The organism is Sphaerisporangium aureirubrum (assembly GCF_042658925.1).
In the GTDB taxonomy this organism is placed as follows: domain Bacteria; phylum Actinomycetota; class Actinomycetes; order Streptosporangiales; family Streptosporangiaceae; genus Sphaerisporangium; species Sphaerisporangium aureirubrum.
The window spans coordinates 114,746-230,088 of sequence record NZ_JBHSRF010000002.1 but is presented as its reverse complement, the minus strand read 5'-3'; the positions used below and the strand labels follow the sequence as shown (position 1 = coordinate 230,088).

Below are 115,343 nucleotides of genomic sequence, written 5' to 3'. Positions count from 1 at the left end.
GGCGCGGCGGATATATCACCGGCCGGGCGCGAAGGCCCGGCCGGCGGGTGTCACCAGCTCTGGTGCAGCGGCATGCCCTCGGAGTAGCCGGAGGAGCTCTGCAGGCCGATGACGGCGCGTTCGTGGAACTCCTCCAGCGTGGTGGCACCCGCGTACGTCAGGGCGGACCGCAGGCCGGCGACGATGGCGTCCAGCTGGTCCTCGACGCTCGGGCGCAGCGGGTCGAGGTACATGCGGGAGGTGGAGATGCCCTCCTCGAAGACGGCCTTGCGCGCCCGGTCGAACGGGGTGTCGTCGGCGGTGCGCAGGCGGACGGCGCGGGCCGAGGCCATGCCGAAGTTCTCCTTGTATCGGCGGCCGTCGGCGTCGGTGCGGGTGTCGCCCGGCGATTCGTAGGTGCCCGCGAACCACGAGCCGATCATGACGTTGGACGCGCCGGCCGCCAGGGCGAGGGCGACGTCCCTCGGGTGGCGCACGCCGCCGTCGGCCCACACGTGCCTGCCGAGCGCGCGGGCCTGCGCGGCGCACTCGGCCACGGCGGAGAACTGCGGGCGGCCGACGCCGGTCATCATCCGGGTGGTGCACATCGCGCCGGGCCCGACGCCGACCTTGATGATGTCGGCGCCCGCCTCGGCGAGGTCCCGCACCCCGGCGGCGGTGACGACGTTGCCCGCGGCGATCGGCACGCCGGGCCGCAGGGCGCGGACGGAGGCCAGCGCGGCCAGCATCTTCTCCTGGTGGCCGTGCGCGGTGTCGACCACCAGGCAGTCGACCCCGGCGTCCAGCAGTTCCTTGGCCTTGGCGGCGACGTCGCCGTTGATGCCGACGGCGGCGGCGATCCTCAGGTGCCCGCGGGCGTCCAGGGCGGGCTGGTACAGCGTGGCGCGCAGCGCGCCGGTGCGGGTGAGCACGCCCTGAAGCCGGCCCTCGTGGTCCACGACGGGGGCCAGGCGGTGCCGTCCCTCGTGCAGCACCTCGAACGCGGCGCGCGGGTCGGTGCCCGCCGGGATGGTGAGCGGCGAGCCGGACATCACCTGGGCCAGCTGGGTGAACATGTCGACGCCGTGGCAGTCGGCCTCGGTGACGACGCCGATGGGGCGGTTGTCCCAGTCGACCACGATCACGGCGTTGTGGGCCCGCTTGGGCAGCAGGTTGAGCGCCTCGCCGACCGTGTCGTGCGGGGTGAGCGTGAGCGGGGTGTCGTGCACCAGGTCGCGCTTCTTGACCCACTCGATCACGTCGGCGACGACGTCGATGGGGATGTCCTGCGGGATGACGGCGATGCCGCCGCGCCGGGCGATCGTCTCGGCCATCCGGCGGCCCGCCACGGCGGTCATGTTGGCCACCACGACCGGGATGGTGGTTCCGGTGCCGTCACCGGTGGACAGGTCCACGTCGAGCCGGGAGCCCACCGCCGAGCGCGCGGGGACCATGAACACGTCGCTGTAGGTCAGGTCGAGAGTGGGCGCCTGATCGTTGAGGAATCGCACGTTTGTCCAGCCTACGTGATGGGTGGTTAGTGCGGGGATGTCCCAGGTCAGAACCGTTACATGTCCGCCGGTACACCTGGTGGTCCCCTATGCTGATTGCTCTGTGCGCGATGATCGAGACGGCGCTCGGCCGGGGCGGATAAATTGACCGCGCGATCGGACCAGCGGACGGGTGGGCTCTGAGGTTGGAGGCGCAATGATCATCGTGGACCGGCCGGAGACGCTCGTCATCGGCTACGCGGTGCGCACGGACAACGCCGACGAGGCTGACCCCTCCCGGGCCAAGCTGCCCGGCCTGTGGGCCCGCGCGGGGGCCCCGGGGGCCTTCGCGCACATCCCGGGCCGTGTCGACGAGAACCTCTACGCGGTGCTGTTCGACTACGAGGGCGAGCACCAGGGCGCCTACACGCAGGTCGTGGGGGCCGCGGTGCGGACGGCGGCCCGCCTGCCCGAGGGCATGGTGGCGGTCCGCGTCCCCTCGGTGCCCTCGCTGAAGGTCGAGGCGCACGGCCCCATGCCCCAGGCCCTGATCGAGGCCTGGCAGGAGGTCTGGCGCCACACCGAGGCCGGCAGCGTCCCGCCGCGCGCCTTCACCACCGACCTCGAGATCCACCACCGCGCGGGCGTCGACCTCTACCTGGCCGTCCTCGGCACCTCGGTCTCGCCGGGCCAGCACCGCGAGCGGGCCCAGGCCTGATCCCGGGTCAGGCGAGCACCCCGGCGTCGCGCAGGGCCTTGGCGCGGGTGTCGTCCAGCCCCCAGCCCGTGAGGTCGTGCAGGCGCGTGGCGGGGGTCAGGGGGGCCTTCGGGGCGTCCTTCAGGCGGGGGGAGGGGGTGGGCTGCAGCACGCCGTCGATCTCGGTGAAGGTGCCCCGGGCCTCGTTGTGGGGGTGGTGGGGGGCCTCGGCGATGGTGAGGACGGGGGAGACGCACGCGTCCGTGCCGTCGAAGACCTGCTGCCACTCGTCGCGGGTGCGGGTGCGGAAGACCTCGGTGAGGCGTTCGCGGATCCGCGGCCAGTTGGCGGGGTCGGCGCGGGACGGCAGGTCGGTCAGGCCGGTCCCGGCCACCAGCGCGGCCCAGAACGGCGGTTCCAGCGAGCCGACGGCCACATGGCCGCCGTCGGCGGTCTCGTAGGTGTCGTAGAACGGGGCCCCGGTGTCCAGCAGGTTGGTGCCGCGCGGCCCCCACAGGCCGGTCTGGGCGCTGTGGTAGAACATCGCGAACAACGTGGCGGCGCCGTCCACCATGGCGGCGTCGATGACGGTGCCGCGGCCGGTGCGCTCGCGTTCGAACAGCGCCAGCAGCACGCCGTACGCCAGCATGAGCCCGCCGCCGGCGAAGTCCCCGAGGATGTTGATCGGCGGCGTGGGCGGCTCCCCGGCGCGGCCCAGCATGGACAGCACCCCGGCGACGGCGATGTAGTCGATGTCGTGGCCGGCGGTGTGGGCCAGCGGGCCGTCCTGCCCCCAGCCGGTCATGCGGCCGTAGACGAGCCGGGGGTTGACCGCGTGCAGGTCCTCGGGGCCGATGCCGAGCCGTTCGGCCACGCCGGGCCGGAACACCTCGATGACCACGTCGGCGGTCGCCGCCAGCTCCTTGAACGCCGCCACGCCCTCGGGCGACTTGAGGTCCAGCCCGATGGTCCGCTTGCCCCGGTCCATCACGTCCTGCCGCGGCGTGTCGCCGGCGGCGGCGACGGAGGCGACCCGGTCGATCCGCAGCACCTCGGCGCCGTGGTCGGCGAGCATCATGCCCGCGAACGGGCCTGGGGCGAGCCCGGCCAGTTCCAGCACCCGCACTCCGGACAGCGGGCCGCCCCGCCGCGCCGGAGGAAGCTCCTGGTCACCTTGGCCGACGTCGACGCTCATGTGTTCTCCCGTGGTGCGGAGGTGCCCGTTGAAGCCTAACAAGCGCTTGGTGCGACGGCATGTCACCGCACCGTCCGCCACCTGCGAACACGACGCTAGCCCTTATTGGACAGCGCTTCCCAGGGGGCCCGTGAGTTTGCGCGGGTTTAACGTGTCTACTCTGGTCGGTGGTCATCTCAGGAGATAGCGTTCTTAGGACGATCTCCAACACTTAGCTCAGGGGTGGTGGCATGCCAGATCGCACGGTGGGTACGACCGCCCAGATGGCAGCGCACAAGCAGGCCGTCGAGCAGATCAAGGAGTCTTTCACCGCTCTCCCCGACGGAACCACCCCGCGTCTCGCCAAGGCGACCACCAATCTGTTCCGCTTCCGCGAGGCCGGCCGCACCACACGGCTGTCCGCCCGCGACCTGGACAAGGTCATCTCGGTCGACCCCGAGTCGCGCACCGCCGAGGTGCAGGGCATGACGACCTACGAGCACCTGGTGGACGCCACGCTTCCGTCCGGCCTCATGCCGTACGTCGTCCCGCAGCTCAAGACGATCACGCTGGGCGGCGCGGTGACCGGGCTCGGCATCGAGTCCACCAGCTTCCGCCACGGGCTGCCGCACGAGTCGGTGGAGGAGATGGAGATCCTCACCGGCGACGGGCGGGTCGTCGTCGCCCGCGCCGACAACGAGCACGCGGACCTGTTCAACGCCTTCCCCAACTCCTACGGCACCCTCGGCTACGCCCTGCGGCTGCGCATCAAGCTGCTCCCCGTCCAGCCGTACGTCCGGCTGACGCACATCCCCTTCACCGACGCCGGCAAGTGCATGCTGGCGATGCAGGAGATCTGCGACCGCGGCGAGTACGAGGGGGACCGCGTCGACTTCATCGACGGCACCTTCTTCTCGCCCGAGGAGATGTACATCACCGTCGGCCAGTTCGCCGAGCGCGCGCCCTACGCCTCCGACTACACCGGGATGCGCATCTACTACCAGTCCATCCGCACCCGCACCCGCGACTGGCTCACCATCCGCGACTACCTGTGGCGCTGGGACACCGACTGGTTCTGGTGCTCGCGCGCGTTCGGCGTGCAGCAGCCGCTCATCCGCTCCCTGGTGCCGCGGCGCTGGCTCCGCTCGGACGTCTACCGCAAGCTCGTCGGCATGGACCAGAAGTACGGCGTGACCGCGCGCGTCGACCGGTGGCGCGGCAACCCTGCGCACGAGTCGGTCATCCAGGACGTCGAGGTGCCGGTGGAGAAGGGCGCCGACTTCCTGGACTTCTTCCACGACAAGGTGGGCATGGCCCCCGTCTGGATGTGCCCGCTGCGTGCCGGTCAGCAGTGGCCGGTCTACCCGTTGGAGCCGGGCAAGCTCTATGTGAACTTCGGATTCTGGGGAATGGTCGCCTTGCCCAGAGGGCAGTTCGACGGCTATCACAACCGTCTCATCGAGAACTCGGTACACGAGCTCGGTGGCCACAAATCCCTGTATTCGACATCGTTCTACCCCCGTGATGAGTTCTGGCGGCTCTACAACGGCGACGCCTATTGGCCGGTCAAGCGTGCCTACGACCCCCAGGGGCGGCTGCTGGACCTCTACGAAAAGTGTGTACGGGGGCGTTGAGGAGGTTGGTTCGATGACACTCGCCCAGATCTTCGAGAAGATCGTCGGGCCGGAGGCGAACGTGTCGTTCTCCGCCTATGACGGCAGCAAGGCGGGGCGCTCGGACGCCACGGCGCACATCGAGGTGAAGACCCCGATCGCGATCGCGTACCTCGCGCAGGCCCCCGGGGAGATGGGGCTTGCCAGGGCGTACGTCGCGGGTCACATCGATGTGCACGGCGACATGTACACCCTGCTGTCGGAGATGTCGTCCATCACGCTGGACGACATGCCGGTACGCGAGAAGGTGGCGGTGGCCCGGTCCCTGGGCGTCAAACCGCTGCTGATGCGGGTGCCGCTTCCCCCGCAGGAGGTACGCCGCAGCGCGATGGCGAGGCTGGGCAGCCGCCATGCCAAGCAGCGCGACGCCGAGGCGATCCACCATCACTACGACGTCTCCAACAGGTTCTACGAGTGGGTACTCGGGCCGTCGATGGCCTACACCTGCGCGGTGTTCCCCGAGGAGGGCTCCTCGCTGGAGGAGGCGCAGTTCGCCAAGTTCGACCTCGTCGCCAAGAAGCTCGACCTCAAGCCGGGCATGCGCCTGCTGGACGTCGGCTGCGGCTGGGGCGGCATGGTCATGCACGCCGCCAAGCACTACGGCGTCAAGGTGCTCGGCGTCACGCTGTCGCGCCAGCAGGCCGAGTGGGCGCAGAAGGCCATCGCCGAGGCGGGCCTGTCCGAGCTGGCCGAGGTCCGGTTCTCCGACTACCGCGACGTGACCGAGAGCGGCTTCGACGCGGTCAGCTCCATCGGCCTGACCGAGCACATCGGCAAGGACCAGCTCCCCGCGTACTTCGGCTTCCTGTACGGCAAGCTCCAGCCGGGCGGGCGCCTGCTCAACCACTGCATCACCCGGCCCAAGGGCACCGAGCGGACGATCAACAAGGGCGGATTCATCAACCGCTACGTCTTCCCCGACGGCGAGCTCGAGTCGGTCGGCCACCTCATCCGCGAGATGGAGGACACCGGCTTCGAGATCAGGCACGAGGAGAACCTCCGGGAGCACTACGCCAGGACCCTGGAGAAGTGGTGCGCCAACCTCGACGCCCACTGGGACGAGGCCGTCCAGGAGGTCGGCCAGGGCACCGCGCGGGTGTGGCGGCTGTACATGGCGGGATGCATCGTGGGCTTCGAGCGCAACAAGGTGCAGCTCCACCAGGTGCTCGGCGTGAAGCTCGGCGACAAGGGCGAGGCGGGCGTGCGGCTGCGTCCGTCCATCGGCTGGCCCTGACCCGCGGGGCCGGATCGGCGGCCCCCGAAGGTCTGGACGTCGCGCCCGGACGGAGCCCGTGAGGGCCCGTCCGGGCGTTCCGTTTCTCAGTGCAGTTCGCGCTTGAGGATCTTTCCGCTGGCGGTCATCGGGAACGAGTCGCGGAACTCCACCAGCCGCGGGTACTTGTAGGACGCCATGTTCTCCCGGCACCACGCGACCAGCTCGTCCTCGCCGACGCTCTCCCCCTTGCGCGGGATCACGAACGCCTTGATCTCCTCGCCGTGCGAGGGGTGCGGCACCCCGACGACCGCGGCGAGCGACACCGCCTCGTGCGTCATCAGCACCTCCTCGATCTCGCGCGGGTACACGTTGAACCCGCCGCGGATGATCATGTCCTTGGCGCGGTCGACGATGTAGTAGTAGCCGTCGGCGTCCCGGGTGGCGATGTCGCCGGTGCGGAACCACCCGCCTCTGATCGCCTCCGCGGTGGCGTCCGGCCGCCCGAGGTAGCCCTTCATGACGTTGTGGCCGCGGATCGCGATCTCGCCGGGCTGGTCGCCGTCGATGTCGTTCCAGGCGGGGTCGATCAGCTTCATCTCCACACCCCAGACGGGCGTGCCGATCGACCCGGCCTTGGTCACCTTGCCCGGCTGGTTGAAGCTCGCCACCGGGGAGGTCTCCGACAGGCCGTACCCCTCCAGCACCGGCACGCTGAACGTCTTGTCGAAGTCCTTGAGCACCTCGACCGGCAGCGACGCCCCGCCGGAGACGGCGGTGTGCAGGCTGACCGGCACCTCCGCCCCGCCGGCGTGGATGGTGGTGAGCAGCGCCCAGTACATCGTCGGGACGCCCGCGAACATGGTGACGCCCTCGTCGCGCATCAGGCGCAGCGCCGTCTCCGGCTCGAACCGCGGCACCAGCACCAGTGCGGCGCGCCGCCGCAGCCCGACGTTCATCACCACGGTCTGGCCGAACGAGTGGAACAGCGGCAGCGTGGCGAGGAACACGTCCTGCGGGGCCCGCTCGAACATCTGGTCCGACACGATGGCGTTCATCAGCATGTTCAGGTGGCTCAGCTCGGCGCCCTTGGGCTGCCCGGTGGTGCCGCTGGTGTAGAGGATGACCGCGGTGTCCTCCGGCGACGTGGCCACCGTCTCGAACGTGCCCGGCATGCCGTCGAGCGCCGACCACAGTGTCTGCACGCCGTCCATGCCCGACTCGGTGGCGAACGGCGTGGCGGGCAGCAGGAAGAGGTTCCCGGCGTCCGGCGAGCCGTCCGCGATCACCTCACGGAAGCCCGCGTGCCCGCGCTCGCCGAGCGGCAGCTCGGGGGTGCCCTCGAAACAGAACAGCGCGCGGGCGCCGCAGTCGCGCAGGTGGTAGGCGATCTCCCGCGACTGCAGCAACACGTTCAACGGCACGACGGTGGCGCCGGCCTTCAGGATGCCGTAGTAGACGAAAGGGAAGTACGGGAGGTTGGGGCAGGCCAGCGCCACGGTGTCCCCCCGGCCGATTCCGCGGGAGACCAGCAGGTTGGCCACCTGGTTGGCCAGCGTGTCCAGCACGGAGTACGGCACGCGTACGTCCCCGAACACCAGTGCGGTGTGGTCTGGGCACTCCCGGGCGCTGTCCTCCAAAATGACCGACAGGTTGAGCATGGGTGCGATCTCCACTTCTGGGCGCTCCCGGTATGCTCCGGGCGCCCTTGCCCGCTTCCAGATCGGCGACATCCTGGCAGCCGGTGGCTACTAATCGGTAACGGCCATGGACGCCCGGCCCCACGGGGGCGTAATTACGGTGAAGCAGGTGGTGACCTTTCCCCCGGAGGCCGGAGATGCAATACGACTACGTGATCGTGGGCGCGGGCTCGGCGGGCTGCGTCCTCGCCGACCGGCTCTCCGTGGACCCTTCGGTGCGGGTGGCCCTCCTGGAGGCGGGAGGCCCGGACCGCAAGGCGGAGATCCGCGTCCCCGCCGCGTTCTCCAAGATGTTCAAGACCGAGTACGACTGGAACTTCAGCACCGTCAAGCAGGCCGAGATGTCCGGCCGTGAGCTGTACTGGCCGCGTGGCCGCACGCTCGGCGGCTCGTCCTCCATCAACGCCCAGATGTGGGTGCGCGGCCACCGCGCCGACTACGACGGCTGGGAGCTGCCCGGCTGGTCCTACGACGAGGTCCTGCCGTACTTCCGGCGTTCGGAGCACCGCACGGGCTCCAACCACGGCGGCGTGTACGGCACCGGCGGCCCGATCCACATCAGCGAGCTGCGCAGCCCCAACGTCACCACGGCGGCGTTCCTGCGGGCGTGCGAGGAGATCGGGCTGACCCGGCTGGACGAGCTCGGCGAGTCCGACGAGGGCTGCTCCCCGACCCCGGTGACCCAGCGCAGGGGCCGCAGGTGGAGCTGCGCCGACGCCTACCTGCGCCCGGCGATGCGCCGCCCCAACCTGACCGTGCTGACCGGCGCCGAGGCCCGCGGGGTGCTGTTCGACGACGACGGCCGCGCCACCGGCGTCGAGTACGGCGACGGGCTGCGGGTCACCGCGACCCGCGAGGTGATCCTGTCCGCCGGGACGATCGGGTCGCCGCAGCTGCTGATGCGCTCGGGCATCGGCGACCCCGGCGAGCTGCGCGCGGCGGGTGTCGAGCCGCGGCACGAGCTGCCGGGGGTGGGAAGCAACCTGAGCGACCACCTGGCCTGCGGCGTCGTGCTGAGCTGCCCGAGCCCGGTCACGCTGGCGGCGGCCGAGTCGCTGGGCAACCTCGCGCGCTTCCTGCTCGCCGGCCGCGGCATGCTCACCTCCAACGTCGGCGAGGCCGTGGCGTTCGTCCGCTCGGGGCCCGCCGAGCCCGCGCCGGACCTGGAGCTGGTGTTCGCCCCCGTGCCGTTCGCCGACCACGGGCTCACCCCGCCGGCCGGCCACGGCCTCACCATCGGGGTGGTGCTGCTGCGGCCGGAGAGCCGGGGCCGGGTCACGCTGGGTGAGGACGGCGGGGTGCTGATCGACCCGTGCTACCTCAGCGCGGAGACCGACGTGCTGCGCCTCGTGGCCGGGCTGAAGAAGGCCAAGGAGCTGTTCGCCGCCCCGTCGCTGAAGCCGTACGCGGGCACGCCGATGGAGCCGTACGACGGCTCGGAGACCGACGAGGAGCTGGCCCGGCTGGTGCGGGCCAAGAGCGAGACGCTGTACCACCCGGTGGGCACCTGCAAGATGGGCCTCGGCCCGGACGCCGTCGTCGACCCGTCGCTGCGGGTGCGCGGGGTGCCCGGCCTGCGCGTGGTGGACGCCTCGGTGATGCCGGCGCTCAACCGCGGCCACACCCACGCCCCCACGGTCATGATCGCCGAGCGGGCCGCGGACCTCATCAAGGCCTCCGGAGAGGGCGGCGGCGTTTGACGTAAGTGTCCGCTTTCTCAATCATGGAGCGATGACAGCGGAAACACCGCAGGAGCGCGAGCCGATCACCTCCTGCGAGCAGATCGACCTGTCGGACTGGGACTTCTGGGCCCGGCCGATGGCCGAGAGGGAACACGCCTTCGCGCTGCTGCGCGAGCGGGACACCCCGATGTTCTTCGCCGAGCCCGAGGTGTCGTTCGCCGACCCGGGGCGGGGCTACCACGCCATCGTGCGGCACGCGGACGTTCTGGAGATCAGCCGCAACCCCGAGGTGTTCTGCTCGGGGTCGGGCGGCGCCACCAACATCACGGACATGCCCCCCGAGTTCGCCGAGTACTTCGGTTCGATGATCAATATGGACGACCCCCGGCACGCCCGCCTGCGCCGGATCGTGTCCCGGGCCTTCACCCCGAAGATGATCCAGAAGTTCGAGGAGGACGTGCAGATCGCCGCCTCCACCGTCGTGGACGAGCTGCTGGAGAAGGGCCCCGGCTGCGACTTCGTCAGCGAGGTCGCCGCCCGGCTGCCCCTGAAGATCATCTGCGACATGATGGGCATCCCGGAGAAGGACTACCGCTTCGTCTACGACCGCTCCAACATCGTCCTCGGCGCCTCCGACCCCGAGTACGTCCCGCAGAGCGACGTGGACAGCGTGGTGGCCGCCCTGCTCACCGCCGGGTCCGAGCTGCAGCAGCTGGTCCAGGAGCTCGCCGCCGAGCGCTCGGGGCACCCCACGGGGGACCTCATCTCGGCCCTGGTGAACGCCAACATCGACGGCGAGCAGCTCACCCTGCAGGAGCTCGGGTCGTTCTTCATCCTGCTGGTCGTGGCCGGCAACGAGACGACCCGCAACGCGATCTCGCAGGGCCTGCTCCTGCTCACCCGCCACCCCGACCAGAAGAAGCTGTGGCTGTCCGACGTCGACGGGCACGCGCCGAAGGCCGTCGAGGAGATCGTGCGGCTGGCCTCCCCGGTCAACTACATGCGCCGCAAGGTCACCCGGGACATCACCGTGAACGGCGCCGACTACCGCGAGGGCGACAAGGCGGTCCTGTACTACTGGTCGGCCAATCGGGACGCCGCCGTCTTCGCCGACCCCTACAGCTTCGACATCACCCGCGACCCCAACCCGCACGTCGGCTTCGGCGGCCCGGGGCCGCACTTCTGCCTGGGCGCACACCTGGCCCGCCGCGAGATCACCGTGATGTTCCGCGAGCTGCTCGGGCGGGTGCCGTCCATTGAGGCGGGGCGCCCGGAACGGCTGTTCTCCAGCTTCATCAACGGCGTCAAGCACATGCCCTGCGACTTCTAGGCCCCGGACGGCCGCGCCCGGCGAGGGCGCGGCCGGTCCCGGTCAGGAGACGTTGGTGAAGGGCCGGACCGAGGAGAAGACGGTGTTGACGTCCGGGAGCAGCGCCTTCTTGGCGTCCGGCACCGCCATGTAGACGATCGACGGCAGGTCGGCGCCGGTGCTCACCGCGGCGACCACCAGGGTGGTCTTCTGGTCGCCCGCCGTGACCTGGTAGGCGACCACCCGCGCGGGCTTGCCGCCCGCCGTCAGGCGCTGCTCGGCCGTCTTGACGATCTTGTTGCCCTCGGGGAAGAACTTGCCCCGCGCGGCGAACGCCACGGCGCTGATCACCGGGGCGAGGTTCTCCGGCTCGTCGGGGGCGTACTTGGCCGCGAGGTTCTTGGCCAGCGGCCCGGTCATCAGCTGGGCGAACTGGAGCTTGCCCGCCGGGTCCTGGCCCGCCGCGACGTACTGGCGGGTCTCGAAGCCGTAGGTCGTGCGGATGTGGTCGGTCCTGGTGTCGAGCCGCCACGGGCCGCCGAGGCGCGGGATGTTGAGGCCGGCCACGTCGTCGGCGACGGTGCCGAGCCGGGGGGAGGCCTCACCGCGGTACTTGGGGAGCCGGGTCAGCGCCTGCGGCTTGGTGCCCGTGGACGGCTTGGCCGTGGGCGGGGGCTCCGCCGCGCCGCTCGCGCCGCCGTCGCCCGACGCCTTGCCCGACTCGGGCGTCCCGCGCAGCGGCCCGGCGAGGAACGCCCACAGCAGGGCGGCGACCAGGGCGACCGCGACCGAGGCGATCAGGGCGAGCAGCCAGACCCGCCTGCCGCCGCCGCCCTCGTCCTGCGTCTCGCCGATCGCCTCGTAGTTGTCGCCGAAGACGGTGTTCCACAGCTCCTGCTGGCGCTCGGGCGGCGGGGTCTTCGGCCCGCTGATCTGCCCGGCGGTCACGAACGGCTTGTAGGGGTCCTCGGGGCCGCTCTCCGGCCTGCGCCTGCGTCCCGGCGCCGGGGGCGCGGAACGCTCGTGCGTGGTCGCCTCGGCGAGCCGCACGGTCGTCTCGGTGCCTGGCGGGGTGTACTGCTGCGTCCCGGCGGCGTGCGGCGCGGCGAGCATCGGGCCCTGCCCGTTCGCCGCGCCCGGGGCCTGCCCGTTCATCGGGCCGTGCTGCCCGTTCACGGGACCGGGGAGTTGGCCGTTCATCCCGCCCGGGGCCTGTACGTCGGTGCCCTGCGCGGTCATGGTGCCGGGGGCGCCCGCGTACCGCTGGGGTCCGGCGTTCCGCGCGGCGTGCTGCTGCGGGCCGGGGCCCTGCGGGGCGTACTGCTGGGGGCCGGTGGGCTGCGGAGGGTACTGCTGGGGGCCGGTGGACGGCTGGGGGGCGTACTGCTGGGGCCCGGTGCCCGGGCCGCCGTACTGCTGCGGGCCGGTGGGCTGCGGGGGGTACTGATGGGGGCCCGAGCCCTGGGGGGCGTACTGCGGGGGGGCCGGGGTGTCGTACCGCTGCGGGCCGGTGGGGTAGGAGCCGTGGTCCTGCGGGCCGGTGTTGTGGTGCTGGTGGCCGGGAGGGGGCGGGGTGACCGGGTCCTGGTAGGAGGGGTGCGCCGACGGCGGGGGCATCTCCGGCCACGGCGGTGGGCTCTCCGGCCATGCCGGAGCCCGCGTGGGGCGGCTGGTCTGCTCAGGTGCCATCGCGGGCGTACCTCCCGAAATCATGCCCGGATTGAGGGTGCTCGGCATGATCTCATGTGGAGCAGGGGTGTCCGCAGGAGAATCGGAGAATGGTTCCCGCAGCCTCAGGCCGTTCGGGTCGGTCGGCGGATCCTGCATCGGCAGGTCGTCCCCCGGGAAATCCGGGCCGCGTCCTGGCCCATACGAGTTCGCCACAGCGAAAAGCGTAAACTAAAGGTACATACGGGGCACAACGGATCTATCACCATCGGGTCGCTATGTGCCCGCATTTCGATCACCAGGTCATGGTGGCGGCCAAACGATATGAACGGTGTTTGCGCACTGCGCTACCCTTGAGCTATGCGTGGCGGGACCCTGCTTCTTGGCCGGCCGCGTCGAGCGCGCTGAGACGCGGGTCGACGCGGCTGCCCCTCGTGGACACGGGGGGTTTCTTTATTGGTCAAGATCGACCAAGCCATCCGCGCCCCTGATGAATCTAAGGACGAGGCCGTGAGCGACGAGCAGTACGATCCGCAGACGCTGCAGCCCAAGTGGCAGCGCCGCTGGGAGGAACTGGACCCCTACCGGGCCGGCGGGGACGGCGACGACCGCCCTCGTAAGTACCTGCTCGACATGTTCCCCTACCCCTCCGGGGACCTGCACATGGGGCACGCCGAGGTCTTCGCCATCGCGGACGTCGTCGCCCGCTACTGGTTCCAGAAGGGCTACAACGTCCTGCACCCCATCGGGTGGGACTCCTTCGGCCTGCCCGCCGAGAACGCCGCGATCCGCCGCAACGCCCACCCCGCGGAGTGGACGTACGCCAACATCGAGACCCAGGCCAACTCCTTCAAGCGGTACGGCATCTCCTTCGACTGGTCGCGCCGCCTGCACACCAGCGACCCCGAGTACTACCGCTGGAACCAGTGGCTGTTCAACCGCTTCTTCGAGCGGGGCCTGGCCTACCGCAAGGGCGGCCTGGTCAACTGGTGCCCCGTCGACCAGACGGTGCTGGCCAACGAGCAGGTCGTCGCGGGGCAGTGCGAGCGGTGCGGCGCCACGGTGATCCGGCGCGAGCTGACCCAGTGGTACTTCAAGATCACTGACTACGCCGACCGCCTGCTGGACGACATGGCCCAGCTGGAGGGCGGCTGGCCCGAGCGCGTGCTGACCATGCAGCGCAACTGGATCGGCCGCTCCGAGGGCGCCGACGTCGCCTTCCAGATCGAGGGCCGCGCCGAGCCGGTCACCGTCTACACCACCCGTCCGGACACCCTGTACGGCGCGACGTTCTTCGTGGTGGCCGCGGACGCCCCGCTGGCCGAGGAGATCTGCGCCCCCGAGCAGCTGCCCGCGCTGGAGGCGTACCGCGCCGAGGTCGCCAAGCTGACCGACATCGAGCGCCTGGCCACCGACAAGGAGAAGACGGGCGTCTTCCTGGGGCGCCACGCGATCAACCCGGTGAACGGCGAGCGCGTCCCGGTGTGGGCCGCCGACTACGTGCTGTCCGACTACGGCCACGGCGCGATCATGGCGGTGCCCGCGCACGACCAGCGCGACCTGGACTTCGCGCTGAAGTTCAGCCTGCCGGTGCGGGTCGTGGTCGAGACCGGCCTGCCCGACCCAGCGGAGAGCGGCACCGCGACGCCGGGCGAGGGCCGTCTGGTCAACTCCGGGCCGCTGGACGGGCTGACCAAGACCGGCGCCATCGCCCGGATCGTCGAGATCCTGGGCGAGCGCGGCACCGGCGCGGCGGCGGTCAACTACCGCCTGCGCGACTGGCTGCTGTCCCGCCAGCGTTACTGGGGCACGCCCATCCCGATCATCCACTGCCCCGACTGCGGCGAGGTGCCGGTCCCCGACGACCAGCTGCCCGTCACGCTGCCCGACCTGCGCGGCGACGCCTTGGCGCCCAAGGGCGTGTCGCCGCTGGCCAGCGCCACCGACTGGGTCAACGTCGCCTGCCCCAAGTGCGACGGCCCGGCGCTGCGCGACACCGACACGATGGACACCTTCGTCGACTCCTCGTGGTACTTCCTGCGCTACTGCTCGCCCCAGCTGGACGACGCGCCGTTCGACGTGGAGCAGGTGCGCCGCTGGGGGCCGATCGACCAGTACGTCGGCGGTGTGGAGCACGCGGTGCTGCACCTGCTGTACTCGCGGTTCTTCACCAAGGTGCTGCACGACATGGGCATGGTGGACTTCCCCGAGCCCTTCCTGCGCCTGCTGAACCAAGGCCAGGTCGTCAACCAGGGCAAGGCCATGTCCAAGTCGCTGGGCAACGGCGTCGACCTGGGCGAGCAGATCGACGCGTTCGGCGTGGACGCGGTCCGGCTGACCATGGTGTTCGCCGGCCCGCCCGAGGACGACATCGACTGGGCGGACGTCTCGGCCGCCGCGTCGCAGAAGTTCCTGGCCCGGGCGTTCCGGGTGATGGCGGAGGCCGGGGCCGCGTCGGCGCCAGGAGCGGACTTCTCGTCCGGCGACACCGAGCTGCGCAAGGTCACCCATCGCACCATCGACGAGGTCACCCGGCTGGTCGAGGCGCACAAGTTCAACGTGGCGGTCGCCCGCACCATGGAGCTGACCACCGCGGCGCGCCGTGCCATCGACACGGGCCCAGGCGCGGCCGACCCCGCGGTGCGCGAGGCGGCCGAGACCCTGGCGGTGCTGCTGTCCCTGGTCGCGCCGTACTGCGCCGAGGAAGGCTGGGAGCGGCTGGGACACGGCCCGTCGGTCACCCGGGCCGGCTGGCCGGCCGCCGAGCCCGCGCTGCTGGTGCAGGAGTCGGTGACCTGCGTGGTGCAGGTGGCGGGGAAGGTGCGCGACCGCCTGGAGGTCTCGCCCGACATCTCCGGTGCCGCGCTGGAGGAGCTGGCCCTGGCCTCGGAGAAGGTGCGGACGTACCTGGACGGCGCGCCCCGCAAGGTGATCGTGCGGGCGCCGAAGCTGGTCAACATCGTCCCCTGACCGGGGGCCGATCGCTGGTGAGCCGGGTCAGGAAGGCCTGACCCGGCCGCTCTGCCGGAACCCGGTCAGAGCTTGCGGAGGACCGCGGTGACCTTGCCGAGGATGGTGGCCTCGTCGCCGGGGATGGGGTCGTAGACGGGGTTCTGCGGCACCAGCCAGACGTGGCCGTCCTTGCGCTTGAAGGTCTTCACGGTGGCCTCGCCGTCGATCATCGCCGCGACGATGTCGCCGTTGTCGGCGACCGGCTGCTGGCGCACCACGACCCAGTCGCCGTCCGCGATGGCGGCTTCGATCATGGAGTCGCCGGCGACCTGGAGCAGGAACAGCGTGCCCTCGCCCACGAGCTGCTTGGGCAGCGCGAAGACGTCCTCGATGCGCTCCTCGGCGAGGATGGGGCCACCGGCGGCGATGCGGCCGACCAGCGGGACGAACGCGGCGGTGGGCCTGCTGATCAGCGGCTCGTCCTCGCCGTCGCCGACGGGGTCGACCCAGAGGGCCGGCTCGCCGGGCAGGCGGACCTCCAGGGCACGGGGGCGGTGCGGGTCGCGGCGGAGGTATCCCTTGCGCTGGAGCGCGGTGAGCTGGTGGGAGACGCTGGAGGTGCTGGTGAGCTGGACGGCCTCGCCGATCTCGCGCATCGAGGGCGGATAACCCCGCTGCTGCACGGAGTCGCGGATCACTTCCAGGATCTTGCGTTGCCTCGGGGTGAGACCGAGCTCGTCACGCCTTCGCACGGCCAGGTCGCTGACGACCGCGCCGATCTCCTGCTCGCTCATGAACTCCTCCTCACCGGGCGCCGGTGAGGCGCTCGGTCCGTGGCGCCCGCCCAGCCCGGCCGCCGTGTGCCTGCCATGCCTGCAATGCCGCCCACACGGCGACAATAACTCCGTTCAAGATCGTCATCAAACACGTGTTCGATAATGGGGCCTCTGATCGGGCATTATCGTGCCCGCCATCGTACGGGAGTTCGATCGCTCTCGTGTTCGACTTTTGCGATCTTATGCCGGACGGGTGTCGAAGTCGATCACGCCCGGCCGGTCTCCGTAAGGTTCTGCACCGGCGCCGCGAGCGGATCCGGGTCGTGCCTGGTGGGGCAAGGGGTGCGGCAGGGGATCAGGGGTGCGACACGCCGTCCGCGGTGCCGTTATCGCTGATGGGCGGGGTGGTTCGCGCGTAGGGGTCGCGCCGACTTGCGTTCATGCGGCGGCACTCCTACGGTTAGACCACAACATCTAGTAGTTACACCGATGTGGTTCACCATAGGTTGTGTTTCCGTCGGCGCACCGAGTCAAGATCGACGAGTGCGCCGGCCTGTTCCGCATGGGCGGGGGAGGTGACACGTGCACTGTCCGTTCTGTCGTCATCCGGACACCCGGGTCATCGACAGCCGCTCCACCGAGGACGGCGCCGCGATCCGCCGCCGGCGCACCTGCCCCGAGTGCGGACGCCGGTTCACCACGCAGGAGACCGTGCTGCTGATGGTCAGCAAGCGCAGCGGGGTGACCGAGGCGTTCTCCAGGGACAAGGTGATCGCCGGGGTGCGGCGGGCCTGCCAGGGACGCCCGGTCAGCGAGGACTCCCTCGCCCAGCTCGGCCAGCGGGTCGAGGAGAGCATACGGGCCAGAGGGGCGGCCGAGATCCCGGCCCACCAGGTGGGCCTGGCGATCCTCGGGCCGCTGCGCGACCTGGACGAGGTGGCGTATCTCCGGTTCGCCTCGGTGTACCGCGGCTTCGAGACGCTCGCCGACTTCGAGGCGGAGATCGAGCAGCTCCGGGCCGCGCGCGACGCGAGGGCGGCGGGCCAGGCGGAGCCGGCGTGACGGCCGGCGAGACGGTGAACACGTCCCCCACGCGGGGGGCAGGGCGGTGTGACGGTGTGTTCCAGGAACAAGGGCTCCAGGGCCCCGGAAGGGGGAGATCATGACGGAGACGGTGAGTGGCTCGGTGGGACGCGGGGGCAAGCGCGCCCCCAAGGGCTTGAAGATCAGGCGTATCCACACCACCCCCGGTGTGCACCCGTACGACCAGGTGCGCTGGGAGCACCGTGACGTCGTGATGACCAACTGGCGGGACGGCTCGATCAACTTCGAGCAGCGCGGCGTCGAGTTCCCCGACTCCTGGTCGGTGAACGCCGCCAACATCGTGACCACCAAATACTTCCGCGGCGCCGTCGGCACCCCGCAGCGCGAGGTCAGCCTGAGGCAGCTTGTCGACCGTGTGGTGGGCGCCTACACCCGCACCGGGCGCGAGCACGGCTATTTCGCCTCCGAGGAGGACGCCGAGATCTTCGACCACGAGCTGAAGCACGCGTTGATCCACCAGGTCTTCAGCTTCAACTCGCCGGTGTGGTTCAACGTGGGCACCGCCTCGCCGCAGCAGGTCAGCGCGTGCTTCATCCTGGCGGTCGACGACCAGATGGAGTCGATCCTGGAGTGGTACAAGGAAGAAGGCGTGATCTTCAAGGGGGGGTCGGGCTCCGGCGTCAACCTCTCCCGCATCCGCTCCAGCAAGGAACTGCTGTCCAGCGGCGGCACCGCCAGCGGCCCGGTCTCGTTCATGCGCGGCGCGGACGCCTCCGCGGGCACCATCAAGTCCGGCGGCGCCACCCGCCGGGCCGCCAAGATGGTCGTGCTGGACGTCGACCACCCCGACATCGAAGAGTTCATCGAGACCAAGGCCCGCGAAGAGGACAAGATCCGCGCGCTGCGGGACGCGGGCTTCGACATGGACCTCGGCGGCCGGGACATCGTCTCGGTGCAGTACCAGAACGCCAACAACTCCGTGCGAGTGTCGGACGAGTTCATGCGGTCCGTCGAGGCGGGCGGCGACTTCGGGCTGCGGGCCCGGCTGTCCGGCGAAGTGATCGAGCGGGTCGACGCCAAGTCCCTGTTCCGCAAGATGGCCCAGGCCGCGTGGGAGTGCGCCGACCCCGGCGTGCAGTACGACGACACGATCAACGACTGGCACACCTGCCCGGAGACCGGCCGCATCACCGCGTCCAACCCCTGCTCGGAGTACGTCCACCTGGACAACTCCTCCTGCAACCTCGCCAGCATCAACCTGCTGAAGTTCCTCGGCGAGGACGACACCTTCGACGTCGACCGGTTCGTGAAGCTGACCGAGCTGATCATCACCGCGATGGACATCTCCATCACCTTCGCCGACTTCCCGACCAGCAAGATCGCCGAGACCACCCGGGCGTACCGCCAGCTCGGCATCGGGTACGCCAACCTCGGCGCGCTGCTCATGGCCACCGGCCACGCCTACGACTCCGACGGCGGCCGGGCCGTCGCCGCCGCGATCACCAGCCTGATGACCGGCGTCTCCTACCGCCGCAGCGCCGAGCTCGCCGCCATCGTCGGCCCCTACGACGGCTACAAGCGCAACGCCACCCCGCACAAGCGGGTCATGCGCAAGCACGCCGCCGCCAACGACGAGCTGCGCGCCGCCGACGACCTGGACCGCCCGATCCTCGCCGAGGCCACCAAGCAGTGGCAGGAGTGCCTCAAGCTCGGCGAGAAGAACGGCTACCGCAACGCCCAGGCGTCGCTGCTCGCGCCGACCGGCACCATCGGCCTGATGATGGACTGCGACACCACCGGCATCGAGCCGGACCTCGCGCTGGTCAAGTTCAAGAAGCTCGTCGGCGGCGGCTCCATGCAGATCGTCAACCAGACCATCCCGCGGGCGCTGCGCCGCCTCGGCTACCAGCCCGAGCAGGTCGAGGCGATCGTCGAGTACATCGCCGAGCACGGCCACGTCATGGACGCCCCCGGCCTGCGCCCCGACCACTACGAGGTGTTCGACTGCGCCATGGGCGAGCGGGCCATCGCGCCCATGGGCCACGTGCGCATGATGGCGGCCACCCAGTCGTTCCTGTCCGGCGCCATCTCCAAGACCGTCAACCTGCCCGAGTCGGCCACCGTCGAGGACATCGAGCAGGTGTACCTCGAAGGCTGGAAGCTCGGCCTGAAGGCCCTCGCGGTCTACCGCGACAACTGCAAGGTCGGCCAGCCGCTTTCGGTGTCCAAGAAGGGCGGCGAGAAGGCCGCCGAGCCCGCCGTGGCGCCCGAGCCGGTCGTCCAGGTCGTCGAGGTGGCCAAGCCGACCCGCCGCCGCCTGCCCAACCAGCGCCCGAGCAGCACCACCCGCTTCACCGTCGGCGGCGCCAAGGGCTACATGACCGCCTCGTCCTACCCCGACGACGGCCTCGGCGAGGTCTTCCTGAAGATGTCCAAGCAGGGTTCCACCCTGGCCGGTGTGATGGACGCCTTCTCCGTCGCCATCTCCGTGGGCCTCCAGTACGGCGTCCCCCTGGAGACCTACGTCAGCAAGTTCGTCAACATGCGCTTCGAGCCCGCCGGCATGACCGACGACCCCGACGTCCGCATGGCCGCCTCGGTGGTCGACTACATCTTCCGCCGCCTCGCCCTGGACCACCTCCCCTACGAGGACCGCGCCGCCCTCGGCGTCTTCTCCGCCGCCGAACGCGCCGCCCAGCAACGCGGCGAGGACCCCGCCGCCGTGGCCGAGGTCCTGGACACCGCCGCCCTGGCCCAGTCCGCCCCCATCGAGGAAAAGGTCACAGACCCCACCCCCCGCCCCGCCCCGTCCCCCACCACCACGGAAACCCACGCCCACAGCAACGGCACCCCCCACGCCCTGGAAAGCCACCAGGGCCGCACCGCCGACGCCCCCCTCTGCCTCACCTGCGGCACCAAGATGCGCCCCGCGGGCAGCTGCTACGTCTGCGAGGGCTGCGGCAGCACCAGCGGCTGCAGCTGACCGGCCGTCCCCCGCCGGGCACCCGCCCGGCGGGGGATTCGGTTAGCATCGGCGCGTGAGCACTGAGCCGGTTGCAGCGGGGGAGTCCGGTGACGTCCGTTCTCCGCTGGCATGGGACGGGGAGCCGGCCGCGAAGTTGAGCGAGGGGGACCTCGCGCACGCGGTCGCGTTCCTGGAGAACCTCTCCACTACTTCGCCCGGGTTCCTCGGGCGGTCGGCGGGGCCCGGTGGGGACCCTGGAGCGCCCGAGGGGGCGGTTCGCGAGGTCACCTTCGCGATGCCCGAGGCGCTGATCGCGGCGGTGCGGGCGCGGGCGGGTGACGAGGGGGTCGGGCGGTACGTCGTCGCGGCGGTCACGCGTCAGGTGGAGCTCGATCTGCGGGCCGAGCTGGCCGCGCTGGTCGGGTCCGAGCTTGAGCCTGTCTCCCCGGATGTCTTCGCCCACCTGGACACGGCGCCGGGCGGGGCCTCCTCCTGACCCGATGGGGCGCTGGATCGAGGTCGGCGACGGGGTGCTGGTCCGGCGGCACGAGGAGCTGGACCTTTCCCTCGGGCTGATCGCCGGCGGGCGTGGCTGCCTGGTGGTGGACACCGGGGGAGACGAGGCGCAGGGGGCGGAGTTCGCGGCGGCCGTGCGCGAGGTGACCTCGCTGCCGTGGTCGGTGGTTCTCACCCACGCCCACTTCGACCACACCTTCGGCACCGCGGCGTTCGGGGAGTGCGCGGTGTGGGCGCATCCCGGATGCGCGGCCGAGCTGGAGGCCGGTGGGGAGGCGCAGCGTGCCACCTGGGCCGAGCACTACCGCACCGCAGGGCGGACGGATATCGCGGAGAGCATCGAGGCGACCCGGATCGTCCTGCCGGACCGTCTCGTGCGGGACCGGGCCGAGGTCGACCTGGGGGGCCGCGTGGTGCGGCTCCTGCACCCCGGTCCCGGGCACACCGGCCACGACCTGGTGGTCCACGTTCCGGACGCCGGTGTGGTGTTCGCGGGGGATCTGGTCGAGCAGGGCGCGCCGCCCGCGTTCGAGGACTCCTATCCCCTGGAGTGGCCGTCCACCCTGGGCGGCGTGGCGGCGCTCGGTGCGTCCACGACGGTGCCCGGGCACGGGGAACCCGTGGACGCGGCGTTCGTGGCCGGTCAGCGGGCGGAGCTGGACGAGGTGGCCGCGCTGTGCGAGGCGGTCGCGGCGGGAACCCTGACGGCGGCCGAGGCGCTGGAACGCTCGCCCTATCCCGCGTCCTTCACCGCCGGCGCCCTGTCGAGAGCGGGGTCGCGATGATCGAAGTACTCAAGCCGGTCGTCGACATCGCCGGGCGGACGTTCTCACGCTCTCAGCGTCCGGCGACGTCCTCGGGTCAGGCCGCGGGGCTGGGGTTGCCCGGGAAGCGGACGACGTTGCGGCCCGTGTAGGACTGGAGGTGGACGACCTTGGGGTCGCGGGGGCGGTGGCGGGGGTGCGCGGAGCGGATGTCGCGCACCTTGGTGCGGGGTAGGTACGCGGGTACGGCGCTCAGCCTTCTCATGGAGTCCCCCCGACGTGATGCGTTCGTTATAGAGATGTCTACAGATGCTGTCGTAAGACTATTGTAAAGATCTCTAGTACGGGAGCGGACGCCCCGACGGCGAGCGCAGATCCAGGACGAACGCGCTCGTGGTGCGGCGGATCGCGCGGGGACTGGTGACTCTGATGCGCCTCATCGCTCTCTCCCTCCGAGCTGTCACGCGGGGTCGATGAGACCGACTATCGCGCGCCTCGCTTGCCTTTCCCTTGTTATCCGGTTGCACCACCCCTTCCGGATTGCGGCGTCACCGGATCGTGGCCATCGCGTGACCCGGGCGCGGGCGGGGTGCGCAGGACGGCGAAGCCGCGCGGCGGGAGGCGCAGGGGGCCGTCGATCTCGGTGCCGGAGAGGACGTCGGCGCCGCGCGCGGTGATCGTCTGGGCGGCTGGGGTGTGGTTGAGGGCGAACAGCCAGTCCCGGTCGCCGCCCTCGCGGCGGATCAGCTCGACCCCCGGCGGGACGCCGGTGGGGGGCAGGCCGGCGGCGGTCAGGATCTGGGCGTACGCCGCGTCGTCCAGTCGGGTGGACAGGTAGAACGCCTGCCCGGCGCCGTGGGTGTGCCGGGTGACGGCGGGCAGGCCGTCCAGGTCGCCGCCGTACGTGGCGATCGGCCGGGCACCGCGCAGTTCGACGCGCTCGCTCCAGGCGGTCCCGGTGGTGGATGTCGGGGACGGTTCGAGGAGGTGCACGGGGACGGGGGCGTCGAGGGGGAGGAACTCCTCGGTGCGGACGCCGAGCAGGTCGCGCAGCGCGCCGGGGTATCCGCCGAGCCGCACCCGGGCGTGCTCGTCGGCGACGCCGCTGAAGAACGACACGACCAGCGTGCCCCCGCCCTCCACATAGGCGGTAAGGCGGGCGGCGGTGGCGTCGGAGACCAGGTAGAGGCACGGCACCAGCACCACGTCGTAGGACGACAGGTCGTGGTCGGGGCAGGCGAAGTCCACGGGGACGCCGCCCCGCCAGAGCACCCGGTGCGCCTGCCGCACCGCGTCCAGGTAGCGCAGGTCGGCCGACGGGAACGCCGGGGCCTCCAGCGCCCACCACGACTGCGCGTCCCACAGGATCGCCGCCCGAGCGCCCACCGACACCGGGCCGTCCGCCCGGAGCCCGGCCAGGGACGGCAGCAGCTCGCCGAGGGCGCGGACCTCCCGGTGCACCCGGCTGTCCGGGCCCGCGTGCGGCACCATGCCGCCGTGCCACAGCTCCGCCCCGCCGCGGGAGGCGCGCCACTGGAAGAACATCGCCCCGGCCGACCCCCGCGCGATGTGCGACAGGCTGTGCAGGGCGATCTCCCCGGGCCGCTTGGTGAGCATGCGCGGCCCGGTGTACACCACCCCCGCGGCCTGCTCCATCAGCAGCCACGGCCTGCCGCCCGCCCAGCCCCTGGCCAGGTCGGCGGCGAACGCGGTCTCCTCGGCGGCGGCGTCGCGGTCACCGGGGTAGTGGTCGAGCGCGATCAGGTCCACCTCGTCCGCCCACCGCCACGGGTCCACCGGCACCCAGCTCCCGAACGCGAAGTTGGTGGTGACCGGCACGCCGGGGCTCAGCTCGCGCAGCATGGCCTTCTGCGCGCGGAAGTGCGCGAGCATCGCGTCGGACAGGAACCGGCGGAAGTCCAGCACCTGGGCGGGGTTCGGCAGGTACTGCGTGGCCCTCGGCGGCCGGACCTGTTCCCAGGCCGAGTAGCGCTGGCTCCAGAACGCGGTGGTCCACGCGTCGTTCAGCGCCGCGAGCGTGCCGTGCCGGGCGCGCAGCCACTCGCGGAACGCGGCGGCGACGTGGTCGCAGTGGCACCAGGTGCCGTACTCGTTGTGCGCGTGCCACAGCGTGAGCGCGGGGTGGCCCGCGTAGCGTCCGGCCAGCTCGCGGGTGATCCGCGCCGACGCCTCCCGGTACGCCGGGGCGCACACGCAGTAGGTGTCCCTGCTGCCGTGGGACACCGGCGTGCCGTCGGCCCGCACCGGCAGCGCGTCCGGGTGGGCCAGGCCGAACCACGGCGGGGGAGCGGCGGTGGGGGTGGCGAGGCAGACCCCGATCCCGGCCTCGTGCAGCAGGCCGAGCACGCGGTCCATCCACCCGAAGCGGAACCGGCCGGGCTCGGGTTCCAGCTCGGCCCAGGAGAAGACGCCGACGGTGACCAGGGTGACCCCGGCCGCGCGCATGAGGGCCGCGTCCTGCTCCCAGACCTCCTCGGGCCACTGCTCGGGGTTGTAGTCGCCGCCGTACCAGAGCCGGGACGCTCGCAGCGGTCTGTCCGTGGTCCTCGCCCCCCGCTTTTCGTGTGATGGCCAAACTAAAGATCGCATGGCCGGGGTCCCGGCGTCGTGGGGATCCGTCCGCTCATCCGTTGACGTTTGTTCGTATAGTCGGCAAACTAATTCGAGTCGCCCGCCGGAACGCCCGAGGAGCGTGCCAATGCCCTACCGTCCTCCTCTGATCGCGCACGAGTACTTCAGCGCGGATCCGCCGGAGCTCCCGGTGCGCTCCCGGGGAGAGCAGGGCCTTTCCGCCCTCACCCGGGCCGAGCCGATGGCCGCCGACGCGCACGGCGTGACGCTGAAGGCGTCCACCTCCGCGGAAGAGGTGCTCGTCGTCCAGGTCAGCGCCGCGGGCGAGGGCGTGATCCGGGTCCGCCTCAGCCAGGACGTGGCGGCGCGCACCCGCAGCGCCCGCGCCATCGAGATGGTGACCCCGGGGCAGTACGCCGGCACCCGGGTCGAGACCGAGGACGCCAGGATCGTCGTGGACGCCGGGGCCGTGCGGGCCGAGATCACCCTGGACCCCTGGCACCTACGGTTCACCGACGCGCGGGGCCGCGTGCTCACCGAGCAGGACCAGGGCCACGTGGACATCAGCGGCCGGCTGCGCACGCTGCCGTTCGGCCGCTCCCAGGTGGACGGCGCGACCGTGGCCTACCACGAGAGCCTCGCCGCCCGGCCGGACGAGCGCTTCGCCGGGTTCGGCGAGAAGTTCACCCCGCTCGACAAGCGCGGCCAGCGTCCGCTGATGTGGAACTTCGACGCGTTCGGCGCCGAGTCCGACCGCTCGTACAAGAACGTCCCGCTGATGATCTCCAGCCGCGGCTACGGCCTGCTGGTGGACAGCGGCGCGCCGGTCGAGTTCGACGTCTGCCGCTCCACCCACAGCTGCGTGGAGATCGTCGTCCCGGACGACCTCATCGACTACTACCTGATCGCCGGGCCCGCGATCCCGGAGGTGCTGGCGCGCTACGACCGCCTGACCTGCGCCCCGGCGCTGCCGCCCAAGTGGGCCTTCGGCAGCTGGATCTCCTCGGGCTTCTTCCGCGACTCGGCCGAGCGGGTGCTGGCCAGGGCCGCGAAGATCCGCGAGCGCGGCATCCCGTGCGACGTGCTGCACCTGGACTGCTACTGGCAGGCCGAGGACCACTGGTCGGACCTGCGCTGGGACCCCGAGGCGTTCCCCGACCCCGAGGGCATGCTCACCACGCTGGCCGCACAGGGCTTCAGGGTCTGCCTGTGGATGAACCCCTACGTCTCCCACCTCAGCCCCGCCTACGCCGAGGGCGACGCCGAGGGGCACTTCCTGAAGGACCAGGACGGCCGGACGTACGTCGCCGACTCCTGGCACGGCTCGTACCCTGCGGGCGGCATCGTCGACTTCACCAACCCGGCCGCCGCCGACTGGTTCCGCGGCCTGCTGCGCGGGCTGCTGCGGCAGGGTGTCGCGCTGTTCAAGACCGACTTCGCCGAGGGCGTGCCCGCCGACGCCGTCGCCTTCAACGGCATGACCGGCGTGGAGCTGCACAACGTCTACGCGCTGCTGTTCAACGACCTCGTCGCCGAGGTGACCCGCGAGGAGAACGGCCACGGCATGGTCTGGGCCCGTTCGTCCTACCTCGGCGGCCAGCGGCACGCCGCCCAGTGGAGTGGGGACAGCTACACCTCCTACTCCGCGATGGCCAGCACGCTGCGCGGCGGCCTGTCGCACGGCCTGTCCGGCGTGCCGTACTGGAGCCACGACGCGGGCGGCTTCACCGGCCGTCCGTCCGACGACCTGTACGTGCGGTGGGCGCAGTTCGGGGCCCTGTCGCCGCTGGTCCGCTTCCACGGCACCACCAGCCGCGAGCCGTGGGAGTTCCCCGCGGTGGAGGAACTCGCCGCCGAGGCGATCCGCCTGCGGTACCGGCTGATGCCGTACATCTACTCGGCCGCCGTGGTCTCGGCGCGCACCGGCTCGCCCATGCTGCGGGCGCTGTGCGTCGACCACCCGGACGACCCGGTGGCCTGGCAGGCCGACCTGGAGTACCTCCTCGGGGCCGACCTGCTGGTCGCGCCGATGACCGAACCCGAAGGTACCCGGCAGGTCTACCTGCCCGCCGGGCGCTGGGTCGATCACTGGACCCACGAGGTCCACGAGGGGGGCAGGTACGTCACGGTCACCAAGCCGCTCGCCCAGATCCCGCTGTTCGTCAGGTACGGCGCGCTGATCCCGCTCACCGAGGTGCGCGACACCGTCGGCGACGGGCCGTTCGAGGACGTCACCGTGGTCAGCTACGGCGGCGCGGACGGCTCCACGAGCCGTACCACCATCCATGACGTCGACGGTGACACGACGGTCACCGCCACCCGGGACGGCGATGTGCTGCGCGTCACCGCCTCAGGACCGGCGTCCATCACGCAGGTGCACATCGCGCCCGTCGCCGGCGCCCCCGCCAGGGCCGTCGCCGGCTGACCGGGCTGAGCAGAGCTGGAGAACCACCATGCCCAATCTGGGACGCACGACGATATTGGCCGCGGTGGCGACCGCGGCGGCACTGGTCATGGCCGCATGCGGTTCGCCGGAGCCCGGCGGGGGCGGCGGGGGCTCCGCCGGGCCGCGGACCCTGAAGCTGTGGCACTACGAGGGCGCCACCAGCGCCATGGGAGTCGCCTGGGCGGACGCCATCAAGAAGTTCGAGGCGAGCCACCCCGGCGTCACGGTGAAGTTCGAGGAGAAGGGCTTCGAGCAGATCCAGAAGACGGCCGGCATGGTGCTCGGCTCCGACGAGGCGCCCGACCTGATGGAGTACAACAAGGGCAACGCCACCGCGGGCCTGCTGTCCAAGCAGGGCCTGCTCGCCGACATCAGCGGCGAGGTCGCCAAGCGCGGCTGGGACAAGCTGCTCAGCCCGAGCCTGCAGACCACGGCGCGGTACGACGACCGGGGCATCATGGGCTCGGGGAAGTGGTTCGGCGTGCCGAACTACGGCGAGTACGTCATGGTCTATTACAACAAGGACGCCTTCGAGAAGCAGGGCATCTCGGTGCCGGCCACCTTCGACGAGTTCACCGCGGCCATGGACAAGTTCGTCAAGGCCGGCATCACCCCGATCTCGGTCGGCGGCGCCGAGTACCCGGCGCAGCAGATCATGTACCAGCTCGCGCTCGGCAAGGCGCAGCGCGCCTGGGTGGACTCCTTCCAGCTCTACAAGGGCCAGGTGAACTTCCACGGCCCCGAGCTGACCTACGGCGCGACCACCTTCGCCGACTGGGTGAAGAAGGGCTACATCGCCAAGAACTCGGCGGGCCTGAAGGCCGAGGACATGGGCGTCGCGTTCATCTCCGGCAAGTACCCGATCATGATCTCCGGGAGCTGGTGGTACGGCCGGATGATCTCGGACATCAAGGACTTCGAGTGGGGCACGTTCCTGTGGCCGGGCAACCAGATGAGCGCCGGGTCCAGCGGCAACCTGTGGGTCGTGCCGGAGCGCTCGGCCAACAAGGACCTCGCGTACGACTTCATCGACATCACGATGAGCAAGGACGTGCAGAACAAGCTCGGCAACTCGGGCGGCATCCCGGTGGCGGCCGACCCGGCGGCGATCACCGACCCCAAGAACAAGGAACTGATCGAGAACTTCAACAAGCTGGCCGCGCAGGACGGCCTGGCGTTCTACCCCGACTGGCCGGCCCCCGGGTACTACGACGTCATGGTGGCCGGGGCGCAGGAGCTGATCAACGGCACCAAGGCGCCGGACAAGGTCCTGGACGAGCTCGCCGGCCCGTACCAGGAGAACGCCGCCGACCTCGGCAACTGACCTCATGAACCATTCCGCGCGACGGGGCTACTGGCTCTACCTGATCCCCGGGGCGGTGCTCTTCCTCGCGGTCGTCATCGTGCCGTTCCTGATGAACATCGCGACGAGCTTCACACGGTGGAGCGGGTTCGGCACGCCCCGGTGGATCGGGCTCGACAACTACAAACGGCTGCTGACGGACGAGACCTTCTGGGCCTCGTTCCAGCACAACGTCGCGCTGATCGTCGCCATGGCGGTCGTGCCCACCGCGGCCGGCCTCGTGCTGGCCGCGGCGCTGTTCGACTACATCGGCAGGCGGTTCGGGACCCGCACCGCGAGCGCGCTGCGGGCCGCGTACTACCTGCCGCAGGTGCTGCCGGTGGCGGTGGCCGGGGTGGTGTGGGGCTGGATGCTGCACCCCGAGTACGGCGCGCTGAACGAGATCCTCCAGGCCGTAGGGCTCGGCTCGCTGGCCGCCAACTGGCTGGGGGACCCCGACCTCGCGCTGGCCACCGTGATGGCGATCATGGTGTGGTTCCAGCTCGGCTACCCGGTCGTGATCTTCATGGCCGGGCTCCAGCGGGCCGACCCGGCGCTGCACGAGGCCGCCGAGATCGACGGCGCGTCCTGGTGGCGGCGGTTCTGGCACGTCACGGTGCCGCAGATCAGGCCGGAGATCTTCGTGGTGCTGCTGACCTGCACCATCGCCGCGCTCAAGGTCTTCGGCCCGATCTTCGTGCTCACCCGGGGCGGCCCCGGGCGGGCCACGATCGTGCCGTCGTACTTCAGCTACCTCAACTTCTTCGAGAAGGCCAACGTGGGCTACGGCTCCGCCATCGCGACCGTGCTCGCGCTCATCATCGTCGTGGTCACCTTCCTGTTCCTGCGGGTCCAGGAGCGCGAGTCATGACCGCCGTCCCGGCGCGCCCCGGCGCCGGTCCCGGCCGGTGGGCGATCCTGTTCGCGCTGGCGGTGCTCGCGGTCGTCATGCTGCTGCCGTTCGCCATCGTCGCGCTGAACGCGGTCAAGAGCCCGGCGGAGTACTCCGCGGGCGGGCCGCTGAGCCTGCCGCACGGGATCTACCTCGACGGGCTCGTGCAGTTCTGGAACCGGGTCGACTTCGGCCGCAAGCTGCTCAACAGCTTCCTGATCAGCGGCTCGGTGGCCGTGCTCGCCGTCCTGCTGTCGGTGCTGAACGCCTACGCGCTCGGCATCGGACGGGTGCGCGGCCGGCTGTGGATCCTCGTGCTGTTCCTGGTCGCCAACACGCTGCCGCAGGAGGCGCTGGTCTACCCGCTGTACTACCTGGCCAAGCAGCTGGGCCTGTACGACAGCAGGCTCGCCGTGATCATCATCTTCACGGTGATCCAGGGGGCGTTCGGCACCTACCTGCTGTCGGCGGTGCTCGGCGACTTCCCCCGGGCGATCATGGAGGCGGCGGCCATCGACGGGGCGTCCCGGTGGCGGATCCTGTGGCGCATCGTGGTGCCGATCAGCCGTCCCACCCTGACCGTCCTGATGATCTTCTTCTTCATCTGGACCTGGAACGAGTTCTTCCTGCCGCTGGTCTTCCTCATCTCCAACGACACCCAGACCGTGCCGGTCGTGCTCGGCGTGCTGCAGGGCGAAAAGATGATGGACGCCACCATGTCCAGCGCGTCGGCGCTGCTCGGCATCATCCCCGCCATGGCGTTCTTCCTCATCTTCCAGCGCACGCTGACCCGCGGCGTCACCGTCGGTGCCGTCAAATGACCTGACAAATCCATCCCGCGTCGACCCACCTGACCTGGAGGCGCCATGTCCCCTCGCCGCACGTCATGCCTGTTAGCCGTGCTCGGCCTGTTCGTCACCCTGCTGGCCGCCCCGGCCCGCGCCGCCGAGGACCTCCCGTTCCGAGATCCGGCGCTGTCCCTGAGCCGGCGCGTGGACGACCTGCTCGGACGGCTCACCCTGACCGAGAAGATCTCCCTGCTGCACCAGTACCAGCCCGCCATCCCGCGCCTCGGCATCGGCCTGTTCAAGACCGGCACCGAGGCGCTGCACGGGGTCGCGTGGTCGACGAACATCGACAACGGCGGCGCCGTGGTCACCGCGGACGGCACTGTGTTCCCGCAGGCCGTCGGGCTGGCCAGCACCTGGGACCCGGCGCTGATCAAGCAGGTCGGCACCGCCGTCGGCACGGAGGCCCGCGGCTTCAACGCCCGCAACCCGCGCGTGTGGGGCCTGAACCTGTGGGCGCCGGTCGTCAACCTGCTGCGCGACCCCCGGTGGGGCCGCAACGAGGAAGGCTACTCCGAGGACCCGACGCTCACCGGCGCGATGTCCGTCGCGTACGGCTCGGGCATCCAGGGCGACGACCCCGACCACCTGCGGGCCGCGCCGACGCTCAAGCACTACCTCGCCAACAACAACGAGGTGCGCCGCGACACGTCCAACTCCAGCCTGCGGCCCCGGGTGGAGCAGGAGTACGACCAGGCGGCCTTCAAGCCGGCGATCGCCGCGGACGCCGCGACCGGCGTCATGGCGTCGTACAACCTGGTCAACGGCCGCCCCGCCACGGTCAACCCCGACCTGAACGACGTGGCCCGGTCGTGGACCCGTCGTGACCTGATGAACGTCACCGACGCCCACGCGCCGAACAACCTGGTCAACTCCCAGGCCTACTACCCGACCCTCACCGAGGGCGACGCCGCCGCGCTGAAGGCCGGCATCGACAGCTACACCACCGACGACACCAACGCCGCGCCCACCGTCAACGCGATCACCGCCGCGCTGTCCCAGGGGCTCGTCACCGTGGCCGACATCGACCGCGCCGTCCGGCACCTGCTGTCCATCCGCTTCCGCCTCGGCGAGTTCGACCCGGGCGGCGGCCGGTACGGCTCCATCACCCCGGACGTGATCAACAGTCCGGCCCACCGCGCGCTGAACCGCCGCACCGCCGCCGCGGCCACGGTCCTTCTGAAGAACTCGGGCCGCGCGCTGCCGCTCAGCCCGTCCACCCGGAAGGTCGCGGTGATCGGCCCGCTGTCCGACACCCTGTACACCGACTGGTACTCCGGCGCCCTGCCCTACCAGGTCACCCCGCTGGCCGGCATCCGGGAGCGGCTCGGCACCGGGGCCACCGTCACCGGCACCGAGGGCGCCGACCGCATCGCGCTGAAGAACGTCGCCACCGGCAGGTACGTCACCGCCGGGGCCGGGGCGTCCGGCGCCGTGCTCACCGAGGGCGGCACCACGGCCGGGGACACCGCGAAGTTCGACGCGTTCGACTGGGGCCAGGGCGTGCTGACGCTGCGCAGCGCCGCCAACGGCAAGTTCGTCGGCTACAACTGGTCCAGCTTCGTCAACGACCAGAGCCAGCCGAACGGGTGGTTCGTCCAGCAGCAGTTCAAGCTGGAGCCGCAGTCCGACGGCACCTACCTGTTCCGCTACGCCGGGTACGAGACGGCGTACGACTGGTTCGGGCCGAACAAGTACCTCGCGCCGAACGCCGACGGCACTCTGGTGCTGACCACCGCCGACCAGGCCGCGAAGTTCACCAAGGAGGTCGTCACCGACGGCACCGCCGCCGCGGTCGCCGCCGCCAAGTCGGCCGACGCGGCCGTCGTCGTGGTCGGCAGCATGCCGTTCATCAACGGCCGCGAGGACCACGACCGCACCGACATGAACCTCGCCGAAGGCCAGGAGGCCCTGGTCAAGGCCGTCACCAAGGCCAACCCCAAGACCGTGGTGATCCTGGAGAACAGCTACCCCACCACGATCAACTGGCTCCAGGCCAACGTCCCCGCCATCCTCTGGACCACCCACGCCGGCGCCGAGACCGGCCACGCCCTGGCCGACGTCCTCTTCGGCGACACCAACCCGGCGGGCCGCCTCCCCCAGACCTGGTACCGCTCCGCGGCCGACCTCCCCGACATCCTCAACTACGACATCATCAAGTCGAACGCCACCTACCTGTACTCCAGGGCCACTCCCCTCTACCCCTTCGGTCACGGCCTCAGCTACACGACCTTCGCCTACGCCGGCCTGAAGCTCAACGCCCCCTCGGTCCGCCCCGACGGCACCGTGACCGCCACCGTCAAGGTCACCAACACCGGCCGCGCCGCGGGCGACGAGGTCGTCCAGCTCTACACCCATCAGCGCACCAGCCGCACCAAGCAGCCCGTAAAGCAACTCCGCGCCTTCCAGCGGGTCCACCTCACCCCCGGCCAGACGAAGACGGTCACCCTCACCTTCAAGGCAGCCGACCTGGCCCTCTGGGACGTCACCCGCAACCGCTGGTCCGTGGAGAAATCCCCTCACGACGTGATGGTCGGCAGCTCCTCCACCGCCATCCACCAGCGCACCACCCTGACCGTCCAGGGCGAGACCATCCCACCCCGCGACCTCTCCCGCCCCACCCAGGCCACCACCTTCGACGACCACTCCACCGCCGAGCTGGCAGACCTCACCAAAACCACCGGCGACACCGTAGCCACCACCCCCGGCACCTGGCTCGCCTACAACTCCACCCTCCTCCCCAGCCCCACCACCTTCACCGCCACCACCTCAACCCAAACCCCAGCCACCCGAGTAGAACTCCGCCAAGACTCCCCCACCGGCAAACTCCTAGCCACCCTCACCCCCCCACCAACCCCCGACAAGTACACCTACACCACCACCTCAGCCCCCATAACCAGAACCACCAGCACCCACAACATCTACCTGGTCTTCACCGGCCCCATGCGAATCAAGGACTTCTCCCTCACCCGATGACCACCCACCCGAACGGCACCCGACCTCCCCAGAAGGAGGCCGGGTGCCGTTCCTGGCCTTTCAGGACCACTGCGACTGCGCGCTGAAGAACATCTCGAACCTCGACGACCGGACAGATGTCGATCAGGCGGTCGCTCACATCGACGCGGACCTCGTGCGACGCGCACCTCCATGACAGGGCCTATCGATTGCATGGCAATCAAGGGTAATCGGCCGAGCTCGTAGCGGGACGGCACTAGTCGTCGATGCCTGGTGTCAGTTCGCCGGACGGGTCGCGAAGCGTTCGAGGGTGGTGAGGACGTGGGTGCGTAGGGTGGTGCTTCCTGTGTGGCCGGCGTCGTCGATGATTTTGAGTTCGGCGTCGGGCCATTGGCGGGTCAGGTGCCAGGCGGTGTCCAGGGGGCTGCCCATGTCCAGGCGGCCGTGGAGGAGGACGCCGGGGATGCCTTTCAAGCGGGAGGCTTCGCGGAGGAGGGTGCCTTCCTCCAGCCAGGCGTTGTTGGCGAAGTAGTGGGTGCAGATGCGGACGAAGGCTAGGAGGGCGTTGGTGGGGCGGTCGCTGTAGGCGTTCGGGGTGCCGTTGGGTTCCTGGGAGATCACGGCGTCTTCCCAGGCGCACCAGTCGGTGGCGGCCTTCGCGCGGATGGCGGGGTCGGGGTGTTCCATCAGGCGGGAGTAGGCGGCGATCAGGTTGCCGTCGCGGTCTTCCACGGGGACGCCTTCGCGGAAGCGGTGCCACTGCTCGGGGAAGAAGCGACCTACGCCTTCGTAGAGCCACTCGGTCTCCGCGCGGCGGGTGGTGGTGACGCTGGGGATCACGATCTCCGTTACGCGGCCGGGGTGGCGTTCGGCGTAGGCGAGGATCAGGGTGGAGCCCCATGAGCCACCGAACAGTTGCCAGCGTTCGATGCACAGGTGCTCGCGGAGGCGCTCCATGTCGGCGATCAGGTGTTCGGTGGTGTTGACGCTCATGTCGGCCGCGGGGTCGCTCGCGTTCGGGGTGCTCCGGCCGCAGCCGCGCTGGTCGAACTGGACGATCCGGTACAGGTCCGGGTCGTAGAAGCGGCGTGAGCCGGGTGAACTCCCCGACCCCGGGCCGCCGTGGACGACCAGGCTGGGTTTGCCGCAGGGGTTTCCGGAGGTCTCCCAGTGGACGAGGTTGCCGTCGCCGACGTCCAGCATGCCGGAGTCGTACGGCTCGATGGGCGGGAAGAGATCGGCCATGTCCCTTGGTGTCCCCTCATGAGCGGAAATACCCGGCGACTTTAGACGGCGTGCCGGTGGCGGCGCCTCCGCTTTCTCCGGAGGGCCGTCCGTCTTGTCCTGAGAGGCCGGGGTGGGGAGGGTGCACCAGATCGTTTTGCCGGTGGTGGTGGCGTGGTGGCCCCAGGCGGCGGCGAGGGCCGCGACCAGGAGCAGGCCCCGGCCGCCCTCGTCGGTGAGGGCGGGGGTTCTCGGTGCCGGTGGGGTGGGGTCGGGGTCCGAGACCTCGATCAGGAGGTGTGGTGGTTGCAGGGCCAGGCCGAGGCGGACGGGGTGGGGGCTGCCGTCGGCGGCTCTGATGGCGTTGGTGACGAGCTCGGAGACGATCAGTTCGGTCGTGTCGATCAGGGCTTGGAGGTGCCAGGCGGTGAGGGTGGCGCGGACGTGGTGGCGGGCTTCGGCCGCTGAGGCGGGGTGGGGCGGGAAGTCCGCGTGTCGTCGGCTGGGGTGGCCGGTCATGTGTTTCCTCGCGGGGTGGGATTTCTTGGGGACGGCCCTGGTGGGTCGTGAATTCTTGTGCTCAGATTGACCTTCGTCCGTTACTGTTGGTGTTCGATTGACTACGGAATGACTTCAGAGTTGTTCTGAGGTGGATGAATCCGTTCTGTTCCGGTGTCGCGAGGGGACCCCATGACCAGGATGATCGACATCAACCCGGAGGAGTCGCCGCGGGCGCGGTTCGCGTACGAGGTGCGGCGGTATCGGCTGGCGGCCGGGATGACGCAGAAGCAGCTCGGGCGGCGGCTCGGGTTCTCCACCAGTGCGGTGGCGATGGTGGAGACGTCGAAGTTCCGGCCGTCGGAGCGGTTCGCGGAGCTGTGCGACGAGGTTTTCGGGCTGGACGGCGTCATCGCCGGGCTGTACGCGGAGGTGTGGCCGCCCCCGCCACCGGTGCCCGCGCACTTCCGTGACTGGGCGGTGGAGGAACAACGCGCCACGGCGTTGCGCTTCTGGGCGCCGCTCCTCGTTCCCGGGCTGCTCCAGACGGAGGCTTTCGCGCGCCGGGTCATCTCCTGTTCGCCGGACATCACCGAGGACGAGGTGGAGCGGCGGGTGGCCGGCCGAATGCAGCGCCGGGCCGTTTTCTCACGGGTCGATCCACCGGCGGTCATGTGTTTGCTGGACGAGGGTGTCCTTCACCGGCCTGTGGGCGGTCCCGCTGTCATGCGGGAACAACTCGAATACCTTCTCGACCTCTCGCGGCGGCCGAATTTCACCATTCAGGTGGTTCCGTATGATGCCGAGGTATTGTCCGGGCTGCTGGGTGCGTACACCATTGCCGAAATGCGGGGGAACGCGTATACCGTGCGGGTGGAGAGTCAGCCCAGCGGACGGACGGTCACCGACAGGGCCACGATCACGAACATGGTCCGTCGCTACGACGCCGTCCGGGCGGATGCCTACCCGCAACACCAGTCCGGGAAGCTCATCGAGGAAGTGGTGACTCAGAAATGGACCTGACCGGAGCGCTGTGGCGAAAGTCGTCTCGGTCCGGCGACGACGGGGGGGAGTGTGTCGAGGTGGCGGTGAATCTGCCGATGGCGGTGGCCGTGCGGGACTCCAAGAATCCTGGTGGTGCCGTGCTTCACTGCGGTCATGGGGAGTGGCGCGCATTCTTGTGCGAGCTCAGGGACGGGTGTTTCGGTCGTTGAGGTGATGTCCGGAGGCTCGGTTGTTTCCGCGGGACACAGAGCTCACCGGGGATGCGTCGCGGTGGGGCACGGTGCCGGGTTGTTCGCCGTACGGCGGCGCCGGATTCGCCGTACCACGTCCCGCCGTCTCGGCGCCGGTTGAATGGGACGGCCAGGGCGGGGTTGGGTGGGCGCGTGGTGGCGTGCCGCACGCGTCGTGGCGTACCCGCGTGGTGTGGCCTGCCGTGCGGGTTGTGGTGGGGTTAGTTGTTGGGGTTGGGGCCGTAGTGGGGGATTAGGCGGTAGGGGTTGCCGTCTATTTCGGATTTGGGGATTTCGGCTAGGAGGCGGACTTGTTTGCCTTTCAGGTTGGTGATGGTCACCCGGGCGGGGGAGTTGCTCAGGTCGGTGACGATGAGATGGGCGTCGTTGTACCAGCCGACGACCCTGCGTTTGACGGGGACGGGGACGGTGGTGACGCGGCGGCCGGTGGTGGTGTCCCAGATGCAGGCGATGGCGTAGCCGCTGGGGCACAACGTGACGAAGAACTTTCCGGCGGGGGAGAACATGCTCTCGTAGTCGATCGGGTTGCCGACGTTGGCGATGGTGCGCAGGGCCTTGCCGGTCAGGTCGTAGATCCGGATGCCCGGTTTGTTGCCGTCGAGGTAGCGCTGGGCGACGCTCGTCTCGCCGGGGGCCCACATGAAGGGGTTGGCCTGGGCGCCGGGGGTGGGGGCGGAGACCGCCTTCGAGGTGGCCGTGTCGCGGTCGACGATGACGAAGCCCACCGAGGTCCGCTGGTTGGTGGGCGAGACCTCGTAGGTCGTCAGCAGCAGGCGCCGGCCGTCGGAGGACCAGTAGGGGACGAAGTTCTGCAGGGGTTTGTCGGTGAGGCGGACCGCGAACTCCCGGCCGGTGGACCGCTCGACCAGGCGGACCTGGTCGTACGGCTGCGGAATCGAGTCCTTCAGCCACGGCAGGATGGCCATCCAGGTGCCGTCCGGTGACACCAGGGGCTCCTGGTAGGGGCCGGTGGACTCGAATTCGCCCTTGGTGTCGCGCGCGTACGACTTGGACTCGTTCGAACCCAGGTACATGAAGGACGTCAGCCGCACGGGGTCGTCCGGGTTCTCGTACACGGTGGTCTTGGTCTCCGGCAGCCGCGACTCGGCCGCCGGGGTGGGGGGCGCGGCGGTGACCTCCCGCACGGGGGACGCCGAGGGGGCGGAGGGGGTGGGCCGGGCGACGGGACCGGTGACGTCGCGGGGGATGAAGATGTAGGCCAGCGCGGCGGAGACCAGCGCGAGCGCGACGCCGGCGCCGATCCACAGGCCGCGGCGGCTCCCGGCGGCCACATCGGGCTGGGTGGGGAACACGGCGGTGCCCGGGTCGGTGGACACCGGCCCTCCGGGAGCCGCGTACACCCCGCCGGGCGGTGGTGCGCCAACGGGGAGGGCGGTGGCGCGCTGCGGCGTGTCGGAGGCGGCGGCGGTGCCGGCGGAGAGCAGGTCGCCGCCGCCGGAGGGGCGGCCCTGGGCGCCGAGGAGCCGCAGCAGGACGTCGCGGGCCGCGGGCCGGACGGCGGGGTTCTTGGCGAGGCATTCGGCGATCAGGTCGCGCAGGTCGCCTTCGAGGTCGCCGAGGTCGGGGTCCCTGTGCAGGATGCGGTTGATCACGGCGGGCAGGGAGTCCATGCCGAACGGCGGGCGGCCCGTCGCCGCGAACACCATCGTGGAGCCCCAGGAGAACAGGTCCGCGGGCGGCTCCACGGGGGCGCCGTCGAGTTGCTCGGGTGCCATGTACGGCGGGGTGCCGATGGCGCCGGAGCCGGTGGCGGAGACGTCCAGGGCGCGGGCGATGCCGAAGTCGATGACCCGGGGGCCGTCCCGGCCGAGCAGTACGTTGCTCGGCTTGAAGTCGCGGTGCACGATCCCGGCCCGGTGGATCGCGGTGAGCGCCGTCATGGTGCCCACCGCCAGCCGCCGCAGCCGCGCGTCGCGCAGCGGCCCGTCCCGCTCGACGCTCTGCTGCAGTGTGGGGCCCTCGATGTACTCGCTGACGATGTACGGCCGCCCTGCGGCGGTTCCGCTTTCCACCACCTGGGCCGTGCAGAACGGCGCCACCCGCCGCAGGATCTCGGTCTCCCGCTGGAAGCGCTCGGGCGCCGCGGACGCCACGCTGCCGGGCGCCGGCGGGACCAGCCCGCGCCGCAGCACCTTGATCGCGACCCGTTCCCCGGAGGGGGTGGTGCCGAGGTAGACCGAGCCCTGGCCTCCCTCGCCGATCCGGCCGGTCAGCGCGTAGCCGCCGATGCTCTCCGGATCGCCGGGGCGCAGGGAGGCGATGTCCGTCACGGTTCCTCTATCTGGGTACGAAACGAAGCTGCTGGGCGATCTTGGCGTCCCGCTTGTCGACCTCGACCAAGGTGCGCTGGACCTTGCCGTGGAAGTCGATCACCACGTATTTCTTCGTGTCCTTGCGCGGATCGTAGACGATCAGATGGTGCTCGTCCCACCAGCCCTGAATGGAGGATTCGTCCGCCACCGAGGGAATGGTGGCCGTGCGGTTGCCGGACGCGAGGTTCCACACGCAGACGTTCGACTCCCCCTTGCTGGTGGGCGGGCAATAAGAGTAGAAGGACGTGCCGGAGGGCGAGAAGAGGCCGGAGCCGGGGATCAGCCCCACCCACGGCATGGTCCGCCCGACCTGCCCGTCCAGGGTGCGGAACCGCAGCCCGAACCTCGGGTCCTTCTTCTTCTCGTACGCGCCGGCCACGGAGGTGCCGTCCGGGCTCCAGTCGAAGTTGCCGTAGCCGTCCCGCTTGTCGTCGGTCATCACGACGGTCGCCTTGCGCGTCCGCACGTCGACCGTGACGAACCCCTGGGGGTACTGCGTGTCCTTCTTGCTGTCGATCGTGTAGATGGTGAGCAGGAAGCGCGTGCTGTCGCGGCTCCAGGTGCCGGCCAGGCCGCGCAGCGGCTGCTTGAGCGTATCCACCGAGAACTTCTCGCCCGTCTTGCGGTTGACGAAGACGACGTTGTCGTAGCTGGACGTGGCGAACTTCAGCCACGGGTTGATCGCGGTCCAGGTGCCGTCCGGCGAGACGACGGGGTCGCCGAACTCCGCGTTCCTGGCCACGGCGGTGAAGGTGTCCTTGCCCGGGTCGCGCACGTACGTCGCGTACTGCTTCTTGTCGAGGTCCTGGACGAAGTAGGACACCAGTTGCACCGGGTCGGACGGGTTCTCGTGCGTGGTGATCCGCACGCCCGGAAGCTTGAGGTCCGTGGTCGCCTTGGCGGGCGGGCTGGGCGACGCCTGGATGACCGACGCCGAGGGGGCGGGCAGCGGGGTCGGCGCCGCCGCCTGCACGGTCGGGGCGGGTGTGGGAGCAGCGGGGGTGCGCCCGGCGGTGAGCGCGTAGACCGAGCCGCCGGACAGCACCGCGATGGCCACGGCGGCGGCGCCCAGCACCAGGCCGCGGCGGGAGCCGTTCCGCCGGGCCGGCGGCGGGGGCAGGAAGTCGACCCTGCTGCCGGGGTCGGGCGGCGGCGCGCTCCGCAGGGGCGTCGGCTGCACCGGCACCCCCGCGGGGGAGGCGGCGACAGGGGCGGGGGCGGCGGGGACGGCCTCCAGGGTGGCGAGGATCTGCGAGTGGCCGACCAGCCGCAGCAGGGCCTCGCTCGCGGTGGGGCGGCGGGCGGGGTCCTTGGCCAGGCATCCGGCGACCAGGTTGAGCAGGTCGTCGTCCAGCACGCTGAGGTCCGGCTCGTCGCGCAGCACCCGGTTGATGGTCGCGGACATCGAGCCGGCCTCGAACGGCGCCCGCCCGGACGCGGCGAACAGGATGGTGGCGCCCCAGGCGAACATGTCGGCCGCCGGGCCGACCGGCACGCCCTCCAGTTGTTCGGGGGTGAGGTACGCGGGGGTGCCCACCGAGCGCGTGGTGCTCTCCATGCCGGCGTCCAGCGCCTGGGCGATGCCGAAGTCGATGACCCGCGGGCCGTCCGGGCCGAGCAGCACGCTGCCGGGGCTGAACTCGCGGTGCACGATGCCCACCTGGTGGATGGCGACCAGCGCAGTCATCGTCCCGATCGCGAGGCGGTGCAGCGCGGGCCCGCGCAGCGGCCCGTCGGCGTCCACGGCCGCCTGGAGGGTCGGGCCGTCGATGTACTCGTTGACCACGTACGGCCGGTCGCCGTACTGCCCCGTCTCCAGGACCTGGGCGGTGCAGAAGGCCGAGACCTGTCGTAGCTCCTCGACCTTGGCGAGGAAGCCTTCGGTGCCATGGGTGTCGGCGTGCAGGAGCTTGAGCGCGACGTGATCGCTCTGCGGGCCTTTCGCCAGGTAAACGGTGCTTCTCGCACCCTCACCGATCCTGCCGACGATGTGATATGCGCCCAGCTCGGAGGGATCATCCGATTGCAGGGGCAAGACCTGCGGCATGTCGGGATTCTCCTTAAAAAGACGGTCCCTAGATCATCAATTATGCGTACCGAAGCACGTGCTCGGCAGGCTCTTGCCGGTTTTCCTGGGTAACTGAGTGGTTAGAGAACTAAGGGAGTGATCATGGCTAGATGCGAAGTATGCGGAAATGATTACGATATGACGTTCGAAGTCCATGCCATGGGCGGCGTGCACACCTTCGACAGCTTCGAGTGCGCGATCCAGCGTATGGCGCCGTCCTGCGAGCACTGCGGCTGCCGGATCATCGGCCACGGCGTGGAGGCCAACGGCCACTGGTACTGCTGCGCGCACTGTGCCCGGGAGAAGGGCGTCTCGCAGCTCGTGGACCGGGTCGGGGCCGGCGTGCGGTGAGGCCGCGCCTCACCCCTTCACGGCGCCGATGATGACGCCCTTGGTGAAGTGGCGCTGCACGAAGGGGTAGACGAACAGCACCGGGATCAGCGCCAGCACGACGATCGCCATCTGGATGGCCAGGCTGGGCGGCAGCGTCTCGCCCGCGATGGTGTCACTGGTCTGGCCGACCACCAGCGACTGGCCCTGCAGCACGTACTGCCGCAGCACCACCTGCAGCGGCCACTTGGCGTTGTCGTTGAGGTACAGGACCGCGTTGAAGAACGAGTTCCAGTACCCGACGGCGTAGAACATGCCGATCACCGCGACCACGCCCTTGGACATGGGCAGCACGATCCGCCACAGGATGCGGAACTCCCCGGCGCCGTCGACGCGGGCGCTGTCGGTGACCTCGCCGGGGATGTTCATGAAGAACGCCCGCATCACCACGAGGTTGAACGCCGCCACCGCCGACGGCAGGATCAGCGACCAGTAGCTGTCGATCAGGCCGAGCGAGCTGACCAGCAGGTAGTTCGGGATCATGCCGGGCCCGAACAGGTAGGTGGCCAGGATCAGGAACAGCAGCGGCCGGTGCAGCAGCGACCCCGGCCGGGACAGCCCGTACGCCGCCAGCACCGTCACCGTCAGGCTGATGGCCGTGCCGGTGGCGGTGACGCCGAGGCTGATCAGCACGGCCCGGGTCACCACCCCGCCGGAGAACAGCTCCCGGTAGGCGCCCAGCGACAGCTCGCCGGGGAAGGTGACCAGGCCGCCGGCCCGGGTCACCGCCTCCTGGGAGGACAGGCTGGTGAGTACCACCATGTAGATCGGGAACAGCACGCTGACCACGATCAGCGTCAGGATCACGCCCTTGACCAGCCGTCCCGCCGTGCTCGGCCGCTCGTCCCACAGGGGCCGCGCCGTCGATACCGTCATGAGCCCGCTTTCATGATCGCTTGTAGATGCCCTGCTCGCCGAACCGGTGGGCGACCTTGTTGGCGATCAGGATCAGCACCAGCCCCACCAGTCCCTTCACCATCCCGGCCGCCGCGCCGTAGCTCCACTCGCCGGTGGTGAGCGTGCGCCAGTAGACGAAGGTGTCCAGCACCTCGGCGGCATCCCTGCCGACCGCGTCCCGCTGGAGGAAGAACTGCTCGAACCCCACGTTGAGCGCGTCGCCGAGACGCAGGATCAGCAGAAGGATCACCACCGGCCGCAGGCCGGGCAGCGTGATGTGCCACATGCGCCGCCACCGCCCCGCGCCGTCCACCGCCGCCGCCTCGTACAGGTTGCGGTCGATGGCCGCCAGCGCGGCCAGGAAGATGATCGTGCCCCAGCCGGCGTCCTTCCAGACCGTCTCCCCGGTGACCAGCAGCAGGAAGGTATCCGGGTTGGTCATCAGGTCGATGCCCTCCAGGCCGCGCTCGCGCAGGAGCTGCGAGACCAGCCCCGCGCCGCCCAGCATCTGCTGGAACAGCGTGACCACCAGCACCCACGAGAAGAAGTGCGGCATGTACACGACGCTCTGCACCAGCAGCCGCACCCTCGGCCGCATCACGCTGTCCAACAGGATCGCCAGCGCGATCGGCACGGGGAAGTAGAAGACCAGCTGGAACGCCGTGATGCCGAGGGTGTTCAGCGTCGCGTCCCAGAAACTGGCGTCCAGCAGCAGCCACTGGAAGTTGGCGAGCCCCACGAACGGGCTGTCGGCGAAGCCGACGTACGGCGAGTAGTCCTGGAACGCGATGATGTTGCCGAGCAGCGGCACGTAGTGGAAGAGCAGCAGGAGCCCGATGGCCGGAGCGGTCATCAGCAGCAAGGGCCAGTCGCGCCGCAGGCGGGCCCGCAGCGGCCGTGGAACGGTTTCCTGGCCGGTCATCACGGATTTTCCCGCGTTCTCGCTTGCCTTGGCAGCCCTCTTACGGCCAGAGTTAAGGGTGCCGGTCCCGGCGGGTGAGGTCAGGTCACCCGCCGGGCCGGTTTTTTTCGTGTCGTGGGTCACCCGGGCCGCCCGGATCCGCCGCGCCGGAAGGGCAGGTCAGGCACGGCCGTTGTCCCGCAGGACCTTCATGTAGAAGTCCCTGGCCTCGTCGCCGCCGTCCCGCCGCCACTCCTCGACGATCTTCTTGATGTCGCTCAACGGCCGGCGCCCGCGCATCACGTCGGTGAACTTGTCCTCGGTGGGGATCTGCAACCCGGACATCTTGGACGGCCGCTGGTGGCGGATGCCGTCCAGCGGGGTCTTCTGGATGAACTTGAAGCTGTCGTTCTGCCAGGCGACGCTGTCGCGCACCGCGTCGGGGTAGGCCACGAACTCGGCCACGATCGGCCGGCCGCCGAGGAAGACGTACGACGGGGCGAGCTCCTTGCGTCCGAGGTCGGTGGGCTGCGGCACCCCGGCGGCGTCGCGCTTGAAGTGCTTGCCCTCCACGCCGTAGGTGGCGAGCTCGTACTCCTTGGTGCCGAACGGCGCCGCGCACCAGTTCAGGATGCCGAGGATCTCCTTCATCTTCTCCGCGCCGAGGCCCTTCTTGACGAAGGTGAAGATCCCGGCGGGGCTGTTGTGGTACATGATCGGCGTGCCGCCGTCGTGCGCGAACACCGGCAGGGCGCCGATCGCGAAGTCGGGGTTCTTGCCGCGGTGCTGCTGGAGCAGTTCCTTCCACGCGCCGAGGCCGTCACGGTAGATCAGCAACTGGCCGGACGCGAAGAGGTCCTTCTCGTTGGCGCCCTTGCTGCTGATCACGTTCGGGTGGACCAGCTTGGCCTCGAACAGGCGGCGCATGAACGCGATGCCCTGTTCCCATTCGGGCGTCTCGTACCTGAACTCGAGCTTCCCGTTCTGGTACCGCCACTCCTGGGGGATCCGGAAGACCGGCCACAGCATCTCGTGGATGTCGCCGAACGCCCAGCGCCGCGCCTTGGGGTCGGTGATCTCCTTGCCCAGCTCGAACAACTCGTCGGCGGTCTTGGGCAGCGTCCAGCCGGGGTTCTCGCCGAACAGGTCCTTGCGGTACAGCAGGGCGAAGGGATAGGGCTCGGTGGGGAACGGCACCGCCATCAGCTTGCCGTTGAACACCGCGAACTCCCACGAGGGCGTCGGCAGGTTGGCGAGCATCGGGTAGGCCTTGACCTTGTCGCCCTGGAGGTACGGCGTGAGGTCCTCGAAGGCCTTGTCGACGGCCAGGTTGAAGTCGGCCATCTTCTCGATCTCCCACTGCGGGACGACCATGAGGTCCGGCACGTCCCCGGCGGCGAGGCGGGCGGTGGCCTTGTCGCCGTAGGTGATGCCGTCGGCGATCTGGAACTGGATGGTGGCGCCGATGTCGGCGTTGCACGCCTGGAAGTAGGCGTTGTCGTCGAGCCCGGGCGGCGGCGGGCCCCACAGCGGGGTCATCGCGGTGTACCGGCCGCCCTTGCCCGCGGCGCTCACCGCGTCGGTGGCGGACGCCGGGTACTTCAGGTAGCCGCCGCCGACGTCGGGCACGCCGGGCAGGGGGGAGATGGTGCCGGGGACGTCGGGGGTGACGCCGGGATATGCCACATATGACGGTGTGAGGCTTCTCAGCTTGTCCGCGGCGGCCGCGGTGGCACCGCCGCCCGCGCCGGGACGGCGGGTGGCGGGGGTGGAGCAGGCGGCCGTCAGGCCACCGCCGGCGAGGGCGGCGGCGCCGAGGCCGGCTAAGCCGAGGAAGCCCCGGCGGGTGGTACGGATGTCGGCGGGGCCGCGATGCGGGGTGGGTTCCACGACACGTTCCTTCGGTTCAGGTCAGGTATCTCGTCAGGGGTGTCGGCCTGGGCGGGCTACGAGGTAGAGTTAGTTCGTCTTATGACCAAACAAATTAGACCAGCGTGACGTGCGCCACAAGGGACGGTGGCCCGTTGGCCCGGAAGCGGCGCGGGGCCGGCTCCCGGGGAGCGCGGGACGTGGCATGACCCACCGCTCGATGATGAGGCATGATGACCCCACCGGGGCACAGCGGGAACGGGGCTGATTTTGATCAACACGCACACGGGCCCTCAACCGGCGGACTTCGCCGACGTCCGGGCCACCAACCTCGCGGTCGTGCTGCGCTTCGTCCGGCAGAACGCCCCCTGCTCCCGCGCCGACATCGCCGCGTCCACCGGCCTGAACAAGGCCACCGTGTCCAGCCTCGTCGCCGACCTCATCGACCGGCGCCTGCTGCGTGAGACCGGCCTCACCGAGAACCGCGTCGGCCGCCCCGCCACCATGCTGGTCCTGGACGGCTCGCCGTACGCCGCGATCGGCCTGGAGGCCAACGTCGACTACCTCACCGCGGTGGCCGTCGACCTCGCCGGCACCGAGCTGCTGTCGTGGCGGCGCACCTTCCAGGGCGCCACCGCCACGCCGGGCCAGGCCGTCGCCGCCATCGCCGCGCTCGCCCGCCGGGTGCTCAACCGCATGGACAAGGAGGCCCGCCAGGTGCTCGGCCTCACCGTCGCGGTGCCCGGCCTGGTCGACGTGAACGGCTCGGTGCGCATCGCGCCCAACCTCGGCTGGCGGGACGTCGACCTCGCCGGCGACCTCACCAAGGCGCTGCGCGACCCCGGCTTCCCCGTCCTGGTGGACAACGACGCCAACCTCGCGGCCCTCGCCGAGCACCGCTTCGGGCCGCACGGCGCGGTGAGCGACCTGATCTACCTCACCGGCGAGATCGGCGTCGGCGCGGGCCTGATCATGGACGGCCGGCTGCGCCGCGGCGGGCGGGGGTTCGCCGGCGAGGTCGGCCACATCCCGATCGACCCCGCGGGCCCGGCCTGCCGCTGCGGGCGCAACGGCTGCCTGGAGGCCGTCGCCGGTCTCGGCGCCGTGCTCCGGCACACCGCGCCGGACGCCACGCCCGGCGAGCTGGAGCCGGAGGTCGAAGAGATCGTGCGCCTCGCCCGCGCGGGCGACCAGGCGGTGCTCGGCACCCTCGCCGAGGTCGGCCGGGCGATCGGCATGGGCGTCTCCGTCCTGGCCAACGTGCTGAACCCCCAGGTCGTGGTGCTCGGCGGCTATTACGTCGCGCTCACCCCGTGGGTGCTGCCCGCCGCGCGCGAGGAACTCGCCCGGCTCAGTTTCGCCCCCGAGGCGGGCGGCACCGAGCTGGTCGCCTCCACCCTCGGGTACGGCGCGGCGGCGCTCGGCGCGGCGGCCCGGCTGCTGGACTCCATTGATTCAGGACGCCTTCCTGCCACCGGCTGACCAGCGTGTGTCGAGTCGCGAAAACGACTCTTGACCTGAAGCCGACGAAACGGCAGGCTTCAGAAGAACCCCTTGTGTAACACTGCGGAAACCTTTGTCAACCCCCATCGAAGCGCTTCGACGAACGTCCCCGGTTGAACCGCTTCGATTCCGCTGAGCCGTTCGGCGTGAAGCGCTTCGACGTGCCAACTCGGTGAAACGAAGGACGGTCCCGATGAACGAACCGGTGCCAGGCACCTTCCGCGACCCCGGCCTGCCCCTCGCCGCCCGGATCGCCGACCTCCTCACCCGGCTCACCCTGGAGGAGAAGCTCGGCCTGCTGCACCAGTACCAGGCGGCCGTCCCCCGCCTCGGGCTCGGCTCCTTCCGCACCGGCACCGAGGCCCTGCACGGCCTCGCCTGGCTCGGCCCCGCCACCGTCTTCCCCCAGGCCGTCGGTCTGGCCAGCACGTGGGACCCCGGCCTGGTGCGCGAGGTCGGCGCCGCGACCGGTGACGAGGTGGTGGCCTTCCACCGGAAGGACCCCGCGGGCGCCGGGCTCAACGTCTGGGCGCCGGTGGTCAACCCGCTGCGCGACCCGCGCTGGGGCCGCAACGAGGAGGGCTACTCGGAGGACCCGTGGCTGACCGGCGTCATGGGCACCGCGTTCGCGCGGGGCCTGCGCGGCGACCACCGGGTGCTGCGCACCGCGCCGACGCTCAAGCACTTCCTGGCCTACAACAACGAGACCGACCGCTGCGTCACCTCCAGCAACCTGCCGCCCCGCGTGCTGTACGAGTACGAGCTGGCCGCGTTCCGCCCCGCAATCGAGTCGGGCGCCGCGGTGTCGCTGATGCCGTCGTACAACCTGGTCAACGGCCGACCCGCGATGCTCAGCCCGCTGATCAACGACGTGGTGCGCGGCTGGACCGGTGACGACCTGCTGGTGGTGAGCGACGCCTACGCCCCCGCCAACCTCACCGGCCTCCAGGACTACTACGGCGACCCGGCCGCGGCGTACGCGGCGGCCGTCCGGGCGGGGCTGGACAGCTTCACCCAGGACGACGACCGTCCCGCCGACACGCTCGGCCACCTGCGCGCGGCACTGGAGCGCGGGCTGCTCGGCGAGGACGACGTGGACACGGCCGTGCGGCACGCGCTCTCGGTCCGCTTCCGGCTCGGCGAGTTCGACCCCGCCACGCCCTACGACGACATCACCGAGGAGGTCGTCAACCGGCCCGAGCACCAGGCCCTGGCCCGGCGGGCCGCCACCCGGTCGTTCGTGCTGCTCAAGAACGAGGGCCTGCTGCCGCTCGGCCGCCCCGCCAAGGTCGCGGTGATCGGGCAGCTCGCCGACACGCTGATGGAGGACTGGTACAGCGGCACCCTGCCGTACGCGGTCACCGCCAGGGCGGGCCTGTCGGAGCGGTGCGCCACCGAGTTCTGCGAGGGCGTGGACCGCGTCGCGCTGCACGCACCCGGCGGCCCGGTGACCGCCGCCGAGGACTTCGGCGGCGGCCCCCTGGTGGTCCGGCAGGGCGCCGAGCCGAAGGCCACCTGGTTCGACCTGTTCGACTGGGGCGGCGGCGCCTACGCGCTGCGCGCCGCCGCCAACGGCAGATACGTCTCGGTGGGCGACGACGGCGTGCTGGTCAACGACCAGCCGGGGCCGAACGGCTGGGAGGTGCGCCAGACCTTCCGCCTGGACGAACGGCCCCGCGGCGCGCTGGCCCTGCGGCACATCTCCACCGGCCGCCACGTGGAGCTGGCGCCGGACGGCACGCTGCGTCTCGCCGACGACCCCGACGCCGCCGCCGTGCTCACCCTGGAGCCCGTGCTGAGCGGCGCCCAGGCCGCCGCCGGCCTCGCCGCCGGGGCCGACGTGGCGGTGGTGATCGTCGGGGACCACCCGCTGGTCAACGGCAGGGAGACCGAGGACCGCGCCGACCTCGCGCTGCCGCCCGCACAGGAGGCGCTGGTGCGGGCCGTGCACGCCGCCAACCCCGCCACCGTGCTGGTGATCAGCAGCGGCTACCCGTTCGCGGTGACCTCGGCGCAGGAGGAGCTGCCCGCCGTCCTGTGGTCGGCGCACGGCGGGCAGGAGTACGGTCACGCGCTCGCCGACGTGCTGTTCGGGAACGCCGACCCCGCCGGGCGCCTCACCCAGACCTGGTACCGCTCGGCGCGCGAACTGCCCGACCTGTTCGACTATGACATCATCGCCACGGACTCGACCTACATGTACTACCGCGGCACCCCCCTGTACCCGTTCGGGCACGGGGAGAGCTACGCCCGGTTCGAGTACTCCGGCCTGGAGCTGTCCGCCGGCACCGTGGCACCGGGCGACGTGCTGACGGTCCGGCTCACCGTCGCCAACACCGGCTCGCGGCCGGGCGAGGAGGTCGTGCAGCTGTACACCCGCCAGCGGCGGTCCCGGGTGAAGCAGCCCCTGCGCAGGCTGCGCGGCTTCGAGCGGGTCCGCCTCGTCCCGGGGGAGAGCCGCGTCGTCACCCTGGAGCTGAAGGTGGCGGACCTGGCGTTCTGGGACGTCACCCGGGGCAGGTTCGTGGTCGAGGACGCGCCGCACAAGGTGCTGGTCGGGCGCTCGTCCCGCGACATCCGGCTGAGCGGCCGGTTCACCGTGACCGGCGAGCGCATCCCGCCCCGCGACCCCTACACCAGTCCCATGGGCGCGGCCGACAACGACGAGTACGACGGAGTCGTGCTGTGCGACGCGGCCCGGGTCACCGGGGACGCGGTCCGGGGGGCCGCGCCCGGCGCGTGGATCGCCTTCCGCGACGTCGACTTCGGCGCCGGGGCCGCCGGGTGCGCGCTGACCGTCACCAGCACCGAGGGCGGCGTGCTCACGCTGCGCCTGGACGACCCGCTGTTCGGGCCCGTGGCCGGGGCGCTGTCGGTGGCCCCCGCGCGCGACCGTTACGACCTTGTGTCGGTCGCCTGCCCGCTCGCCGGGGCGGCCGGAGTGCACGATCTGTATGTGGTGTTCGAGAACGAGGGGGTCACGGTGAGCGAACTCGTATTCACCGAGGCGGCCGTCCCCGCGGAAGGCGGGGCGCGGGGGACGCGGGGGATACCGGCGGCGGAGGGGAGGGCGGGGCACGGCGCGCCCTCGGCGCAGTGGCCCCAGGGACCGGTGCGGAAGGCGGCGCGGGGCGTCCCGCGCGGGGCCGCGGAGGCCGCCCGTTGAGGACGGTCACCATCGCCGACGTCGCCAAGCACGCCGGGGTCGCGGTCAGCACCGTGTCCTACGTGCTGAGCGGCAAGCGCGCCATCTCCGCCACCACCAGCCAGCGGGTGATGCGCAGCGTCCGCGCGCTCGGCTACCACCCCAACGCCGGGGCCCGCGCCCTCGCCAGCAAGCGGTCCAACGTGATCGCGCTGGTGCTGCCGCTGCGCGCCGGCATGCACCTGCCGGTGCTCATGCAGTTCGCCACCTCGGTGGTGACCACGGCCCGGCAGTTCGACCACGACGTGCTGCTGATGACCGCCGACGAGGGCCCCGACGGGCTGCGGCGGGTCGCGGCCAGCGCCCTGGTGGACGGCCTGGTGCTCATGGACGTGGAGATCCACGACCCGCGCGTGCCGCTGCTGCGCGAGCTCGGGGAGCCGAGCGTGCTCATCGGGTTCCCCGCCGACACCACCGGGCTGACCTGCGTCGACCTCGACTTCGCCCACGCCGGGGCCGTGTGCGCCGACCATCTGGCCACGCTCGGTCACCGGGACATCGCGTTGCTCGGCGCGCCCCGGGTGGTGTACGAACGTGGTACCGGTTACGCCGAGCGCACCATGGAGGGCTTTCTTGAGGCAGGACGCGGCCACGGCGCCACCAGCATCGCGCTGCCCTGCGAGGAGGGCTTCGACGAGGTGTCCGCGACGGTGACCACCCTGCTGAAGGAGCACCCGGCGCTGTCCGGCCTGGTCGTGCACAACGAGGCGGCCGTCGACCACGTGCTCGGCACGCTGCGCATGCTCGGCAGGCGCGTCCCCGAGGACGTGTCGGTGGTCGCCATCTGCCCGGACGACGTGGCCGAGCGGGCGAGCCCGCGGCTCACCTCGGTGGCCATACCGGCCGCCGACGTCGGCCACCAGGCCGTGCGCCTGCTCATGGCCAAGCTGGACGGCGGCCACGTGCCCGACGCGACCCTGCTGGCGCCCCGCCTGACCGTCCGGCAGAGCACGGGCGAGCGGTGAACACCGAGGGCGCCGAGCTGACCGTGGCGCGCATCGCCGCGCTGGCCGGGGTGTCGCCGCCGACGGTGTCCCGCGTGATCAACGGGCAGAGCGGCGTGGCGCTCGCCACCCGGGAGCGGGTGGAGGCCGTGCTGCGGGAGGTCGGCTACCGACGCAGGGAGACCGCGACGTCGTTCCCCATCCTGGAGCTGGTCTTCCACGCCCTGGAGAGCCTGTGGGCGCTGGAGATCATCCGCGGGGTCGAGGAGGTCGCGCGGGAGCTCGGGCACGCCGTGGTGCTCACCGAGATGCAGGGCAGGCTGACGCCCGGCCGCGCCTGGACCGAGCAGGTGCTCGCCCGGCGGCCCGCCGGCGTGATCGCGGTGTTCTCCGAGCTGACCGCCCAGCAGCAGTCGCAGCTCGCCACCCGTTCCATCCCCCTGGTGGTGCTCGACCCGACGGGGGAGCCGCTGCACGAGACGCCGTCGGTGGGCGCCACCAACTGGGCCGGCGGCCTGACCGCCACCCGTCACCTGCTCGGCCTCGGGCACCGGCGGGTCGCGATGTTGTGCGGCCCGCTGGAATGGCCGTGCTGCCGGGCCCGGCTGGACGGCTACCGCGCCGCCATGGACGCCGCGGGCGTGCCCGTGGACCCGGAGCTGGTGAGGGTCAGCACCCTGTACGTCGAGGGCGGCCTGAGCGACGGGGCCGAGCTGCTGAGCATGCCCGACCCGCCGACCGCCATCTTCACCAGCAACGACCTCCAGGCGTTCGGCGTGTACGAGGCCGCGCGCCGGGCCGGGGTGCGGATCCCCGAGGAACTCAGCGTGGTGGGGTTCGACGACCTGCCGTTCACCCAGTGGGCCGGGCCGCCGATGACCACCGTCCGGCAGCCCCTGGTGAAGATGGGCGCCACCGCCGCCCGCATGGTGGTGGAGCTCGCCGAGGGCCGCAGCCTCGACCAGCACAGGGTCGAGCTGGCGACCACCCTCGTCCTGCGCGAGAGCACCGCGCCGCCCGCCCGCGCCTGAAGCGCGACGTTTTCGGCCCCACGACGGCGAAAGTTTCAGCTCCCTGCTGCCCTTGTGCTCCTGACACGGCAGGTCACGGCATCGAGGACTACACCATTACACCGGCCGCATTGCCCACAGAAACGTTTCTGGCAACACTCGGAATGTTTCAGCCATGGGTCGCCGCCGTGACGGCCGCGTCGGAGAGCAGGACGAACGCATGAGAATCAGACACATGCTGCTGGGGATCGCCGCTTCGGTGATGCTCGTGGTAGCGGGGATAGCCGTGGCGTCACCCGCGTCTCCCGCGACGCTCACCGAGGTCACCGGTTTCGGGACCAACCCCAGCAATCTGCGGATGCACATCTACGTACCGGACCGGGTGGCGGCCCGTCCGGCGGTCCTGGTGGCCGTGCACTACTGCACCGGCACCGGTCAGGCGTTCTACTCCGGCACGGAGTTCGCCTCGCTGGCCGACCGGTACGGCTTCATCGTCATCTACCCGACGGCGACCCGCAGCGGCAGCTGCTTCGACGTGTCCTCGCCCCAGGCGCTGCGGCACGACGGCGGCAGCGACCCGGTGGGCATCGTGTCGATGGTGCGGTACACGCTGCAGCGCTACAGCGCCGACTCCTCGCGGGTGTTCGTCACCGGTGCCTCGTCGGGCGCCATGATGACCAACGTCCTGCTCGGTGACTACCCCGACGTGTTCAAGGCCGGGGCGGCGTTCATGGGCGTGCCGTTCGGCTGCTTCGCCACCACCGACGGGTCCAGCTGGAACAGCCAGTGCGCCAACGGCCAGATCAGCCGTACGCCGCAGGCGTGGGGCGACGCGGTCCGCGCGGCCTTTCCCGGCTACACCGGCGCCCGTCCGCGCATGCAGACCTGGCACGGCACCGAGGACGCCACGCTGCGCTACCCGAACTTCCAGGAACAGATCAAGCAGTGGACCAACGTCCACGGCCTCAGCCAGACCCCGGCCATGACCGACAGCCCGCAGTCCGGCTGGACCCGCACCCGCTACGGCAGCAACGGGATCATGCCGCAGGTCGAGGCGATCAGCATCCAGGGCGTCGGGCACAGCCTGCCCACCAGCGGCATGGCCATGCGGGCCATCCAGTTCTTCGGTCTCGACACCACCGGCCCGACGACCACCCCGACGGTCACGCCCACCGTGACCCCGACCGTCACCCCCACGGTCACCCCGACCGTGACGCCGACCGTGACGCCGACCGTGACGCCGACCGTCCAGCCGGGCGCCTGCCGGGTCACCTACACGATGAACACCTGGAACAACGGCTTCACCGCCGCCGTGACCGTCGCCAACACCGGCACCTCCACCGTCAACGGCTGGGCGCTCGCGTTCACCCTCCCGGCGGGGCAGACGATCACCAGCTCGTGGAACGCGCAGATCACCGGCTCGTCCGGCGCGATCACCGCGCGCAACGTCAACTACAACGGCACCATCGCCCCCGGCGGGAACGCGCAGTTCGGGTTCCAGGCCACGCACAACGGCGCCACCGGCAGGCCCTCGGCGTTCACCCTGAACGGCAACGCCTGCGCCATCGCCTGATCCGTCGTACCCCGGCGGCGTGAACCCTCGCGCCGCCGGGCCGCCGTCCCGTCCGGGCACACCCGGGCACCGGACGGCACCGGGACCGGCGGCGGCCCGTCCGCGCCGTCAGTCCACCACCGCGCTCTCGCGGTGCGGTGCGGCCCGCACCGCGAGGGTCGCGACGAGCAGGACGGTGAGGACGGCGAGCTGGGCGAGGGCCGACCCCAGCAGGCCGACGGGTACGGCGGCCAGGGCGAGCACGCCGGCCGCGGTGCGGAGGGGTCGCCGCGGAAGGCCGAGGACCCGCCGGTAGAGCAGGTCACCCAGCAGGTAGAGCGTGACACCCGCGGACAGCGCGAGGGCCGGGCCCGCGTGCATGTGGTCCAGCGGGTGGCCGAGGGCCTTCTTGACACCCGCCGCCACCGCCACGATGCCGAGCAGCATGGGGATGTGGCCGTAGAAGTACGCGCCGAGGATCAGCTGGGTCCTGCGCACCACGTCGGCCCTCGCCAGGGCGTGCTCGGCGGCCTCGGGGTCGTCGCCGCCGAAGTACACCCACCACAGGCACGCCCCCAGCGCCAGGCCCAGGGTGGCGGCCACCAGCAGCGCCGGGTTCACCACCCCGTGCGCGCCGATGCCGATCGCCACCACCGACTCCCCGAGCGCGACGATCACCAGCAGCCCGTGCCGCTCCACGATGTGCCCCGGGTGCAGCGGGAACCCCTTCTGCCCGACGAAGTACGGGCTGACCCACACCAGCACCACCGCCGCGCCCCACAACAGGTGGGTGAGCGTCCCCTCGGTGAACCCCGCCGCGAACAGCAGCGCCGTGGCCCCCAGGTTGAACGGCACGACCCGCACGAACGACGCCGTCGCCTGCAGGTACAACCCCGCGTGCACCAGCACGATGATCAGATACCCCAGCGCGAAGGCCCACCCTCCGCCGTCGAACGCCGTGGGAATGGCCAACGCCATGATCAGAAACCCCGCCATGCCCACCAGCACCAGCACCCGCCGCGCCGCCCGGACCGGCGGCACCGCGTTGGTCAGCCACGCGTACCCCGAGTACATCCACCAGATGACCCCGAACACCAGCAGAACCCGTAACGCCCCCACCACCGGAGAGGCTTGCTGCCCCCCGGCCTCCGATGGCTCGAACCCGTCCACCAGCAGAGTCGTCAGCTGAGTAACCGTGAACACGAAGACCAGATCAAAGAAAAGCTCCAACGTGGAAACCCGCAACTCCTGCTCACCAGAAGCAGGCTCCACCCTCTCCGAAAACCACCCAGGAAGCCGCACCCGCCCATGATCGCCTCTACCCCCCACCAACCGCGACCAATTAACCCCACCCCACCCGAAACCTGCCATCTCCTCCCCGCGACCCATACGGCGCTCGCGTGCGGTGGTCCCGTGCCCTGAGCCCCGCGCGTCCGACCCATGCGCCGGTAAGGACGGACTGTTCCGGCGCCGAGGCGGCGGGACGTTGTACGGCGAATCCGGCGCCGCCGTGCGGCGGACAACCCGGCGTGTGCGCGGCGCCGGTGAAATGGTCCTCGCGAGAGGGGCGCGCTTCGCGCGGAAGGCGCAAGGGCCGTTCCCCCGCGGGGGACACCCCCGCACCCCCGGCCCTGCCGGGCTCATGGCGCCCCACCGCCCACCCCCTCACAAGGGCGCGCCCGGCACGGGCGTCCCGCCACCTCGGCACGGAGCCAGGCCGAACGGGCGCCGAGTCGACGCCGTCATGTGCGGCCCTTTCCCGGCGCCGCGTCGGCGAGGAGGTGTACGGCGAATCCGGCGCCGCCGTGCGGCGGACAACCGGTCGTGTGTGCGGTGCCGGTGAAATGGTCCTCGCGAGAGGGGCGCGCTTCGCGCGGAAGGCCGCGAGGGCTGTGAGGTGCGAACCCCGAGCCGACCGGCCGGTCAGCGGGAGGTGAGGGAGGTCGTGGACTCGACTCGGGTGAGCTTTTCGGGGTTGCGGACGTAGTAGAGGCCGGTGACGCGGGTGTTCTCCACGCGCAGGGCCAGTACGCCGTCGACCACGCCGTCCAGGCGCAGGATCAGCCCGGGGTTGCCGTTGACCGTGGTGGGCTCGCCGGTGAAGGTGCCGCCGGCCTTGACGAGGCTGCCGGCCATGTAACCGAGCACCTTGGCGGCGCCGGCCACCGGCCGCAGGGCCGCCTGCCTGAGGCCGCCGCCGTCGCTGACGAAGACGACGTCGGGGGCGAGTACGTCGAGCAGCGCCTGCAGGTCCCCGGTCACGAGCGCGGTCTGAACGAGTCCAACGCGGCCCGGGCCTCTTCGGGGGAGGCGGGCGTGCGTGGACGGCGGGCGTCGACGTGACGGCGGGCGCGGTAGGCGAGCTGGCGTGTGGCGGCGGGGCTCTTGCCGATCGCGGCCGCGATGTCGTCGTAGCCGATGTCGAAGACCTCGCGCAGCACGAAGACGGCACGTTCGGTCGGTGAGAGGGTCTCGAGGATGAACATGAGTGCCAGCGACAGGTTCTCGGCGAGCTCGACGTCCTCGGCCACGTCCGGCGCGGTGAGCAGGGGTTCGGGCAGCCAGGGGCCGACATAGGCCTCCTTGCGCCGTTTGAGGGTGCGTAGCCGGTTGAGCGCTTGCCGGGTCGTGATCCGCACCAGGTAGGCGCGCCGGTCCCGCACCTGCGCCAGGTCGACCTTGGCCCACCGCAGCCACGCCTCCTGGAGGACGTCCTCGGCGTCCGCCGCCGATCCGAGCATCTCGTAGGCGACGGTGAACAGCAGGTCGCGGTGGGCGACGAATGCCTCGGTCGCCGGGTCGGTGACGTGGTCGTCCATGTCGTGCGCTTCACTCTCTCGCGGTCGGCCCCACCTGCCGGAAGCAGGCCGTGGAGATGTACCCGGTCCGAGGACGGTCGCCGGTAGCAGCCTCCCCACGGATCAGGCCAGGGTCGGCCGGTCAGAGTGGCGCCCCGGCGCCCGGCCGCGGCGTCTCCAGGCGATCGGCGCCGTGGGATGCGCGGGAACCGGCCTTGCGCGCCCCGGACGCCAACTGATCGAGGGGGAATCGGCAGGCGAGCTCCTTGACCTTGGCCCCGAGCCGCCCGCTGATGTGGAGCGCGTTCACCCGGTCGTCCAGGTAGGAGAACTGGGTGACGCCCCCGTTCCGGCCGAGGCTGATGCACTGCCCGGCGAACATCAACCGGACGGGAGCGGGTCTCCTCCCCGCGATCCGGCGCAGGATGGTGGCCGCGGCCCCCGCGCCCAGTTGCACGGCCGCCTGGCAGCTCATCCGGAACGGCCGGTCCGTCATCGCCGCCGCGTCCCCGGCCGCGACGATGCGCACGTCGTCCACGCTGGTCAGCGTCGCGTCGGTGAGCAGGCGGCCTTCGGCGTCGGTGCGCAGCCCGCTGCGGGCGGCCAGGTCCGGGACACGGAATCCCGCGGTCCAGATCGTCACCGCGCTGGGCAGCTCGCGGCCGTCGCCGAGCCGCACGCTGTCGCGTGTCACTTCCGTCACCCGCGCGCGGGGACCTTCGATGACGGTCACACCCAGCTCGGCGAGCCGGCGGGCGACCGGGCGGCGGCCTCGGGGATGCAGGTAGGGGCCGAGCACGTCGCCGCAGATCAGGGTGACCTCGCGGCCCAGCTCCGCCAGCTCGGCGGCGGTCTCCATGCCGGTCGGGCCGGCTCCGGCCACGGTCACCGGAGCCGTCGCGGGCGTCGCGGCCAGCGCCGACCGCAGTCGTCCGGCTCCTTCGAGGTCCGACACCGAATGAGCGAACTCCGCCGCTCCGGGCACGCCGGGATCGGCGGCGCCGCTGCCCACCGCGTAGACGAGGTACTCGTAGGCGACCGTGCCGCCGCCTGCCAGCGACACCCGGCGCTCGGCGGCGTCGATCCGGGTCGCGGCGTCCACCACCAGCCGGACGTCCCCGCCCAGAACCTCGCCGAAGCCCTCGACCGCGTCGTCGGAGCCGGTCACGAGCTGGTGCAGGCGGATCCGCTCGACGAAGTGGGGACGTCGATTGACCAGGGTCACCGACACGCCGTCGCGCCGAGCCAGGCGATTGGCGGCCATCACGCCCCCGTACCCGCCACCGATCACGACCACCTCGACGTTCCCGTTCATCATGTCTCCCTCGTGTCCTGGACTCGACATGGAGACACCAGCCGCGCGTCCGGCGTAACGGCCCGCGGATGAGACGTGGCGCACATCGGACGCGGCGGGAACGCCACCCCTTCCGCCGCGCGTGACGCGGTCCTGACCGAGGTCGGGGCAGCGGGCAAAGGGTCAGTCGGAGGTGGGGGTGGGGGTTTTGCGGGTGCCGGCGACCAGGCGGTCGTGGGGGGCGGTCGGGGGCGGGGCGGGGCTTTCGGTGGAGGTGTCGTCGGTGGGCTTGGTCGTGCGGCGGGGGCGGGTCTTGCGGGCGGCGGTGGAGTCGGTGGCTTCGGTGCGGGGGGAGCTCTCCGGGAAGGTGACCGGGCCCTTGACGGGGGTGTCCTTGGGGGAGGGCTTGGGATCGAGTTTGGGGTGGACGGCCGTGGTGGCGTCCGCGGGGGGAGTGGTGTCGGTGGCAGGGGGGCGGGACGAGTCGCGCCAGGAGGCGATCACGTCGTCGGCCTCGGCGTCGGCGGACATCTCGGCGTCCGCTTCGGCCTCGCGGCGGCGGATGACCACCAGGTGGTCGACGGACAGGCGGCCCGCCCCGACGACGGCGAGCAGCACGGAGGCCGCGCCGAGGGCCACGATGAGGTTGATGTCACCGCCGGTCAGTGGTAGCCCGACGTCCCCGCTGACCAGCACGAACACCGCCAGCGCCTCGGCGAACAGGATGATGCCGCAGGCGGGGACGAACAGCCCGGCCACCATCAGGGCCCCGCCGATGAGCTCGATGAGCATGGTCCCGGCGGCCCATAGGCCGGGCACGGGCGCGTCCATCCTGGCGAACTGCTCCTGGGTGGCGTTCAGCCCGGACTCCAGCTTGTGCCAGCCGTTGGCGAAGAAGATGCCGCCGACGCCGAGCCGGGCGGCCAGCGCGGCGATGTCGGTAAAGGTTCGTCTCACGGTGCCCATTCTCCCGGGGTAGATCCGCCTTGCCCAGACAATTGCCCTGTATCCCCACCGTCATGCCCCTCGCCGACCGGGCCACTCCGCCGGGGCGTCAGCGCCAGCGCCGCGAGGGTGGTCGCGCCGAGCAGTACGACACTGATCAGGACCGCGCAGTGCAGCGCCCCGACGAACGCCTGCCGCGCGACGTCCAGCAAGGCGCCCCCGGCGGGTCCGGGCAGCCCGGCGGCGACGTGCGCCGCGGCGGCGAGCGACTCCCGCGCCTGGGCGAGCGCCGCCGGCGGCACCCCGGCGACCGGCCCCACCGCGGGGGCGTACACGGCGGTGGTGACGGTGCCGAGCACCGCGACGCCGAGGCCCGCGCCGAGCTCGTACGCCGTCTCCTCGATGGCCGCCGCGCCACCGGCCCGCGACTCCGGCGCGCACGCCATGATCGTGTCCGACGCCGCCAGCAGCGCCGCCTGCACCCCGAACCCGATCCCGGCGAAGCACAGCCCGAGCAGCCACGGATGCTGCTCGGTGCCCCACGCCAGCGTCGGCGTCAGCGACAGCCCGGCGAGCCCGAGACCGCCCGCCATGGTGGCGCGCAGCCCGAACCACCGCAGCAGGAACGCCGCGCTGAGCCCGCCCGTGACGGCCGCGACCATGAGGGGCAGCATGCGCACCGCGGCGCGCAGCGGGCCGTCGCCGAGGACGAGCTGGAGGTACTGGGCGAGCATCAGCTCCAGCCCGACCAGCGCGAACACCGCGAGCAGCACGCACAGCACACCCACGGAGAACCCTCGCCCGGCGAACAGCCCGAGGTCCAGCAACGGGTGCGCGAGGCGGCGCTGCCGTACGGCGAACCACGCCAGCAGCCCGGCCCCGGCGAGCAGGATCAGCAGCGCGGCCCCGGAGCCGCGCCCGGCCTCCTTGAGCCCGAAGGCCAGGCACAGCACGCCGAGGGTGGCCAGCGCCGCGCTCGGCGCGTCCCAGCGGTGCCCGTCGCGCCGGGGCGTCTCCGGCAGCAGGCGGGCCGCCAGCGGCAGCGCCACCACCAGCAGCGGCACGTTGATCAGGAACACGGTGCCCCACCGGAAGTGCTCGACGAGCGCTCCGCCGACCAGCGGCCCGATCGCCGCGCCACCGGCGGCGACGGCGCTCCACACGCCGAGGGCGACGGCCCGCTCGCGCCGGTCGGTGAACACCTGCCGGATGATCGACAGGGTGGCCGGCATGATCATGGCGCCGCCCACGCCGAGCACGGCGCGCGAGACGATCAGGGCGGCCGGGGTGGTGGCGAACGCCGCCGACAGCGAGGCGGCCCCGAACACCAGGTAGCCGAGCAGGACCAGGCGCCGCCTGCCGTACCGGTCGCCGAGCGTGCCGAACACGACGAGCAGCGGCGCGACGACCAGGGAGTAGACGTCGATGATCCACAGCAGCTGGACGGCCGTGGGCTCCAGGTCCGCGGTCAGCGCGGGCACGGCGATGTGGAGCACGGTGGCGTCCACGGCGATCAGCAGCAGGCTGGAGCAGAGCAGTGCGAGGATCGGCCAGCGGTCCGGCCGCGGGTCCATCGTGCTCCGGGTGCTGCCTCCCGGCCGGGCCCCCAAAACGGTCATTGGCTACCTAAAGGGATGTGGCTGCTGAATCTGGGTGGCAGCTTAGGGCCATCCCCCTTGATCGATCAGCGCCTTGCCGTAACGGTTGTCGCCGCGACCCTCCCGGGGCTCCTGGGGTTCATGATCGAGCTGGGGCGATCCCGACCTCTCTAGAGAGCTATAGGTATATGTCCGGCATCTAGGCAAGTTTTCCTCGGCAACGGACCATGACGGCGTGGGGAACACCAGCGAGCAAGATCCTTCTCCGGTGCCATCCCCGCGAGACCGCTCCGATCCCCGGGCCTGGTGCGTGGTCGCCGTCGCGAGGCTGGCCCGCGATCAGCCGGAGGGAGCGCTGGAGGCCGCCGGAGAGGCGGTCGAGCGCGACCCCGGTGGCGAATGGGGGCATCGGCTGATGAGTCTCGCCCTGGAACGCCTCGGCCGCGACTCCGAGGCGGCCGTCGCGGCTCAGGACGCCGTCCGGCTCGCACCCGGCTCCTGGGCCGCACGGCTACGTTACGGCTCGGCGCTGCGCCGGGCCCCCGGCCGCTGGCGCGACGCCTGGGCGCAGGCGCAGCAGGCCGTCCGCTTCGCCCCCGAGCAACCCGACCCCCACGTGCTGATCGGCGACCTGGCCCTGGCCCGCGGCGACTTCCGGCAGGCCGCGACCGCCTACCGCACCGCGCTGCGCCGCGACGAGGACCACCCCTCCGCCCGGATCAACCTCGGCCTCACCCACCTGCGCTGGGAGCGCCCCCGCGACCACCACGACCCCACCTGGACCGTCGACCCCCGGGAGACCGGCCGCGCCCGCCGCGCGCTGGAGGTGTGGTCCCGCCAGGTGCGGGTCCTCGCCGCGTTCGCGCTCACCGCCGTCGCCGTCCTCGCCTTCTGGTACGACCTGCGCGACGAGGCGCGGATCGGCGGCGCCGCCGTGCTGGCGCTGATCCTGGCCGCCACCGTGCGCCAGGCCAGGCGGATCACGGTGTGGCGGTACGTGCCCGGCATGCTCGCCAGGGACCTGTGGCTGAGCGTGTCGGTCTCGGTCGCGCTGCTCGTGGTCGCGGCGTACGTCGCGGCGCTCGCCACCCTGCCGGACTGGTCGCCGGGCTCGCTGGTCGTCCCCCTGATCTCCCCGCCCGGCGCCGCCACCGTGGTCGTCGAATGGGAGGACATCCTCGGCGGCTTCTGGGCCGGGCTGTTCGGCCTGGTGCTGTTCAACGGGGTCGCCGTGACGTGCCTGCGCGTCTTCGCCGAGACGTGGCAGGGACGGCCGGTGCGGGCCCTCGCCGAGTTCACCGCCGTGCCGCCCGAGCGCGTCGGGCTGCGCGACACCGGCGTCACCCTGTGGATCGTCGCCGCGCGGCTGTGGTCGCTGGTCGCGCTGCTCGCCGTCGGGCCGCTGGTCGCGGGGGAGCGGCGGGCGGCGCTGGCCGCGGTGTGCGTCCCCCTCGCGCTGCTGTACGTGCGGTGGCGCGGCGGGCTGCGGTACCGGCTGCGCCCGGTGCTGCGGCACGACTGGCCGCTCGCCGTCGTGCTGGTGACGCTCCTGCCCGCCTCCGCCGCACTGTTCACGGCCGGGATCGTGGCCGCGCTCGGCGCGCCCCCCGAGACCGGGGCCCGCGCGTGGTGGATGGTGGCGGCCACACTGCTCGTCGCCGTGCTGTGCTTCCTGGCGCGGGCCGCCCGCGCCTGGTGGCGCCGGTCGGCGGGGCCGTGGCGGGCGTCCCTGATCCTGTGCGAGGGCTGCGGGCCGCGGCTGCCCGGGGACGTGGTGCCGCCCGTCGGCCTCAGCGAGGACGTGCGGCGGGCGTTCACCTACTCCCGCGGCGTCGTGCTCTCCTACAGCGACGTCGACGGGCCGCGCACGCTCGCCGTCGGCGCGGTCACCTCGATCAGCTCGTCGGGGGAGCTGCGCCTGATCGCCACCGAGGAGGCGTGGTCGGCCGCCGCCCGCGACCCCCGGGTGGCGGTCTTCGTCGCCGACCCCGTGGAACGCCGCTTCTGGGCCGAGGTCCGCGGCGTGGCCCTCGCCGACTCCGCCCAGGACGTCCTGCGCGTCACCCCCAAACATGTCTACGTCGCCGAATTCCCCGGCCGCCACGAAGCCAGGACGTCTCCCCGCCGCCGCTGACCCGCACCCGGCCGGACGTTCCACCTCGGACGCCACCCCCGTCCCCCGTCCCTCACCTGTGCACGGGTGGACATGTCACCCGGACTCGCCAGGGCAAATCGGTGTGCGTGGCGCGCGTGGCGGGGACGCGCGCGGGAGGCCCCGGTGCGGTATAACCGGGAGGCGACCGGGGAGGCGAAATGCGGGACTCCGACAGGGCCCGGCCGGCGGGGCGCGCCGCGGCCCGTGATGCGTTCGAGCATGTCCGACGACGTTACTTCGCGCTTTCCCGCGCCACGCGCCGGGTGATCTTCGCGGCGGTGCTGATCGGCGCCCTCGTCGCGGCCGTCCTGCTCGGCGGGTCTCCCTTCACCACGTTCGTCACTACTCTCTTACTTCTTGGCTTCGCCGAGCTGACCCTGCGTTTCCCCCGCGCCGCCGCGACCGTCCTGGTCGTGGTGGCGTGGTCGTGCGGGGTGGTGGTGACCGGCGGCTACCTCCAGCCGCACTCCGCGCTCCCCACCCTGTACCTCCTGCTCGGCCTGCTCACCGGCGTCGCCGCCCACCTGATCCGCTGGGTGACGCCGTGGGTGACCACCGTGGCCGCCCTCGGCGCCGCCGCCATGGTCGCCCTCGCCGTCGCCACGTTCTCGGCGGGCACCGCCGTCTGGGCGGCGTACGGCGTCGCGGCGGCCGTGCTCACCTACCGCCTGATCCAGGCCGGGCAGGCGCGCAACAGGTTCGCGGCGGCCCAGGCGTCCGCGCCCGGCCACCAGATGGGCCAGCGCGTCAGGGAGGGCGCCGCCGACCGGGAGCAGCACGAGCGCGCCGCGCCCCCGCCGATCTCGGTGGACGAGGCGCTCGGCGAGCTGGAGAGCATGATCGGCCTGGAGCCGGTCAAGGAGCAGGTGCGCTCGATCGCGGCGTCCATCGAGGCGTCCCGGCTGCGCGCCGAGGCGGGGTACACCACCGATCCGCCGATGCGCCACTTCGTGTTCGCCGGCCCGCCCGGCACCGGCAAGACCTCCGTGGCCCGCACCGTGGCCAAGATCTTCTACGCGTTCGGCCTGCTGGAGACGCCGTACGTCGTCGAGGCGTCCCGGGCCGACCTCGTCGGCGAATACCTCGGCGCCACGGCGATCAAGACCAACGAGCTGGTGGACCGCGCCCTCGGCGGGGTGCTGTTCATCGACGAGGCCTACAGCCTCATCAACTCCGCCGAGGGCCAGCCGGACCGCTTCGGCGCCGAGGCCGTGCAGACCCTGCTCAAGCGCGCCGAGGACGACCGCGACCGCCTGATCGTCATCCTGGCCGGATACGACAAGGAGATGTCCGGGTTCCTGGCGTCCAACCCCGGCCTCTCGTCGCGGTTCTCCACCCGGGTGAGGTTCCCCGCGTACTCCCCGGCCGAGCTGGTGCGCATCGTCGAACTGCTGCGCGCCCGGCGCGGGGAGCGGCTGTCGCCGGACGCGCCCAGGGTGCTGCTCGGCCTGTTCGAGGACGTCCACCGGCGCGGCCTGGTCGACGAGCTGGGCAACGCCCGGTTCGCCCGCAGCCTGGTGGAGACCGCGGCGCAGGCCCGCGACGTGCGCGTCGTCGGCGCCGGCGGCTCGCCGGAACGCGAAGACCTCGTCACCACCACCACCGCCGACCTCGTCAAGGCGTTCAACGACCTCACCGCCCGGTTCCGCGGCTTCCAGGCCCGGCCGAGCCTGGAAGAGGCGCTCGGCGAGCTGGACCGCATGGCCGGGCTGGAGCCGGTCAAACGGCAGGTGCGGGCCATCGCGGCCCAGCTGCGCATCGCCCGGATGCGCGAAGAGCAGGGGCTGCCCGCGCCGCCGCAGATGCGCCACTTCGTGTTCGTCGGGCCGCCCGGCACCGGCAAGACCACCGTGGCCCGCGTGCTCGGCCGCGTCTTCGCCGCCCTCGGACTGCTGTCCCGGCCCGACGTGGTGGAGGCGTCCCGCGCCGACCTGGTGGGCCAGCACCTTGGCGCCACGGCGATCAAGACCAACGAGCTGGTGGACCGCGCCCTCGGCGGCGTGCTTTTCATCGACGAGGCCTACAGCCTGGTCAACGGCGGCTACCAGGGCGGCGACGCCTTCGGCGCCGAGGCCGTGCAGACCCTGCTCAAGCGCGCCGAGGACGACCGCGACCGCCTGGTCATCATCCTCGCCGGATACGCCACCGAGATGGAGCGGTTCTTCGCCAGCAACTCCGGCCTGGCCAGCCGTTTCGACCAGCGTGTCGTCTTCCCGTCCTACAGCCCCGCCGAGCTCACCGAGATCGCCACGCTGCTGGCCGAACGCGCCGGCGACCGCTTCGACGCCGCCGCCGGCCGCGACCTGACCGACGTCTTCACCTGGGTCTGCACCGAGGGCCTGATCGACGACCTGGGCAACGGCCGCTTCGCCCGCTCCCTCTTCGAACGCGCCGCCCTCGGCCGGGACGTCCGCCTGGCCGGCCGGGGCGGCACCGCCACCACCGCCGACCTCACCACGATCACCAGCGAGGACATCCGCGCCGCCGTGGACGAGCTCGCCGACCGGTGACCTCACCACCGTCACCGGCGAGGACATCCGCGCCGCTGTAGACGAGCCCGCCGGGTGCCGTGCCGTGCCCTGCCGCGCCACCCGGCCCTCCACCCCCGCACGTCCCGAGGGACCTCCGGGATCGGGGCCGACACCGGGGGCGTTGACGACTATCTTGTCACCGGACGGTTACAGCGTGTAGCAGTATGGGCAGCGGGAAGCGTTCGCGAGCCGGGTCGGGGACGAGACAGGCGGCGGAGGGGGGGCGATGGCAGGGTTCCTGTTCCGCCGGGCGGTCAACTACCTCGTGCTGATCGGGGTCGCCACCAGCCTCGCCTACCTGCTGGCGGCCACGGCGCTCGACCCCCGGTCCAACTACGAGGGCCGCAACCCGCCGCCGCCCCCGGCGGTGGTGGACGCCCGGCTCTCGTTGTACAACCTCAACGACCGGACCCCGCTGCACGAGCGCTACCTGCGGTGGGCCGCGGGAGTGGTGCGGGGGGACTTCGGGCGGACCTGGAACGGGGACCAGGTGGGCGCGGAGATCGCGCGGCGGGCGGGGGTCACCCTGCGGCTGGTGCTGGCGGGGGTGCTGCTCGGCGGGGTCATCGGGGTGCTGGCGGGGGCCGCGGCGGCGGTCAGGCAGTACGGGTGGTTCGACCGGCTGTCGTCCGTCTGGGCGTTCACCGTCCTGGCGGTGCCGACGGTGGTGCTGGCCAACACGCTGATCCTCGGGGCCATCTGGCTCAACGACCACCTCGGCGCGCAGATCTTCCTGGTCAGCGGGGAGGCCACCCCGGGGCTGGCGGGCGGGCCGTGGGCCGGCCTGCTGGACCGCGCGAAACACCTCATCCTGCCCACGATCTCGCTGGCGGCCGGCCAGATCGCCGTCTACAGCCGCTACCAGCGCAACATGATGCTCGACGTGCTGGACGCCGACTTCGTCCGCACCGCGATGGCCAAGGGGCTGCGCAGGCGAACCGCCCTGCTGCGCCACGCGCTGCGGACCGCGCTCATCCCGGCCGTCACCTACTTCGCGTTCACCTTCGGGTCGCTGCTGGTGGGCGCGACCATCACCGAGTCGGTGTTCGGATGGCACGGCCTCGGCGAGGAGCTGGTCGCCTCGGTGCGCGGCAACGACGTCAACACCGTCGCCGCGATCAGCTGCTTCGCCGCGTTCGCCGTGCTGCTCGCCTCGCTGGCGTCCGACGTCCTGCACGCCGTCCTCGACCCGAGGGTGCGGGTGGCCTGACCCATGACGACGCTCCCGGAGGAGGACTTCGCCGAGGCCCACGCCGAGGAGCGGGCCCGCGCGGCGACCCGGCTGCGCGTGGTGGCGGGGCTGTTCCTCGGGGCGAGGCGGGGACGCCTCGGCTTCGGCCTTCTGACGTCGATGTTCCTGCTCGCGTTCGCCGGGCCCCTGGTGTCCCCGTGGTCGCCCGGCGAGCTGGACTTCCAGGCGTTCCTGCAGCCGCCGTCCACCCGCCACTGGTTCGGCACCTCGCAGACCGGCTCGGACGTCTACGTGCTGACCATGCGCGGCGCGCAGAAGTCGCTGATCGTGGGCCTGCTGGTCGCGGTGCTGTCCACGGGGTTCGCGGCGGTGGCGGGCTCGTTCGCGGGCTACTTCCTCGGCTGGACCGACCGCACGGTGATGTGGGTGACCGACCTGCTGCTGGTGCTCCCGGCGTTCCTGATCCTCGCCATCATGTCCCCGATGTTCACCGGCGGGCGCTGGCTGCTGTTCGTCGTCATGCTGGCGCTGTTCCTGTGGATGGTCACCTCCAAGATCGTCCGTGGCATGACGAAGTCGATCAAGGAGCGCGAGTACATCAGGGCGGCCAGGTACATGGGCGTCAGCCCGCCGGCCATCATCTTCAGGCACGTCATCCCGAACCTCGGGTCCCTGCTGGTGGTTGACGCCACGCTCAACGTCAGCGCCGCCATCCTCACCGAGACCAGCCTGTCCTACTTCGGCTTCGGCATCCAGCCGCCCGACGTCTCGCTCGGCGGCCTCATCGCCGACGGCGCCAGGACCGCGCTGTACGCCCCGTGGACGTTCTGGTTCGCCGCCGGCGTCCTGGTGGTCACCGTCCTCGCGGTCAACCTCATCGGCGACGCCCTGCGCGACGCGCTGGACCCCGGCGCCGGGCGGGCCACATGACCGGCCTGACCGGCACCTGGGCGGCGATGGAGGGACGGCCCGCCCCCAGGGAACGGGCCCCGGTGCTGGAGGTCAGCGAGCTGGAGGTCGCCTTCGGCGGCGTCGCGGTGGTGCGCGGCTTCGGATACTCCCTCCAGGCCGGCGAGGTGCTCGGCGTCGTGGGGGAGTCGGGGGCCGGGAAGTCGGCCGCCGCGCTGGCCGTGATGGGCCTGCTGCCCCGGCACGCGCGGGTGACCGGCTCGGTGCGGCTGCACGGCACCGAGCTGGTCGGCGTGCCGGACAAACACCTGGCGGCGTTCCGCGGCCGGGCCATCTCCATGGTCTTCCAGGATCCCCTGTCCGCGCTGACCCCGGTGTACCGCGTCGGGGACCAGATCGCCGAGGCGGTGCGCGTGCACCAGCGGGTGAGCAGGCGCACGGCGGCCGAGCGGGCCGTCGACCTGCTGGACCTCGTGGGCATCCCCGACCCGAGGCGCCGGGCCAAGGCCTTCCCCCACGAGTTCTCCGGCGGCATGCGCCAGCGCGCGGTCATCGCGATGGCCATCGCCAACGACCCGGACGTGATCATCTGCGACGAGCCCACCACGGCCCTGGACGTCACCATCCAGGCCCAGGTCATCGAGGTGCTCAAGCGGGCCAGGCGCGAGACCGGCGCGGCCATCGTGCTCATCACCCACGACCTCGGCGTGGTGGCCGGCCTGGCCGACCGCGTGCTGGTGATGTACGCCGGGCGCGCCGTCGAGGTCGGGCCGGTGCGGGAGGTGTACGAACGCCCGCGCATGCCGTACACCATCGGCCTGCTCGGCTCGGTGCCGCGGGTCGACGCGGGCCGCGAGCTGCCGCTGACCCCCATCGAGGGCGGCCCGCCGTCCCCTGACGCCTTGCCGCCCGGCTGCCCGTTCGAGCCGCGCTGCCCGATCAGGGTGGCCCGCTGCCGGGAGGCCGAGCCGCCGCTGCGGGAGGTCGAGCCCGGCCACCGCGCGGCCTGCGTGCGGGCCGGCGAGACGCCGTTCCCCCTGCCGCCCGCCGCCCCCGCCGCCCATCCCCGGCCGCCGAGGGCCGGGCGCGCCGTGGTGCTGGAGGTCGACGGCCTGGTCAAGCACCACCCGATCACCCGGGGCACCCTGCTACGCCGCCGCACCGGCACCGTCCACGCGGTGGACGGCGTCGGCTTCGACATCCGCGAGGGCGAGACGCTCGGCCTGGTGGGGGAGTCGGGCTGCGGCAAGACCACCACGCTCATGCAGATCCTCGAACTCGCCGCCCCCGAGCGCGGCCGGGTCACGGTGTTCGGCAGGGACGCCGCCACGCTGACCGCCCGGGAGCGCATGGCCGTGCGGGCCCGCATGCAGGTGGTCTTCCAGGACCCCCTGGCGTCCCTGGACCCCCGCATGACGGTGCACGACATCGTGGCCGAGCCCCTGATCACCCACGGGCGCGGCGACATCGGCCCCCGGGTGCGCCGGCTGCTGCGGCTGGTCGGGCTGGACCCCCGCGACGCCGCCCGGTACCCGGGCCACTTCTCCGGCGGCCAGCGCCAGCGCGTGTCCATCGCGCGGGCCCTGGCCCTGGAGCCCCGGCTGGTCGTGCTGGACGAGCCGGTGTCGGCGCTGGACGTGTCCGTGCGGGCGGGCGTGATCAACCTGCTGGAGTCGCTGCGGGACCGGCTCGGGCTGTCCTACCTGTTCGTGGCGCACGACCTGGCCGTGGTGCGCCACATCGCCGACCGGGTGGCCGTGATGTACATGGGCCGCATCGCCGAGATCGGCCCGGTCGCCGCGGTGTACGGTGCCCCGGCGCACCCGTACACCGTCGCCCTGCTGTCGGCCGTGCCGATCCCCGACCCCCGCAAGGAACGGGAGCGGCGCCACGTCCTGCTGGAGGGCGAGGTGCCGAGCCCGGCGCGGCCCCCGTCGGGCTGCCGGTTCCGCGGCCGCTGCCCCACCTTCAAGCTCCTCCCCGAGGCGCTGCGCGCGCGCTGCGCCCACGAGCAGCCCGAGGTGCGCGCCCTGTGCGGCGAGCACGGGGCCGCCTGCCATTACCCCGGACACCCCGCATCACCCGGACGACCCGGCGGCGTTCAGCCCGACCGATGAACGTGGAGGAATCGTGACAGCACCCCGGAGGCCCGCGCTCCGGCGGACGCGGGCCGGCGCCGCGGCGCTCACGCTCGCCGTCGTCGTGCCGCTCGGCCCGGCCGCCTGCGGCACCGGAGACCAGGGGGACGGGCGGCGCGCCGGGAGCGCGCGGCAGGCCGTCAAGGCGTACGACATCAACCCGGTGGCGCGCGCCCGGGTGCGCGACGGCGGCACCCTGCAGTGGGGGCTCACCGAGTTCCCCAGCCAGTGGAACCTGAACCACGTGGACGGCAACCTCGCCGAGGTCAAAAAGGTCGTCGACGCGCTGATGCCCGCCGCCTTCCGCGCCGACGAGAAGGCCGCGCCGTCCCCTAACCCCGACTACGTCACCGACGCCCGGGTGACCGCCACCAGCCCCCGCCAGGTCGTGACGTACACCCTGAACCCCCGGGCCAGGTGGTCGGACGGATCCCCTATCACCTGGCAGGACTACCACGCCCAGTGGAAGGCGCTGAACGGCGCCGATCCCGACTTCCACGTGGCCTCCACCACCGGCTACCAGGACATCGTGTCGGTGGCCCGGGGCGAGAACGACCACGAGGTGCAGGTCACCTTCCAGAGCCCGTTCTCCGAGTGGCAGTCGCTGTTCTGGCCGCTGTACCCCCGCTCGGCCAACGCCACCCCCGAGACGTTCAACACGGGCTGGCTGAACCGCGTCCCCGTCACGGCCGGGCCGTTCAGGTTCGCGGGCTTCGACCAGACGGCCAAGACCATCACACTGGTCCGCGACGACCGCTGGTGGGGGGACCGCGCCAAGCTCGACAAGATCATCTTCAGGGCGCTGGACGGCGAGGCGCTGGTGGGGGCCTTCACCAACGGCGAGCTGGACGTGTTCGACATCGGGCCCTCGGCGCCCGACTACTCCCGGGCCCAGGGCGCCAAGGGCGCGGTGATCCGCCAGGCCGCCGGCCCCGACTTCCGCCACTTCACCTTCAACGGCGAGAGCCCGGCGCTGTCGGACGTCCGGGTCCGGCAGGCCATCGCCCTCGGGCTGGACCGGGACGCCATCACCCGCTCCGACCTCCAGGGACTGGGCTGGAAGGGGGCCCTGCTCGGCAACCACTTCTTCATGAACACCCAGGAGGGCTACCAGGACAACTCCGGCGGCCACGGGGCGTACGACCCGGCCAGGGCCGAGCGCATGCTGGACGCCGCGGGCTGGCGGCGGGCGAGCCCGACCCGGCGGCGGGGCGGGCGGGAGCTGGCCGTGCGGTTCGTGGTGCCCGCGGGGCTCCAGCTCAGCAAGTCCGAGGGGGAGCTGGCGCGGGCGATGCTCGAACGCATCGGGGTCAAGGTGACGATCCAGGCGGTGCCGGGCGACGATTTCTTCGGCAAATACATCATCCCCGGCAACTTCGACATCGCCCCGTTCTCCTACATCGGCACGCCGTTCCCGATCTCCAGCAGCTACGCCACCTACGCGGACGCCGTCCGGGGCTCGGACGGCAAGCCGCGCTGGAACGCCAACTTCGGCCGCTCCGGCAGCCGGGAGATCGACGCCGCGATGCGCGTGTCGTCGTCCGACCTCGACCCCGAGCGGGCCCGCACCGGCGCGAACGAGGCCGACCGGTTGATCTGGCAGGAGGTCAACGTGCTGCCCCTGTACCAGCGCCCGCAGAACTGGGGCGTCAAGGCCACCCTCGCCAACATCGGCGCGCCCGGCTTCTACACCCTCCGCTACGCCGACATCGGCTTCACGGCCTGACGGGGGTCACTCCGGTGCCTCGTCGGGGATGTCGGCGATGTCGTCCAGGGCGGCGGCCAGCTCGCCGGGGTGGTCGCCGATGCGCTCGGCGATCTCCATGAGGACGTGGAGCACGTCGTGACGGTCGTGGCCGAGGTCGAGGAGGCGCTGGGCGGCCTCCCACAGCTGCTCGGGCTCGCCGTCCCACAGGCGGGTGGCGATCTCCTCGTGCCAGGCCAGGTGCTCGGCGAAGTCGGGGCGGTCGCGGTCGGCGATGTGGTCGATCTCCAGCAGCACGCGCCGGTCGGCGTCCTCGGACGGATGCATCGTCTCCAGGTCGATGTCGCCGTGCATGCCCTCCAGGAACGGGAACGCGAAGGCGCGGCGCGGCAGGGCCGACAGGTCGCCGTCGGGGAGCAGCCGCCGTACCAGGGAGCGGTCCAGCCCGAAGGTCGTCGGGTCGCGGTAGGCCTCGGTGAAGCGCCCCGCCGCGTCCCAGACGGCGTCCAGCGTGGCCTTCAGGCCCTCCTCGGGCAGGCCGGTGCGCGGCGCGGCGAACCGCACCCAGGACAGCAGGACGTGCGGCATGGCCTCCTGCTCGGCCTGGTCGAGCAGCACCTTGCGCGGCAGCCAGTCCAGCAGGAAGGTGTCGCACTTGGTGGGGCTGACCCGCAGCGGGCGGTTGAAGTCCTGGTCGCAGCCGTAGTCGATGATGTGGTCGGCGCACCGGGACGCGGCCGAGGGGTCCGACAGGTGCTCGGCGGCGTCCGAGGCCAGGAACTCGGCCGCCAGCATCGCGCGGCGGTCCCTGCTGTACGGCGCCTCGCTGAACAGCGGGGCGGGCCGCTTGCGTCCCGGCGGCAGCGCCTTGATCCGGGCCCGCGCGAAGGCGTGGAAGGCGCTGTAGCCCTCGCTGACGAGGCTGGGCGTCTTGCGGCCCAGGGACTCGGTCGTGGCCCGCATGGCGAACTCCAGCAAGGCCCTGGCCTGCTGAGGCTCCAGCTCCTCGAAGCGGAGCATGGGGTTGCCCGCCGCCTCGGCGTCCGCCCGCACCAGCAGCTCGTCCACCTGGGAGGAGACCCACGCGTCGCGGGCCATGCCGCGCATGTTGTAGTCGACGACCACCACCAGCGCGTGCGGCTCCTCGGGGGCGGACGGCTGGGGCTGCGCGGCCTGGCCGGGCTCGGCGGGCCGCGCGGCGGGGATCTCGGGCTGCTCCTCGGACGCCGCCGCGGCGCCTCCCGCCCGGCCGGTGGCGGCCTCGGCGGCGACGCGGGCGTGCGCGGAGGCCGGGGTGGCGGTCGCGCCGCCGCGGTAGCCGAAGGTGCACAGCACGGTGTCCTGGTCGCCGTAGGCGTCGCGGGAGACGTAGCAGCCGCGGGGCTTGACGGCGCCGACGCGCTCGGCCCAGCGCGGGCGGGCGACGTCGGACTCCATCAGGGCCAGCGCCGCGCCCTCGGCCTTGGCGGCCTGGCGGGAGGTGCCGAGGTAGGCGATGGCGATCAGCAGGGTGAGCGCGGCGGGTGTGCCGGCCTTGGCGGCGTACTCGACCAGGCCCTCGCCGAGGAACTCCTCGACGTCCCCGCGGCGCAGCCGGCGGCCCCACCACGCGCCGAGCATGTCGGAGACCATCAGCTCGGCGTCCAGCGGGGTGCGCACGGCGAGAAGCTCGCGTGCCGCCAGGAGCATCTCGGCGAACACGTCGTCCGGCGGCCGGGTCCCCCTGGGGTCACGTCGTCGTCGGCGGCTCACGCTCCTTACCTTCTCGCATTCTCGGGCCGAACGGTGCGCGGAACGCCGCCTGGTGACCCCGCTGTTACCAGGAAATTTTGACCTTCGCCCGACCGGGCCGGTCATAACCGCCGGTCATGGCCCAGCGGGGCCATTCGCGCATGGCCCATATGGATCATCCGGTTATGGCCCATGTGCGCACATCTGCGCCCTGTGTACGTCAAGGGCGTGGGTCGTCCCCCCGCCCGGCGTCGAGCAGCGGCGCGGACCAGGCCAGCGCCAGCAGCCGCTCGCGGGCGATGCGCTCGACGACCGCCGTGGTGGCGTCCACCCCGAGATGGGCCGCGCACGCCGAGACGTCGCGCACACACCTCCCGATCGTCTCGACCGGTACGCCGAGGAACTCGCCGGACAACCGGGCGACGACGGGCTCGGGCGGCTCGGCCGCCGCCGGTCGCGCGTCAGTGGTTCCCCCGGCCAAACGCAGTGCTAGAGCAGGCATGATAGGCGTTCGCAATCTCCCGGAGGCCGGGGACTTCAGCACCCCCGGGCCAGTGCTCTGAGGGAACGTGCGTATCCAATTCCATCCTGTCTCGCTGAGGTGTCAACCCCTTGTCCCGTAAGGGTTAGGGGTACTCAGGCACCTCGCGGCCGTTCCTGTGGGAAGCTGGTCCCGGGCGCGTCCGGCCACCGTTACGGCCGCGCCGCGCCGATCGGGGGTGTACCCCGCGGGCCGAGCGCGGAGGGAGGGGTCGGGCCGATCCGCCGAAGACCGTGCGGAGCTCGGGGCCGGCGACGAGAAAGTCGGCCGATCTTGCTGCACACGGCGGCGGCTTTTTGACAGGATGCGTTGACCGCATCGCGGCCGGGGCTTCCGTCCGTGCGTGCCCATCGCCGATGATGTAGTGCAGTTCCGCGCTACCAATCACAGTTATGGAGATGTGCCTCGTGGGAGACCCTGGCACGCGACGGAGGTGCCGACCATGAGCGCCGAAACCTCCGTGCCCCGTCCCCGGGAGTCGGGTGTGGACATCTCAGACCCCGCCCTGTTCGAGGGCCTGCTCGCCGAGGCGCCGTTCGCCTTCGCTTTCTTCGACACCACCGGCCGGTTCACCCGGGTCAACCAGAGCTTCGCCGACATCGGCGGCCTCGCCGCGGGCGAGCTGGTGGGCCGCACCACCGCCGAGGTTCTCACCGGCGATCTCGCCACGCTGATCGACACCGCGCTCCACCGGGTGCTCGAGGAGCACCGCGCCGTCGCCCACGGCGACCAGCGCCTGCGCCTGCCGTCCGCGACCGGCGACCCGCGTCACTGGGTCCTGTCGTTCTACCCGATCCACGGCGAGAAGGGGGCGCTCACCGGGGTCGCGCTGTTCGGCGTGGACGTCACCGAGCGCCAGCTCGCCGAAGAGGAGCTGCGCCGTAGCGAGGAGCGCTACCGCTCGCTGGTCGAGTCCCAGCAGCAGCTCGTGTGGATCACCGCGCCGTCCGGCGCCGTGATCGAGGACGCCTCGCAGTGGCGGGCGATCACGGGCCAGAGCTACGAAGAATACCTCGCGTACGGCTGGCTGGAGGCCGTGCACCCCGACGACCGCCCGGCCGCCGAAGAGGCGTGGCGCGAGGCCCTGCGCGGCCGCACGATGTTCGAGTGGAGCTACCGGGTCCGCACCCGGGCCAGCGGCTACCGCCACTTCGAGGTGCGGGCCGTCCCGATCATCCGCAACGGCCGGGTCGTCGAGTGGGTCGGCGCCAACAGCGACGTGACGCCGCAGCGCGAGGCCGAAGAGATGCGCGGGCGCCTGACCGACCAGCTCGGCGCCGCCGCCCTGCGCACGGCCCGGCTGCAGGGCGCCACGGCGATGCTGGCCGAGGCGCTCACCGTGGAGCAGGTCGTCCAGGTGATCATCGACGTGGGCCGCACCGCCCTGGCCGCCGACCGCTCCGCCGTGGCGCTGCTCGACTCCGACCGGGCCGTGCTCAAGCTCACCAACAGCGGCGGTCTGCCCGACGTGCCGGGGGCGCCGGGCGAAGAGATCCCGCTGACGCAGGCCAGCGTCATGACCATGGCCGTCAACAGCCGCCGGCCGGTGTTCGCCGAGTCGCCGGAGAGCCTGCGCGCCCAGCTGGTGGAGGCGGGCGCGGACGAGACCACGATCTCCGGGTTCCTGGAGCACAGCGACGAGCGGTCCTGGGTGGGGCTGCCGCTGCTGGCCGCCGGGCGGGCGCTCGGCGCGCTCAGGTTCGCCCACACCCGGCCGCAGAAGATCTCCCAGGAGGACGGCGTCTTCCTGGAGGCGCTGGCCGGGCAGTGCGCCCTCGCCGTGGAGCGGGCCACGCTGTTCGAGCGCGAGCACCGCACCGCCGAGACCCTCCAGCGCAGCCTGCTCCCCGAGCGGCTGCCGGTGATCCCCGGCGTGGTCCTGGCCCAGCGGTTCCGGTCGGGCAGCAGGCACGTACAGGTCGGCGGCGACTGGTACGACGCCTTCGTGCTCCAGGACCAGCGGGTGGCCGCGGTGGTCGGCGACGTGATGGGCAAGGGCGTCAAGGCCGCGGCGGGCATGGGGCGCATCCGCAACGCCATGCGCGCCCTGGCGCTGACCAACCCGCCGCCCGCCGCCGTGCTGACCGGCCTGGACCGCGTGTTCGACGCCACCGAGGAGGAAGAGCAGGTCACCACCCTGGCGTACATGGTCGTCGAGCCGGGCAGCGGCGACGGCACTCTGGCGCTGGCCGGGCACCCCCCGCCGCTGCTGGTGTCGCCACAGGGCACCGCGGTGCTGTCGGACGGCGAGCCCGGCACCCCGCTCGGCTGGCCGACCACCCGCAAGCAGTTCCGGTTCTGCGTGCCGCCCGGGCACACGGCCGTGCTCTACTCCGACGGCCTCGTGGAGAACCGCAAGCGCGGACTGGACGCCGGATTGGCAGAACTTTGTTCCGTCGTCAGCGAGGCGCCCCCTGAAGTCCTAGGAAATCCGCACATGTTGCTTGACTTCCTGGTGGATCGCATGCTGGCGGGGTATGAGCAGGACGATGACGTCACGGTGCTCGCCGTCCACGTGCCGGCCGCCACAAAGAGTGACTGAATGAATCAGTCATAAGGGTTGCTTTCGGGTATCGGTGACCCGCTTCCGTACGCACTACTGTTCCGGTCGGCCTAGGGTGGAGGGGCAACCGCTGTGAGGCGGCCGTAAGGACTGCGGGGTCATGCCACAATGCTGGGCAGGTACGTCGCGGTTCGCACGGCCCACCACCGAAAAAGAAGCAATCGCCCCTAGCGGGCACCTGGGTCCATTCTCACCATGCGTTCGTTCGAGAGGTGTTCGTGTCGCCTGCAAGTTCGACTCGCTCGAAGCCGTCTGAGCTGAACGAGCCCGTCATTCAGCGGCTGATCGAGCGTGGGCGCTCGCAGGGTTTCCTCGAGTCCGAGGATGTCCGCAAGGCCTTCGAGGAGGCGGACATCCCGATGTCGCACGCCGCTGGGTTCCTGAGGAACCTCAGCAAAGAGGGTGTGACCGTCGTGGTGACCGCCGCGGACTCGGCGGCGCCCAAGAGGTCTCGTGGCCCGGCCAAGCGTCGCACCGCCGCCCCCGTCAAGAAGACCAAGTCCGCCACCGCGGCGGCCAAGGAGCAGCCCGATACCGTCACGGCCGTGGTGAGCGGTGCCGGAGGCGAGGCAGCGGCGACCGGCGAGAAGCCGGCCGCCAAGAAGCCGGCGGCGAAGAAGCCCGCGGCCAAGAAGGCCGTTCCGGCAAGGAACGCCGCGCCCGCCACCGACGCGCCCGCCAAGGTCCCCACCCCTGCCGCCCTCGCCAAGAAGGCCAAGCCGGAGGTCGCCGTGCCCGCGTCGCCATCGCCAAAGATCGAAACCAAGCCCAAGGTCGCCGCAGAGGACGATGAGGAGCTCGACATCGAGGGCGACCTCGAGCTCGAGGACTTCGACATCGACGTCGAGGTCGACGCCGAAGCCGAGACCGAGCCGGACGCCGAGACGCCCGAGCCCGAGGCCGAGCCCGACGCCGAGATCGAGGCGGAGGTCGAGACCGAGGAAGAGCCCAAGGCCGGCGCCGAGGTGCAGAGCGACGACGAAGTCCTGATCATCTCCGATGACGACGACGACGCGCCGGTCGCGCAGGTCGCCGCCGCCGGGGCCACCGCCGACCCGGTGAAGGACTACCTCAAGCAGATCGGCAAGGTCCCCCTGCTCAACGCCGAGCAGGAGGTCGAGCTGGCCAAGCGCATCGAGGCCGGCCTGTTCGCCGAGGAGCAGCTGGCCAACGACGGCGAGCGCCTGCCCGTCGACGTGCGCGCCGAGCTGGAGTGGATCGCCGAGGACGGCCGCCGCGCCAAGAACCACCTGCTGGAGGCCAACCTCCGCCTGGTGGTCTCGCTGGCCAAGCGTTACACCGGCCGCGGCATGCTGTTCCTGGACCTCATCCAGGAGGGCAACCTCGGCCTGATCCGCGCGGTGGAGAAGTTCGACTACACCAAGGGCTACAAGTTCTCCACCTACGCCACCTGGTGGATCCGCCAGGCGATCACCCGTGCCATGGCGGACCAGGCGCGCACCATCCGCATCCCGGTGCACATGGTCGAGGTCATCAACAAGCTGGCCCGGGTCCAGCGGCAGATGCTCCAGGATCTCGGGCGCGAGCCCACCCCCGAGGAGCTGGCCCGCGAGCTCGACATGACCCCTGAGAAGGTCGTCGAGGTGCAGAAGTACGGCCGTGAGCCGATCTCTCTGCACACCCCCCTCGGCGAAGAGGGCGACAGCGAGTTCGGCGACCTCATCGAGGACTCCGAGGCCATCGTCCCGGCCGACGCGGTCAGCTTCACCCTGCTCCAGGAGCAGCTCCACTCGGTGCTCGACACGCTGTCCGAGCGCGAGGCGGGCGTGGTGTCCATGCGGTTCGGCCTCACCGACGGCCAGCCGAAGACGCTCGACGAGATCGGCAAGGTCTACGGCGTGACGCGCGAGCGCATCCGTCAGATCGAGTCCAAGACCATGTCGAAGCTGCGCCACCCCTCGCGGTCCCAGGTGCTGCGCGACTACCTCGACTGATCACGATCGGCCCTGCGGCTCCCGCCCTCGTGGCGGGAGCCCGGGCGGCCACCTCACCTCCGGCATGACGGGGCATCGGGGTGGTTTTTCGGCGTTCTGGGGTGAACGCGCGAGGTGAAGGGTCCCCCCGGCGCGCGGGCGGGTGGTGGCGCAGGTCGGCGCGGCGGATCGGTGGGCCGTGCCGGGGTCGTCTTAACGTGGCCGTAACCCTCCGGTAGCGCCGGAAGTCTTGACCTTTTCTAGGCTCACCCGGCATGGGTGTGATCGAAGTGGATCGGGCTCGTGCTCGGGGGCCACGACTGATCGCAAGCCGTCCGTGGACGGATGCCGTGCTCGACGAGGCGGTGCACGCCCTGGGGCGTGGATACCTCGAACCCGCCATTCCCGCTCTCGTCGGTTCCAGGGGGGACCACGAGGTACGCGCGCTGCGCGTCGAGGCGCTGGGGAAGGCCGCCGTTGGTCTCACCGGGGGCATCGAGGCCCTGTTGTCGAGAGACCGAGCCAATCCCGATCTGTGGCTGTGGCTCGCCCGGGTCCGTATCGAGGAGGCCTGGCACATCAAACCCGACGTGCGCGCCCGTGCCGTACAGGCGGACCGGCTGCGCATGTTCCACCGCGCGATGGAGTCCGCCCGGGCGCCCCTGCACAACGCGGCACGCCTCACTCCGGACGACCCGGTGCCCTGGATCACCCTGTTATGGCTGGCCATCGGCCTGGAACGGCCGAGGGAGGAGCGGGACGAGATCTACGAGGCGGCGGTGGACCGGGCACCCCGGCTGTACGCCACCGCTGTCGCCCGCCTGATCAGCCTGTCGCCCGGCTGGGGCGGCACGAGCCAGGAGATGCTGGCCTTCGCCCGCGCCGCCGGCGCACGCGCCCCAGCGGGCGATCCCATGGCCGCGCTGCTGCCGCTGGCCTACTTCGAGCACATGTCCGGTGAGCGGGTCAGCAGGTCGCGGTTGTGGGACTCGTTCGAGGTGCAGCGCGAGCTCACCGTCGCCGCCGGCCGCTGGCACGACGGGCGCAACGGGCGCCCGCATCCCCGCGCCGTGGAGGCCAACAACGCGTTCGGCGCGGCGTTCTACCTGGCCGACATGCGCAGGCCCGCCCGCGGCCATCTCGCCCGCACGGCGGGCAGGTTCAGCACGATGCCGTGGTCGCATCTGGGTGATCCGGAGAAGGAGTACACCAAGGCCTGCTCCCGGCTGAACGTCACGAGTTGACGACGATGTCCACGGTCCAGGGCTCGCCCGCCCGGGGCGGCGGCCCGAGTTCGGCCGTGTGACCGAGATCCGCGAGCAGCCCCGCCAGGGCCCGGGGACTGCGGGGACTCGCCCCGCATTCCAGTAGCGAGCGCGCCACCGTGCCGCGCGTGGCCTTGGCCATGTGGCTGACCACCGAGCGCGCGCCGTCCGCCTCGCGCAGCACCCGGACCGTGACCGCCTGTGACGGCGGCCGCCACGCCGCGGCGTACGTCGAGGAGCGAAGATCCACGATGAGGCCCCGCTCGGCGTCCAGAGCGCCGGTGAGAGCCGGCCGCCAGTGGGCCGCCAGGCCGCCCAGGGGCGGCAGGCGCACGCCCATGGACAGCCGATAGGGGGGAACGCGGTCGCGAAGGCGCAGCGCGCCCCACAGGCCCGAGAACACGATTACCGAGCGGTTGGCGCGCCGCCGGGCGGCGGCGTCCAGTGAGGCGATGCCGAGATTGTCGTAGAGAACACCGGTGTAGAGCCGCGCGGCGGGCAGCGTCCTGGCGGTGCGCAGCGCGCGGTCGAGGTCGAGTTCGCCGGCCTGGCCAGGGGTGAGGCCGAGAACGGCCAGCGCTTCGCCGCGGGGCCCGTGGGCCACGGCGGTGAGCGCGTCGATGACCTTCTCCCGGGCGGAGGTCAGCGCGGGGAAGCTCAGGGCGTCCAGGTCCACGGGCGGGCCGTCGCCTTTGGCGGCCTTACCCTCGGACGGCGGAAGCAGGATCAGCACGGCGCACGATCCTAGCGCCCACGCAGGTCAGGAACCTGGCGAGCCCTAAGCGTCCCGTTGATCCTCGTCGGGGCGCCGGGGGGTCGGCGTCCCGCGGGGGTACGCGGCGGGGGACCGGGGCAGGCCCGGTGTCACCGCGTTCATGTGAGGTTGTGATCTATGGGATGAGGAGCGGTTTGCGGGTGCTCACCGCTCGGTGCTTGTCGAAGGGGTTTCGCTCAGGCGCGCCGACTCGTCCTGGATTTCGGCACCCTTGTCGCGGAGGGCCGCGACGTGCCGACGCCCGTGGTGAGCACAGAACAACAGCTCCCCGCCCATGGGGAGGCACGCACGGATGTACGCCTGGGCGCCGCACCGGTCGCAACGGTCCACGGCGGTCAGCGGCTTGGTGGGGGCGAGAGCTCCAGTCACGTATCGCCTTTCGGGTCACCCCACTGACGTGGGGATTTGGCGTCAGTCACTTGGCACAACATCTAACCGGATACGGACGTTCCCAATCGTGCCCGGGATACGCCGAGAGCAGAATGTGTCGTTAAGTGAGGTGATTCCACCGCCAGATGTCGCAGTACCCCTTAGTGGTGGGACGCTTAGGCGCGTCCCAGGATCGGAAACGGTAGGCTACGTACACATGTTCGATGCTCAGTGGGAGTGGGAGTGACCGCAGTCAGCACGGAGACGGGCTACACGGCCCGTCACCTGTCGGTGCTCGAGGGCCTTGAGGCCGTCCGTAAGCGCCCCGGAATGTACGTCGGTTCCACTGACAGCCGCGGTCTCATGCACTGCCTCTGGGAGATCGTCGACAACGCCGTGGACGAGGCGCTGGCGGGGTTCTGCTCGCGCATCGAGGTCGAGCTGTTCGCCGACGGGTCCATCGAGGTCCGCGACGACGGCCGGGGCATCCCGGTCGACGTCGAGCCCAAGAGCGGCCTGGCCGGCGTCGAGCTCGTCTACACCAAGCTCCACGCGGGCGGCAAGTTCGGCGGCGGCTCCTACACCGCCTCGGGCGGCCTGCACGGCGTCGGCGCCTCGGTGGTCAACGCCCTGTCCTCGCGGCTCGACGTCGAGGTCGACCGCGGCGGCCGTGTCCACGAGATCAGCTTCCGGCGCGGCGTGCCCGGGGTCTTCGACGGCGAGGGCCCCACGGCCCGGTTCAAGAAGAAGTCCGGCCTGCGCGACGGCGGCCCGCTGCGCAGGAAGGCCACCGGCACCCGCGTGCGGTGGTGGGCCGACCTCCAGATCTTCCTGCGCGAGGCCGAGGTCTCGCTGGACGAGATCCACGTCCGCGCCCGGCAGACCGCCTTCCTGGTGCCCGGCCTCACCATCTCGGTGCGCGACTCCCGGGGCGAGGAGCCCCTTTCGGAGGAGTTCCGCTTCGACGGCGGCATCTCCGAGTTCACCGAGTTCCTGGCCCGCGACGAGGCCGTGTGCGACGTGATGCGCCTCCAGGGCGAGGGCCACTTCCACGAGACCGTCCCGGTGCTGGACGACCAGGGCCACATGACCTCCACCGAGGTCGAGCGCGAGCTCACCGTGGACGTCGCGGTCCGCTGGGGCAAGGGCTACGAGGCGTCCGTCCGCTCGTTCGTCAACGTGATCGCCACCCCCAAGGGCGGCACCCACGTCAGCGGCTTCGAGCGCGCCCTGGTCCGCACGATCAACGAGCAGCTCCGCGAGACCCGGCTGCTGAAGAACGGCGACGACCCGGTCACCAAGGAGGACATCCTCGAAGGCCTCACCGCCGTCGTCACCGTCCGGGTGCCCGAGCCGCAGTTCGAGGGGCAGACCAAAGAGGTGCTCGGCACCTCGGCGGCCAGCCGCATCGTGTCCCACGTGGTCGCAAGAGAGCTCAAAGAGCTGTTCGCCAGCACCAAGCGGGCCCACAAGCTCCAGCTCCGCGCCGTGCTCGAAAAGATCGCCTCGGCGGCCAAGGCCCGCATCGCGGCCCGCGAGCACCGGGACAACCAGCGCCGCAAGAGCGCCCTGGAGAACTCCGCGCTGCCCGCCAAGCTGGTCGACTGCCGCAGCGACGCGGTGGACCGCAGCGAGCTGTTCATCGTCGAGGGGGACTCGGCGCTCGGCACCGCCCGCGCGGCCCGCGACTCGGAGTTCCAGGCCCTGCTGCCCATCCGCGGCAAGATCCTCAACGTGCAGAAGGCGTCCGTCGCCGACATGCTGAAGAACGCCGAGTGCGCCGCGATCATCCAGGTGATCGGCGCGGGCTCGGGCCGCGGCTTCGACCTCGACGCGGCGCGGTACGGCAAGGTCATCCTGATGGCCGACGCCGACGTGGACGGCGCGCACATCCGGTGCCTGCTGCTCACCCTGTTCCACCGCTACATGCGCCCCATGATCGAGGCCGGCCGGGTGTTCGCGGCGGTGCCCCCGCTGCACCGCATCGAGATCACCAACCCCGGCAAGGGCAAGGACAAATACCTCTACACCTACTCCGACGGCGAGCTCCAGCGCGTGCTGCGCGACCTCGATCGCCGGGGACGCCGCTGGAAGGACCCCATCCAGCGCTACAAGGGCCTCGGCGAGATGGACGCCGACCAGCTGGCCGAGACCACCATGGAGCCGCGCCACCGCACGCTGCGCCGGGTGCGCATCGAGGACGCCGAGGCGGCCGAGCAGATCTTCAGCCTGCTGATGGGCAGTGACGTGGCGCCGCGCCGCGAGTTCATCGTGAGCAGCGCCACCGAGGTCGACCGGGACAGCATCGACGCCTGAGCCGGGGCGCGTGGCCCCGGCCCGCGCCCTCGGTCACATGTCGACGGGCATGAGCTTGCCGGTGTGCACGTCGTAGACGCCGCCGCCGACGGCCAGCCGATCGGGCAGGTAGGGGTAGGTGCGGATGCGCAGCAGGTCGCGGCGCAGGGCCGCGTCCTGGTCGGGGACGGTGTGGAACTCCAGGCTCCGGGTGTCCATGCCGTACTCGTCGCTGATCAGCTGGTGAACGTCGTCGTCGGTTGATTTGGCCATGCGGCAGTCGGTGTGCGGCATCACGAGCACGCGGTCCACCCCGAGCAGGTAGACCGCGAGCACGAGGGTGCGCAGCACGTCGTCGGTGACCCGGGCGCCGGCGTTGCGCAGGATCTTGGCGTCGCCTGCCTTCAACCCGAGCAGCCCGAGCGGGTCGATGCGCGAGTCCATGCAGGTGACCACGGCGAGGGTGCGGGCGGCACGGCCGCCGAGAGTGGAGTTCGAGAAGTCTCGCGCGTACTTCTCATTGGCGGCCACCAGGTCGTCAAAGTCTCCCGTCATGCCACCAATGTTCCCGGATGCCAGAATCCGTAATAGCAGCGGGTGGCTCTGGAATGAGGTTCGCAAAGACGCCGCGCCACGGTCTCACGTTGGGTGATGATGACATCACTCAACGTGCAAGACCGTGGGAAGGCTCAACGTGAGCATGACCGATTCGCTGGCCGGTTACCTTCGCGGCCGGGCCAGATGGCGCCTGGACCGCGTCCAGCGCAGAGACGGCGACTGGAACGCCCGCTGCGCCCTGGCCCTGCTGGACGCCGCCGCGTACGTCCAGTCGCTCCCCGAGGACGACCCGCTGATCCTCGCCCTGGAGGACGCCGGCTGCTACGGCCCCTGCGGCCTCGGCGACTTCGAGCCGGTGGAGCCGGTCGCCCGGCTCATCGACTTCTGGTCCGAGGGCGAGCCGTGGGAGCTGCTCACCGCCATCCCCCCGCTCGCCCGGGGGGACTCGGTGCGCTCCGACCGCTGACGGGCACGGGCGTCCCGTGCGTGGTCAGGCTCCGGGCTCGTTGCCCGGCTTCCACTTGATGCCGCAGCCGAGGCTGGGCGCCTGCGGGCCCGGCACCTCCTGCCCGGCCAGCACCGCATCGATCGCCCGGCGCAGCGACGCCCCGGTCACCGGGACCTGGTTGGACGGCCGGGCGTCGTCGAACTCACCCCGGTAGGCCAGCCGCAGGTCGGCGTCGTACAGGAAGAAGTCCGGCGTGCAGGCCGCCTTGTACGCGTGCGCTACCTCCTGCGACTCGTCCAGCAGGTAGGGGAAGCCGAACCCCGCGCGGGCGGCCTGCTCGGCCAGGCTCGCCGCGCCGTCGTCGGGGTACCTCTCCACGTCGTTGCTGCTGATGGCGACGGTGGCCAGTCGCCCCTGGTAGTCGGCCGCGAGGGCGCCGATGCCCTGCTCGATGCGCCGCACGTACGGGCAGTGGTTGGACAGGAAGACCACCAGCGTCGCCGCCGAGCCCTTCAGGCCGGCCAGGGACCCCCGGCCGCCGTCGATCGCGGGCAGGTCGAACTCCGGTGCGCTGGACCCCAGCGGAACCATGAACGAAGAGACAGCCATGCGGTCATTCTCCGCCATCGCCCCGCCCGCGTCCGACCGCGCCGGCTTCGTTTCGCCGCCGTGCGGTGGGCAGACACGCTAGGTGACGCCTGGGACAGGACGGTCGAAAGCCAGTGCGAAAATGCCTTTCGCCGGATGCGACACCTGTCTAAGGTGTTCACTGGTGTTGCAGGCAGGACGAAAGGATCATCGTCATGGCGATAGCGCAGATGAGAAACGTCGTACTCGACTGTCCCGACCCGAAGGCCCTGGCCGAGTTCTACTCCGCCGTGGTCGGCTGGAAGACCAAGTACGAGGACGACGAATGGGTGAGCCTGGTCGACGAGTCCGGCGTCTACCGCCTCTGCTTCCAGCGCTCCGACGACTACCGGCCCCCGGTCTGGCCCTCCGCCGACCAGCCTCAGCAGTTCCACCTGGACCTCACCGTCGACGACCGTGAGAAGGCCGGCGCCGAGGTGATGGCCCTGGGCGCCCGCAGGCACCCCCACCAGCCCGGCAAGGACTTCACGGTCTACCTCGACCCTGCCGGGCACCCTTTCTGCCTGTGTGACCCCTTCTAACCCTCTGAGCCCCCGGTCAGTCGCCGTCGTCCTCGGCCATCGGCGGGATCGGCGGGATGTCGAGTCCCGGCGCCGGAATGAGGGTGGCGCCGAGGGCGCCGCCGACGGCGGCGAGGGGGTGGGGGAGAGGAGTGCCGGAGCCGTCGCGGCGGCCCAGCTCGGCGGGGAGCGGGACCGGCTTGCCGGTCGAGGAGACGGCCTTGGCGGGGCTCGGGCCCGCCCAGGCCAGGATCAGCTGGTCCTCCCCCTTGAGGAAACGCTGGGCCCGGACGCCGCCGGTGGCCCGTCCCTTGGCGGGGAACTCGGTGTAGTCGGAGATCTTGATGCCGCCTGCGCCCGTGCCGGGGAGCGCCCCGGCGGACCCGGCGACGGTCACCACCCGGGCCTCCTGCGCCGGATCGACCACGCCGAACCAGACCACCCTGGCCCCGTCGCCGAGCCGGATGCCCGCCATGCCGCCCGCCGGCCGCCCCTGCGGCCGCACCGACGAGGCCGGGAAGCGCAGCAGTTGCGTGTCGGTGGCGATGAACACCAGGTCGTGGTCCTCGGACGTCAGCTCGACGGCCCCCACGACGACGTCCTCGGACTTGAGCCCGATCACCTCGAACTCGTCCCGGTTCACCGGGTAGTCGGGCACCACCCTCTTCACCATGCCCTGCGCCGTGCCGAGCACCAGTCCGGGCCCGGACGGATCGAGGGACCCGAGGCCCACCACGGCCTCACCCGCCGGCAGCGTGACGTACTCGCTCACCGGATGGCCCCCGGACAACGAGGGCGGCGAGCTGGACGGCGGCAGCGCGGGCAGGTCGATCACCGAGACCCGGATCAGGCGCCCGGCCGAGGTCACCACCCCGACCTCGCCCCGCACCGTCGACCGGACCACCGACACCAGCACGTCGTGCGAGGAACGCTCCTCGCCCCCGCCGAGCGGCGAGGCGTCGGAGGTGCGGGCCAGCAGGCCGGTGGAGGAGAGCAGCACCAGGCAGGGGTCGTCGGCGACCTCCAGCGGGATGCCGCCCGCGGCCGGTACGGCGTCCGCCTCCAGCAGCACGGTGCGGCGCGGCGTGCCGTAGGTCTTGGCGACGTCCTGAAGCTCGCCGGACACCACCTTGCGCAGCCGGTCCTCCGAGGACAGGATCGCGGTCAGCTCGGCGATCTCCTCCCGCAGGACGTCCCGCTCACGGTCGAGCTCCAGCTTGTCGTACCTGGTCAGGCGGCGCAGCGGCGTGTCCAGGATGTACGCGGCCTGGATCTCCGACAGCTCGAACACCTGCATCAGCCGGGTGCGGGCCTCGGCGGAGTCCTCCGAGGAACGGATGACCTGGATGACCTCGTCGATGTTGAGCAGCGCGACGATGAGGCCGTCCACCAGGTGGAGGCGGTCCTCCCGCTTGCGCCGCCGGTGCAGCGACCGGCGCCGCACCACGTTGATCCGGTGGTCGACGTACACCTGGAGCAGCTCGCGCAGCCCGAGGGTGCGCGGCTGGCCGTCGACCAGCGCGACGTTGTTGATGCCGAACGTCTCCTCCATCGGGGTCAGGCGATAGAGCTCGGCCAGCACGGCCTCGGGGTTGAAGCCGTTCTTGATCTCGATGACCAGGCGCAGGCCCTTGTGCCGGTCGGTGAGGTCCTTCAAGTCGGCGATGCCGAGCAGCCGCTTGGAGGTCACCAGCTCCTTGATCTTGGTGACGACGCGCTCGGGGCCGACGTTGAACGGCAGCTCGGTGACGACGATGCCCTTACGGCGCGGCGTGACCTGCTCGATGGTGGTCCTGGCCCGCATGCGGAACGTGCCACGCCCGGTCTCGTAGGCGTCCCGCACCCCCGCGAGGCCCATGATCGAGCCGCCGGTCGGCAGGTCGGGGCCGGGGACGAACCGCATGAGGTCGTCGAGCGTGGCGTTCGGGTGGGCGATCAGGTGGCGGGCGGCGGAGATCACCTCGATGAGGTTGTGCGGCGCCATGTTGGTCGCCATGCCGACCGCGATGCCCGCCGCGCCGTTCACCAGGAGGTTGGGGAAGGCGCTCGGCAGGACCGTCGGCTCGGTCTCCTGGCCGTCGTAGTTGGGCTTGAAGTCGACGGTGTCCTCGTCGATCGACTGCACCATGAGCATGGCCGCCGGGGCCAGCCGCGCCTCGGTGTACCGCATCGCGGCCGGCAGGTCGTCCGGGGAGCCGAAGTTGCCGTGGCCGTCGACCAGCGGGAGCCGCATGGAGAACGGCTGCGCCATGCGCACCAGGGCGTCGTAGATCGCGGAGTCGCCGTGCGGATGGAGCTTGCCCATCACGTCGCCGACCACGCGCGAGGACTTCACGTGGCCCCGGTCGGGCCGCAGGCCCATCTCGCTCATCGAGTACAGGATGCGGCGCTGGACCGGCTTGAGACCGTCGCGCGCGTCGGGGAGCGCGCGCTGGTAGATCACCGAATATGCGTACTCGAGGAAGCTGGTGCGCATCTCGGTCGACACGTCGATGTCGACGATCCGTTCCTCGAAGTCCTCGTCCAGCGGGGGTGTGGTAGTCCGTCGGGCCATATCGAACATTGTGCCGAAGAACCGAACCCCTCCGCGACTCGGCGGCGTTTCGCACCGGTAAGCCCTCCGGAAAGCCCCCCACCAGCCCGTCCCCGCCCCGAAGTTGTCCACATCCCAACCTGCCCGTGCCGAAACCGTCCCCCGCACCTGCTAACAAGGACCCATGCCCACGCCACCAGACCCCACCGACCTCCCGCCCGCCGGCCCCGGGGCCGAGGACGAGCACGACCTCCGGGCGGAGGCCGAGCTGAGGCTGCGCGCCCTGGCCGGGGAGCACGCCGTCCTGCGCGACGACCAGTGGACGGCCATCCGCGCCCTGGTCGTGGACCGCCGCCGGGCGCTGGTGGTGCAGCGCACCGGCTGGGGGAAGTCCGCGGTGTACTTCGTGGCGACCGCGCTGCTGCGCGCCCGCGGCGCCGGGCCGACGGTCATCGTGTCGCCGCTGCTGGCCCTCATGCGCAACCAGATCGCCGCCGCCGAGCGGGCCGGGGTGCGGGCCGCCACCATCAACTCCGCCAACGTCGACGAGTGGGACCAGGTGCACGACGAGGTGGAGAAGGGCGCCGTGGACGTCCTGATGGTCAGCCCCGAGCGCCTCAACAACCCCGACTTCCGCGACCTGGTGCTGCCCAAGCTGGCCGCGAGCGCCGGGCTGATCGTCGTGGACGAGGCCCACTGCATCTCCGACTGGGGCCACGACTTCCGCCCCGACTTCCGCCGCCTGCGCACCCTGCTCGCCGAACTCCCGCCCGGCGTCCCCGTCCTGGCCACCACCGCCACCGCCAACGCCCGCGTGACCCACGACATCGCCGAACAACTCGACCCCGGTGCCCTGCCGCCCGTCCCGGGGCAGGGCGGGGCCGCGGGGACGCTGGTGTTGCGGGGGCCGCTGGAGCGGGACAGCCTGCATCTGAGCGTGGTGCGGCCCGCGACGGCCGAGCAGCGGCTGGCGTGGCTGGCGCGCACGCTCCGGGAGCTGCCGGGGTCGGGGATCGTCTACACGCTCACGGTGGCGGCGGGGCAGGAGATCGCCGCGTATCTCCGCGAGCAGGGGCACGAGGTCGTGGCCTACTCGGGGCAGACCGACCCGGCGGAGCGGCTGGAGGCCGAGCGGGCGCTGCTCGCCAACGAGGTGAAGGCCCTGGTGGCCACCTCCGCCCTCGGCATGGGCTTCGACAAGCCCGACCTGGGGTTCGTCGTGCACGTCGGCGCGCCGCAGTCGCCGGTGGCCTACTACCAGCAGGTGGGCCGCGCCGGGCGCGGGGTTGAGCGCGCCGAGGTCATCCTGCTCCCCGGCCCGGAGGACCGCGACATCTGGGCGTACTTCACCTCACTGGCCTTCCCGCCGGAGAGCGTGGTGCGCGCCACCCTCGCGGTGCTGGCCGAGCACGGCGGCACCATGTCCACCGCCGTCCTGGAGACCCGGGTCGACCTCAACCGCACCCGCCTGGAGACCATGCTCAAGGTCCTCGACGTGGACGGCGCCGTGCGCAGGGTGCGGGGCGGCTGGCAGGCGACGGGCCGCTCATGGTCGTACGACGCCGAGCGGTACGGCCGGGTCGCCGCCGCCCGCGCGGCCGAGCAGCGCGCCATGCTCGACTACATCACCACCGGCGAGTGCCGCGAGCGCTACCTGCGCCGCCACCTGGACGACGACACCGCCGGCCCCTGCGGCCGCTGCGACAACTGCACCGGCACGCACCGCTCACCCGACGTCGACCCCACCGCCGTCACCACAGCCCGCGACCGCCTGCACCGCCCCGGCGTGGAGATCGACCCCAGAAAACAATGGCCCACCGGCCTGAAGGACGACCTCGGCCTCTCCGGCCGAATCCCCCCCGAGCTCTCGGCCCTCCCCGGCCGCGCCCTGGGCAGGCTCACCGACATCGGCTGGGGCCCCACCCTCCGCCGCCTCCTGTCCGACTCCACCCCCGACGCCCCCGTCCCCGACCACATCTTCGACGCCATGGTCCAGGTCCTGGCCTCCTGGCGCTGGCCCGAACGCCCCACAGGCATAGTCACCATGCCCTCCACCACCCACCCCACCCTGATCACCGACCTGGCCACCCGCCTGGCGACGATAGGCCGCCTCCCCCTCCTGGGCTCCCTGGCCTACCGCCAAGGCCCCCCCGGCCGCCAGCACAACAGCGCCCAACGCGTGAAAGCCCTCCACAACACCCTCACCCCACCCCCCACCGACCTAACCCAAGGCCCCATCCTCTTGATCGACGACCACACCGACACCGGCTGGACCCTGACCGTGGCCACCACCCTCCTCCGCCACTCCGGCGCCCCTTCCGTCCTCCCCCTAACCCTCGCCACCACCACTTGACCCCCGCCCCTGTCGCCCCCAAGGGAGTGTGCGCACCGGCGCCGAGACGGTGGGCCGTGGCGCGGCGAATGCGGCGCCGTCTTACGGCGGAAAACCGGCGGCATGCTCGGCGCTGGGTGAAACGGTCCTTGCCGGTGGCGCGCTTCGCGCGGAAGGCGCAAGGGCTGTGCCCATGCGGGGGACACCCTCGCACCCCCGGGCCTGCCGGGCTCTCCATGCTCCGCCGCGAACGCGTTCCAACCCATGCCCACGTTGGCCCGATCACTTCTTCCCGTACGCGACCGCCGCCGTACCGGCCCCTTCCGAGGGTCGGGGCCGCCGCCCGCGTACGGTGGCGCCTCACCTGTCGCCCCCTGAGGGGGCGTGCGCACCGGCGCCGAGACGGTGGGACGTGGTGTGGCGAATGCGGCGTCGTCTTACGGCGGAAAACCGGCGGCATGCTCGGCGCTGGGTGAATGGTCCTTGCCGGGGGCGCGCTTCGCGCGGAAGGCGCAAGGGCTGTGCCCATGCGGGGGACACCCCCGCACCCCCGGGCCTGCCGGGCTCATGGTGCTCCGCCGCGAACGCGTTCCAACCCATGCCCACGTTGGCCGATCACTTCTTCCTGTACGCGACCGCCGCCGTACCGGCCCCTTCCGAGGGTCGGGGCCGCCGCCCGCGTACGGTGGCGCCTCACCTGTCGCCCCCTGAGGGGGCGTGCGCACCGGCGCCGAGACGGCGGGACGTGATGTGGCGAATCCGGCGCCGTCTTACGGCGGAAAACCGGCGGCATGCTCGGCGCTGGGTGAAACGGTCCCTGCCAGGGAGCGCGCTTCGCGCGGAAGGCGCAAGGGCTGTGCCCATGCGGGGGACACCCCCCGCACCCCCGGGCCTGCCGGGCTCATGATGCTCCGCCGTGTTGGTTCCGTTGGGTCGGTGTCTCGCCGTACAGCGGCGCCGTGTTCGCCGTACCGCGTCCCACCGTCTCGGCGCCGGGAGAGTCAGCGCTGGTGGGCCGGGGTGGGACGGGCTGGGCGCCGTGTCCGGCGATCACCATCGCCCAATGGCGCCTCGCGGCACCCAAAACCGTTTGTCCTCAGGTGCCCGCAAATGAGAAGACTCTGTGAAACCACAAGGACCGTTAACCACAAGGACCGTTAACCACAAGGACCGTTAACCACAAGGACCGTTAACCACAAGGACCGTTAACCACAAGGACCGTTAACCACAAGGACCGTTAACCACAAGGACCGCGAGCCGTGAGGACCGCGAGCCGTGAGGACCGCGAGCCGTGAGGACCGCGAGCCGTGAGGACCGCGAGCCGTGAGGACCGCGAGTCATGAGGACCGCGAGTCATGAGGACCGCGAGTCATGAGGATCGCGACCCACAAAGACCGCGAACGCAAAGACCCTGTGGAAATTAGGTGATCTCCCCGGGAGTGGTGCAACTCCTGGGGATCTTCGTGAAGGGTGTCGATGGTCGGTTGCCTGGCACCGAGGGCGGCGTAGTTGTGATCACGGCAGCGGAAATCACACCGCCTGGCGGGGACGTCACCGTGAAATATGGAAAGGCCGCCTCAGACAGGCTGGACGATCATTGCCGCGAACCAGGCATGGGCCGGAACGTATCGCGGGGGAGATTGGTGAGCCCGGCAGGCTCGGGGGTGCGGGGGTGTCCCCCGTAGAAGAACAGCCCTTGCGGCTTTCGCGCGGAGCGCGCCCCCCTGGCAGGGACCGTTTCACACAGCGCCGGACACATCACGGGTTTTCCGGCGGATGGCGGCGCCGGGGTCGTCGTGTCACGGCCCGCCATCGCGGCGCCGGGGCGCACAGGTCGCAGAGAGTAATCGGAAGCAGGTGGGTGCCGGGTGTGGAGTCTGGGTGGGGTACGGCGGACGGGGGTCCGCCGTGCCGGGGTGGGTGGGTTATGGGCGGGGGCGGATGAGGGTGTTCTGGAAGGAGGCTATTTGCCATTGGCCGGAGGACTTCACGGCTACGTTGGTGTTGATGGAGAGGGTGTCGGGGCGGCAGGCCTTTTCCTTGTTGTAGAGGACGCAGCTCTTGCGGACGATGATCGCCATGGTGGGGGAGACGAAGCGGATCTTCTCGTCCATCTCCAGGAGGCGGGTGTTCTTCAGCTGGGTGTTGAAGTACTGCTGGAGCTTGGTGGTGATGGTCTGCCTGCTGTGCAGGTGCTCGCCGAGGATGTTGACCAGGTCGGCGTCGGGAGTGTAGATCGCGGCGTAGCCCTTGGCGTCGCCCCGGGCCCAGGCGGTCTCCTGCTGCTGGCGGATCCGGGCGAACGCCACCAGATCGGTGGGGTTGTGCCAGGCCGGCGACGCGAAGTGGACGTCGTCGTGCGGTGTGGACGTGGTGATCGAGGCTGCGGCGGCGGTGCCGGGCACTGCGAGCCCTTCGCTGCCGGGCACTGCGAGCCCCCCGGTGCCGGGTACCGCGAGCCCGAGGCCTCCGGCGATCACCAAGGAGATCGCGTTTCGTCCGTGTCGACGAATGCCCATCGTGTTCCTCCCATCCGAAGCCGGTCGCCGGAAAGCGTGCGTGTACGCCGGTCGGCCGGCACTGAAAACCAACACGTGCGGGTACGCCGCCCGGCGGTGGAATCGCGGGCGTGCGGAAACACATGAAGCTCACCGGAGGGGTTTCGAACCGCTTGACCCGGAAGACTCGGGCATACAGGGATTGAACGGCAAGCGGTCCCGGTATCTGGTGTCGTGAAACGTGGCTTTCCTGGGAAAGGCATGCCGGCTCATAAGGGCATGCCTGTTACGTCCCCCTTTGCGAGAAACCTCGATACCAGTCTTACCCCGAATGCCGGATTAACCACATACGTGGAGAATGGCGCTCAAGGCCCTGGTGATCGAGGTCCCGCGAAGACGTCAGAGCCGCGGGCGCGCCCCGAGGTTGCCGATCGCCTTGGCCGCCAGGGCGTTGCCCGCGGCGAGCGCGTCGGCCGGCTGCTTGCCCTCCAGCCACGGCTGCAGGAAGCCCGCGGTGAACGCGTCTCCGGCGCCGGTGCCGTCCACCATCCGCTCGATGTGCTCGGCGGGCGCCCGAATCGGCTCGGGCCGGTTGTTCGTGTACCAGAGGGAGCCCTCGCCGCCCAGCTTGATCACGACCTGGGGGAACCAGGCGGTGAGCACCTTGGCGGCCGAGGCGGGGTCGTCCCGCCCGGTGAGCACCTTGGCCTGCGCCTCGTTGGCGAGCAGCAGCTTGGCGCTGTGCGTCCACTCCAGGAACGGCTCGGCTCCGGTGCGCTCCAGCGGCGCGGCGGAGGCGCAGTCGACCGAGATCGACATGCCCGCGCGGCGCGCGTGGTCCAGCGCGGCCATTCCGGCGTCCCGGGAGCCCTCGTTGAGCAGGGTGTACCCGGAGACGTGCAGGTGGCCGCCCTGCATGAACAGATCGCGAGGGAGGTCTTCAGGGGAGAGGGCGGCGTTGGCCCCCGGGTCGGACAGCAGGGTGCGCTCGCCCTTGTGCGTCACCAGCACCACACAGGTGCCGGTAGGCCGCTCGGGGTCCATCACCAGGCGGGCGTCGACGCCGTACCCCATCAGCTCCATGTCACGGTTACGGCCCGTGATGTCGGCGCCCCGGCGGCCCACGAAGGCCACCTCGGCGCCTTCGACGGCGAGCCAGGAGGCGACATTGGCCCCGGAACCGCCACCATGCATGGTGACGACGGCCGGAGTGTCGCTCGCCCTGGCGAGGGGGTAGCGGGCGCGTGCGACCGCGTCGGTCATCAGATCGCCCACCACGACAACCCGCGTCATGATGTCACCACCTTGTTGGCACTACAGGAGGCTGCTGACAGAAAACCTAACAGCTTCAAGCCGGGGCGTGGGGCATAGAGCGGACACGCGGGCACAGTCGATGCACAAGCGTTGCTGAACAATCTCAGCGGAGTCCGCCTTACCCTCGTCACTGTGGAACCCCAGTACCCCGCGCATTGGGAGGCCGACGTCGTACTGGCCGACGGAGGAACCGCACACCTGCGGCCCATCCGCCCAGAAGACGCCGATCTGCTCCGTGCGTTCTACTCCCGGCTGTCCGACCAATCGATCTACTTCCGCTTCTTCGGGCCCCGGCCCCGCCTTTCGGACCGCGAGGTCGCCTGGTTCACCACCGTCGACTACGTGAACCGCGTCGCGCTGATCGCCACGCTGGGCACCGAGATGGTGGCCGTCGTCCGCTACGACCGCGTCGGCGAGCAGGAGGCCGAGGTCGCCTTCCTGGTCGAGGACGCCCACCAGGGCAGGGGAGTGGCGTCGGTGCTGATGGAGCACCTGCGCGCGGCGGCCAGGGAACAGGGCATCACGACGTTCGTCGCGGACGTGCTGCCGTCCAACAGCCGGATGACGGCCTTCTTCCGCCAGGCGGGGTACACCGCGCAGAGCCAGTTCGCCGACGGCGTCGTGCGCATGACGCTCGACCTCGCCAGCACCGAGACCTCCCGCGAGGTGACCCTGGCCAGGGAGCACCGCGCCGAGGCCCGCTCCATCGAACGGCTGCTCACCCCCGCCTCGGTCGTGGTCGTCGGCGCCGGCCGCGAGGCGGGCGGCATCGGGCAGACCGTCCTGCGCAACCTGCTCGGCGCCGACTTCAACGGCCCGGTGTACCCGGTGCACCGCCAGGCGCGCGCGGTGGCCGGCGTGCGGGCGTACAGGAGCGTGTCGGCCATCGACGGGGAGGTGGACCTCGCGGTGGTCGCGGTGCCCGCCGAGGGCGTGCTGGACGTCGTGGAGGAATGCGCCCGCAAGGGGGTCAAGGGACTCGTCGTGGTCTCCTCCGGGTTCGGCGAGTCGGGGCCCGAGGGGCGGGAGCGGCAGGACGAGCTCGTGCGCATCGCCCGCGCGTACGGGCTGCGCGTCGTCGGGCCCAACTGCCTCGGCATCGCCAACACCGACCCCGCGGTACGGCTGAACGCCACGCTCGCCGCGCGGCTGCCCGGACGGGGGCGGGTGGGGTTCTTCAGCCAGTCGGGGGCCCTCGGCACCGCGCTGCTGCAGCGGGTCGCCCAGCGCGGCATGGGCATCTCGACCTTCGTGTCCGCCGGCAACCGGGCCGACGTCTCCGGCAACGACCTCCTGCAGTACTGGGAGGAGGACCCCGCCACCGACGTGATCCTTCTGTACCTGGAGTCGCTCGGCAATCCCCGCAAGTTCGCCCGGCTGGCCCGGCGCACGTCCAGGACCAAGCCGATCGTGGTGGTCAAGAGCGGCGGCATGACCCAGGGGGTGCCGGTCGGGCACGCCGCGCCCGCGCTGCGGCTGCCCGACAGCGCCCTCAGCGCGCTGTTCGAGCAGGCGGGGGTGATCCGCGTGGACGATCTCACCCAGCTGTTCGACGTGGCCCAGCTGCTCGCCTACCAGCCGCTGCCCGCCGGGCGGCGGGTCGGGGTGGTCAGCAACTCCGACGCGCTGGCGCTGCTCGCCGAGGACGCCTGCCTGGCGGCCGGGCTGGAGCCGTGCCCGGCGGCCAACCTCGGGGCCAGGGCCGGGGCGGCGGACTACCGCCGGGCGCTGGACGAGCTCGGCGACCGGGCGGACGCCATCGTCGCGATCTACATGCCCCCGGTGCCCGGCAACGCCGCCGAGGTGGCCGCCGAGCTGGTCCGCACGGCCACCGAGACCGGCAAACCGCTCCTGGCCACCTTCGAGGGACGTCTCGGCATGCCCCCGGAGCTGCGCGTCCCGCACCAGCCCGTCCCGGGCGGGGACCCCGGCAAGGGCTCCATCCCGTCCTACCCGGCCCCCGAGGAGGCCGTCCGCGCCCTGGCCCACGTCGTCCGCTACGCCTGCGGCCGCGATCGCCCGCCCGCCACGACGCCGGAGCCGGCCGACACCGTCGACACCGCGGGCGCCCGGGCCCTGGTGGCCAAGGCGATCGAGTCCGCCGGGACGGGGGAGTCCGCCGCGACGCGGACCATCGACGCCGCCGATCTGCTGGCGCGGTACGGCGTGGACGTCTGGCCCGCCGTGCCCGTGCGGTCCGCGGAGGAGGGGGTGGCGGCGGCCGGGCGGCTCGGGTGGCCGGTGGTCGTGCGGTCGGCCGACCCGGAGGTCACGCACCGGGCGGGCGCGGTGCGGCTCGGGCTGTCCGACGCCGACGACGTCCGGCGGGCGTACGAGGACCTGACGGCCCTGCTCGGGCCGGACGTGACGCTGGCGGTGCAGCGGATGGCGCCCCAGCCGGCGGTGACGGTGGTGGTGCGGGCCGTGGACGACCCCGACTTCGGCGCGGTGGTGTCGTTCGGGCTGGGCGACGTGACCGCGCGGCTGCTCGGCGACGAGGCGCACCGGCTGGCCCCGCTCACCGGGCGGGACGCCGCCGACCTGGTGCGCTCGGTGCGGGCCGCCCCGCTGCTGTTCGGCGGCCACGGATACCCTCCCGTCGCGGTGCCCGCTCTGGAGGACCTGCTGCTGCGGGTGGGCCGCCTGGCCGACGAACTGCCCGGGGTGACCCGTCTCGACCTGGATCCGGTGCTGGTGGCCGAGGACGGCGCGTACGTCCTCGGCGCCCGCGCCGTGGTGAACGCGGCCACCGCGCCGCGGCCCGATCGGGGGCCTCGCCGCCTACGCTGAAAGCGGAGATGTCCTGGCTGGAAAATGGCCGGAAAAGGACAGCCCGTGGGAAGGGCGGGAAACCCCAGGGGCTGCGGTGACACAGGCACAGTGGTGATGCTGGCGGGAATAAGCGGCGTACCTACAGCAGTCCCTACGTACTTCCTAATATCGGACAAGCCGCTCACAGTGGACGGTCGCGAGGTGAAACACCGTGCCCGGACAGGGCAGGATGGACCCATGAGGGAAACCCGAGTCTCGGCCGCCGGTTTGCGCGAGGCCATCGAACGCAGCGGTTACTACCCCGATCTCGTGGCCGACGCGGCCGAGTCCGCGCTGGGCAAGGAGCCGGTGACGGCGTTCGTGGTGCATCACGAGGCCACCTTCGACCCCGCGATGGAGGTGCGCAGGCACGTCACCGTGGTGGTCCTGTCGCCCTCCCGGCTATTGGTCTGCCACACCGACGAGCACCCGCCCGCCGACGGCATGCCGACCTCGCACGCGTCCACCACCACCGAAGCCGTACGCCTCAGCCGGGTCCAGTCCGTGGCGGTCACCAGGGTCGTCCCCGACCCCGCCACCTACGTCCCCGGCGTCCCGCCCTCGGAGGTCACCCTCACCATCGGCTGGGGCGCGATCTCCCACGTCGACCTGGAGCCCGCCACCTGCGGCGACGAGAACTGCGAAGCCGACCACGGCTACACCGGCGCCATCACCGCCGACGACCTCTCCCTGCGCGTGAGCGAGGCCGCCGACGGCCCCGAGGCCGTCAACAACGTCCTGGCCTTCGCCAAGGCGCTCTCCGAGGCGACCGCCCGCGCGGCGGGCTGACATGTCCGTCCTGATCACCGGCGCCGAACTCACGGCCCTCACGGGAGCCCCGGGCCCCGGCGGGGGCCCCGCGCCGGGAAATCGTGAGGGCTCCGGGCCGGGGGATCACCGGCGGCTCGGCGAGGTGACCCTGCTGGACGTCCGGTGGCGGCTGGCCGGGCCGCCCGGCATCGAGTCCTACCGGGAGGGGCACCTGCCCGGCGCCGTCTTCTGCGATCTCGATCGGGACCTCGCGGCGCCGGCGGGCGCCGGGGGGCGGCACCCGCTGCCGGAGCCCGCCGCCTTCCAGGAGGCCATGCGGCGGCTCGGCGTGTCCGGCTCGCGTCCCGTCGTCGTCTACGACGAGGCGGACTCCACGGCCGCCGCCCGCGCCTGGTGGACGCTGCGGTACTTCGGCCACCCGGACGTCCGGGTGCTGGACGGCGGCTACCGGGGGTGGCTCGACGAAGGACTCCCGGTGACCAAGGACGTGCCGCTCCCCGCGCCGGGCGACTTCACCGCCCGGCCCGGCGGGATGCCCGTCCTGGACGCGGACGAGGCCGCCGCCGTCGCCGAGGAGGGGGTCCTGCTGGACGCCCGGGCCGCCGAGCGCTACCGGGGCGACGTCGAGCCGGTGGACCCCGTGGCGGGCCACGTCCCGGGCGCCGTCAGCGCTCCCACCACCGAGAACGTCGACCCCGCCGGTCGCTTCCACGCCGCCGGCTTCCTCCGTGAACGCTTCAACACCCTCGGCGTCGTCCCCGGGGTCCCCGTGGGCGTCTACTGCGGCTCAGGGGTGACCGCCTCCCACGAGGTCCTGGCCCTGACGATCGCCGGCCTGCCCGCCGCGCTGTACCCCGGGTCCTGGTCCCACTGGATCACCGACCCCGACCGTCCCGTCGCCACCGGCTAGCCGGTCAGGGGACGCCCCAGGGACCCGAAGCACGCGAACCCGGCCACCCCGGTCTTCTCACCGGCGGTGGCCAGGGCTTCGGCGGGCGTGTGCCCGGAGGCGAGCAGGGCGTGGAACTCGGTCATCAGCGCCAGCGCGTCCTCGTCCCGCACCGGCACCACCCCCGCCACCACGCACCCCGCCCCCCGGTCGAGGAACGCCCCCGCCAGCCCGAGCGGCGCCCCGTCCACAGGCGCGTACGCCATCCCCGCGTCACACGCCGACAGCACCACCAGCCACGGCGCCCGCTCCAGCCCGAGCACGTCGTACGCCATCAGCGGGCCGTCGTCCAGCGCGAGACTCGACAACAACGGTGAACGCGCGCAGAACCGCCCATGAGCCGCGATATGCGCCACATCCGCGTCACCCAGTGCCTTCAGTACCTCCGCGACGGTCGCCTCCGGCGACGAGGCGGCCGGGGCCGCGGGTCCTGGTGCCGCCTGGTGGACGCGGCCGACCATGGCGGCCTCGGCCCTGGCGTAGGCCAGCCCAGGGCCCGCCACCGCGGTGACGGCGGCCCTCGCGTCCCCCGGCGGACGACGCCGCGCGGTTCCCAGCCAGGTTCTGGCGCTGGACGCCACGCACAGCGGCCGTCCCCGCAGGTGCGGCAGCACCGCCCACGGGACCGTGTGCAGCACTCCGGTCGGCACGATCACCACCGCCCGGTCGCCGACGTCCCCGGCCAGGGGGCCGATGAGCTGGTCCGCCAGCACCTCCGCGGCGGCGTCCACACCGCTCGGGCCCGGCGGGGCGGCGGGGGTGAGGCGGCGCAGGGCGTGGCGGAGGCGGAGGGTGGCCTCGGTGGCGGCGGTCAGGCCGCCGAGGGGGCGCAGGACGCAGCGGTCGCCGGTGAGGACGACGGCGGCGAGGGTGTCCGCGTGCCGGACGAGTTCGATCAGCGCGGCGCCGTCGAGGCAGGCGCGCAGGGCTTCGGGGGCGACCGGTCCGGCGGCCCGGCCGTGTGCCAGTGCGCGCCAATGCTCGGCCCAGGCGAGTACCGCCTCCGGGGCTCCCTCGGCCAGCGCGAGGTTCAGGCCGAAGTCCGCCAGCCGCTCGCCCGCCCGGACGGAGTGGGCCCGGACCACCGGGTCGGCCAGCCGATCGCTTCCGGCCGTCGCGGCCCGCAATCCGGCCCGCAGCTCGGCCCGGGCACCGCCGATGTCCCCACGCAGGCTGCGGTCCAGGGCGGCGGCGTGATGCCGTATCACCCCGTGGCCCCGCGCCGTGGGCCGGTCCGCGAGCACAGGCGCGAGCTCTGCCAGCGCGCCCTCCGTGTCTCCCGTCTCCACCGCCATCTCAGCCGCGGTGAGCCGCGCTCCCGCCGCCGGTCCCGCCCATCCGTCCGCCGTGAGCCGTCCGGCCAGCCGGCGTGCCTCGGCGAGTAGTCCGCCGCTCGGGGCCCGCGGCTCTTCGGCCAGGCGGGCGCGGAAGGCGGTCTCCTCGGCCAGGGACACCCAGGTGTGGCGGCCCTGGGCGGACAGCTCGGCCGCGGCCTGGGCGGCGGTGGCACGGGCCTGGGGCGGGTCGCCGAGGAGGAGCTCGATCTGGGCCAGGATCAGGCGGGACTCGGCGAGGGTGACCTGGGCGCCCGCGGCGGCCAGGTCGGGGACGGCCTGGGCGAGGACGGCCCGGGCCTCGCCGGGGAGGTGGGCGGCGAGGAGGGCGCCCGCGAAGTCGGCGCGCATCGCGGCGAGGCGCTCGGGGTAGGGGGCCAGGGCGGCGGCGGCCCGGTGGTACGCGGTGAACGCGGACGGGAGGTCGCCGCGGCGGGTCGCGACGAACGGGAGGTTGGCCTGGGCCAGCGCGGCGATGTGGCCGAGGCCGGCGGCGTCGGCCACGGCCGCGCAGGCCGCCAGGTCGTGGGAGGCGGCGTCGTAGCGCTCCAGGTAGGTGAGGGCGATGCCGCGGTTGAGCAGCGCCCCGGCGAGGAAGCGCCGGTCGTCGCCGCCGGTGAGGGCGGTGACGGCGGTGTCGCACCAGGCCACCGCCTCGGCGTGCCTGCCCAGCCTCACCAGCGCCACCGCGCGCTGCACGCCGAGCCGGGCCTGGTCCAGGCCGGACAGGTGCGGCTGTGCCGCGTCGGCGATCACGAGGGCGCCGAGGGGGTCGCCGAGGTCGGCGCGGACCGAGACCAGCGACAGCCTGGCCTGCGCGGCCCTCCCCGGCAGGCTCCTCGCCGCGTCGATCGCCTTGCCGAGGTGCTCGGCCGCCTGTTCGAGCCGGCCGAACTCCCGTGCCGCCAGCGCCAGCGCGCGATGGGCCACCGACACCGCCTCGGCGCACCCCGCCGTCACGGCCTTGGCCAGCACGGTCCCGGCCGTCCGGCGGGCACTCTCCGGGTCCGCCCCGCTCATCCGCACGGCCTCTTCGGCCGCCGCCACCAGCGTGCCCCAGGCATCCCCGCGGGCCTTCGCGGTGTCGGTCATCGGACGCGGTGCCAGCGGGTGGCGATCGGCGGGTGCTCCGGGCGGTGGCAGACGACGCTGACCCAGCCGTGGGGGAGGCCGGTGGTGGCGAAGTCGCCCGCCTCGGACGGGAAGCGGATCTTGCTGATGTACGGGGTCCTGATCTCGACCCGGGAGCCCGCCCCCGGGGCCGGGTAGATCTGCCCCGCGAGGTCCAGATGCGCCCCGTACACGGTGACCTCCAGATCGAAGGTGACCCCGTCGGCGGCGAACCGGAGGAACCGGCACCCCGTGTCCCCCACCAGGTCGCCGCGCCCGGTCCGGGGATCGTCCCGGAGCAGGGCCCCACCCCGATGGTCCGTCCCACCCTCCACCGGCACCGGCAGCGCCGTCACCGCCCCCGGGAGCCGCAACGCGTGCACCGCCCGTGCGTCCGCCCCCACCCGCGCGGGCACGGGATCGGTCCCCGCCGCGATCCGCAGGGCCGCCAGAAGAAACTCGTCGCCGTCGATGACACTCACCTTCCTGTTCCGTAGGTGCGGGACGTCGTGCCCGGAGGGGCCGCGGTGTACGGCCACCGGCCGGCCGCCGCGGGACGGCGCCGTGGGGTGGGGATCATTGGGTTTCCTGTTCCCAGAGGGTGCGGAGTTGTTTCAGGCAGCGGGCTCGGGTGGGGCCGATGCTGCCCATGGGCATGCCCAGGTGGTGGGAGATCTGGGTGTAGCGGGCTTCGGGGGTGGTCACCAGGAGGCGGAGGAGAGTGCGGCATGGCGGGCGGAGGCGGTCGACGGCGGCCCAGAGGCGGTGGGATTCGTCGGTGTCGAGGATGGTGAGCATCGGGTCGTGGTCGGGTGGGGCGGGGATCTCGTCGGGGAGAGGGTTGGGGTGGCGGTTGGCGTGGCGGGTCAGGCGGCAGGCCTCGTTGCGGGTGACGGTGACCAGCCAGGCGCCCACGCGGGCCGGGTCGCGGATGGTGTGGTGGTGTTCCACCAGGCGGAGCCAGGCCGCCTGCACCGCGTCGGCGGCGTCGGTGGCGCTCAGGCCGAACGCGCGGGCCACGGCCCACATGCGGTAGCCGAAGCGCTCGACCAGTTCGCGCCAGGCCCTCTCGTCGAGCCCATCGAGAAAGTCGGGTCCGTGAGACATGTGTGATTACTTCGCGTGATTGGGATACAGCGGTCCGTGAGCACCTTAGCGGGGTGCGGGAACGATGACACCGAGATCCGGGAATCGCCCGTTCCGCCGTTCGTCCAGCACGTGCTCGGCGGCCTCGGCGGGGGACATGTGCCGCGCGGCGTCCGCGATGGCCCCGGCCACCACGGCGGCCGAGAACGACGTGCCGCTCCACACGGCGTACCCATTGAATTGATCAAAGTTCACGAAACTGCTCGCCAAGGCCTCCCCGCGGGCGCAGGCGTCCACCCATGGCCCATATGCGGAGAACGCCGCCCGGCCCCCCTCCCCGGCGTCCAGGGCCGCGACCGCGATCACCCGGGGCAGCGCGGCCGGCCAGAAAGGCCGGGGAGAGGCCGTGTTGCCCGCGCAGGCGACCACGACGGTGTCGGGCAGCGCGGCGAGCGCCCGCTCCAGCAGCGGCGACGGCCGGTCGTCGTAGGTGTGGCACCCGAACGACATCAGCAGCACGTCGACCCGCTGGTCGCGCAGATGCGCGAGCGCCCGCAGCACCCCCGCCTCGTCCCCCACGCCGTTGCCGTCCAGCACCTTGATCACCCGCAGCCCCAGCCCGGGCGCCTGCCGCAGCAGCAGCCCGGCGATGAACGTGCCGTGCCCCGCCTGGCGGTCCAGAACCCCGTCGCCGTCGGCGTCCGGCACCTCGCCGGGCTGGTCGCGGAACCACTCGCTGCCGGTGAACCAGGGATGCGCCGCCACGCCGGTGTCCAGCAGCGCGGCCGTCACCCGGGACGGCTCCCCGGCCCGGTACGACGGCGCGGCGGCCGGGCGCGGCGCCCCGGTGGGCCCGCCGAAGAACAGCGGCTGGCCGATCACGACGTGGTTGGGGGAGACCTCGTGACCCTGCTCGGTGAGGTCCGCGGCGAGCCGGCAGGGGTCGACGCCGGGCGCCAGCCGCAGCACGTAGAAGCCCTCCCGGCGCTCCGCCGACTGGGTCCAGCGCTCGGCGGCCGACGCGTGGCGGGCCAGCAGGACGCCGGGCCGGATCATCGCACCCCGGCCGGGACTCGGCTCAACGACCTGCACCTTCATCACGGCCTCCGCCACGGTAGGGTAAACACGGAGTGTGTCATTCCCCATACAGACTGTTGCAAGCCCGATTAGGTATGACCCGGCTCTGGTGCCGTGCCGCGACGGACGGTAGTCTCTCCCTCAGTCACTGGTGATCATCCCAGTACGAGGACGTTGGGGAAGGCGCACCTCGTACGAAACGGGAGGTCCGGTGTCTGCTCGTGGCGTGCTGTACGTCCACTCGGCTCAGCCCGCGCTGTGCCCGCATATCGAATGGGCGGTCGCGGGTGTACTTGGCATACCCGTCGACTTGTCGTGGACGCCGCAGCCAGCCCAGCCTGGCACCGTGCGGACTCAAGCCGAATGGGAGGGCCGCCCCGGCACGGCGGCGGCCATCACCTCTTCCCTCATGGGCTGGCAGCGCATGCGCTTCGAGATCACCGAGGACGCCTCACCCGGCGCCGACGGCTCCCGGCATGCCTACACCCCGACCCTCGGTGCCTTCACCGCCGTGATCGGCGTGGCCGGCGACATCCTCGTCCCCGAGGACCGCCTCCGCAACGTCATGCTGATGGCCACCCAGGGCCGAGTGGTCCTGGAAGAGGAACTGGACAAACTCCTCGGCAAACAGTGGGACGAGGAACTGGAGCCGTTCCGCTACGCCGGCGACGGCGCCCCCGTCCGCTGGCTCCACGCCGCCGTCTGACCACCGCCCGGCGGGTCCGCCCGCCGGACGGCGACCCGTCGCGCCTCCGGGCCCCGCGCGGCCCGATCGAACCCGATCAGAACTCCGGTTCCCGCCACTCCTCCCGTGACAGCGGCCGGTCCGGGTGCCTCGGGCAGACGTCGTCGCGCCAGGGCCCGAGGATGTCCCCGTCCTCGACGTGCGGGCAGTCCGGGGCGTCGCAGGACCACCGGTAGACGCTCCCGTCGATGCGATCGGTCCAGCTCGGCCCACCGGTGTCTCCCCCCGCCGTGACGTGCTCGACGTACACCGAGGCGCCGGACGCGATGCCCATGGCGCTGAGAGGGTGATTCCGCGGCCAGATGTCGCCGCTGCCCGTGAGCCTCAGCACGTAGGTATCGGCCGGCGGCGTGATGAATCCGGCGTCGACCATCTGGCCGATCAGCCATTCGGCGGTCGAGCTCTCGGGAATCCGTACGGAGAGGATCTCCCCTGAATGGGTCGGGGTGAATGAGGTTGACTATCGGCCTGGCCGGTTCGGTGCCGGGGGTGCTCACCTGCTGAGACCATCCATTCGGCGGCGCTGACGGAAATCAGGATGATTGTAGAATCCCCGGCATGCTCGCGCGCCTAATGGCTGATCGGCTGGTGTGGCTTCTCGCCGGACCGTTCCGGCGGCGTGCCAGGGAACCGGGGCTGAGGTCGCTCGGCGGCGCCATAGCGGCGGTCCTTTTCCTCGCCACGGTTCTCGTGCTCGGGGTCACGTTCGCCGGATTGCTGCTCATCGGATGGCCGGGCATCGAGCAAAGACCGCGGATTCCCATTTCCCGGCTCTTCGACATCGTCAAGCTGGCGTTCGCGTTCGTCGCGGGCATCGGCGGGGTCGTCGCGCTGGTCCTCGCGTACCGCCGCCAGCGCGTCGTGGAGGAGGACAACCGGCGCCAGGAGGCGGAGAACAGCAGGAAGGAACGCTCGATCCTGCTGGAGCACGTCCGGGACGAGCGCGACCGCACCCGCCTGTTCAACGAGCGGTTCGCCACCGTCGCCACACAGCTCGGCTCGGAGGCGCCCGCCGTCCGCCTGGCCGGCGTGTACGCGATGGCGGAGCTGGCGGACGACTGGCAGCAGCACCGGCAGGTCTGCATCGACGTGCTGTGCGCCTTCTTCCGGATGCCTCACACGCCACGCCCGGCGGCCGACGCCCCGGCCGCCGAGGTCCTGGACTGGCGCCGCGACCGCGAGGTGCGGCGCACGGTGATCGAGGTCATCGCCGCGCATCTGCGACCGGGATCACCGGTGTCCTGGCGCGGCCATGATTTCGACTTCTCCGGTGCCACCTTCGACGGCGGTGACTTCAGCGGATCGCTTTTCAGCGACGGCAGCGCGGTGAGCTTCAAGGGGGCCGTGTTCGCCGAAGGCGTGGTCCGTTTCGACGGCGCCGTCTTCGGCTCCTCGGAGGTTTCGTTCGACCGCGCCGAGTTCCACGGCGGATCGGTCAGTTTCTACATGGCCAAGGTGACCGGCGCCGTGCTGAACTTCAACGGCGTGTCCCTGTCCGCCGGCGAGTTGCGTTTCTACCGGGCGAGCTTCACGGGCGGCGAGGTCAACTTTCACAAGCTGGCGATATCAGGTGGCCAGTTGCGTTTCTATCGATCCGAGCTTTCCGGGGGGGCTCTGGGTTTCTACGGCATGGGTCTGTCGGCCGGCGAGATTCACTTCTACGCCAACACCCTGACCGGCGGGGCGATCTACTTCAACCGGGCCGCGGTGACCGGCGGCCGGATGGACTTCTATCGCAACGGCTTCGACGGCTGTGAGGCGCACTTCGACAAGATGACGGTCGACGGGGGCGAGGTCCGGTTCGAACGGGTGGAGTTCACGCGGGGGACGGTGCGGTTCGACCAGGCCGTCTTCAGGGGCGGCTCCACGACCTTCCTCGGGTCCCGGTTCACCGGTGCCGAGGTCCGCTTCGACGGGGCGCGGTTCCTCGGCGGCCCGGTGGACTTCGGCAACGCCGGCGACTGGTCGGTCCCGCCGGTGTTCCCCGCGGGGGCGCAGCGGGGACTGCACCTGCCGTAGCGTCCCGGACGAGGCGAGGCCCCGCACGCGGTCGCGTGGGGGCCTCGCCGGGGAGAGCGGGGATCAGAGGGGGATGTTGCCGTGGGCGCCGCGGCCGGGGGTGGCCTGGGCGATGATCTTGGCGATGGCGCCGCGGGTCTCGTCGGGCTTGATGACCTCGTCGATGACGCCGATCTCCACCGCGCGGTCCAGGCCGCCGGCGATCTTTTCGTGCTCGGTGGCGAGGCGGGCCTCCAGCGCGGGGCGGTCCTCCTCGGAGGCGGCGGCGATCTCGCGGCGCTTGAGGACGCGGACGGCGGCCAGCGGGCCCATCACGGCGATCTCGGCGGTCGGCCAGGCGAACACCTTGGTGGCGCCGAGGGACCGGGAGTTCATCGCGATGTACGCGCCGCCGTACGCCTTGCGGGTCACCAGCGTGACCCTCGGCACCGACGCCTCGGCGAAGGCGTGCAGGAGCTTGGCCCCTCGCCGCACCACGCCGTCGTGCTCCTGGCCGACGCCGGGGAGGTAGCCGGGGACGTCCACCAGGACGGCCAGCGGCACCCCGAACGAGTCGCACATGCGGACGAACCTGGCGGCCTTCTCTGCGGAGGCCGAATCGAGGCAGCCGGCCAGCCGCATCGGGTTGTTGGCGATGACGCCGATGGTGCGCCCGCCGAGCCGCCCGAGCGTGGTCACGATGTTGGGTGCCCACTTGGGGTGGAGCTCCACACCGGGCTCGTCGAGCAGGCCGTTCACCAGCGGATGCACGTCGTAGGCCCGGCGCGCCTCGGCGGGCAGCAGACCGGAGAAGCCGGCCTCCTGCACCGAGGACATGCGGACCCTGCCCTGGTGGCCGAGCAGCGTCGCCAGGCGGCGCGCCTGCACCAGCGCCTCGGTGTCGGTCTTGGCGACCACGTGGACCACGCCGCTGCGCTTGCTGTGCGGCTCGGGCCCGCCGAGGGCGGCCATGTCGATCTGCTCGCCGGTGACGCTGCGCACCACGTCGGGACCGGTGACGAAGATGCGGCCCTGGTCGGAGAGGATCACGAGGTCGGTGAGCGCGGGCCCGTAGGCCGCGCCGCCCGCCGCCGGGCCGAGCACCACGGAGATCTGGGGCACCACGCCGGACGCCCTGGTCATCGCGGTGAACACCCGGCCCACCGCGTGCAGGGACTCGACGCCCTCGGCTAGGCGGGCGCCGCCGGAGTGCCACAGGCCGATGATCGGCACGCGCTCGCGCACGGCGACGTCATAGGCCTGCACGATGTGCTCGCACCCGTCGCCGCTCATCGCGCCGCCCTGCACCCGCGCGTCGCTGGCGAAGCCGACCACGGGCACCCCTTCCACACGGCCCATCGCGGCGAGCACGCCGCTGCGGTCGTCCGGGGAGATCGCATGCATCGAGCCCTCGTCGAACAGGGCGGTGAGACGCGTTCGAGGATCTCGGGGGTCCGGTTCCGCCACCTCCGGAGAGGAGACGGCATTCACCACCCCGTTGTCGAGCACAGTCACGGTCGGCTCCAAGGTCAGATGCTGGCGAAGGCCACGGCGACGTTGTGGCCGCCGAACCCGAAGGAGTTGTTGATGGCGGCGATCTGCCCGCCGGGCAGGGCGCGCGGCTCGCCGCGCACGATGTCCACCTCGACGCCGTCGTCGAGGTCCTCCAGGTTGACGGTGGCCGGTACGACGCGGTCGTACAGTGCCTTGATCGTGAAGACGGACTCGATGCCGCCGGCCCCCCCGAGCAGGTGGCCCGTCATCGACTTCGTAGCGGTGACGACCGGGTGATCCCCGATGATCTCCTGGATGGCGATGGCCTCGACGACGTCCCCAGCGGGGGTCGAGGTGGCGTGCGCGTTGACGTGCTTGATGTCCGGCCCGGTCAGGCCGGAGTCCTCCAGGACGTGGCGGGTGGCGCTGATGATGCCGGCGCCCGTCGGGTCGGGCTGGGCGATGTGGTGGGCGTCGGCGGAGTAGCCGACGCCGGACGCCTCCGCGTACACGCGGGCGCCACGGGACCTGGCGTGCTCCTCGGACTCGAGGACGATGATGCCCGCACCCTCGCCGAGGACGAATCCGTCGCGCCCGCGGTCCCAGGGACGGGAGGCGCGCTCAGGCTCGTCGTTGCGCGTCGACATGGCGCGCATCGCGGCGAAGGAGGCCACGTTGAGGGGGTGGATGGCGGCCTCGGTGCCCCCGGCGATGACGACGTCGGCGCGCCCGGAGCGGATCATCTGGATGGCGTAGCCGATGGACTCGGCGCCGGTTGCGCACGCGCTGACGGTGGCGTGCACGCCCGCCGTGGCGCCGAACTCGATGCCGATCCATCCGGCGGAGCCGTTGGGCATCAGCATGGGGACGATGTAGGGCGAGAGGCGCTTCCAGCCCTTCTCGCGGAAGGCGTCGTAGGCGTCGAGGATGGTGGTGATGCCGCCGATGCCGCTGCCCACCGCCACGCCGAGGCGGTCGGAGGCGACCTTGGGGGACCCGGCGTCCTGCCAGGCCTGGCGCGCCGCGATCAGGGCGAACTGCTCGGCCCGGTCGAGTCGGCGCATCTCGGGCCTCGGCAGCACCTCACCCGGCTCGACCGCGGCCCTGGCGGCGAACCGCACCGGAACGCTGTCGACCCACTCTTCGGTCAGCGGTGCGACGCCCGACCGCCCGGCGAGCAGCGCCGACCAGGTCGAGGCGACGTCGCCGCCGACGGGAGTGGTCGCGCCGAGGCCGGTGACCACGACTCGTATCCGGTCTGAACTCACTTCAACGCGCTCCCATCGAGGTAAAGCATGACCGGCGCTTGGCCCGGCCCGGTGGTTTCCGGGCGGGCCGGAGGCCGGCGCGGTTAGTTCTGAATGAAATTGATGACGTCTTTGACGGTCTTGAGGTGCTTGAGCTGGTCGTCGGGGATCTCGACGCCGAACTCGTCCTGCGCGGCGACGGCGATCTCGACCATGGAGAGCGAGTCGATGTCGAGGTCGTCCACGAAGTTCTTCTCCGGGGTGACCTCGGTGGCCGGAATGCCGGTGATCTCGTTGATGATCTTGCCGAGGCCCGCGAGGATCTCCTGCTCGGTCAAAGCCATGTCGCGATTTCTCCCTTTATCGGATGTTTTCATTTGGTGGGTGCGTGGCGGCCTGGGAGGCCTCCGCGCGAACTCAGGGGATCTCGATCACTTGGCCGGCGTACGTGAGGCCGGCACCGAAACCGAGGAGCAGGGCCAGGTCGCCCGACTGGACCTCGCCGCGTTCGACCATGCGGCTCAGGGCGAGCGGGATCGAGGCGGCGGAGGTGTTGCCGGCCAGGACGATGTCCTTGGCGATGATGGCCTTGTCGGCCCCAAGCTTACGAGCGATCGACTCGATGATGCGCAGGTTCGCCTGGTGCGGGACGAAGGCCGCGAGCTCCGCCGGGTCCACGCCCGCACGCTCGCACGCCTCCTTCGCCACCGGGTGAAGTTCGGTGGTGGCCCAGCGGAACACCGTCTGACCTTCCTGGTGCAGGAAGGACGCGCGGTCCTTGATGATGATCGCGTCGTGCTTGTCGCCCGCGCTGCCCCAGACCACCGGCCCGATGCCGGGGGTGTCGGACGCGCCGACGATCGCCGCGCCCGCGCCGTCCGCGAAGATCACGCAGGTGGCCCGGTCGGTCCAGTCGATCCACTGGGAGAGCTTCTCGGTGCCGACGACCAGCACGTTGGTGGCCGAGCCGCACCGGACGGCGTCGGCGGCGGCCGACAGCGCGTAGCAGAACCCGGCGCACGCGGCGTTCACGTCGAAGGCGCCGGGCGCCTTGATGCCGAGCCGGTGCGCGACGCGGGCCGCGGCGTTGGGGATCTGCGCCTCCAGCGTGCAGGTGGCCACGATGACCAGGTCGACGTCGCCGGCCGCCAGCCCGCTCGCCGCCAGGGCCTTGCCGCCCGCCTGCACGGCGATGTCGACCTCCGACTCCTCGGGCCCGGCGATGCGGCGCTCCTTGATGCCGACGCGGCTCTGGATCCACTCGTCGGTGGTGTCGATGGTCTTGGCGAGATCGTCGTTGGTGACGACCCCCGCCGGCTGGTAGGCGCCGAACGCCAGCACCCTGGCGCCGGCGGCGCCCCGCGAGATCCTCACTCGGTGGTCTCCTTGTTGATCAGATCGCGGGCGGCCGCGAGGTCGTCGGGGGTCTTGAGCGCGACCGTCGCGACGCCGGGCAACGCCCGCTTGGCCAGGCCGGTGAGTGTGCCTCCCGGGGCCAGCTCGATCACGGCGGTCACGCCGAGCTCGGCCATCGTAGCCATGCACCGATCCCACCGGACCGGCCGGGCGACCTGGTCGACCAGCCGGCGGACGAACTCGGGGCCGCTTCCCACGGCCGCGCCGTCGGCGTTGGACAGCAGGACCGGCCCTGGGTCCGCCGGGTCGAGCCCCGCGGCGGCCTCGCGCAGCTGCTCGACCGCCGGGGCCATGTGGACGGTGTGGAACGCCCCGGCCACCGCGAGCGGCCGGAGCCGGGCGCGGGCGGGGGGCGCGGCCGCGAAGGCGGCCAGCTCGACGAGCGTGCCCGCGGCGACGATCTGGCCGGCGCCGTTGACGTTCGCGGGGGTCAGGCCGTGCTGCTCCAGCGCCGCGAGGACCTCCTGCTCGTCGCCGCCGAGCACGGCGGTCATGCCGGTCTCGGTGACGGCGGCGGCCTTGGCCATGGCCCGGCCGCGCTCGCGGACCAGCGCCAGCGCCTGCTCGGGCGTCAGCACGCCCGCCAGCGCGGCGGCGGTGAACTCGCCGACGCTGTGCCCGGCGACCACCCCGGCCGGGAGGCCGGTGGTGCCGAGGAGAGCCTCGGCGGCGGCGAGCCCGGCGGCTACCAACAGTGGTTGCGCGACCGCGGTGTCCCGGATCTCATCCGCGCCGGCGGTGGTCCCGTAGGAGATCAGATCGAGCCCCGCGACGTCCGACCACGCGGACAGCCGGTCGCGCAGACCGGGTGTCTCAAGCCATGGGGTCAGGAAGCCGGGAGTCTGGGCACCTTGGCCGGGAGCGACAATGACGAGCACAAAAACCACCATGCCCTGTAGGAGTTCACCACAGTGCTAATGATCCGTACGAACTTTGTCACTGTGTTTTTGTAGGAAACCTCCATCGGAGGTTTCCGGCCCGTTACCAAAGTCCGGTCAGGTTACGGCTGTTCGCGACAGCCTGCCAAGGATCAGGCCCACCTGCAACGTGAAGGCGGAACGGCCCTCTGTCGGCTGGTACCCGGTCAGCTCTGTGATCTTTTTCAGACGGTAACGCACCGTATTCGGATGGACGAACAGCAGACGCGCCGTGGCTTCCAAAGAGGTGCCCTGCTCCAGGTAAGTGGCCAGCGTGTCGAGCAGAGGCGTGCCCTCCAGGGGGCGGTAGACGTTCTCGATGAGCTGCGCGCGGGCGTCCTCGTCCCCGTCGATGGCCCGCTCGGCCAGCAGATCCTCGGCCAGCACCGGGCGCGGCGCGTCCGGCCAGCCCGACGCCGCCCGCAGGCCCGCCATGGCCGCCCGCGCCGAGCTGGCCGCGGCCTGCAGGTCGGGCACCTCGGGGCCGATCACGATGGGCCCGGGGCCGAACCTCGGCACCACGTGCCGCGCGGCGTCCTTGATGCTGTCCGCGCCGCCCACGATGACGATCAGGCGCTCGCCCTGCACCCCGGCCAGCAGGTCGTGGCCGAGGCGCCGTCCCTTGTCGCGCATGCCGTCGATCAGGGTCTGCGGGTCGGCGTCCGGCGCGTGCCCGGCCAGCACCACCACGGGGGAGGACGTCCAGCCGAGCGCCGCCGCCCAGGAGTGCAGCCCGTCGCCCACCTCGCCGCGCACCAGCGCGTCGACGATCAGCGCCTCCAGCCGGGCGTCCCACGCGCCGCGCACCTCGGCCTCGCGGGCGTAGACGTGCGCCGCGGCGAACGCCACGTCGCGGGTGTAGCGCAGGATCGCCTGGCGCAGCTCGTCCTCGCCGCCGGGGGCGGCGAGCTCCTGCACCTCGGCCTCCACCACCTCCACGACGACGCGCACCAGGTCGACGGTCTGCTGCAGCGACACCGAGCGCTTCAGCTCGCGCGGCGCGGTGCCGAAGATCTCGACGCTGGGGGTGGGCGCGCTGCCGTCCGCGCTCTGGAACCAGTCGACGAACGCCGCTATGCCCGCCTGGGCGACCAGCCCCACCCAGGAGCGATCCTCGGCCGACAGCGTGCGATACCACGCCAGCCGGTCGTCCATGCGGGCCATCGCGGCGGTGCCGAGAGTGCCCATCGCGCGTTCGAGACGCCGTGCGGTGTCCTTGCGTACCCGGTCGTTCACACCCATAGGGTGCCAGGTCAGCGCGCGTGGAACAGCCTCACGGGCCGCGCGGGGTCCCGATCGGCGCGACAAAACCGCTCCCCGTGCGGTAGACCGGGGATGTGGAACCGGTTGAGGCGCTCAAGAGGATCGCGTTCCTGCTGGAGCGCGCGGGCGAGCCCACCTTCCGGGTGCGGGCCTTCCGCGGCGCCGCCGCCGCCATCGAGGGCCTGCCCCGCGCCGAGCTGGCCCGGCTCGCGGGCTCGGGCGGGCTGACCGGCCTGAAGGGCGTCGGCAAGGTCACCGCCCTCGCCGTCACCGAGGCGCTGGACGGCGCGGTGCCCACCTACCTCCGCCGCCTGGAGGCCACCGCGGGCCAGGACCTGGACGAGACCGCCGCCGCGCTGCGCGCCGCGCTCAGGGGCGACCTGCACGCCCACTCCGACTGGTCCGACGGCGGCTCCCCGGTGGACGAGATGGCCGAGGCCGCCCGCGACCTCGGCCACGACTACCTGGCGATGACCGACCACTCGCCCCGCCTCACCGTCGCGGGCGGCCTGTCGCCGCAGCGGCTGCGCGAGCAGCTCGGCCTGATCGAGGCGCTCAACGAGCGGCTGGCGCCGTTCCGGGTGCTGACCGGCATCGAGGTGGACATCCTGCCGGACGGCTCGCTCGACCAGGAGCCCGAGCTGCTGGACCGGCTGGACATCGTGGTGGCGAGCGTGCACTCCAAGCTGCGCATGGACGCCGAGGACATGACCCGCCGCATGGTCACGGCCGTCGCCGACCCCCGGGTGGACGTGCTCGGCCACTGCACCGGCCGGATCGTGCGGGCCGAGGGCAGGCGCGGCGGGCTGCGGCCGGAGTCCGAGTTCGACGCCGAGCTGGTCTTCGAGGCGTGCAGGCGGTTCGGCGTGGCCGTCGAGATCAACTCCCGGCCGGACCGGCTGGACCCTCCCAAACGCCTGCTGCGGCTCGCGTACGAGATGGGCTGCCTGTTCTCCGTCGACTCCGACGCGCACGCCCCCGGCCAGCTCGACTGGCAGGTGTTCGGGTGCGAGCGGGCCGCGCTGTGCGGCGTCCCGGCGGACCGGGTGGTCGGCACCTGGCCGCTGGAGCGGCTGCTGGAGTGGACCGCCTCCTAACGCGAAGTCACGATATAGACGATCAGGGCCGAATGTCGGTCGCGCGGCGTAGTTTCGGGATGTGAACCGTACCGATCGGCTCTACGCTCTGGTCGAGGAGCTGCGCGCGATCTCCCCCCGGTGCCGGTCCGCACGACAGCTGAGCGAGGGCTTCGGGGTGAGCGTGCGCACCGTCGAGCGAGACATCGCGACCCTCCAGCGCGCGGGCGTGCCCATCCGCGCCGAGGCGGGCAGGCGCGGCGGCTACACCATCGGCCAGTCCCCGGCGCCGCCCCCCATCGACCTCACCCCCGCCGAGGCGGTGGCCGTGGCCGTGGCGCTGAGCCGGGCGGGGAAGCGGCCGTTCGCCGCGCACGCCCGCAGCGCCCTGCGCAAGCTGGTGGCCGCCACCCCGGTGCCCGCCGAGACCCCCGGGCACCCCCTGCCAGGCGAGGTGATCTCCGCGCGGCGGGCGGCCATCGCCCGGGTCATCTCCGGCGCGCTGCTGCGCACCGAGGTCCTGCGCATCACCTACGACGACCGCGCGGGCAAGAGCACCGAGCGTGACGTCGAGCCGGGCGTGTTCATCGGCGGGCGCGGCGGCCTGTGGTACCTCGTCGCATGGTGCCGATTACGCCAGGACGTCCGGGTGTTCCGCCTGGACCGCATCGGCAGCGCCGCCGCCACCGGCGAGCCTGCCTGGCCACGCAAGCAGCTGGAAGAGTACGTCCCCGACATCCCCGACATCGTCGCCCGGGACCGCGTCCTGGACTGAACGCGGCGAGAGACGCGACGGCCCCCGCGCGATCGCGCGGGGGCCGGGCGTGGGATCGGTCAGACCCCCATGGACTGCGTCTCGTTGCTCTCCGGGGTCGGGTGCGCCGCGACCTCGGTGACGCCGTTCTTCAGGTGGTAGCGCGAGATGGCCTCCCGCAGCACCTCCTGCTTGACCTCGCCGCGCTTGGCCAGCTGCGTCAGCACCGCGAGGGTGATCGACGCGGCGTCCACGTGGAAGTGGCGGCGCAGCGCCGAGCGGGTGTCGGACAGGCCGAAGCCGTCGGTGCCGAGCGACGACCAGTCACCGGGCACCCACCGGGAGATCTGGTCCGGCACCGCCCGCATGTAGTCGCTCACGCCGACGAACGGCCCCGGTACGTCGGTCAGCTGCTGCGTGACGTACGGCACCCGCTGCTCGGCCTCGGGGTTGAGCAGGTTGTGCTCCTCGCAGTCGAGCGCGTCGCGGCGCAGCTCTGACCACGACGGCGCCGACCACACCTGCGCCGCCACGCCCCACTCCTCCGCCAGCAGCCGCTGCGCTTCCAGGGCCCAGCGACCGGCCACGCCGGAGGCCAGGATGTTGGCCCGCGGCCCCTCGATGTCCGGGGCGGCGGCGAAGCGGTAGAGGCCCTTGAGCACGCCCTCGGGGTTCAGGCCCTCGGGCTCGGCCGGCTGGACGTACGGCTCGTTGTAGACGGTGAGGTAGTAGAAGACCTCCTCGGGCTTGTCGCCGTACATGCGGCGCAGGCCGTCCTGGACGATGTACGCGATCTCGAACGCCCACGCCGGGTCGTAGGAGACCGCCGCCGGGTTGGTCGAGGCGATCAGCGGGGAGTGGCCGTCCTCGTGCTGGAGTCCCTCGCCGTTCAGGGTGGTGCGGCCGGCGGTGGCGCCGAGCAGGAAGCCCCGGCCCATCTGGTCGCCGAGCGCCCACATCTGGTCGGCGGTGCGCTGGAACCCGAACATCGAGTAGAAGATGTAGATCGGGATCATGTGCTCGCCGTGCGTGGCGTACGCCGAGCCCGCGGCGATCGTCGAGCCCATGGAGCCGGACTCGCTGATGCCCTCGTGCAGGATCTGGCCCTCGGTGGACTCCTTGTACGACAGCAGCAGGTTGCGGTCCACCGCGTCGTAGGTCTGCCCGTGCGGAGAGTAGATCTTCGCGGTCGGGAACATCGCGTCCAGGCCGAAGGTGCGCGCCTCGTCCGGGATGATCGGCACGAACCTGGAGCCGATCCCCTTGTCCCGCATCAGGTCCTTCAGCAGGCGGACGAACGCCATGGTCGTGGCGACGTTCTGCTTGCCGGAGCCCTTCTTCAGGTCGGCGTACATGGCGTCGCCGGGGAGCTTCAGCGGCTTGGCGCGTACTACGCGTTTGGGCAGGTAGCCGCCGAGGGCCGCGCGGCGCTCGCGCATGTAGGCGATCTCGTCGTCGTTCTCGCCGGGGTGGAAGTAGGGCGGCAGGTCGCCCTCCAGGTCCTTGTCGGGGATCGGGAGGTAGAGCCGGTCGCGGAACTCCTTCAGCTCGGCCTTGGTCATCTTCTTCATCTGGTGCGTGGCGTTGCGCGCCTCGAAGTCCTTGCCGAGGGTCCATCCCTTGATGGTCTGGGCGAGGATGACCGTGGGCTGGCCGACGTGCTCGCGGGCCGACTTGAACGCCGCGTAGACCTTGCGGTAGTCGTGGCCGCCGCGCGACAGCTTGCGGATGTCGTCGTCGGTGAGGTGCTCGACCATCTTGCGCAGCCGCGGGTCGTCACCGAAGAAGTTGTCGCGGATGTACTCGCCGGACTCGACGGAGTAGGTCTGGAACTGGCCGTCGGGCGTGGTGTTCATCTTGTTGACCAGCACGCCGTCGACGTCCGCGGCGAGCAACTGGTCCCAGTCGCGGCCCCAGACGACCTTGATGACGTTCCAGCCGGCGCCGCGGAAGTACGACTCCAGCTCCTGGATGATCTTGCCGTTGCCGCGGACCGGGCCGTCCAGTCGCTGCAGGTTGCAGTTGATGACGAACGTGAGGTTGTCCAGCTCCTCGCGCGAGGCCAGGCCGATCGCGCCGAGCGACTCGGGCTCGTCCATCTCGCCGTCGCCGAGGAAGCACCACACATGGCTGCGGCTGGTGTCCTTGATCTTGCGGCTCAGCAGATAGCGGTTGAACCGCGCCTGGTAAATCGCCCCGATCGCCCCGAGGCCCATCGACACCGTGGGGAACTCCCAGAAGTCGGGCATCAGGCGCGGGTGGGGGTAGGACGGCAGGCCCTTGAAGCCCTGCGACAACTCCTGGCGGAAGGCGTCGAGCTGCGCCTCGTTCAGGCGGCCCTCCAGGAACGCCCGGGCGTAGATGCCCGGCGCGGCGTGGCCCTGGATGAACACCTGGTCACCCGACTCGCCGTGATCCTTGCCGCGGAAGAAGTGGTTGAAGCCCACTTCGTACAGCGACGCCGCCGAGGCGTAGGTGGCGATGTGGCCGCCCACGTTGGTGCGGGCGTTGGCCCGGGTCACCATGACCGCGGCGTTCCACCGGATGTAGGCACGGATCCGCCGCTCGACGTACTCGTCGCCGGGGAACCAGGGCTCACGCTCCGGGGGGATCGTGTTGATGTAGTCGGTGCTGCGCAGCCCGGGCACGCCGACCTGGTGCTCGCGCGCCCGCTCTAGCAGGCGCAGCATCAGGTAACGGGCTCGGCTCCGACCCTCCGTCTTGACGACGGTGTCTAGCGACTCAAGCCACTCCTGGGTCTCGCTGGGATCGACATCAGGGAGCTGGCTGGGTAGACCGTCACTGATGATCGAGAAACGCTGGCGTCCGGAAGCCACTGGGTCTCGCCTTCCGAGGATGGACTGGTAAGCCTCTGCATCGTTGTCTAGGTCGTCTTCCATCCTGGCCGCTTACTCCGGAAAGTGCATCTCTACCGTCCGGTAACCAAGATGTCCCTGCTGGCAGTGCGCCAGCCGTGGCCTAGACCACCGATGGTAGGACGTTTTACCCAGACAATGACAAATCGCATCTAAGCACGGGGCCTCGCCCGCCCGACGCAGGGGTCGCCTCCGGGTGCCCTCGCACCTTTCTGCCTCCCCCGCCGGAGGGACTTCCAACCCCGCTGCCGCGCGATGTGCGCGCGGACCGGGATCACGAGCCTTGATGGTACGGCTCCCCGGGGGCCGTCCACACCGGAGGCTCCACCGATGAAACGTACAACCTTGATCATAACGGCGGCGGCCGTGCTCGCGGCGGGCGCGGCCGGCTGCGGGTCGCCCGCCGGCGGCGGCGCGGCCGCCGCGAGCCCGACACCCTCGGTCGACGAGTTCACCGTCCTGAAGGAATTCTCCAAGTGCGTGCGCGAGAACGGCATGCCCAGCTTCCCCGACCCTGTGCGCC

The 115,343-nt window shown here is 71.6% G+C and carries 85 protein-coding genes (1 of these 85 cut by a window edge); 45 read left to right on the top strand and 40 right to left on the bottom strand.

What is annotated here, in order from left to right:
• Positions 1-50: 50 nt before the first annotated feature.
• The gene (locus tag ACFP1K_RS02420; RefSeq protein WP_380746611.1) at positions 51-1,490 is read right to left on the bottom strand and encodes a GuaB1 family IMP dehydrogenase-related protein; all 1,440 of its coding nucleotides are present in this window, start codon (positions 1,488-1,490) and stop codon (positions 51-53) included.
• 196 nt (positions 1,491-1,686) lie between these two features.
• Between ACFP1K_RS02420 and ACFP1K_RS02415 the strand changes: the two genes are divergently transcribed.
• The gene (locus ACFP1K_RS02415) at positions 1,687-2,187 is read left to right on the top strand and encodes a GyrI-like domain-containing protein (protein WP_380746609.1); all 501 of its coding nucleotides are present in this window, start codon (positions 1,687-1,689) and stop codon (positions 2,185-2,187) included.
• A gap of 7 nt (positions 2,188-2,194) precedes the next feature.
• On the opposite strand, the gene ACFP1K_RS02410 is transcribed toward ACFP1K_RS02415, so the two are convergent.
• A complete protein-coding gene (locus tag ACFP1K_RS02410) occupies positions 2,195-3,361 on the bottom strand; it encodes a CaiB/BaiF CoA transferase family protein (protein WP_380746607.1) in 1,167 nt (388 codons plus the stop codon).
• 263 nt (positions 3,362-3,624) lie between these two features.
• On the opposite strand from ACFP1K_RS02410, the gene ACFP1K_RS02405 reads away from it, so the two are divergent.
• Positions 3,625-4,974, top strand: coding sequence for an FAD-binding oxidoreductase (locus ACFP1K_RS02405; protein WP_380746604.1), 1,350 nt, complete (start codon positions 3,625-3,627; stop codon positions 4,972-4,974).
• 13 nt (positions 4,975-4,987) lie between these two features.
• Entirely contained in the window at positions 4,988-6,247 is a 1,260-nt protein-coding gene (locus ACFP1K_RS02400; protein WP_380746601.1) for a class I SAM-dependent methyltransferase, read from the top strand.
• Between the two features lie 86 nt (positions 6,248-6,333).
• Here ACFP1K_RS02400 and ACFP1K_RS02395 read toward each other — a convergent pair whose 3' ends face one another.
• Positions 6,334-7,887 (bottom strand): long-chain-fatty-acid--CoA ligase, encoded by a 1,554-nt coding sequence (locus tag ACFP1K_RS02395; RefSeq protein ID WP_380746732.1) that lies wholly within the window; start codon positions 7,885-7,887, stop codon positions 6,334-6,336.
• A 176-nt stretch (positions 7,888-8,063) separates the two neighbouring features.
• On the opposite strand from ACFP1K_RS02395, the gene ACFP1K_RS02390 reads away from it, so the two are divergent.
• Positions 8,064-9,626 carry a GMC family oxidoreductase gene (locus ACFP1K_RS02390; protein ID WP_380746599.1) on the top strand — a complete coding sequence of 521 codons (1,563 nt, stop codon included), beginning with the start codon at positions 8,064-8,066 and terminating at the stop codon, positions 9,624-9,626.
• Positions 9,627-9,657: 31 nt separating this feature from the next.
• On the top strand, positions 9,658-10,938 hold the full coding sequence (locus ACFP1K_RS02385; RefSeq protein WP_380746597.1) for a cytochrome P450: 1,281 nt from the start codon (positions 9,658-9,660) through the stop codon (positions 10,936-10,938).
• Positions 10,939-10,980: 42 nt separating this feature from the next.
• Here ACFP1K_RS02385 and ACFP1K_RS02380 read toward each other — a convergent pair whose 3' ends face one another.
• Positions 10,981-12,606: a hypothetical protein gene (locus tag ACFP1K_RS02380; protein WP_380746595.1), complete on the bottom strand. Its 1,626-nt coding sequence runs from the start codon at positions 12,604-12,606 to the stop codon at positions 10,981-10,983.
• Between the two features lie 489 nt (positions 12,607-13,095).
• Here ACFP1K_RS02380 and leuS point away from each other — a divergent pair, with 489 nt between their 5' ends.
• Complete coding sequence (leuS, locus tag ACFP1K_RS02375; RefSeq protein WP_380746593.1) at positions 13,096-15,555, top strand: leucine--tRNA ligase; 2,460 nt, start codon at positions 13,096-13,098, stop codon at positions 15,553-15,555.
• A gap of 65 nt (positions 15,556-15,620) precedes the next feature.
• Here leuS and lexA read toward each other — a convergent pair whose 3' ends face one another.
• Positions 15,621-16,331, bottom strand: a complete 711-nt coding sequence (lexA, locus tag ACFP1K_RS02370) for a transcriptional repressor LexA (protein WP_380746591.1) — start codon at positions 16,329-16,331, stop codon at positions 15,621-15,623.
• A 564-nt stretch (positions 16,332-16,895) separates the two neighbouring features.
• Between lexA and nrdR the strand changes: the two genes are divergently transcribed.
• The 4 genes from nrdR to ACFP1K_RS02350 all read left to right on the top strand — a co-directional run bounded on the left by nrdR (position 16,896) and on the right by ACFP1K_RS02350 (position 21,623).
• Positions 16,896-17,375 carry a transcriptional regulator NrdR gene (gene nrdR / locus ACFP1K_RS02365; RefSeq protein WP_380746589.1) on the top strand — a complete coding sequence of 160 codons (480 nt, stop codon included), beginning with the start codon at positions 16,896-16,898 and terminating at the stop codon, positions 17,373-17,375.
• A gap of 100 nt (positions 17,376-17,475) precedes the next feature.
• On the top strand, positions 17,476-20,340 hold the full coding sequence (locus tag ACFP1K_RS02360; protein ID WP_380746587.1) for a vitamin B12-dependent ribonucleotide reductase: 2,865 nt from the start codon (positions 17,476-17,478) through the stop codon (positions 20,338-20,340).
• A 55-nt stretch (positions 20,341-20,395) separates the two neighbouring features.
• Positions 20,396-20,818, top strand: coding sequence for a hypothetical protein (locus tag ACFP1K_RS02355; protein WP_380746585.1), 423 nt, complete (start codon positions 20,396-20,398; stop codon positions 20,816-20,818).
• A gap of 4 nt (positions 20,819-20,822) precedes the next feature.
• Complete coding sequence (locus tag ACFP1K_RS02350; RefSeq protein WP_380746583.1) at positions 20,823-21,623, top strand: MBL fold metallo-hydrolase; 801 nt, start codon at positions 20,823-20,825, stop codon at positions 21,621-21,623.
• 76 nt (positions 21,624-21,699) lie between these two features.
• On the opposite strand, the gene ACFP1K_RS02345 is transcribed toward ACFP1K_RS02350, so the two are convergent.
• Both ACFP1K_RS02345 and ACFP1K_RS02340 read right to left on the bottom strand, forming a co-directional pair.
• Complete coding sequence (locus ACFP1K_RS02345) at positions 21,700-21,867, bottom strand: hypothetical protein (protein ID WP_380746581.1); 168 nt, start codon at positions 21,865-21,867, stop codon at positions 21,700-21,702.
• 248 nt (positions 21,868-22,115) lie between these two features.
• Positions 22,116-24,212 carry a beta-galactosidase gene (locus tag ACFP1K_RS02340; protein WP_380746579.1) on the bottom strand — a complete coding sequence of 699 codons (2,097 nt, stop codon included), beginning with the start codon at positions 24,210-24,212 and terminating at the stop codon, positions 22,116-22,118.
• Positions 24,213-24,321: 109 nt separating this feature from the next.
• Here ACFP1K_RS02340 and ACFP1K_RS02335 point away from each other — a divergent pair, with 109 nt between their 5' ends.
• The 6 genes from ACFP1K_RS02335 to ACFP1K_RS02310 are packed head-to-tail and all read left to right on the top strand — an operon-like array spanning position 24,322 to position 32,873.
• Positions 24,322-26,619 (top strand): TIM-barrel domain-containing protein, encoded by a 2,298-nt coding sequence (locus ACFP1K_RS02335; RefSeq protein ID WP_380746577.1) that lies wholly within the window; start codon positions 24,322-24,324, stop codon positions 26,617-26,619.
• 28 nt (positions 26,620-26,647) lie between these two features.
• Positions 26,648-27,964, top strand: a complete 1,317-nt coding sequence (locus ACFP1K_RS02330) for an ABC transporter substrate-binding protein (protein WP_380746575.1) — start codon at positions 26,648-26,650, stop codon at positions 27,962-27,964.
• 4 nt (positions 27,965-27,968) lie between these two features.
• Positions 27,969-28,853, top strand: a complete 885-nt coding sequence (locus tag ACFP1K_RS02325) for a carbohydrate ABC transporter permease (RefSeq protein WP_380746573.1) — start codon at positions 27,969-27,971, stop codon at positions 28,851-28,853.
• A complete protein-coding gene (locus ACFP1K_RS02320) occupies positions 28,850-29,695 on the top strand; it encodes a carbohydrate ABC transporter permease (RefSeq protein ID WP_380746571.1) in 846 nt (281 codons plus the stop codon). Before ACFP1K_RS02325 ends, ACFP1K_RS02320 begins: the two co-directional genes overlap by 4 nt.
• 45 nt (positions 29,696-29,740) lie before the next feature.
• On the top strand, positions 29,741-32,698 hold the full coding sequence (locus ACFP1K_RS02315) for a glycoside hydrolase family 3 protein (protein WP_380746569.1): 2,958 nt from the start codon (positions 29,741-29,743) through the stop codon (positions 32,696-32,698).
• Between the two features lie 43 nt (positions 32,699-32,741).
• A complete protein-coding gene (locus ACFP1K_RS02310; RefSeq protein ID WP_380746567.1) occupies positions 32,742-32,873 on the top strand; it encodes a hypothetical protein in 132 nt (43 codons plus the stop codon).
• 80 nt (positions 32,874-32,953) lie between these two features.
• Here ACFP1K_RS02310 and pip read toward each other — a convergent pair whose 3' ends face one another.
• Positions 32,954-34,420 carry a prolyl aminopeptidase gene (gene pip / locus ACFP1K_RS02305; RefSeq protein ID WP_380746565.1) on the bottom strand — a complete coding sequence of 489 codons (1,467 nt, stop codon included), beginning with the start codon at positions 34,418-34,420 and terminating at the stop codon, positions 32,954-32,956.
• Positions 34,421-34,591: 171 nt separating this feature from the next.
• Between pip and ACFP1K_RS02300 the strand changes: the two genes are divergently transcribed.
• Positions 34,592-35,422, top strand: coding sequence for a helix-turn-helix domain-containing protein (locus ACFP1K_RS02300; RefSeq protein ID WP_380746563.1), 831 nt, complete (start codon positions 34,592-34,594; stop codon positions 35,420-35,422).
• The gene (locus ACFP1K_RS02295; protein ID WP_380746561.1) at positions 35,413-35,613 is read left to right on the top strand and encodes a DUF397 domain-containing protein; all 201 of its coding nucleotides are present in this window, start codon (positions 35,413-35,415) and stop codon (positions 35,611-35,613) included. Before ACFP1K_RS02300 ends, ACFP1K_RS02295 begins: the two co-directional genes overlap by 10 nt.
• Positions 35,614-35,855: 242 nt before the next feature.
• On the opposite strand, the gene ACFP1K_RS02290 is transcribed toward ACFP1K_RS02295, so the two are convergent.
• Positions 35,856-37,946 (bottom strand): protein kinase domain-containing protein, encoded by a 2,091-nt coding sequence (locus ACFP1K_RS02290; RefSeq protein ID WP_380746559.1) that lies wholly within the window; start codon positions 37,944-37,946, stop codon positions 35,856-35,858.
• A 7-nt stretch (positions 37,947-37,953) separates the two neighbouring features.
• Positions 37,954-40,035: a serine/threonine protein kinase gene (locus ACFP1K_RS02285; protein ID WP_380746557.1), complete on the bottom strand. Its 2,082-nt coding sequence runs from the start codon at positions 40,033-40,035 to the stop codon at positions 37,954-37,956.
• A gap of 123 nt (positions 40,036-40,158) precedes the next feature.
• Between ACFP1K_RS02285 and ACFP1K_RS02280 the strand changes: the two genes are divergently transcribed.
• A complete protein-coding gene (locus tag ACFP1K_RS02280; protein WP_380746555.1) occupies positions 40,159-40,407 on the top strand; it encodes a hypothetical protein in 249 nt (82 codons plus the stop codon).
• Positions 40,408-40,416: 9 nt separating this feature from the next.
• On the opposite strand, the gene ACFP1K_RS02275 is transcribed toward ACFP1K_RS02280, so the two are convergent.
• From ACFP1K_RS02275 to ACFP1K_RS02265, 3 genes are all read right to left on the bottom strand, one after another.
• The gene (locus ACFP1K_RS02275; RefSeq protein WP_380746553.1) at positions 40,417-41,322 is read right to left on the bottom strand and encodes a carbohydrate ABC transporter permease; all 906 of its coding nucleotides are present in this window, start codon (positions 41,320-41,322) and stop codon (positions 40,417-40,419) included.
• A gap of 10 nt (positions 41,323-41,332) precedes the next feature.
• Complete coding sequence (locus tag ACFP1K_RS02270) at positions 41,333-42,265, bottom strand: ABC transporter permease (protein ID WP_380746551.1); 933 nt, start codon at positions 42,263-42,265, stop codon at positions 41,333-41,335.
• 159 nt (positions 42,266-42,424) lie between these two features.
• Positions 42,425-44,134: an extracellular solute-binding protein gene (locus ACFP1K_RS02265; RefSeq protein WP_380746549.1), complete on the bottom strand. Its 1,710-nt coding sequence runs from the start codon at positions 44,132-44,134 to the stop codon at positions 42,425-42,427.
• A 249-nt stretch (positions 44,135-44,383) separates the two neighbouring features.
• Between ACFP1K_RS02265 and ACFP1K_RS02260 the strand changes: the two genes are divergently transcribed.
• The 5 genes from ACFP1K_RS02260 to ACFP1K_RS02240 all read left to right on the top strand — a co-directional run bounded on the left by ACFP1K_RS02260 (position 44,384) and on the right by ACFP1K_RS02240 (position 52,348).
• Positions 44,384-45,595 carry an ROK family protein gene (locus ACFP1K_RS02260; RefSeq protein WP_380746547.1) on the top strand — a complete coding sequence of 404 codons (1,212 nt, stop codon included), beginning with the start codon at positions 44,384-44,386 and terminating at the stop codon, positions 45,593-45,595.
• Positions 45,596-45,809: 214 nt separating this feature from the next.
• Positions 45,810-48,782 carry a glycoside hydrolase family 3 C-terminal domain-containing protein gene (locus ACFP1K_RS02255; RefSeq protein WP_380746545.1) on the top strand — a complete coding sequence of 991 codons (2,973 nt, stop codon included), beginning with the start codon at positions 45,810-45,812 and terminating at the stop codon, positions 48,780-48,782.
• Positions 48,779-49,786 carry a LacI family DNA-binding transcriptional regulator gene (locus tag ACFP1K_RS02250; protein WP_380746543.1) on the top strand — a complete coding sequence of 336 codons (1,008 nt, stop codon included), beginning with the start codon at positions 48,779-48,781 and terminating at the stop codon, positions 49,784-49,786. Before ACFP1K_RS02255 ends, ACFP1K_RS02250 begins: the two co-directional genes overlap by 4 nt.
• Positions 49,783-50,796 (top strand): LacI family DNA-binding transcriptional regulator, encoded by a 1,014-nt coding sequence (locus ACFP1K_RS02245; RefSeq protein ID WP_380746541.1) that lies wholly within the window; start codon positions 49,783-49,785, stop codon positions 50,794-50,796. The genes ACFP1K_RS02250 and ACFP1K_RS02245 overlap by 4 nt, the downstream gene beginning before the upstream one ends.
• Positions 50,797-50,995: 199 nt before the next feature.
• Positions 50,996-52,348, top strand: coding sequence for an extracellular catalytic domain type 1 short-chain-length polyhydroxyalkanoate depolymerase (locus ACFP1K_RS02240; RefSeq protein WP_380746539.1), 1,353 nt, complete (start codon positions 50,996-50,998; stop codon positions 52,346-52,348).
• A gap of 108 nt (positions 52,349-52,456) precedes the next feature.
• Here ACFP1K_RS02240 and ACFP1K_RS02235 read toward each other — a convergent pair whose 3' ends face one another.
• The 6 genes from ACFP1K_RS02235 to ACFP1K_RS02210 form a co-directional block, all read right to left on the bottom strand.
• Positions 52,457-53,557 (bottom strand): low temperature requirement protein A, encoded by a 1,101-nt coding sequence (locus ACFP1K_RS02235; RefSeq protein ID WP_380746537.1) that lies wholly within the window; start codon positions 53,555-53,557, stop codon positions 52,457-52,459.
• Positions 53,558-54,250: 693 nt separating this feature from the next.
• Entirely contained in the window at positions 54,251-54,589 is a 339-nt protein-coding gene (locus tag ACFP1K_RS02230) for a hypothetical protein (RefSeq protein WP_380746535.1), read from the bottom strand.
• Entirely contained in the window at positions 54,586-55,146 is a 561-nt protein-coding gene (locus ACFP1K_RS02225; RefSeq protein ID WP_380746533.1) for a sigma-70 family RNA polymerase sigma factor, read from the bottom strand. The genes ACFP1K_RS02230 and ACFP1K_RS02225 overlap by 4 nt, the downstream gene beginning before the upstream one ends.
• Positions 55,147-55,267: 121 nt before the next feature.
• Positions 55,268-56,443: an NAD(P)/FAD-dependent oxidoreductase gene (locus ACFP1K_RS02220; protein WP_380746531.1), complete on the bottom strand. Its 1,176-nt coding sequence runs from the start codon at positions 56,441-56,443 to the stop codon at positions 55,268-55,270.
• A 159-nt stretch (positions 56,444-56,602) separates the two neighbouring features.
• Positions 56,603-57,376 (bottom strand): DoxX family membrane protein, encoded by a 774-nt coding sequence (locus ACFP1K_RS02215; RefSeq protein ID WP_380746529.1) that lies wholly within the window; start codon positions 57,374-57,376, stop codon positions 56,603-56,605.
• Positions 57,373-58,983, bottom strand: a complete 1,611-nt coding sequence (locus tag ACFP1K_RS02210) for an MFS transporter (RefSeq protein WP_380746527.1) — start codon at positions 58,981-58,983, stop codon at positions 57,373-57,375. Before ACFP1K_RS02210 ends, ACFP1K_RS02215 begins: the two co-directional genes overlap by 4 nt.
• Positions 58,984-59,230: 247 nt before the next feature.
• On the opposite strand from ACFP1K_RS02210, the gene ACFP1K_RS02205 reads away from it, so the two are divergent.
• The 6 genes from ACFP1K_RS02205 to ACFP1K_RS02180 all read left to right on the top strand — a co-directional run bounded on the left by ACFP1K_RS02205 (position 59,231) and on the right by ACFP1K_RS02180 (position 69,613).
• Entirely contained in the window at positions 59,231-61,096 is a 1,866-nt protein-coding gene (locus ACFP1K_RS02205) for a CHAT domain-containing protein (protein ID WP_380746525.1), read from the top strand.
• Positions 61,097-61,275: 179 nt separating this feature from the next.
• Complete coding sequence (locus tag ACFP1K_RS02200) at positions 61,276-63,627, top strand: AAA family ATPase (RefSeq protein ID WP_380746520.1); 2,352 nt, start codon at positions 61,276-61,278, stop codon at positions 63,625-63,627.
• Between the two features lie 247 nt (positions 63,628-63,874).
• Positions 63,875-64,858: an ABC transporter permease gene (locus tag ACFP1K_RS02195; RefSeq protein ID WP_380746517.1), complete on the top strand. Its 984-nt coding sequence runs from the start codon at positions 63,875-63,877 to the stop codon at positions 64,856-64,858.
• Positions 64,859-64,861: 3 nt separating this feature from the next.
• A complete protein-coding gene (locus ACFP1K_RS02190; protein ID WP_380746515.1) occupies positions 64,862-65,770 on the top strand; it encodes an ABC transporter permease in 909 nt (302 codons plus the stop codon).
• Positions 65,767-67,866: a dipeptide ABC transporter ATP-binding protein gene (locus ACFP1K_RS02185; protein ID WP_380746512.1), complete on the top strand. Its 2,100-nt coding sequence runs from the start codon at positions 65,767-65,769 to the stop codon at positions 67,864-67,866. Before ACFP1K_RS02190 ends, ACFP1K_RS02185 begins: the two co-directional genes overlap by 4 nt.
• Positions 67,867-67,879: 13 nt before the next feature.
• On the top strand, positions 67,880-69,613 hold the full coding sequence (locus tag ACFP1K_RS02180) for an ABC transporter family substrate-binding protein (RefSeq protein ID WP_380746510.1): 1,734 nt from the start codon (positions 67,880-67,882) through the stop codon (positions 69,611-69,613).
• Between the two features lie 6 nt (positions 69,614-69,619).
• Here the strand turns inward: ACFP1K_RS02180 and ACFP1K_RS02175 are convergent, their stop codons facing one another.
• Both ACFP1K_RS02175 and ACFP1K_RS02170 read right to left on the bottom strand, forming a co-directional pair.
• A complete protein-coding gene (locus tag ACFP1K_RS02175; RefSeq protein WP_380746730.1) occupies positions 69,620-71,281 on the bottom strand; it encodes a hypothetical protein in 1,662 nt (553 codons plus the stop codon).
• Positions 71,282-71,543: 262 nt separating this feature from the next.
• Entirely contained in the window at positions 71,544-71,825 is a 282-nt protein-coding gene (locus ACFP1K_RS02170) for a hypothetical protein (RefSeq protein ID WP_380746508.1), read from the bottom strand.
• Between the two features lie 481 nt (positions 71,826-72,306).
• Between ACFP1K_RS02170 and ACFP1K_RS02165 the strand changes: the two genes are divergently transcribed.
• The 3 genes from ACFP1K_RS02165 to ACFP1K_RS02155 all read left to right on the top strand — a co-directional run bounded on the left by ACFP1K_RS02165 (position 72,307) and on the right by ACFP1K_RS02155 (position 77,605).
• Positions 72,307-74,406, top strand: coding sequence for a SpoIIE family protein phosphatase (locus tag ACFP1K_RS02165; protein ID WP_380746506.1), 2,100 nt, complete (start codon positions 72,307-72,309; stop codon positions 74,404-74,406).
• A 239-nt stretch (positions 74,407-74,645) separates the two neighbouring features.
• The gene (locus tag ACFP1K_RS02160) at positions 74,646-76,382 is read left to right on the top strand and encodes an RNA polymerase sigma factor (RefSeq protein WP_380746504.1); all 1,737 of its coding nucleotides are present in this window, start codon (positions 74,646-74,648) and stop codon (positions 76,380-76,382) included.
• A gap of 329 nt (positions 76,383-76,711) precedes the next feature.
• Positions 76,712-77,605 carry a hypothetical protein gene (locus ACFP1K_RS02155; protein WP_380746502.1) on the top strand — a complete coding sequence of 298 codons (894 nt, stop codon included), beginning with the start codon at positions 76,712-76,714 and terminating at the stop codon, positions 77,603-77,605.
• Here ACFP1K_RS02155 and yaaA read toward each other — a convergent pair.
• Both yaaA and ACFP1K_RS02145 read right to left on the bottom strand, forming a co-directional pair.
• Entirely contained in the window at positions 77,595-78,359 is a 765-nt protein-coding gene (gene yaaA / locus ACFP1K_RS02150) for a peroxide stress protein YaaA (RefSeq protein ID WP_380746500.1), read from the bottom strand. The genes ACFP1K_RS02155 and yaaA overlap by 11 nt on opposite strands.
• Positions 78,360-78,545: 186 nt before the next feature.
• Entirely contained in the window at positions 78,546-78,770 is a 225-nt protein-coding gene (locus ACFP1K_RS02145) for a DUF7455 domain-containing protein (protein ID WP_380746497.1), read from the bottom strand.
• A 243-nt stretch (positions 78,771-79,013) separates the two neighbouring features.
• On the opposite strand from ACFP1K_RS02145, the gene ACFP1K_RS02140 reads away from it, so the two are divergent.
• Positions 79,014-81,086 carry a DNA gyrase/topoisomerase IV subunit B gene (locus ACFP1K_RS02140; RefSeq protein ID WP_380746494.1) on the top strand — a complete coding sequence of 691 codons (2,073 nt, stop codon included), beginning with the start codon at positions 79,014-79,016 and terminating at the stop codon, positions 81,084-81,086.
• 33 nt (positions 81,087-81,119) lie between these two features.
• Here the strand turns inward: ACFP1K_RS02140 and ACFP1K_RS02135 are convergent, their stop codons facing one another.
• Positions 81,120-81,620 (bottom strand): beta-class carbonic anhydrase, encoded by a 501-nt coding sequence (locus ACFP1K_RS02135; RefSeq protein WP_380746491.1) that lies wholly within the window; start codon positions 81,618-81,620, stop codon positions 81,120-81,122.
• Positions 81,621-81,765: 145 nt separating this feature from the next.
• Between ACFP1K_RS02135 and ACFP1K_RS02130 the strand changes: the two genes are divergently transcribed.
• Positions 81,766-82,089, top strand: a complete 324-nt coding sequence (locus ACFP1K_RS02130; RefSeq protein ID WP_380746728.1) for a hypothetical protein — start codon at positions 81,766-81,768, stop codon at positions 82,087-82,089.
• A 24-nt stretch (positions 82,090-82,113) separates the two neighbouring features.
• Here the strand turns inward: ACFP1K_RS02130 and ACFP1K_RS02125 are convergent, their stop codons facing one another.
• Entirely contained in the window at positions 82,114-82,680 is a 567-nt protein-coding gene (locus tag ACFP1K_RS02125) for a thioredoxin family protein (RefSeq protein ID WP_380746488.1), read from the bottom strand.
• A gap of 194 nt (positions 82,681-82,874) precedes the next feature.
• Between ACFP1K_RS02125 and ACFP1K_RS02120 the strand changes: the two genes are divergently transcribed.
• Complete coding sequence (locus ACFP1K_RS02120; protein ID WP_380746485.1) at positions 82,875-83,240, top strand: VOC family protein; 366 nt, start codon at positions 82,875-82,877, stop codon at positions 83,238-83,240.
• Positions 83,241-83,256: 16 nt separating this feature from the next.
• Here ACFP1K_RS02120 and ACFP1K_RS02115 read toward each other — a convergent pair whose 3' ends face one another.
• A complete protein-coding gene (locus tag ACFP1K_RS02115; protein WP_380746483.1) occupies positions 83,257-85,773 on the bottom strand; it encodes a DNA gyrase/topoisomerase IV subunit A in 2,517 nt (838 codons plus the stop codon).
• 163 nt (positions 85,774-85,936) lie between these two features.
• Between ACFP1K_RS02115 and ACFP1K_RS02110 the strand changes: the two genes are divergently transcribed.
• Positions 85,937-88,105 (top strand): RecQ family ATP-dependent DNA helicase, encoded by a 2,169-nt coding sequence (locus ACFP1K_RS02110; RefSeq protein WP_380746481.1) that lies wholly within the window; start codon positions 85,937-85,939, stop codon positions 88,103-88,105.
• 1,904 nt (positions 88,106-90,009) lie between these two features.
• Here the strand turns inward: ACFP1K_RS02110 and ACFP1K_RS02105 are convergent.
• Both ACFP1K_RS02105 and ACFP1K_RS02100 read right to left on the bottom strand, forming a co-directional pair.
• Positions 90,010-90,603, bottom strand: coding sequence for an SgcJ/EcaC family oxidoreductase (locus ACFP1K_RS02105; RefSeq protein WP_380746479.1), 594 nt, complete (start codon positions 90,601-90,603; stop codon positions 90,010-90,012).
• 378 nt (positions 90,604-90,981) lie between these two features.
• On the bottom strand, positions 90,982-91,875 hold the full coding sequence (locus tag ACFP1K_RS02100; protein ID WP_380746477.1) for a carbohydrate kinase family protein: 894 nt from the start codon (positions 91,873-91,875) through the stop codon (positions 90,982-90,984).
• Between the two features lie 153 nt (positions 91,876-92,028).
• Here ACFP1K_RS02100 and ACFP1K_RS02095 point away from each other — a divergent pair, with 153 nt between their 5' ends.
• The 3 genes from ACFP1K_RS02095 (at position 92,029) to ACFP1K_RS02085 (ending at position 96,388) form a co-directional block, all read left to right on the top strand.
• Positions 92,029-94,686 carry a bifunctional acetate--CoA ligase family protein/GNAT family N-acetyltransferase gene (locus tag ACFP1K_RS02095; protein WP_380746473.1) on the top strand — a complete coding sequence of 886 codons (2,658 nt, stop codon included), beginning with the start codon at positions 92,029-92,031 and terminating at the stop codon, positions 94,684-94,686.
• A 219-nt stretch (positions 94,687-94,905) separates the two neighbouring features.
• Entirely contained in the window at positions 94,906-95,496 is a 591-nt protein-coding gene (locus tag ACFP1K_RS02090) for a DUF5998 family protein (protein WP_380746471.1), read from the top strand.
• A 1-nt stretch (position 95,497) separates the two neighbouring features.
• On the top strand, positions 95,498-96,388 hold the full coding sequence (locus tag ACFP1K_RS02085; RefSeq protein ID WP_380746469.1) for a sulfurtransferase: 891 nt from the start codon (positions 95,498-95,500) through the stop codon (positions 96,386-96,388).
• On the opposite strand, the gene ACFP1K_RS02080 is transcribed toward ACFP1K_RS02085, so the two are convergent.
• The 4 genes from ACFP1K_RS02080 to ACFP1K_RS02065 all read right to left on the bottom strand — a co-directional run bounded on the left by ACFP1K_RS02080 (position 96,385) and on the right by ACFP1K_RS02065 (position 101,055).
• Complete coding sequence (locus ACFP1K_RS02080) at positions 96,385-98,853, bottom strand: CHAT domain-containing protein (protein WP_380746466.1); 2,469 nt, start codon at positions 98,851-98,853, stop codon at positions 96,385-96,387. The genes ACFP1K_RS02085 and ACFP1K_RS02080 overlap by 4 nt on opposite strands.
• Positions 98,850-99,353 carry a hypothetical protein gene (locus ACFP1K_RS02075; protein WP_380746462.1) on the bottom strand — a complete coding sequence of 168 codons (504 nt, stop codon included), beginning with the start codon at positions 99,351-99,353 and terminating at the stop codon, positions 98,850-98,852. The genes ACFP1K_RS02080 and ACFP1K_RS02075 overlap by 4 nt, the downstream gene beginning before the upstream one ends.
• 94 nt (positions 99,354-99,447) lie before the next feature.
• Positions 99,448-99,978 carry an RNA polymerase sigma factor gene (locus ACFP1K_RS02070; RefSeq protein WP_380746460.1) on the bottom strand — a complete coding sequence of 177 codons (531 nt, stop codon included), beginning with the start codon at positions 99,976-99,978 and terminating at the stop codon, positions 99,448-99,450.
• A gap of 45 nt (positions 99,979-100,023) precedes the next feature.
• The gene (locus ACFP1K_RS02065) at positions 100,024-101,055 is read right to left on the bottom strand and encodes a S8 family peptidase (RefSeq protein ID WP_380746458.1); all 1,032 of its coding nucleotides are present in this window, start codon (positions 101,053-101,055) and stop codon (positions 100,024-100,026) included.
• 190 nt (positions 101,056-101,245) lie between these two features.
• On the opposite strand from ACFP1K_RS02065, the gene ACFP1K_RS02060 reads away from it, so the two are divergent.
• On the top strand, positions 101,246-101,740 hold the full coding sequence (locus ACFP1K_RS02060) for a DUF3145 domain-containing protein (RefSeq protein WP_380746455.1): 495 nt from the start codon (positions 101,246-101,248) through the stop codon (positions 101,738-101,740).
• A 76-nt stretch (positions 101,741-101,816) separates the two neighbouring features.
• Here the strand turns inward: ACFP1K_RS02060 and ACFP1K_RS02055 are convergent, their stop codons facing one another.
• Entirely contained in the window at positions 101,817-102,152 is a 336-nt protein-coding gene (locus ACFP1K_RS02055) for a hypothetical protein (RefSeq protein ID WP_380746453.1), read from the bottom strand.
• Between the two features lie 185 nt (positions 102,153-102,337).
• On the opposite strand from ACFP1K_RS02055, the gene ACFP1K_RS02050 reads away from it, so the two are divergent.
• A complete protein-coding gene (locus tag ACFP1K_RS02050) occupies positions 102,338-103,798 on the top strand; it encodes a pentapeptide repeat-containing protein (protein WP_380746451.1) in 1,461 nt (486 codons plus the stop codon).
• A gap of 63 nt (positions 103,799-103,861) precedes the next feature.
• Here the strand turns inward: ACFP1K_RS02050 and ACFP1K_RS02045 are convergent, their stop codons facing one another.
• The 6 genes from ACFP1K_RS02045 to ACFP1K_RS02020 form a co-directional block, all read right to left on the bottom strand.
• Positions 103,862-105,292 carry an acyl-CoA carboxylase subunit beta gene (locus tag ACFP1K_RS02045; RefSeq protein ID WP_380746448.1) on the bottom strand — a complete coding sequence of 477 codons (1,431 nt, stop codon included), beginning with the start codon at positions 105,290-105,292 and terminating at the stop codon, positions 103,862-103,864.
• A gap of 14 nt (positions 105,293-105,306) precedes the next feature.
• The gene (gene fabF / locus ACFP1K_RS02040; protein WP_380746446.1) at positions 105,307-106,539 is read right to left on the bottom strand and encodes a beta-ketoacyl-ACP synthase II; all 1,233 of its coding nucleotides are present in this window, start codon (positions 106,537-106,539) and stop codon (positions 105,307-105,309) included.
• Positions 106,540-106,622: 83 nt separating this feature from the next.
• Positions 106,623-106,862, bottom strand: a complete 240-nt coding sequence (locus tag ACFP1K_RS02035; protein ID WP_347632694.1) for an acyl carrier protein — start codon at positions 106,860-106,862, stop codon at positions 106,623-106,625.
• 73 nt (positions 106,863-106,935) lie between these two features.
• Entirely contained in the window at positions 106,936-107,892 is a 957-nt protein-coding gene (locus ACFP1K_RS02030; RefSeq protein ID WP_380746443.1) for a beta-ketoacyl-ACP synthase III, read from the bottom strand.
• On the bottom strand, positions 107,889-108,812 hold the full coding sequence (locus ACFP1K_RS02025; RefSeq protein WP_380746441.1) for an ACP S-malonyltransferase: 924 nt from the start codon (positions 108,810-108,812) through the stop codon (positions 107,889-107,891). The genes ACFP1K_RS02030 and ACFP1K_RS02025 overlap by 4 nt, the downstream gene beginning before the upstream one ends.
• A gap of 117 nt (positions 108,813-108,929) precedes the next feature.
• Complete coding sequence (locus ACFP1K_RS02020) at positions 108,930-110,093, bottom strand: PucR family transcriptional regulator (RefSeq protein ID WP_380746439.1); 1,164 nt, start codon at positions 110,091-110,093, stop codon at positions 108,930-108,932.
• A gap of 95 nt (positions 110,094-110,188) precedes the next feature.
• Here ACFP1K_RS02020 and ACFP1K_RS02015 point away from each other — a divergent pair, with 95 nt between their 5' ends.
• Together ACFP1K_RS02015 and ACFP1K_RS02010 are read left to right on the top strand one after the other, a co-directional pair.
• Positions 110,189-111,211, top strand: coding sequence for a PHP domain-containing protein (locus ACFP1K_RS02015; RefSeq protein WP_380746437.1), 1,023 nt, complete (start codon positions 110,189-110,191; stop codon positions 111,209-111,211).
• Positions 111,212-111,272: 61 nt separating this feature from the next.
• Entirely contained in the window at positions 111,273-111,965 is a 693-nt protein-coding gene (locus ACFP1K_RS02010; RefSeq protein WP_380746435.1) for a helix-turn-helix transcriptional regulator, read from the top strand.
• Positions 111,966-112,024: 59 nt separating this feature from the next.
• Here ACFP1K_RS02010 and aceE read toward each other — a convergent pair whose 3' ends face one another.
• A complete protein-coding gene (gene aceE, locus ACFP1K_RS02005) occupies positions 112,025-114,781 on the bottom strand; it encodes a pyruvate dehydrogenase (acetyl-transferring), homodimeric type (RefSeq protein ID WP_380746433.1) in 2,757 nt (918 codons plus the stop codon).
• 384 nt (positions 114,782-115,165) lie between these two features.
• On the opposite strand from aceE, the gene ACFP1K_RS02000 reads away from it, so the two are divergent.
• A protein-coding gene (locus ACFP1K_RS02000; RefSeq protein ID WP_380746431.1) for a hypothetical protein crosses the window boundary here: on the top strand, positions 115,166-115,343 show its start. Its footprint extends 326 nt past the window's final position; 178 of the gene's 504 nt are visible here — the first part of the coding sequence; it begins with the start codon at positions 115,166-115,168; the stop codon falls past the right edge of the window.

Bases quoted from the DNA above. Each gene is read 5' to 3' on its own strand.
- ACFP1K_RS02315 (WP_380746569.1), top strand. From the start codon at position 29,741: ATGTCCCCTCGCCGCACGTCATGCCTGTTAGCCGTGCTCGGCCTGTTC.
- ACFP1K_RS02190 (WP_380746515.1), top strand. From the start codon at position 64,862: ATGACGACGCTCCCGGAGGAGGACTTCGCCGAGGCCCACGCCGAGGAG.
- ACFP1K_RS02285 (WP_380746557.1), bottom strand. From the start codon at position 40,035: ATGCCGCAGGTCTTGCCCCTGCAATCGGATGATCCCTCCGAGCTGGGC.
- lexA (WP_380746591.1), bottom strand. From the start codon at position 16,331: ATGAGCGAGCAGGAGATCGGCGCGGTCGTCAGCGACCTGGCCGTGCGA.
- ACFP1K_RS02175 (WP_380746730.1), bottom strand. From the start codon at position 71,281: ATGCTCCTGGCGGCACGCGAGCTTCTCGCCGTGCGCACCCCGCTGGAC.
- ACFP1K_RS02055 (WP_380746453.1), bottom strand. From the start codon at position 102,152: ATGGTCGACGCCGGATTCATCACGCCGCCGGCCGATACCTACGTGCTG.
- pip (WP_380746565.1), bottom strand. From the start codon at position 34,420: ATGACCGGCCACCCCAGCCGACGACACGCGGACTTCCCGCCCCACCCC.
- ACFP1K_RS02410 (WP_380746607.1), bottom strand. From the start codon at position 3,361: ATGAGCGTCGACGTCGGCCAAGGTGACCAGGAGCTTCCTCCGGCGCGG.
- ACFP1K_RS02270 (WP_380746551.1), bottom strand. From the start codon at position 42,265: ATGACCGGCCAGGAAACCGTTCCACGGCCGCTGCGGGCCCGCCTGCGG.
- ACFP1K_RS02280 (WP_380746555.1), top strand. From the start codon at position 40,159: ATGGCTAGATGCGAAGTATGCGGAAATGATTACGATATGACGTTCGAA.
- ACFP1K_RS02255 (WP_380746545.1), top strand. From the start codon at position 45,810: ATGAACGAACCGGTGCCAGGCACCTTCCGCGACCCCGGCCTGCCCCTC.
- ACFP1K_RS02170 (WP_380746508.1), bottom strand. From the start codon at position 71,825: ATGCCTGCTCTAGCACTGCGTTTGGCCGGGGGAACCACTGACGCGCGA.
- ACFP1K_RS02385 (WP_380746597.1), top strand. From the start codon at position 9,658: ATGACAGCGGAAACACCGCAGGAGCGCGAGCCGATCACCTCCTGCGAG.
- ACFP1K_RS02110 (WP_380746481.1), top strand. From the start codon at position 85,937: ATGCCCACGCCACCAGACCCCACCGACCTCCCGCCCGCCGGCCCCGGG.
- ACFP1K_RS02125 (WP_380746488.1), bottom strand. From the start codon at position 82,680: ATGGCTGTCTCTTCGTTCATGGTTCCGCTGGGGTCCAGCGCACCGGAG.
- ACFP1K_RS02390 (WP_380746599.1), top strand. From the start codon at position 8,064: ATGCAATACGACTACGTGATCGTGGGCGCGGGCTCGGCGGGCTGCGTC.
- ACFP1K_RS02105 (WP_380746479.1), bottom strand. From the start codon at position 90,603: ATGGGCATTCGTCGACACGGACGAAACGCGATCTCCTTGGTGATCGCC.
- ACFP1K_RS02320 (WP_380746571.1), top strand. From the start codon at position 28,850: ATGACCGCCGTCCCGGCGCGCCCCGGCGCCGGTCCCGGCCGGTGGGCG.
- ACFP1K_RS02405 (WP_380746604.1), top strand. From the start codon at position 3,625: ATGGCAGCGCACAAGCAGGCCGTCGAGCAGATCAAGGAGTCTTTCACC.
- ACFP1K_RS02080 (WP_380746466.1), bottom strand. From the start codon at position 98,853: ATGACCGACACCGCGAAGGCCCGCGGGGATGCCTGGGGCACGCTGGTG.
- ACFP1K_RS02330 (WP_380746575.1), top strand. From the start codon at position 26,648: ATGCCCAATCTGGGACGCACGACGATATTGGCCGCGGTGGCGACCGCG.
- ACFP1K_RS02240 (WP_380746539.1), top strand. From the start codon at position 50,996: ATGAGAATCAGACACATGCTGCTGGGGATCGCCGCTTCGGTGATGCTC.
- ACFP1K_RS02020 (WP_380746439.1), bottom strand. From the start codon at position 110,093: ATGGGTGTGAACGACCGGGTACGCAAGGACACCGCACGGCGTCTCGAA.
- ACFP1K_RS02300 (WP_380746563.1), top strand. From the start codon at position 34,592: ATGACCAGGATGATCGACATCAACCCGGAGGAGTCGCCGCGGGCGCGG.
- ACFP1K_RS02165 (WP_380746506.1), top strand. From the start codon at position 72,307: ATGAGCGCCGAAACCTCCGTGCCCCGTCCCCGGGAGTCGGGTGTGGAC.
- ACFP1K_RS02050 (WP_380746451.1), top strand. From the start codon at position 102,338: ATGCTCGCGCGCCTAATGGCTGATCGGCTGGTGTGGCTTCTCGCCGGA.
- ACFP1K_RS02295 (WP_380746561.1), top strand. From the start codon at position 35,413: ATGGACCTGACCGGAGCGCTGTGGCGAAAGTCGTCTCGGTCCGGCGAC.
- ACFP1K_RS02115 (WP_380746483.1), bottom strand. From the start codon at position 85,773: ATGGCCCGACGGACTACCACACCCCCGCTGGACGAGGACTTCGAGGAA.
- ACFP1K_RS02325 (WP_380746573.1), top strand. From the start codon at position 27,969: ATGAACCATTCCGCGCGACGGGGCTACTGGCTCTACCTGATCCCCGGG.
- ACFP1K_RS02085 (WP_380746469.1), top strand. From the start codon at position 95,498: ATGTCCGTCCTGATCACCGGCGCCGAACTCACGGCCCTCACGGGAGCC.
- ACFP1K_RS02195 (WP_380746517.1), top strand. From the start codon at position 63,875: ATGGCAGGGTTCCTGTTCCGCCGGGCGGTCAACTACCTCGTGCTGATC.
- ACFP1K_RS02340 (WP_380746579.1), bottom strand. From the start codon at position 24,212: ATGCGATCTTTAGTTTGGCCATCACACGAAAAGCGGGGGGCGAGGACC.
- ACFP1K_RS02275 (WP_380746553.1), bottom strand. From the start codon at position 41,322: ATGACGGTATCGACGGCGCGGCCCCTGTGGGACGAGCGGCCGAGCACG.
- ACFP1K_RS02220 (WP_380746531.1), bottom strand. From the start codon at position 56,443: ATGATGAACGGGAACGTCGAGGTGGTCGTGATCGGTGGCGGGTACGGG.
- ACFP1K_RS02185 (WP_380746512.1), top strand. From the start codon at position 65,767: ATGACCGGCCTGACCGGCACCTGGGCGGCGATGGAGGGACGGCCCGCC.
- ACFP1K_RS02225 (WP_380746533.1), bottom strand. From the start codon at position 55,146: ATGGACGACCACGTCACCGACCCGGCGACCGAGGCATTCGTCGCCCAC.
- ACFP1K_RS02090 (WP_380746471.1), top strand. From the start codon at position 94,906: ATGAGGGAAACCCGAGTCTCGGCCGCCGGTTTGCGCGAGGCCATCGAA.
- ACFP1K_RS02345 (WP_380746581.1), bottom strand. From the start codon at position 21,867: ATGAGAAGGCTGAGCGCCGTACCCGCGTACCTACCCCGCACCAAGGTG.
- ACFP1K_RS02130 (WP_380746728.1), top strand. From the start codon at position 81,766: ATGACCGATTCGCTGGCCGGTTACCTTCGCGGCCGGGCCAGATGGCGC.
- ACFP1K_RS02100 (WP_380746477.1), bottom strand. From the start codon at position 91,875: ATGACGCGGGTTGTCGTGGTGGGCGATCTGATGACCGACGCGGTCGCA.
- ACFP1K_RS02065 (WP_380746458.1), bottom strand. From the start codon at position 101,055: ATGAAGGTGCAGGTCGTTGAGCCGAGTCCCGGCCGGGGTGCGATGATC.
- ACFP1K_RS02135 (WP_380746491.1), bottom strand. From the start codon at position 81,620: ATGACGGGAGACTTTGACGACCTGGTGGCCGCCAATGAGAAGTACGCG.
- ACFP1K_RS02395 (WP_380746732.1), bottom strand. From the start codon at position 7,887: ATGCTCAACCTGTCGGTCATTTTGGAGGACAGCGCCCGGGAGTGCCCA.
- ACFP1K_RS02360 (WP_380746587.1), top strand. From the start codon at position 17,476: ATGACGGAGACGGTGAGTGGCTCGGTGGGACGCGGGGGCAAGCGCGCC.
- ACFP1K_RS02210 (WP_380746527.1), bottom strand. From the start codon at position 58,983: ATGACCGTTTTGGGGGCCCGGCCGGGAGGCAGCACCCGGAGCACGATG.
- ACFP1K_RS02070 (WP_380746460.1), bottom strand. From the start codon at position 99,978: ATGTCTCACGGACCCGACTTTCTCGATGGGCTCGACGAGAGGGCCTGG.
- ACFP1K_RS02035 (WP_347632694.1), bottom strand. From the start codon at position 106,862: ATGGCTTTGACCGAGCAGGAGATCCTCGCGGGCCTCGGCAAGATCATC.
- ACFP1K_RS02200 (WP_380746520.1), top strand. From the start codon at position 61,276: ATGCGGGACTCCGACAGGGCCCGGCCGGCGGGGCGCGCCGCGGCCCGT.
- ACFP1K_RS02335 (WP_380746577.1), top strand. From the start codon at position 24,322: ATGCCCTACCGTCCTCCTCTGATCGCGCACGAGTACTTCAGCGCGGAT.
- ACFP1K_RS02415 (WP_380746609.1), top strand. From the start codon at position 1,687: ATGATCATCGTGGACCGGCCGGAGACGCTCGTCATCGGCTACGCGGTG.
- ACFP1K_RS02120 (WP_380746485.1), top strand. From the start codon at position 82,875: ATGGCGATAGCGCAGATGAGAAACGTCGTACTCGACTGTCCCGACCCG.
- ACFP1K_RS02350 (WP_380746583.1), top strand. From the start codon at position 20,823: ATGGGGCGCTGGATCGAGGTCGGCGACGGGGTGCTGGTCCGGCGGCAC.
- ACFP1K_RS02380 (WP_380746595.1), bottom strand. From the start codon at position 12,606: ATGGCACCTGAGCAGACCAGCCGCCCCACGCGGGCTCCGGCATGGCCG.
- ACFP1K_RS02400 (WP_380746601.1), top strand. From the start codon at position 4,988: ATGACACTCGCCCAGATCTTCGAGAAGATCGTCGGGCCGGAGGCGAAC.